We start from the raw sequence: 114615 nt of genomic DNA, 5'->3' as shown, positions 1-114615 counted from the left end.
CATCCTGGGCGTCACCCTGATCACTTCTCTCGCGGTGCTCATCGCCAACCTCGTGGTGGACGTCCTGTACGCCGTGATCGACCCCCGAGTGAGGCTCGCATGACCGACCTCAGCAAGAGCGGAGCCGCGGTGGGCGAGCCCACCGGCACCTCTCCCGCGCCGACCGCCTTCCTCGAAGTACGCGACCTGAAGGTGCACTTCCCGACCGACGACGGCCTGGTCAAGTCCGTCGACGGGCTCAGCTTCCAGCTGGAGAAGGGCAAGACCCTCGGCATCGTCGGCGAGTCCGGCTCCGGCAAGTCGGTCACCTCGCTGGGCATCATGGGCCTGCACACCGCCGGCCAGTACGGCAAGCGCAAGGCGCAGCTGTCCGGCGAGATCTGGCTCGACGGCACCGAGCTGCTCTCCTCCGACCCGGACGAGGTGCGCAAGCTGCGCGGCCGCCAGATGGCGATGATCTTCCAGGACCCGCTGTCCGCGCTGCACCCGTACTACACGATCGGCCAGCAGATCGTGGAGGCGTACCGCGTCCACCACCCCGTGGACAAGAAGACCGCCAGGCGCCGCGCCGTGGAGATGCTCGACCGGGTCGGCATCCCGCAGCCCGACAAGCGGGTGGACAGCTACCCGCACGAGTTCTCCGGCGGCATGCGCCAGCGCGCGATGATCGCGATGTCGCTGGTCAACAACCCCGAGCTGCTGATCGCCGACGAGCCGACCACCGCCCTGGACGTCACCGTCCAGGCGCAGATCCTGGACCTGATCCGGGACCTGCAGAAGGAGTTCGGCTCCGCGGTCATCATCATCACCCACGACCTGGGCGTCGTCGCCGAACTCGCCGACGACCTGCTGGTGATGTACGGCGGCCGGTGCGTGGAGCGCGGCCCGGCCGAGAAGGTCTTCTACGAGCCCCGCCACCCCTACACCTGGGGCCTGCTCGGCTCGATGCCGCGGCTCGACCGCGAGCAGCAGGAGCGGCTGATCCCGGTCAAGGGCTCGCCGCCCTCGCTCATCAACATCCCGTCCGGCTGCGCCTTCAACCCGCGCTGCCCGTACGCCGACGTGCCCAAGGACGACATCACCCGCACGGTCCGGCCCGAGCTGACCGAGGTCGGCAGCAAGCACTGGGCCGCCTGCCACATGTCGCAGGAGCAGCGGGAGCGTATCTGGACCGAAGAGATTGCGCCGAAGCTGTGAGTGACAAGGCAGAGGACACACCGGTGAGCATCCCCGCGCAGAGCGAAGGCACCGTGATCACCAAGGACGCCGCCCCCGGCGAGGTGCTGCTGAAGGTGAGCGGGCTGGAGAAGCACTTCCCGATCAAGAAGGGGCTGCTCCAGCGGCAGGTCGGCGCGGTGCACGCGGTCGACGGACTCGACTTCGAAGTCCGCTCCGGTGAGACCCTCGGCGTCGTGGGCGAGTCCGGCTGCGGCAAGTCGACCATGGGCCGGCTGATCACCCGGCTGCTGGAACCGACCGCGGGCAAGATCGAGTTCGAGGGCAAGGACATCACCCACCTCGGGGTCGGCGGGATGCGCCCGCTGCGCCGCGATGTGCAGATGATCTTCCAGGACCCGTACTCGTCGCTGAACCCGCGCCACACCATCGGCACCATCGTCAGCGCCCCCTTCAAGCTCCAGGGCGTCGAGCCCGAGGGCGGCGTCAAGAAGGAGGTGCAGCGGCTGCTGTCGGTGGTCGGGCTCAGCCCCGAGCACTACAACCGCTACCCGCACGAGTTCTCCGGCGGCCAGCGCCAGCGCATCGGCATCGCCCGCGCGCTCGCCCTGAAGCCCAAGCTGGTCGTGGCCGACGAGCCGGTCTCCGCGCTGGACGTCTCCATCCAGGCCCAGGTCGTCAACCTGCTCGACGACCTCCAGCAGGAGCTGGGCCTGACGTACGTGATCATCGCGCACGACCTCTCCGTCGTCCGGCACGTCTCGGACCGGATCGCGGTGATGTACCTCGGCAAGATCGTCGAGCTGGCCGACCGCGACCTGCTCTACAAGACGCCGATGCACCCGTACACCAAGGCGCTGATGTCGGCGGTCCCGATCCCGGACCCCGCGCGCCGCGGCGCCCAGAGCGAGCGCATCCTGCTCAAGGGCGACGTGCCCTCGCCGATCTCGCCGCCCAGCGGCTGCCGCTTCCACACCCGGTGCTGGAAGGCGACGGAGGTGTGCAGGACCACCGAGCCGCCGCTGAAGGAGCTGCGGCCGGGACAGCAGGTGGCCTGCCACCACCCGGAGAACTTCGCCGACCAGGCCCCGCAGGACGTCGTCCTGCTCTCCGACGCCAAGGAGGCGGCGGAGCTGGTCTCCGAGGAGGCGCTCGCGGCGTCGGCGGCGACCTCGGCGGCGGTGGCGGCGGAGGTCGCGTCCGAGGCGGCGACGGAAGAGCAGACGGAGAACAAGACCGCCGAGGAGAAGTAGTCCACCGGCTGTGGCGCACGGTTGCCGTCGCGGTCTGCCCAGCGAGCCCCCGCCTTCGTTCGCAAGGCGGGGGCTCGCCCGCGGGTGAGAATGACCGGGTGTACCAGCAACTGTTCACCCCGTCCGTCCAGCACACGCTCGATCTGATCGGCATCTTCGTCTTCGCGATCTCCGGCGCGCTGCTGGCCGTCCGCAAGAACTTCGACGTGTTCGGCATCGCCGTCCTCGCCGAGGTCACCGCGCTCGGCGGCGGACTCTTCCGGGACCTGGTGATCGGCGCCGTACCGCCCGCCGCCTTCACCGACCTGGGGTACTTCGTCACCCCGCTGCTCGCCACCGCGCTGGTCTTCTTCCTCCACCCGCACGTCGAGCGCCTCCAGACCGGCGTCAACGTCTTCGACGCGGCCGGGCTCGGCCTGTTCTGCGTGGCCGGCACCACCAAGGCGTACGACTACGGCCTCGGCCTGACCGCCTCCGCCTGCCTCGGCCTGGCGACCGCGGTCGGCGGCGGCGTGCTGCGGGACGTGCTCGCCAACGAGGTGCCCTCCCTGCTGCGCTGGGACCGCGACCTGTACGCCGTGCCCGCGACCGTCGGCGCCACGATGGCCGCCCTGTGCATCCGCTTCGACGTCCTCACCCCGCTCACCACCACCCTCGCGGTGGTCACCGCGTTCGTGCTGCGGCTGTGCGCGATGCGGTTCCACTGGCGGGCGCCGAGGGCCTGGAACCGGCGGTCGACGGTGCTGGAGGCGGAGTAGCTGCCGCCAGGGCATGCAAAGCTACCGCTTAGTATTCTTCTGCTGTAGCGTGCAGCCATGCCAGAAGCAGCCTCCGCAGCGGCCGCACGGGCCACCCTCGGTGACAGCGAGTTCGACCGGGACACCGCCCTCACCCCGCGCGAACCCGGCGTCTACGCCCTCGACCTCTCCGCCGACTGGACCGTCTTCGGTGTGGTGAACGGCGGTTACCTGCTGGCGGTCCTGGGCCGCGCGCTCGCCGACGCCCTGCCGCACCCCGACCCGTTCACCGTCTCGGCGCACTACCTGACCGCGTCCCGCCCCGGCCCGGCCCTCGTCCGCACCGAGACCATACGCACCGGCCGCACCCTCTCCACCGGCCAGGCGTCCCTCTTCCAGTACGACGAGGAGGGCAACGAGGTCGAACGCATCCGCGTCCTCGCCTCCTACGGCGACCTGGGCACCCTGCCCGACGACGTCCGCACCTCGGCCGAGCCGCCCGCGATGCCGCCGCTCGACCAGTGCCTCGGCCCCCAGGACGGACCCGCGCCGGTCTCCGGCGGCTCGGCCTTCGCCGACCGGCTGCTGCTCAAACTGGACCCGGCGACGCTGGGCTGGGCGCTCGGGCGGCCCTCGGGCAAGGGGGAGATGCGGGCCTGGTTCGCGCTCGCCGACGGCCGCGACGCCGACCCCTTCGCCCTGCTCCTCGCGGTCGACGCGCTGCCGCCGACCGCCTTCGAGATGGGCCTGTCCGGCTGGGTCCCCACGGTCGAACTCACCGTCCACGTACGGTGCCGCCCGGCTCCGGGCCCGCTGCGCGTGTCCGTCACCACCCGCAACCTCGCCGGCGGCTTCCTGGAGGAGGACGCCGAGGTCTGGGACGGCGCGGGCCGGCTGGTGGCGCAGTCGCGGCAGCTGGCGCGGGTGCAGCTCGGCTGATCCGCGCTCGCCGCGCGTCCTCGCCCGCGTCGCGTGTCCGTGCGCGCCGGCGGGGCGGCCGGTGGGGGTGCCGGCGGGGCGGTCGGCGGTGGCTCAGTCCGTCCAGTGCTCCCGGCCGATGCCGATCAGCCGCAGCCGGCGGGAGGCCAGCCGGCGGACGCGTTCGTGTTCCTCGGCCGGGGCCTGCGCCGCGTCCAGGAAGAGGGAGGCGGTGCTCAGCATCTGGTCGACGTAGAGGCCCGCGAGCATCAGCAGGTCGTCGTCGTGCCAGCCCGCCGACTCCGGGTCCGTGGCCAGCTCGGCCTTCACCTCCCCGGCGAACCGGGCGAGCTGCTCCCGTATCGCCTCCCGCACCGGCTGCACCCCGCCGTGGCGTTCGCGGGCGATGAAGCGCACGTGCGAGGGGTGCTCGCGCACATGGCGGGCGATCAGCTCGACGGCGCGGGCGATGCGTTCCTCGCGGTCCCCCTCCGGGGACAGCGTCGTCCGGATCATCGGGTGCAGGCTGCCCAGCGCCTCCTCGACCAGCGCGACGCCGAGGTCGGCCGTGGAGCGGAAGTGCCGGTAGAAGGCGGTCGGCGCCACGCCCACGGCGCGGGTGACCTCACGCAGCCCCAGGCTGCTCAGGCTCTGCTCCTCCAGCAGTTCGAGCGCCGCGTCCAGCAGCGCCTGCCGGGTCCGCTGCTTCTGGGCCTGCCGGACGCCGAGGGTGTGACTCATGCCATGTAGTTAACAACTGTTCTCCAGAATTGGAAAGTCGTCCCGCGCGCTAGACTGGGAACTCAGTGGACAAGTGTTACTACAACCGTTCACCGAATGTTGGGGGAGTCGACCTCATGCTGTTCCTCGTCGCCGCGCTGCTGCTGTTCGGCCTCGTGCTGGGCACCGTCGCCCACGCGCCGCTGGGCCTCTCCGCCGTCGCCGCCGCCGTCATCGCCGTCTGGCTCGGTGTCTTCGCGCTCCGCGAGCGGCACCGCCGCCGGAGCACCTCCGCTCACTGACCCCACCGACCCCCACCGACTCCTGGAGGGAGATCACCATGCGGCTCACCGCACCGGCCACGGCCACCCGCCGCACCGGGTTCCAGGACGCGGACGGCATGGCCGTCGCCTCCTTCGTCCTGGGCCTGCTCGGCCTGCTGGTCCTCAACGTCGTCCTGGGGCCGGTCGCCATCGCGCTGGCCGGCACCGCCCTGTGGCGCGGCACGGCCCGCCGCGGCCGGGCGCTGCTGGGCCTCGGCCTGGGCATCGCCGACCTGCTCGTCCTGGCGGCGCTGGTCCAGGCCGACCAGACCGTCTCGTGGAGCCTGTGAGCCCGCTCGGCCGGGCCGGCCGGGCCGTCCGGTGTTGCCGGTGAGCCCGCTCGGCCGGCGGAACGACCGTGACCCGAGCCCGGCCGGGGACGCCCCGTAGAATCGGCGTCACCATGGCTTACCTCGACCACGCCGCGACCACCCCGATGCTTCCCGAGGCGGTCGAGGCACTCGCCGCGCACCTCGGCGTCACCGGCAACGCCTCCTCCCTGCACGCGTCCGGCCGCCGCGCCCGGCGCACCGTCGAGGAGGCCCGGGAGACCCTCGCCGCGGCCCTGGGCGCCCGCCCCAGCGAGGTGGTGTTCACCTCCGGCGGCACCGAGGCCGACAACCTCGCCGTCAAGGGCCTGTACTGGGCCCGCCGCGACGCCGACCCGGCCCGCACCCGGGTCCTGGCCAGCCCCGTCGAGCACCACGCCGTCCTGGACGCCGTGCACTGGCTCGGCGAGCACGAGGGCGCCACCGTCGAATACCTCCCGGTCGACGCGCACGGCCGCGTCCACCCCGAGGCGCTGCGCGAGGCCATCGCCCGCGACCCCGCCGACGTGGCCCTGGCCACCGTCATGTGGGCCAACAACGAGATCGGTACGGTGCTGCCGGTCCGTGAACTCGCCGACGTCGCCGCCGAGTTCGGCGTACCGCTGCACGCCGACGCGGTGCAGGCGTTCGGTCAGCTCCCGGTCGACTTCGCCGCCTCCGGGCTGGCCGCGATGACCGTCTCCGGCCACAAGATCGGCGGCCCTTACGGCATCGGCGCGCTGCTGCTGGGCCGCGAGCACACCCCGGTCCCGGTGCTGCACGGCGGCGGCCAGGAACGCCACGTCCGCTCCGGCACCCTCGACGTCCCCGCCGTCGCCTCCTTCGCGGTCGCCGGGCGGCTCGCCGCCGAGCGGCGCGAGTGGTTCGCCCGCGAGATCGGCGCCCTGCGCGACAGCCTGGTCGAGGCGGTGCGCAAGGCGGTCCCGGACGCGATCCTCGGCGGCGACCCCGTGGACCGGCTGCCCGCCAACGCCCACTTCACCTTCCCGGGCTGCGAAGGCGACTCCCTGCTCCTCCTCCTCGACGCCCAGGGCATCGAGTGCTCCACCGGCTCCGCCTGCACCGCCGGCGTCGCCCAGCCCAGCCACGTCCTGCTGGCCACCGGCACCGCCCCCGACCTGGCCCGCGGCACCCTGCGCTTCTCGCTCGGCCACACCTCCACCGAGGCCGACGTCGAGGCGGTCGCCCGGGCGATCGGCCCGGCGGTGGAACGGGCACGGGCGGCCGGACTGACGTAGGGCCTCGGGCGGACCAGGGGACCCAGGCGGCCTCAGGCGGCCTCAGGCGGCGGAGTCGCCCGGTCCGCCGCTCGACGCGGAGGCGGATGCGGAGGCCGAGGGAGAGGCCGAGGGGGACGGCGTGTCCGACGGCAGCGCCGTCGTCGCCCGCCGCACCAGCTTCATGTACCGGTCCCAGTCCCAGTGCGGCCCCGGATCGGTGTGGTCGGTCCCCGGCACCTCCACGTGCCCGATGATGTGCTTCCGGTCCACGGGTATCTCGTACCGCGCGCAGACCCCGGCCGTCAGCCGCGCCGACGCCTCGTACATCGCGTCCGTGAAGTCCTGCGGCCGGTCCACGAACCCGGCGTGCTCGATGCCGACACTGCGTTCGTTGTACGCGCGGTTGCCCGCGTGGTACGCCACGTCCAGCTCGCGGATCATCTGGGTGATCCGCCCGTCCTGCCCCACGATGTAGTGCGAGGCGGCCTGGTGGTCCGGGTTCTGGAAGGCGCTGACCGCGCCGTCGAAACTCCCCTGCGTGACATGAATGATCACCATGTCTATGGGGTAGTCCTCGGGCCGGTCCGCGCGCCGCCAGTTCGCGTCCGCCGCCGCCACCCACTGCGCGCCCTGGTAGTCGACCACCCCGTCGTCGCGCGGTCTGTCCACGCCCGGCACCCGCCACCACAGCCGCCCCAGCTCGTCGCGGGCCAGCACGGCCGCGCCCACGGCCGTCACCGCGCCGCCGACGATCAGCGCGCGCCTGCCGATGCGCCGGTCGGTGTCCTTGGGTGATCCGCTGGGCGATCCGTCGGGGGATCGGCTGTTCGCCTCCATGTGATCGAGAACGCATATCCGCGCGATCCGGTTCCCGGACCCCCGTACCCTGGAGGAGTTATGACTGACGACACCCCGCAGCGCACCCGCCGCCCTCTCCGTGTCCTCGCCGCCATGTCCGGCGGAGTCGACTCCGCCGTCGCCGCCGCCCGCGCCGCCGAGGCCGGGCACGACGTGACCGGCGTCCACCTCGCGCTCTCCGCCAACCCCCAATCCTTCCGCACGGGCGCGCGGGGCTGCTGCACCATCGAGGACTCCCGCGACGCCCGCCGCGCCGCGGACGTCATCGGCATCCCCTTCTACGTGTGGGACCTCGCCGACCGCTTCCGCGAGGACGTCGTCGAGGACTTCGTCGCCGAGTACGAGGCCGGCCGCACCCCCAACCCCTGCCTGCGCTGCAACGAGAAGATCAAGTTCGCCGCGCTGCTCGACAAGGCCCTCGCCCTGGGCTTCGACGCGGTCTGCACCGGCCACTACGCCCAGGTCGTCGTCAAGGAGGACGGCACCCGCGAACTGCACCGCGCCTCCGACCTGGCCAAGGACCAGTCCTACGTCCTCGGCGTCCTGGACGACCGCCAGCTCGCGCACGCGATGTTCCCGCTCGGCGACACGGTCACCACCAAGGACGAGATCCGCGCGGAGGCCGAGCGGCGGGGCCTCGCCGTCGCCAAGAAGCCCGACTCGCACGACATCTGCTTCATCGCCGACGGCGACACCCAGGGCTTCCTCGCCGGCCGCCTCGGCCGCGCCGAGGGCGACATCGTCGACGAGGCGGGCAACAAGCTGGGCACCCACGAGGGCGCGTACGGCTACACCATCGGCCAGCGCAAGGGCCTGCGCATCGGCACCCCCGCCCCCGACGGCAAGCCGCGCTACGTCCTGGACATCTCCCCGGTGACCAACACGGTCACGGTCGGCCCCGCCGACGCCCTGGACGTCAGCGCCCTGCGCGCGATCAAGCCCCGCTGGTGCGGCGCCGCCCCGTCCGGGCCCGGCACCTACACGGCCCAGCTCCGCGCCCACGGCGAGGAGACCCCGGTCCGCGCCGAACTAGTCGACGGCGAGCTGGAGGTCGCCTTCGAGCAGCCGGTCCGCGGGGTGGCCCCCGGCCAGGCGGTCGTCCTGTACGACGGCACGCGCGTGGTGGGCTCGGCGACGATCGCCTCGACCGCGCGGGCGACGGCGTCCGTCTGATCCGGTGCGAGCCGGTGCTGGGCGGAGGAGGCCCGGCCTGCTGGACGCGGCGCGGGTGGCGACGCCGCCCCGCCCGGCCGCCGGGATGCCCGGGGACGCTCAGTCCCCCGCGAAGAACCGCGCCAGCACCGGCGCCAGCACCCCCGGTTCCACCATGTGGCTCTGGCCCTCCAGCTCGCCGTACCGGCCGTCGGGCACCGTCTCCGCGATCTCCCGGGCCGCCGCACGCATCGACGCCGCGCCCGCGCCGCCCGCCAGGGCCAGCACCGGCACGCCGATTCCGGCCAGCGCCTCGCGGGGTGGACGCCCGTCGCCCAGTACCGCGTCGTCGTACGCGAGGCTGGGCGCGACCGACTCCAGGCCCGCCCACATGGGGGACTGGCGGGCCCTGCCGATGACGTCCTCGCCCAGGCCGGTGAGGCGCAGGAACAGCTCCACCGCGTCTCCGCGCCGGCCGCCGCGCAGCGCCTGGGTCAGCCGCCCGGTGTACTCCGCGCGGGCCGCCACGGCGGCGTCGTCCATCGCGTACGGCACCTCGTAGACCGCCACCCGCCGCACCGGCAGCCCGCTCGCCGCCGCCCGCAGGGCCAGCGCGCCGCCGGACGAGACGCCGTACAGGCACGCCTCGTCGCCCAGCGTCCCGACCAGCGCCGCCAGGTCCTCGACCTCGCGGTCGACGGCGTACGGCGGCGTGTCGCCGCTCTCGCCGCGCCCCCGGCGGTCGTACACCAGGACCTCGAAGCGGTCCGAGAGCGCGGCGGCCAGCGGCGCGAGCGTGGCGCCCGTCGACAGGGCGCCGCTGACCAGGACGAGCGCGGGACCCGTCCCGGTGCGGGTGTGGGCGAGCGGGGTGCCGTCGCGTGACTGTGTCTTCTCCATGTCTGTGCAGGTTGCCCTACCGCGCCAGGTCAACCGGTCACGACACCTCCACGTCGTAGAAGCACAGGTGATCCTTGATCTGCTGTACCTCCTCCTTGGGGTCCGGATACGCCCAGACGGAGTCCGGGGCGTCCGGCAGCGACCAGTAGACGGCGTCGCCCTTGAACGGGCAGTGGGTGGTCGTGCGGGACGGGGTCAGCAGGTCCACGCGTACGTCCAGTGAGGGGATGTAGTAGCGGTCGGGGCAGCCCGTCTCCCGCAGCAGCAGGGCCTCGTCGCTCTCCGCCAGGACCTGTCCGTCGCGCGTCACGCGCACGTGCCGGTCACTGGGCTCCACGGTGATGCGGTGTCCGGTGGTCACGATCGTCCTCCTCGATGGGCGGTGTCCTTGGTGACAGCACGCCGCGAAACCGACTTCTTCCCCGCTGGGACGGCGCCGTACCGTTGCCCCATGAACATCTGCGTCTTCCTCTCCGCCGCCGACCTCGACGAGCGCTACACACGTCCCGCCAAGGAGTTCGCCACCCTGCTCGGCAAGGGCGGGCACACGCTGGTGTGGGGCGGCTCGGACGTCGGGCTGATGAAGGTGGTCGCCGATGGTGTGCAGGAGGCCGGCGGGCGGCTGTGCGGGGTCTCCGTGGAGTTCCTGGCGGCCAAGGCGCGCGAGGGCGTCGAGGAGATGATCGTCGCCCGGGACCTGGCCGAGCGCAAGCGGCTGCTGCTGGAGAAGGCCGACGCCGTGGTGATCATGGTGGGCGGTACCGGGACGCTCGACGAGGCGACCGAGATCCTGGAGCTGAAGAAGCACGGGCACACCGACAAGCCGGTCGTCCTGCTCAACACCGCGGGCTTCTACGACGGACTCAAGGAGCAGTTCCGCCGGATGGAGGACGAGGGGTTCCTGCCGCGTCCCCTGGGCGAGCTGGTGTTCTTCGCCGAGGAGCCGGTCGGCGCGCTGGCCTACCTGGAGGAGAGCCGGGGCGTCGCCTGAGCCGGCCGGGGCACGGAACGGTCCGGCGGTGATGCGAGCATGGCGGCATGGCTACACATGTGATCACCGGAGCCGGCTCCGGCATCGGCGCGGCCGTCGCCCGCCGCCTGCACGCGCGCGGGGACGACATCGTGCTGCACGCGCGCGACGCGGGCCGCGCCAAGGAACTGGCCGCCGGGTACCCGGGCGCCCGCACCCTGGTCGGCGACCTGGCGGACCCCGACAAGCTGTCCTGGGCCCTGTCCCACCAGTCGCTGCCGGACCGGGTCGACTCCCTGCTGCACATCGCCGGCGTCGTCGACCTCGGCCCGGTCGGGGAGCTGACCCCGAAGTCCTGGCGCCACCAGCTCAACGTCAATCTCGTCGCGCCCGCCGAACTGACCCGCCTGCTGCTGCCGCAGCTGCGCGCCGCCCAGGGACACGTGATCTTCGTGAACTCCGGCTCGGGGCTCAACGCCCACGCCGAGTGGGCCGCGTACGCCGCCTCCAAGCACGGCCTGAAGGCCCTCGCCGACTCCCTGCGCCACGAGGAGCACGCGGGCGGGGTCCGGGTCACCTCCGTCTACCCGGGCCGCACGGCGAGCCCCATGCAGGCCAAGGTGCACCAGCAGGAGGGCAAGGAGTACGACCCGGCGCGCTGGATCGACCCCGAGTCCGTCGCCACCACGATCGTGATGGCCCTGGACCTCCCCAGGGACGCCGAGGTCAACGACCTGACGGTGCGCCCCGGGCGGTGAGCGGGACGCCGTACGTTCCGTAGGCTGCCGGGGTGAGCGACAACAGCCAGATCAGGTTCGGTGCGGCCACCGGCGTCGGGTCCCTGCCGGGGCAGGACGCGCGCGAGGCCGTCAAGACCGTCACCGGCACCTTCGAGAACTTCCCCTTCCTGCCCGAGCTGCCCGCCCGCGGACCCGGCGCCGACATGATCGGGCGCACCGCCGGGATGCTCGTCGAGCTGTACGCGCGCGTGGAGCCCAGCGGCTGGCGGCTCGGCGACCGGCCGGGCCGGGACACCAAGCGGGCCCGGTCCTGGCTCGGGGAGGACCTCGACGCCTTGGAGGAGTTCACCCAGGGCTACGAGGGCCCGCTGAAGGTGCAGGTCGTCGGCCCGTGGACGCTGGCCGCCGCGCTGGAGCTGCGGAGCGGCGAGGCGGTCCTGAGCGACGCCGGGGCCTGCCGGGACCTCGCCGCCTCCCTCGCCGAGGGGCTGCGCGAACACCTCGCGGAGGTCGCCCGCCGCGTCCCCGGCGCCACCCTCGTGCTCCAGCTCGACGAGCCGTCCCTCACCGCCGTACTGCGCGGCCAGGTGCGGACCGCCAGCGGCTACCGCACCCACCGGGCCGTCGACCGGCAGGTCGTCGAGGCGGCCCTCCGCGACGTCGCCGGGGTGCACGGGGGCGGCCCGGTCGTGGTCCACTCGTGCGCGCCCGACGTCCCGTTCGCCCTGCTGCGCCGGGCCGGCGTGGACGGCGTCTCCTTCGACTTCTCGCTGCTCACGGAGCGTGACGACGAGGTGATCGGGGAGGCCGTGGAGGGCGGGACGCGGCTGTTCGCCGGTGTCGTGCCGGGCACGGACGGCCCATTGTCAGACCCTGCCGGTAGCGTCATGGGTGTCAGGACGCTGTGGCGCAGGCTGGGGCTGCATCCGGGGCTTCTCGCGGACGCGGTCACGGTGACTCCGGCGTGCGGACTCGCGGGCGCGTCCCCCGAGTACGCGCGGCGGGCCCTCGCCCACTGCGTCCGGGCGGCGAGATCCCTCGCGGACGACCCAGAGTAACGGGAGGACATACACGGTGGCCGGCGACAAGCAGGCGGAGACGACGAACGTGCCCGCCGAGGCACGGGAGAAGCACGTTCAGCTCGCTGAGCGGATCGAGGAGCACCGCTTCCGGTACTACGTGAAGGACGCCCCCGTCATCAGCGACGCGGACTTCGACCGGCTGCTGCGCGACCTGGAGGCGCTGGAGGAGGAGTACCCGCCGCTGCGCACCCCCGAATCACCGACCCAGAAGGTCGCCGGCTCCTACGAGACGGAGTTCACCGCCGTCGAGCACCGCTCGCGCATGCTCTCCCTGGACAACACGTTCAACGAGGAGGAGCTGACCGCCTGGGCCGAGCGCCTCCACAAGGAGCTGGGCGAGCAGAAGTTCCACTTCCTGTGCGAGCTGAAGGTCGACGGCCTCGCCGTCAACCTCACCTACGAGCACGGCCGCCTGGTCCGCGCCGCCACCCGCGGCGACGGCCGCACCGGCGAGGACATCACGCCCAACGTCCGCACCATCGCCGACATCCCCGAGCGGCTGACCGGCGACAAGGTCCCCGACCTCGTGGAGATCCGCGGCGAGGTCTACTTCCCGATGGAGAAGTTCGAGGAGCTGAACGCCCGTCTGGTCGAGGCCGGCGACAAGCCCTTCGCCAACCCGCGCAACGCGGCGGCCGGTTCGCTGCGCCAGAAGGACCCCCGCGTCACCGCGAGCCGCCCGCTGCACATGGTCGTCCACGGCATCGGCGTCCTGGAGGGATACGCGGGCCTGACCCGCCTCTCCGAGGCGTACGGCCTGCTCAAGGAGTGGGGCCTGCCCACCTCCCCGTACAACCGGGCGGTCGAGACCCTCGCCGAGGTGCACGAGTTCATCGCGTACTACGGCGAGAACCGGCACTCGGTGGTGCACGAGATCGACGGCGTCGTCGTCAAGCTCGACGAGATCCGCCTCCAGGGCCGGCTCGGCTCCACCGCCCGCGCCCCCCGCTGGGCCATCGCCTACAAGTACGCGCCCGAAGAGGTCAACACCAAGCTCGTCGACATCAAGGTCGGCGTCGGCCGCACCGGCCGGGTCACGCCCTACGCCCAGGTCGAGCCGGTGACGGTGGCCGGCAGCGAGGTGGAGTTCGCCACGCTGCACAACCAGGAGGTCGTCAAGGCCAAGGGCGTCCTCATCGGCGACACGGTGGTGCTGCGCAAGGCCGGTGACGTGATCCCGGAGATCCTCGGGCCGGTCGCCGACCTGCGGGACGGCAGCGAGCGGGAGTTCGTGATGCCGGCCGAGTGCCCCGAGTGCGGGACGCCGCTGCGTCCCATGAAGGAGGGCGACATCGACCTCCGCTGCCCCAACGCGCGCAGCTGCCCCGCCCAGTTGCGCGAGCGCGTCACCTATCTCGCCGGCCGTCAGTGCCTGGACATCGAGCACTTCGGGGGCGTCGCCGCCGCCGCGCTGACCCAGCCGCTGGAGCCGGCCGACCCGCCGCTGGTCGACGAGGGCGACCTGTTCGACCTCACGATCGAGAAACTGCTGCCCATCAAGGCGTACGTCCTGGACCCGGACAGCGGGCTGCCCAAGCGCGACCCCAAGACCGGCGAGGAGAAGGTCGTCACGGTCTTCGCCAACCAGAAGGGCGAGCCGAAGAAGAACGCCCTCGCCCTGCTGAAGAACATCGAGGAGGCCAAGACCCGCCCCCTCGCCCGGTTCCTCAACGGGCTCTCCATCCGGCACGTCGGACCGGTCGCCGCGCAGGAACTCGCCCGCCAGTTCCGCTCCGTGGACCGCATCGAGCAGGCCACCGAGGAGGAACTGGCCAACACGGACGGGGTCGGGCCGATCATCGCCGCCTCCCTCAAGGAGTGGTTCGCCGAGGAGTGGCACCGCGAGATCGTCCGCAAGTGGAAGGCGGCCGGCGTCCCCCTGGAGGAGCAGTCCTCCGGCGAGGACGAGGGGCCGCGCCCGCTCGAAGGCCTCACCGTCGTCGTCACCGGCACCCTGGAGCGCTACACCCGGGACGGCGCCAAGGAGGCCCTGCAGAGCCGGGGCGCCAAGGTGACCGGTTCGGTGTCGAAGAAGACCTCGTTCGTCGTCGTGGGCGACAACCCCGGGTCGAAATACGACAAGGCGATGCAGTTGAAGGTCCCGGTGCTCGACGAGGGCGGCTTCGACGTGCTGCTCGAACAAGGGCCCGAAGCCGCCTCGGACGTCGCGCTTTCGGCTGAGGAATAGCGGTTGAAGGCCACCCGTTCAGCGCATATCAGTTGCATAGGGGTGGCCAGGGCGCAATCGGGCAACCGTCGACGACCGGTGCCCGTGGAAGCCTTCCGCGGCCTACTGTTGGGACGTGCGCCTGCCGTGCCCAGCCGCGGCCGGGGCACTGCCCGTGCTCCGAAGGAGCCGGGAAACGGACTTTCCCGCGCGGAACCGTCGGCGGCCCCCTTCGGGCACCGGGCCGCGTGGCGTGGGCACCGCCGGCTGTGAGAGGGACGGGAATGGAACCGACCGAGAGCGCCGCCCCGGGCTCACGGCTGCGCCCGCGTCGCCTGTGGGAGGCGGCGCGTGCGAGCCGGTGGGCCGGGCGGCCTTCTCAGGAGGGCGGCGGCCAGGGGCGCACCGCCCGGGTCGCGCCGGCCGGCCGTGGCACCGGGCACGCCTCCGGCCTGCCGGACACCGACGCCGAACGGCACCTGTCCTGGCCCGCGTTGCCCGCGGCGGTCGTCGCGGCGGCCGGGTTCGTCCTGGGCGCCGGGTTCTACCGGGCGTTCACCGACGGGCACGCGCTCTTCCCGTCCGGCGCGGCCGGCTGGTCGCTCGCCGTGCTGACCGGCATCGTCGTCGGCCACCTCGTCCTGCTCGGCCGCGCCCGCTGGTGGGGCGGCACCGGCTCCGGCGCCGCCCTCACCCTCGCCGTGCTGCTGCTCTACGGCTGGGTCCCGGCCGGCATGGTCAGCCTCACCGTCGTCGTCCTGGTCGGCGTCGCCCGCCGGGGCCGCTGGCGCCAGGGCGTGCTGCACGGCGCGGTCGACATCCTCGGCATCGCCGCCGGTGCCGCCCTGCTGGGCGCCTGCGGCGCCGCCCCGTCCGTCGAGACGCCCTGGGACCCGGGCACCTGGACGGTCGCCGCGGCGCCCAAGGTGGTGCTGGTCGCCGTCGCCTACCTCGCCGTCACCCGCATCCTGCTCTGGTACCTGCACACCCCGCGCCCCGGCCTGCCCACCATCGCCCGCACCGCCCTGACGCGACAGGGCCTGGTCGCTATCGCCCTGCTCGGCATCGCCCCGCTGATCTGCGTCGTCGCCTTCGCGCAGCCGGTGCTGCTGCCCCTGTTCGCGATCCCGCTGATCGCCCTCGACTCCACCCTGTGGATCGCCCGCGCCCGCGCCGAGGAGCAGCTCCGCGACCCGCTGACCGGACTGCCCAACCGGCAGTGGCTCCAGGAACGCATCTGGACGGCGCTGGACGACGCCGAGCGGATCGGTGTCCGTACCGCCCTGATGCTGATCGACCTCGACCGTTTCCGGTCGGTCAACGACACCCTCGGGCACCTGGCCGGCGACCGGCTGCTGCTCCAGATCGCCGACCGGTTGCGGGCGGCGCTGCCGCGCGGGGCGGAGGCCGCGCGGCTCGGCGGCGACGAGTTCGCCGTCCTGCTGCCCGTCACCGACTCCACCACGTCCGCGACCCGGGTCGCCCGCGGCCTGGTCGGCGCCCTCAGCTCCCCGCTCGACCTGGACGGACTCACCCTGGTCCTGGAGGCCAGCGCCGGGGTCGCCGTCTTCCCCGACCACGGCCTGGACGCCGAAGGGCTGCTGCGCCGGGCGGACGTGGCGATGTACCAGGCCAAGCGGGACCGCACGGGCGTCGAGGTCTACGAGTCCAAGCGGGACTCCAACACCCCCGACCGCCTCGGCCTCCTCGGTGACCTGCGCCGCGCCCTGGACGCCCGGGAGGTCGAGCTGCACTACCAGCCCAAGGTCCGCTTCGACGGTCAGGTCGCGGGCCTGGAGGCGCTGGTGCGGTGGGTGCACCCCGAGCGGGGCAAGGTGCCGCCGGACGAGTTCATAGCCATCGCCGAGTCCTCGGGGCTGATGCCCCATCTGACGGAGTACGTGCTGGAGACGGCACTCGCCCAGGTCGCCCGGTGGCGGGCGCAGGGTCTGTTCGTGCCGGTCGCGGTCAACGTCTCCCCGCGGGACGTGCACTCGCCCGGCTTCGCCGGCCTGGTCGCCGCGCGCCTCGCCCGGCACGGCGTCCCGGCGGGCGCGCTCCAGCTGGAGATCACGGAACACGTCCTCCTGGAGGACCCGCAGCGCGCCGCCGACACCCTGGCCGGGCTGACCGGGCACGGGGTGAAGATGTCCCTGGACGACTTCGGCACCGGGTACTCCTCCCTCGTCCACCTGCGCAAGCTCCCCGTCAGCGAGCTGAAGATCGACCGTTCCTTCGTGGCCCGGCTGGCCGTCGACAACGAGGACGCGGAGATCGTGCGGTGCACGGTCGACCTCGCGCACTCCCTGGGGCTGCTGGTCGTCGCGGAGGGCGTCGAGGACGACGAGACGTGGGAGCGGCTGCGGGACCTCGGCTGCGACGCGGTGCAGGGGTGGCTGGTCGCCGCCGCGATGCCGCCGGACGAGACGACGGCCTGGCTGCGGGCGCGGGGGTCGAGGGGATGGCAGCGGCCGGCCGCCGTCCTCCCGGCGGCGGTGGAGGAGTAGGGCGGGAGGAGTAGGGCGGTCGGTCCGTCGCCGGGTGCCGGTCCGCCGGGGGTCGGCGCACGGTTCCGTCCCCCTCCGGCGGCTCGGCACTCCCGGCGGTTCCGCGCCCCGGCGGCTCCGCGCACCCGGAGGGCGCCTGCACCCCCGTACCCGTACCTCTAGAAGCGTGAGCAGAGCAGGGCCAGTCGGCGGTCGTGGGCCTCTTCCGGGAGGCGGCCGCTGCGCATGAGGGTGACCAGGCCGTGCAGGCCGGCCCAGAAGGTCTCGGTGAGCAGTGCCGGGTCCTCGCCCTCGGCGGCGACCGGCGCCACCGCCCCCGCCAGTTCCCCGAACGCCTCCCGCAGCGCCTCCGGCGCCTCCGGCGTGGCGAACGGCAGCCCCACCGTGAGCGTGAACATGGCGTCGTACAGGGCGGGCCGGCGCCGCGCGAACGCCGTGTACGCCTCGCCCACCGCGGCGAGCGCCGCCCGGCCCTCCGGAGCCCCGGCACGGGCCGCCCGCAGCTCGGCGGCCAGTTCCGCGAACCCCTCCTCCGCGACCGCCGCCCTGATGGCGTCCTTGCCCTTGAAGTGGCTGTAGAGGACGGGCTGGCTGTACTCGATCTCGGCCGCCAGCCGCCGTGTGGTCACCGCGTCCCAGCCCTCGGCCTCGGCCAGCTCCCGCGCGGCGGCCACGATCAGCCGCTCCCGCTCCGCTCGTTCGCGCTCCCGGCGCGTCTGGATCGACATGACCCGGATTCTAGCAGCGCTAGACAATCTGCTGCCGACAGATCTAGTGTCGCTCGTGCATCTAGCGCTGCTAGCAAGGGGACATGCCATGACCGTGACCGCCTACACCCTGGCCGTCGTCCTGAACCTCTTCATCCTCTTCATCGGGGCCCGCTTCCTGTTCCGGCCCCGGCCCGCCGCCGCCGGGTACGGCGTGCCCGCCAAGCCGGACGGCGACGCCGCCTATCTGGCCGTCAAGGGGGTCAGGGACGCCACCTTCGGCGTGGTGGGGCTGGCGCTGCTGGCGTTCGCCGGGGCCGCCGCGGAGGCCTGGTTCATGCTGGCCGTGGCGCTCGCGCCGCTCGGCGACACCCTGATCGTGCTGCGCCACGGCGTTACGAGGGCGGTGGCCTTCGGTGTCCACTTCGCCACCGCGGTCGTCGTTCTGGTCACCGCGGGCCTGCTCTTCGCCCTCTGACCGGCAAACCGTTTAACGGCGAGCGGGCGCCGCCCCATAGGATTGGGCGACACACTGACACACTGCACACCCACTCTCACCCCAGAGGAACGCTGCATGCCTGGCATCACGCGCGAGGAGGTCGCCCACCTCGCCCGGCTGGCGCGTCTGGAGCTGAAGCCCGAAGAGCTCGATCACTTCGCGGGACAGCTGGACGACATCATCGGCGCGGTCGCCCGCGTCAGCGAGGTCGCCGACCAAGACGTACCCCCGACCTCGCACCCGCTCCCGCTGACCAACGTCATGCGGCCGGACGAGGTCCGTCCGTCGCTCACGCCCGCGCAGGCGCTCTCCGGCGCCCCGGCCCAGGAGCAGCAGCGTTTCAAGGTGCCGCAGATCCTGGGGGAGGAGTAACCCGCCATGACGGACAGCCCCATCATCAAGCTCACCGCGGCCGAGATCGCCGCGAGGATCGCCTCCGGCGAGCTGACGGCCGTCGAGGTCACCGAGGCCCACCTGGCCCGCATCGAGGCCGTCGACGAGAAGGTGCACGCCTTCCTGCACGTCGACCGCGAGGGCGCCCTCGCCCAGGCCCGCGCCGTGGACGAGAAGCGCGCCCGCGGGGAGCAGCTCGGCCCGCTGGCCGGCGTCCCCCTCGCGCTCAAGGACATCTTCACCACCGAGGGCGTCCCCACGACCGTCGGCTCGAAGATCCTCGAAGGCTGGCTCCCGCCCTACGACGCGACGGTCACCAAGAAGCTCAAGGCCGCCGACGTCGTCATCCTCGGCAAGACCAACATGGACGAGTTCGCCATGGGGTCCTCGACGGAGAACAGCGCGTACGGGCCGACCGGCAACCCCTGGGACCTCACCAAGATCCCCGGCGGTTCCGGCGGCGGCTCCTCCGCCGCGCTCGCCGCCTTCCAGGCGCCGCTGGCCATCGGCACCGACACCGGCGGTTCCATCCGCCAGCCCGCGGCCGTCACCGGCACGGTCGGCGTCAAGCCCACCTACGGCGGCGTCTCCCGCTACGGCATGGTGGCGTTCTCCTCCTCCCTCGACCAGGGCGGCCCCTGCGCCCGTACGGTCCTGGACGCGGCCCTGCTGCACGAGGTGATCGCCGGGCACGACCCGATGGACTCCACGTCGATCGACGCGCCCGTCCCGCAGGTCGTCGAGGCCGCCCGCAACGGCAGCGTCGAGGGCATGCGGGTCGGCGTCGTCAAACAGTTCCGCGGCGAGGGCTACCAGGCCGGCGTCATCCAGCGGTTCGACGAGTCCGTCGAGCTGCTGAAGGAGCTGGGCGCCGAGATCGTCGAGCTGGACTGCCCGTCCTTCGACCTCGCCCTGTCGGCGTACTACCTGATCGCCCCGTCCGAGTGCTCCTCCAACCTCGCCCGCTTCGACGGCCTGCGCTACGGCGCCCGCGTCGGCGACGACGGCACGCACTCCGCCGAGGAGGTCACCTCCCTGACCCGCGAGGCCGGCTTCGGCCCCGAGGTCAAGCGCCGCATCATGCTCGGCACGTACGCGCTGTCCAGCGGGTACTACGACGCGTACTACGGCTCCGCGCAGAAGGTCCGTACGCTCATCACCCGCGACTTCGAGAAGGCCTTCGAGCAGGTCGACGTGATCGTCTCCCCGACGACCCCGACCACCGCCTTCGCGATCGGCGAGCGCGCCGACGACCCGATGGCGATGTACCTCGCCGACCTGTGCACCATCCCCACCAACCTGGCGGGCAACGCGGCCATGTCGCTGCCCTGCGGCCTCGCGCCCGAGGACAACCTGCCGGTGGGTCTGCAGATCATCGCCCCCGCCATGCAGGACGACCGGCTGTACAAGGTCGGCGCCGCCGTCGAGGCCGCCTTCGTGGAAAGGTGGGGCCACCCGCTGATCGAGGAGGCACCGTCGCTGTGAGCAAGCTGTCGAAGGCCAAGGGCTTCAAGAAGTCCAAGAACGGCCTGTACCTGTCCATGGCCACCACCGCGTTCGGCGCGTTCAGCGTCGCCAAGCAGGCGAAGCTCGCCCGCACCGAGAGCGACACGCTCCGCCTGGTCGACGCCGCCGTGTCCGCCGCCGCCATCGTCACCGGCCTCGCCATCCTCTACCGCGAGCTGAAGCGGCTGGGCGACGACGACGTCCTGCTGGGCTGAGAGGGAAGTTTCACCGTGACCACCACGACCGACCTGGTGTCGTACGAGGACGCACTCGCGTCGTACGACCCCGTCATGGGCCTCGAGGTCCATGTCGAACTCGGCACCAAGACCAAGATGTTCTGCGGCTGTTCGACCGCGCTCGGCGCCGACCCGAACACCCAGACCTGCCCGGTCTGCCTCGGCATGCCCGGCGCGCTCCCGGTCGTCAACGCGACCGGCGTCGAGTCCGCCATCAAGATCGGCCTCGCGCTGAACTGCTCGATCGCCGAATGGTGCCGCTTCGCCCGGAAGAACTACTTCTATCCGGACATGCCGAAGAACTTCCAGACCTCCCAGTACGACGAGCCGATCGCCTTCGACGGCTACCTCGACGTACAGCTGGAGGACGGCGAGACCTTCCGCGTCCAGATCGAGCGCGCCCACATGGAGGAGGACACCGGCAAGTCGACCCACGTCGGTGGCGCGACGGGCCGTATCCACGGCGCCTCGCACTCCCTGCTCGACTACAACCGCGCCGGCATCCCGCTCATCGAGATCGTCACCAAGCCGATCGAGGGCGCGGGGGAGCGCGCACCCGAGGTCGCGCGGGCGTACGTGCGTGAGCTGCGCGAGGTCATCAAGGCGCTCGGCGTGTCGGAAGCCCGCATGGAGATGGGGCAGATGCGCTGCGACGTGAACCTGTCGCTGCGCCCGCACGGCACCGAGAAGTTCGGCACCCGCTCGGAGACGAAGAACGTCAACTCGCTGCGGTCCGTGGAGCGCGCGGCCCGCTTCGAGATCCAGCGGCACGCGGCGGTCCTGAGCAGTGGCGGCACGATCATCCAGGAGACCCGCCACTTCCACGAGGACACCGGGTCCACGACCTCGGGCCGCGTGAAGGAGGAGGCCGAGGACTACCGGTACTTCCCGGAGCCCGACCTGGTGCCGGTCGCCCCCGCCCGCGAGTGGGTCGAGGAGATCCGCGCCCAGCTCCCCGAGCTGCCGCTGGTGCGCCGCAACCGGCTCCGCGAGGAGTGGGGTGTCTCGGCCACCGACATGCAGGCGATCCTCAACGCCGGCGCGCTGGACCCGATCGTCGCCACCATCGACGCCGGGGCCGACGCTGCCTCTGCCCGCAAGTGGTGGATGGGCGAGCTGGCCCGCAGCGCCAACGAGTCGCAGAAGCCGCTGGACGAGCTGGCCATCACGCCGCAGCAGGTGGCCCGCGTGACCGAGCTGGTCGCCCAGGGCGACCTGAACGACAAGCTGGCCCGCCAGGTCATCGAGGGCGTCCTCGCCGGCGAGGGCACGCCGGACGAGGTCGTCGACAAGCGCGGTCTGAAGGTCGTATCGGACGAGGGCGCGCTGTCGGCCGCCGTGGACGAGGCGATCGCCGGCAACGCCGGCATCGTCGCCAAGATCCAGTCCGGCAAGGTGGCCGCGGCCGGCGCGCTGGTCGGCGCCGTCATGAAGGCGACGCGCGGCCAGGCGGACGCGGCCCGGGTCAAGGAACTGATCCTCCAGAAGCTGGGGGTCGAGGAGGGCTGATCCGCTCCTCGTTGTGAGCCCCGGGGGCGCGTCGGACACGACGCGCCCCCAGTTCTGTGACTAACCCCACGAACCGCGCCAAGGATCATTTCTCCCTGTAAGAGTGTCATCGCCTCACTCATGCGTTCTTTGCGGGCAGTTCGGTCGATGGACGGCTGTTCCTGAATCAAAGATCCACCATCAGACATTCCGGGAGCAGGTCCGTGGCAGCACTAGCACGCTGGTGTGTCCGACGCCGCCTCGCCGCCGTCCTGCTGTGGCTGCTCGCCTTCGCCGGCGTCGCCGCCGCCGCGGTCGTCACCGGCCCCTCGTACTCCAACGACTACGACGTGCCCGGCACCGAGTCGAGCCGCGCCGCCGGACTCCTCGCCGCCGGGTTCCCCGGAGCCGGCGGCGACAGCGTCACCGTGGTCTGGCACACCGAGTCCGGCACCGTCCGGTCCGCCGCCGTCGAACAGACCATGACCGGCACGCTGGACGACATCGCCGCCCTGCCCGGCGTGGCCGCCGTCACCGGTCCCTACGACGACCAGGGCACGGGCAGGATCAGCGAGGACGGCCACACGGCCTACGCCACCGTCGCCTTCGAGGAGCGGGCCGAGGACATCGCCGAGGCCGACACCCGGGCCGTCGCCGACACCGCCCGGGCCGCCGCGACCGACGGGCTCCAGGTCGAACTGGGCGGCAGCGCCGTCGCGGTGACCGAGGCGCCCGGCGGACACCTCGCCGAGGCCGTCGGCGTGGCCGTCGCCGCCCTCGTCCTGTTCCTCGCCTTCGGCTCCCTCGCCGCCGCGCTGCTGCCCATCGCCACCGCGCTGGTCTCCGTCGGCACCGCCTACGCCGGCATCACCCTCCTCGGCCACGTGATGACCGTCGCCGACTTCGCGCCGATGCTGGGCCTGCTGATCGGGCTCGGCGTCGGCATCGACTACGCGCTGTTCCTCGTCACCCGGCACCGGCGCGGCCTCAAACGCGGCCTGAGCCCGGCGGAGGCGGCCGTGAACGCCGTACGGACCACCGGCCGCGCGGTCGTCTTCGCCGGCGCCACCGTCTGCATAGCCCTGCTCGGCATGCTGGTCCTGCGGCTGGGCTTCCTCAACGGGGTCGCCGTCGCCGCCGCGCTGACCGTGGTCCTCACCGTCGCCGCCTCCGTCACCCTGCTGCCCGCCCTGCTCTGCTTCCTCGGCCCCCGCGCCCTCAGCCGCCGCGAGCGCCGCCGGCTGGCCGAGCACGGTCCCGAGCCCGAGCTGCCCACCGGGTTCGCGGCCCGCTGGTCGGCCTTCGTCGAACGCCACCCCAAGGCCCTCGGCGCCGCCGCCCTCCTCGTCGTCACCGTCCTCGCCCTGCCCACCCTGGGCCTGCGCCTGGGCACCTCCGACCAGGGCAACGACCCGAAGGGCACCACCACCCGCGCCGCCTACGACCTGCTCGCCGAAGGGTTCGGCCCCGGCGTCAACGGCCCCCTCACCCTGGTCACCGAGGTCGGCGGCGCCGAGGACCGGCTCGCCCTGGACAACCTCGACGCCACCCTGCGGGCCACCGACGGCGTCGCCTCGGTGACCCCGGTGACCTTCGACTCCGGCGGCGACACCGCGTACCTCACCGTCGTCCCCGACTCGGCCCCGCAGTCGCCGCGCACCAGCGCCCTCGTGGACCGGCTGCGCACCGAGGTGCTGCCGCGCGCCGAGCGGGGCACCGCCCTCGACGTCCACGTCGGCGGGGTGACGGCCGGGTACGACGACTTCGCCGACGTCATCGTCGGCAAACTCCCCGTCTTCGTCGGCGTCGTCGTGGGCCTGGGCTGTCTGCTGCTCCTGCTGGCCTTCCGCTCCGTCGGCATCCCGCTGAAGGCCGCCGCGATGAACATCGCCGCCGTCGCCGGGTCCTTCGGCGTCGTCGTCGCCGTCTTCCAGTGGGGCTGGGGCAGCGAGGCGCTGGGCCTGGGGAGCGCGGGCCCGATCGAGCCCTTCCTCCCCGTCATCATGGTCTCGGTCCTCTTCGGACTCTCCATGGACTACCAGGTCTTCCTGGTCAGCCGGATGTACGAGGAGTGGCTGGAGACCGGTGACAACCGGCGGGCGGTGCGGGTGGGACTCGCCGAGACCAGCCGGGTGATCAACTCCGCGGCAGTCATCATGATCTCCGTCTTCCTCGCCTTCGTCCTCACCGGCGACCGCGTCATCGCCATGTTCGGCATCGCGCTCGCCGCCGCCGTCGCCCTGGACGCCTTCGTCCTGCGCACCCTGCTGGTGCCCGCCCTGATGCACCTGCTGGGCCGCGCCAACTGGTGGCTGCCGGCGTGGCTGGCGGCCCGGCTGCCCCGGATCAGCATCGAACCGCCCGAGTGCCGTGCCGCCCATGAGAGGCTCACCGACGTAGTGAGCGCCATGGAACAGGAAACGCCGAAGGAGCGGGACCGGGATGTACGCGATATCGCTGGGTGACGACGGAGCCGAACTGCGTCCGCTGGAGCCCTGGCACGCCGAGGAGTTCCTCGCCCACCTCGACCGGGGCCGGGAGTTCATCACCCGGCACATCCCGTTCGGGACACAGGCCACCGACACCGCCTCCGCGCGGGCTCTGCTCACCGTGTACGCCGAGAAGCGCGCCGCCGACAGCGGCTTCCTGCACGGGCTGTGGCTGGACGGCAAGCTCGTCGGCGGACTGATGTTCCGAATTTTCGACGCCGCGACCGGCGTCTGTGAGATCGGCTGCTGGCTGGAACCGGCCGGCACCGGCAAGGGCCTCGTCACCCGCGGCGCCCGCGTCCTGATCGACTGGGCCTTCGACGAGCGCGGGATGCACCGCGTGGAATGGCACGCCTCCTCCGCCAACCTCCCCAGCGTCAACGCGGCCCGGCGGCTCGGCCTGACCCGCGAGGGCGTGCTCCGGGAGAGCAACCCGTACCGTGGGGTGCGCCAGGACATGGAGATATGGGCCGTGCTCGCGCCTCAGTGGCGTGCGGCACGCGCGCGTACCTCTCACAACGATCATTAAGGGACCTCTCAGAGAGCGTCCGTACGGTGCGAGACATGGGAACGAAGACAGTGGACGAGACCGGCGCCGCGACGAAGGCGGACGAGGACAGGACGGACGTCACCGACGCCCCGGAGGCCCAGGAGGAGTCGCAGGTCACGGAGGGGGAGACCGAAGCGGCCGAAGCGGCCGAGGCGGCTGAGGAGACCGAGCCGGCCGCCGAGAAGACCCCCGGTGTCGGGCAGGGCGCGGGGGCGGTCGTCTCCGCGGCGCTCGGCGTCGTGTCCCTGACGGGGAGCTGGACGGGCACCATCGCCAGCGCCAAGAAGAACCTCCTCGCCCAGCTCGAATCGTCCGCCTCTTCCTCGTCGAGCGTGCAGACCCTGCTGGAGCGGGGCTACGGCGACGCCTGGCACGCCACCGCTCTGTGGAGCGGCCTGTTCGCGCTGTTCGCGCTGCTCGTCGGCGTCGTGGTGCTGGTCCGGCCCGCGTTCGGCGCGCCCGGCCGGCCGCAGGCCCCGTGGATCAAGTCGGTCTCCTGGGCGGGCGTCGTCCTGGGCGTGATCGGCCTGCTCCTGGCCGTGCTCACGTACACCGGCATCCTGCTGGCCGTGCCGTCCGTGAGCTGACGCCGTACGGACCGTAGGGGCCCCGGGGCCCCGGGCGCACACGGAGCGCCGGACGTCCCGGGGCTCCGCGTGCGTCCGGGGCCGCTCCCGTACGGCGGGGGCGGGACGTACGCTGGGGAACACCGGCCGAGGAGGTCACGTGTTCAACGCTTTCGAGGAACTGTTCGCACCCGGCCGCAAGCACACCCGGGACGAGCAGAACAGGCTGGAGCTGACCCGGGAGGACGTCGGCGACGGCGACCCCGGGCACGGTCCGATAGACCTCACCTCCGGGAAGGTCGTCGTACGGCCCCCGAAGCCCCCGAAGCGGCCGGAGGCCGCATCCGCGGACGAGTGACCGGCGCCGTCTACCGCACCTCCAGCTCCAGGATCCGGTCGTCCTCCCGCTCCGGATCGCCCCGCCCGTCCGTGTTGCTGGTCACCAGCCACAGCTTGCCGTCGCCCGCCGCCACGACCGTGCGCAGCCGGCCGTACTCGCCCCGGAGGAAGGACTGCGGTTCGGCCGCCTCCTCGGTGCCGTCCAGGGGCACGCGCCACAGCCGCTCGCCCCGCAGCCCCGCCATCCACACCGACCCCCCGGCGTACGCGATGCCGCTCGGGGACGCCTCGTCGGTGCTCCACTGCGCCACCGGGTCACGGAACGCGTCGTCGTCCGACTCGCCCTCGGCCTCGGGCCAGCCGTAGTTGCCGCCCGGCGTGATCGCGTTCAGCTCGTCCCAGGTGTCCTGGCCGAACTCCGCGGCGAACAGGCGCCGCCCCGCGTCCCAGGCCAGTCCCTGGACGTTGCGGTGGCCGTAGGAGTACACGGGGGAGCCGGAGGAGGGGTTGCCCGGCGCCGGCTCGCCCTCGGGGGTCAGGCGCAGGATCTTCCCGCCGAGGGACTCCTCGTCCTGGGACAGACCGGTGTCGCCGCTCTCGCCCGTGCCCACGTACAGCAGCTTGTCCGGCCCGAAGGCGATCCGGCCGCCGTTGTGGACGAAACCCTTGGGGATGCCCCTGAACACCGTGTCCGGGGCGCCGAGCTGCTCGCCGGCCGGCTTGCCGGCGTCGTACAGCATCCGCACGATCCGGTTGTCCGAGGCGGACGTGTAGTAGGCGTAGACCGTGCGGTCGGCGGCGTAGTCGGGGGAGAGCGCGATGCCGAGCAGGCCGCCCTCCCCGGCCGGTGACACCCCGGGCACCCCGCCCAGTTCCGTCTTCTCACCGGTCTCGGTGTCGACCCGCGTGATCGTGCCCTCGTCCCGGGAGGAGACGAGCAGGTCGCCGTCGGGCAGCGGGGCCAGGCCCCAGGGGCTGTCCAGACCCGTGGCGACCGTACGGGTCACCTCGACCGAGCCCTTCGCGGGCGGCGCCTGCCCGGCGGTCGCGGCCGACGAGGGCGGCGCGGACGACGCCGTACGGCCGGGAGTGGCCCGCTCGTTCCAGCCGGCCGCGCCCTCACCGTCCCCGTCGCCGGAGGAGCAGCCGGCCGCCAGCAGCAGCACGGCGGTGGTCAGCGCGGCCGGTACGGCTCGACGTCGCACGATCACGGTCCCTTCGACGCGGTGGGTCCTCACAGTGACGAACCCCGCCCGTGCCCCACAGGTTCCCGCGCGGACCCTTCCGTACGCCCCGGTCCCTCACTCCCAGGAGCCCAGCGCCCCCGGCAGGGCGCCCACCTCCGCCAGGTCCCCGGGGGACAGCCGCAGCCCGGCCGCGGCGGCGTTCTCGGTCACCCAGCGCTCCTGTTTGGTGCCCGGCACCGGGATCACCTGCCCGCCCTGCGCCAGCACCCAGGCCAACGCCACCTGCGCGGGCGTCACCCCCTCGCCGTGCCGGGCGGCGACGCGGCGCAGGCCGGCCACGATCGGCTGGTTGGCGGCCATCATCTCCGCGGTGAAGCGGGGGTGCCGGGCCCGCAGATCGTCGGGTTCGAAGCCCTCGCCCGGCGTCAGCGTGCCGGTCAGGAAGCCGTTGCCCAGCGGCATCGCCGCCAGGAACCCGACCCCGCGCGCCGCGCACCACGGCAGCAGCGCCTCCAGCGCCTCCGGCGACCACACCGACAGCTCGGCCTCCACCGCGCTCACCGGGAACACCTGCTGCACCCGCTCCAGTTGCCGGATCGTTCCGTCGTGCAGCCGTGCCCCGGGCCGCCGTGCCGACCGGGCACCCACCGCGCACAGCCCCAGCGCCCGTACCTTCCCGGCCCGGACCAGTTCCGCCATCGCGCCCCAGGTCTCCTCCACCGGGACCTCGGGGTCGGCCCGGTGCAGCTGGTAGAGGTCGATCACGTCGGTCTGGAGGCGGCGCAGGGACGCGTCACAGGCCCGCCTCACGTACCCGGGGCGGCCGTTGGCCACGATGTGCTGGTCGCCGACGAGCAGACCGACCTTGGTCGACACGAAGGCGTCGGACCGCCGCTCCTTCAACACCCGCCCCAGCAGCAGCTCGTTGGTGAACGGGCCGTACATGTCGGCGGTGTCCAGCAGACAGGAGCCCAGGTCCAGCGCCCGGTGCACCGCCCTGATCGACTCGTCGCCGCGCTGCCGGGAGGTGCTGTACGCCCAGCTCATCGGCATGCACCCGAGACCGACGGCCCCCACCGCGAGTGCCGCCGCGCCGATCGTCCTGCGCTCCACGTGGTCGTGACCCTCCCTCTTGTGGCCACCCCAACCTAACCTCTGCCGGTCAAGGCCCCTGACATAGCCTCCTGGCATGACTGCTGACGTGTGGCTGCCCATCCCGCCGGACGAGATCGACGGGCTCCCCGAGGGACCCCGGTACCTGTTCTGGGACGGGGGTGACGACGGCGAGCGGGACTTCCCCGGCGACCCCGCGCACTGCGCGTTCTACGTCGTGCCGTACATGAAGCCGCATCCGGTACGGGTCCGGCCGCTGGAGCACCTGAGCCGCGTCCAGGTCGTCCAGACGCTGACCGCCGGCGTCGACGACGTCATGGGGCGGCTGTCGGTGATCAGGCCCGGCGTCCGGCTCTGCAACGCCCGCGGCGTGCACGAGGCCAGCACCGCCGAACTGGCCCTCACCCTGACCCTCGCCGCGCTGCGCGGCGTCCCCGACTTCGTCCGGGCCCAGGACAAGGGCGAGTGGCGCGGCGGTTTCCGGCCCGCGCTGGCCGACAAGAACGTGCTCGTCGTCGGCTACGGCGCGATCGGCGCGGCGATAGAGGACCGGCTCGTGCCCTTCGAGGTGGCGCGGGTGGCGCGCGTCGCGCGCTCCGCACGCACCACGGCGCGCGGCCCGGTGCACCCACTCGCCGAACTGCCCGCCCTGCTCCCGGAGGCGGACGTCGTCATCCTCTCCACGCCGCTCACCGAGGACACCCGGCACCTGGTGGACTCCGGGTTCCTGGCCCGGATGAAGGACGGCGCCCTGCTGGTCAACGTGGCCCGCGGGCCCGTGGTCGACACCGGGGCGCTCCTCGCCGAGCTGGCCACCGGCCGCCTCACCGCCGCCCTCGACGTCACCGACCCCGAGCCGCTGCCGCCCGGGCACCCGCTGTGGCAGGCGCCGGGCGTGCTGATCAGCCCGCACGTCGGCGGGCCCACCTCCGCCTTCCTGCCGCGCGCGAAGCGGCTGCTGACCGATCAGTTGACCCGTTTCGTGAACCAGGAGCCGCTGCGCAACGTGATCCTGACGACGGGAGATCCCGGCGCGTGACGCGCGGCACCGAGTGCTCCCGGCGCGTTTTTCGCGCCGTGCGGGCACGCACGGCGCGCGCGTGGTGACAACGGCGCAATCCGCTTCGGGCACCCTCCGCGTTCTTCCGGGAGCAGGGGGTACCCGCATATCCGCTGGTCGTCACGGAGCGTAGAGAACCTATGTCCCTGAGTGACGAGACTGGTGTATCGTCCCGACAGGGGTTGCGCCGCGCACCGTTCGGCGCCGGGGACGGACATGGAGACTGCGAGGGGGGCGACGGGCGATGCACGGCCTATGGACCAACGATCCGACGCGGCGGAGCCGCCGCCGACGGCCCTGGTGTACGGCGGCCCGCGAACGCGGTCGCCACGGCCACCACGGCGGTCGGCACGGTCATCACCACGAGCACAGTCATCACGAGCACAGTCATCACGACCACAGTCATCACCACGACCACGGTGACCATCAGCGTGGGCGCGGCGGCCAGGCCGGCCCGGCGCACCGGGACCCGACGGGCCCGGGCGCGGCGCGGATCGGGAGGCCCCGGTGATGTTGCCACCCCCTTCCGCCCCGACCCTGGACGGAGCGTCCCGGGCGCACTCCGTGCCGGCCCTGCGGCCCGCCCGGCCGTCGGCCGGCGACGGCGGGCCCGGGCTGGCCGGCCAACTGCTCCTCGCGGCGGTCTGTGCGGCCTACGCCATCGGCTCCGCGCTCAACTGGGGCTCCCACCGGCTCGCCCTGTTCATGGGCGACTTCGGCCTGGCCGCCGCGGCCGCCGCCGCGGCGGTCTCCTGCTTCCTCTACGCCCGCGCCCGCCACGTCCGCTTCCGGCCGGCCTGGCTGCTGTTCGCCCTCTCCTCGGCGATGGCCTGCGCGGGCAACGTGGTCTGGGGTTGGTACGAGGTCGTCCTGCGGCGGCCCGTGCCCGATCCCAGCTATGCGGACCTGTTCTTCCTGTGCTTCGCGCCGCCCGCCATCGTGGGCCTGCTGGTGTTCGCCAAACGGCCGGTGACCAAGGCCGGCTGGGTCTGCCTGGGCCTCGACGCCTGGCTGATCGGCGGCTCGCTGCTGACCCTGGCCTGGAGCCTGGCGCTCGCCCAGGCCGCCGAGGCGGACGGCTCCAGCGTGGCGCACACCGCGCTGTCGCTGGCGTACCCGCTGCTCGACATCGCCCTGGTCAGCATCGTGCTCGCGCTGCACTTCCGGCGCTCTCCGGTGTACCGGTCCGCGGTCAACACCGCGATCGGCGCGCTCGCCCTGACGGTGATGTGCGACGCCCTGTTCACCTCACCGCTGCTGCACAACGACTACCGCTCGGGCCAGCTGCTCGACGCGGGCTGGTTCGCGGGCTCGCTGCTGCTGGCGTACGCCCCCTGGGCCGCCCCGCGGCACGGACAGCAACGGACCGCCGACAGCTCCGACCGATTCGACCGCTCCGCCCGCTCGGACCGCGCGGGCGAACCCGTCGGGCGCACGCGCGTGGTGCACGAGCACGTGCCCGGCCAGCGCGTCACCGCCCACCGGCCGCCGGTCCCCGTCCCGGGCGGCGAGCACGGCCGCTACCCGGCCGCCCGGCCCATCGCCGGGTCGCTGGCCGCCCTCACCCCCTACCTCGCCGCCGCCGTCTGCACCCTGAGCATCCTCTACAACGTGCTCAACGGCCACAGCGTCGACCGCGTCGTCCTGCTCACCGGCGGCACGGTCGTCCTCGCCCTCGTGGTGCGCCAGGGCATCATGCTGCTCGACAACATCACCCTCACCCAGGAACTGGCCCAGAAGGAGAACCACTTCCGCTCCCTGGTGCAGGGCTCCAGCGACGTCATCATGATCGCCGCGCCCAATGGCATCCTGCGCTACGTCTCCCCGGCCGCGGCCGGGGTCTACGGACGTCCCGCGGAGGAACTCGTCGGCGGCGAACTGGCCGATCTCATCCACCCGGAGGACCTGGGCTGTGTGGTGCACGAGGTGCGCCGCTTCCTCGCCGCCGACCCGGTCGAGGAACCCACCACCCGCATCGAGTGCCGCTTCCGCTCGGGCGGAGCCGAGGGCGGGGGAGGCTGGCTCAACGTCGAATCCACCGTCAACCGGCACCACGGCGGACTGATCTTCAACAGCCGTGACGTCACCGAGCGCGTCCGCCTCCAGGCGCAGCTCCAGCACAACGCCGAGCACGACCCGCTCACCGACCTGCCCAACCGCGCCCTGTTCACCAAGCGCGTCCAGCAGGCCCTGTCCGGCCGCCGCGCCTCCGACCGGGGCGCCCACCTGCGCGGCACCGCGGTCCTCTTCATCGACCTCGACGGCTTCAAGGCCGTCAACGACACCATCGGGCACCAGGCCGGGGACGAGCTGCTCGTCCAGGCCGCCCGCAGACTCCACGAGGCGGTCCGCCAGGGCGACACCGCCTCCCGGCTGGGCGGCGACGAGTTCGCGGCCCTGATCATCGGGGACGGCACCCGGGACCGGGCCGCCCGCGAGGGACACATCCTGGAGCTCGCCGACCGCCTCAGGCTGACCCTCTCCCAGCCCTACCTCATCGACGGCAACGATGTCCGCGTCAACGCCTCCATCGGCGTCGCCTTCGCCGAGCCCGGCCTCGGCGCGGGCGAGCTGCTGCGCAACGCCGACCTGGCGATGTACCGCGCCAAGGCGGGCGGCAAGGGGCGCGTCGAGCTGTACCAGCCGCAGATGCAGCAGGACGTCGTACGCAAGGCCGAGCTGGCCGGCCGGCTGCGGGCGGCGCTGCACGACGGCGAGTTCGCGCTGCTGCACCAGCCGGTGGTGTCCCTGACGGACGGCCGGATCTCCTCGGTCCGCGCCCAGGCACGCTGGCGGTCCTCGCAGGGCGTCCTGTTCACCACCGCCGAGTTCCTCAGGGTGGCCGAGGCCGGTGACAAGACCGCCGAGCTGGACCGGTGGATGCTCCAGGAGGCCGTGGAACAGGCCGCCGAACGGGTGGCGGCCGGCGTCGGCGTGCCCGTGACCGTCCGGATCGCGGCGCGCCGCCTGCTGGACCGCTCGATGCCGGTCGGCTCGGTGGAGGCCCTGCTGACCCGGTACGGGCTGCCGCCGGGCTCCCTGGTGATCGAGCTGTCCGACCTCGACCCCCGGGTCCCCCTGGACGAGCTGGAGCGCCGGCTCAACGCCCTCGGGCGGGCGGGCGTACGCATCGCGCTGGACGGCTTCGGCAGCGGCCACGCGACCGTCACCGCCCTGCGCAGGCTCCCCGTGGACATCCTGAAGATCGACCGGACCATGGTCGAGGGGATCGTCGAGTCCGCCCGGCTGCACAAGATCACCAAGGGGCTGCTGCGCATCGCCACCGACCTCGGGCTGAAGACCGTGGCCGACGGGGTGGACCTGCCCGAGCAGGTCGTCGCCCTGCGCGCGATGGGCTGCACCCACGGACAGGGCATGGCGTTCTCCGGGCCGCTCGACGAGCACCGGCTGCGCCGGGCCCTCGCCACCGGCCGCTATCCGGTGCCGCACGGACCGGCCGAGCCGGCCTTCGCGGGCGGGGCGGTCGGCACTGCCGTCGGGACCGTCACCGGCGGTATCGCCACCGGCCTCACCAGCCAGGTTTCCGGAGCCGTGCCGGTCGTCCTCGGCGGCGGCACGGCACTGCGCTCACATAATGAGACCCCCGTCCCACCCACTTGACAGTGGGTGCGTGCCGGGGGGAGGGTCAGTCCCATGCGCACCCGAATTCTCGTACTTGGTCAGCGCGTCGGCTGAAGCTGGTGACGTCCGGACGACCCGGACTCCCAGCGACCCTCACCGGCGCGCTCCCCTCGCTTGCCTTTTGGCACGAGGGGTTTTTTGTTGCACAGGCACCTGCCGCACACCGTACAAACTTCACCAAAACACCCAGCGAAACCCTCAGCATCGAGAAGAGAATGCCGATGACCGAGCAGGCCACCGGGGCCCCTCACCCGCAGCCCCGGCCCCGATCCGGAGGACAGTCCGCGCCCGAGCACGTCACGGGCGCGCAGTCCCTCATCCGCTCTCTCGAGGAGGTCGGCGCCGACACGGTATTCGGCATTCCCGGTGGCTGCATCCTCCCGGCGTACGACCCGCTGATGGACTCCACCCGCGTCCGCCACGTCCTGGTCCGCCACGAGCAGGGCGCGGGCCACGCGGCCGAGGGCTACGCGCTGGCCACCGGCAAGGTCGGCGTCTGCATGGCGACCTCAGGACCCGGCGCCACCAACCTCGTCACGCCGATCGCCGACGCGCACATGGACTCGGTGCCGCTGGTCGCCATCACCGGCCAGGTCGTCTCCGACTCGATCGGCACGGACGCCTTCCAGGAGGCGGACATCGTCGGCATCACCATGCCGATCACCAAGCACAACTGGCTGGTCACCGACGCCGACGACATCCCGCGGGTCATCGCCGAGGCCTTCCACGTCGCCTCCACCGGCCGCCCCGGCCCGGTCCTGGTCGACATCGCCAAGGACGCCCTCCAGGCGAAGACCACGTTCTCCTGGCCGCCCGTGATGGACCTGCCGGGCTACCGCCCGGTCACCAAGCCGCACGCCAAGCAGATCCGCGAGGCCGCCAAGCTGATCACCGCCGCCAAGCGGCCCGTGCTCTACGTCGGCGGCGGCGTCCTCAAGGCCGGCGCCACCGCCGAGCTGAAGGTCCTCGCCGAGCTGACCGGCGCCCCCGTCACCACCACCCTGATGGCCTTGGGCGCCTTCCCCGACACCCACCCCCAGCACCTGGGGATGCCGGGCATGCACGGCTCCGTCGCCGCCGTCACCGGGCTCCAGAAGGCCGACCTGATCGTCGCCCTCGGTGCCCGCTTCGACGACCGCGTCACCGGCAAGCTGGACAGCTTCGCCCCGCACGCCAAGATCGTGCACGCCGACATCGACCCGGCCGAGATCGGCAAGAACCGCGAGGCCGACGTGCCGATCGTCGGCGACGCCCGCGAGGTCATCGCCGACCTGGTCCAGGCCGTGCAGAAGGAACACAGCGAGGGCCAGCGCGGCGACTACGCCGCCTGGTGGAAGGACCTCAACCGCTGGCGCGAGACCTACCCCCTCGGCTACGACCGGCCCGAGGACGGCTCGCTCTCCCCGCAGGCGGTCATCGAGCGCATCGGACAGCTCGCCCCCGAGGGCACGGTCTTCACCGCGGGCGTCGGCCAGCACCAGATGTGGGCCGCCCACTTCATCCAGTACGACAAGCCAGCCACCTGGCTGAACTCCGGCGGCGCCGGGACCATGGGGTACTCCGTCCCGGCCGCCATGGGCGCCAAGGCAGGCCTGCCCGACCGGACCGTCTGGGCGATCGACGGCGACGGCTGCTTCCAGATGACCAACCAGGAACTGACCACCTGCGCCCTGAACAACATCCCGATCAAGGTCGCCATCATCAACAACGGCGCCCTCGGCATGGTCCGCCAGTGGCAGACGCTGTTCTACAACCAGCGTTACTCCAACACGGTGCTGCACTCCGGCCCGGACGACGTCAACCCGGCGGCCCGCGGCACCCGCGTCCCCGACTTCGTCAAGCTGGCGGAGGCCATGGGCTGCTACGCCATCCGCTGCGAGGACCCCGCCGACCTCGACAAGGCCATCGAGGAGGCGAACTCGATCAACGACCGCCCGGTCGTCGTCGACTTCATCGTCCACGAGGACGCGATGGTCTGGCCGATGGTCGCCGCCGGCACCTCCAACGACACCATCATGGCCGCCCGGGACGTCCGCCCCGACTTCGGCGACAACGAAGACGACTGAGCGAGAGAGACCAAGAGACCATGTCCAAGCACACGCTCTCCGTCCTGGTGGAGAACACCCCCGGCATCCTCGCCCGGATCGCCGCCCTGTTCTCCCGCCGCGGCTTCAACATCGACTCGCTCGCCGTCGGCGTCACCGAACACCCCGACATCTCCCGCATCACCATCGTCGTGGGAGTGGAGGACCTGCCACTCGAACAGGTCACCAAGCAGCTCAACAAGCTGGTCAACGTGCTGAAGATCGTCGAACTGGAGCCGTCGCAGGCCGTCCAGCGCGAACTCGTCCTGGTGAAGGTGCGCGCCGACAACGAGACGCGCTCCCAGATCGTCGAGATCGTCCAGCTGTTCCGCGCCAAGACCGTCGACGTCTCCCCGGACGCCGTCACCATCGAGGCGACCGGCAGCGGCGAGAAGCTGTCCGCCATGCTCAGGATGCTGGAACCGTACGGCATCAAGGAGCTGGTGCAGTCCGGCACGATCGCCATCGGCCGCGGCGCCCGTTCGATCACGGACCGCTCGCTGCGCGCCCTCGACCGGTCGGCCTGACGCCGAGGGGTGCGGGCACCGCCCGTATTCCGAGACCCCCCGCCTTCCCTTCCCCCCACCGGCATACGGTGGGACGCGACACCTGCACACAAGGAGAGAACCCAAAGTGGCCGAGCTGTTCTACGACGCCGACGCCGACCTGTCCATCATCCAGGGCCGCAAGGTCGCGGTCATCGGTTACGGCAGCCAGGGCCACGCCCACGCCCTGTCGCTGCGCGACTCCGGCGTCGACGTGCGCGTCGGTCTGCACGAGGGCTCGAAGTCCAAGGCCAAGGCCGAGGAGCAGGGCCTGCGCGTGGTGAGCCCCGCCGAGGCCGCCGCCGAGGCCGACGTCATCATGATCCTGGTCCCGGACCCGATCCAGGCCCAGGTCTACGAGGAGCACATCAAGGACAACCTGAAGGACGGCGACGCGCTGTTCTTCGGCCACGGCCTGAACATCCGCTACGGCTTCATCAAGCCCCCGGCCGGCGTGGACGTCTGCATGGTGGCCCCCAAGGGCCCGGGCCACCTGGTGCGCCGCCAGTACGAGGAGGGCCGCGGCGTTCCCTGCATCGCCGCCGTCGAGCAGGACGCCTCCGGCAACGCCTTCGCGCTGGCCCTGTCGTACGCCAAGGGCATCGGCGGCACCCGCGCCGGCGTCATCAAGACGACCTTCACCGAGGAGACCGAGACCGACCTCTTCGGCGAGCAGGCCGTCCTGTGCGGTGGCACGGCCGCGCTGGTCAAGGCGGGCTTCGAGACCCTGACCGAGGCCGGCTACCAGCCGGAGATCGCCTACTTCGAGTGCCTGCACGAGCTGAAGCTGATCGTGGACCTCATGTACGAGGGCGGCCTGGAGAAGATGCGCTGGTCGATCTCCGAGACCGCCGAGTGGGGCGACTACGTCACCGGCCCGCGGATCATCACCGACGCCACCAAGGCCGAGATGAAGAAGGTCCTCGCCGAGATCCAGGACGGCACGTTCGCCAAGAACTGGATGGACGAGTACCACGGCGGTCTGAAGAAGTACAACGAGTACAAGCAGCAGGACAGCGAGCACCTGCTGGAGACCACCGGCAAGGAGCTGCGCAAGCTCATGAGCTGGGTCGACGAGGAGGCGTAAGCCTCAACGGCAGGGGCCGGGGCGACAGCCCCGGCCCCTGTTGTCCAACCCGTCCAGCCACGGACGGGTGATCCTTCCGTAGCGGCGTAAGACGACGCCCTCGACGCCACTACACTGCTGCACTACATACGCGTCAGGCCCACAGCGTCGTGCGTCTTCCACGCGGCTAGCCAACCTCCACCGCTTGCGGCCGTCGGGACGGCCGTCCGCATTGGACTTGTGAGGACTCACGTGAGCTCGAACCCTGTCGTACTCATCGCTGAAGAGCTGTCGCCCGCGACCGTCGACGCGCTCGGTCCGGACTTCGAGATCCGGCACTGCAACGGAGCCGACCGCGCCGAACTGCTGACCGCCATCGCCGACGTGGACGCGATCCTGGTCCGCTCCGCCACCAAGGTCGACGCCGAGGCCATCGCCGCCGCGCAGAAACTGAAGGTCGTCGCCCGGGCCGGCGTGGGCCTGGACAACGTGGACGTCTCCGCCGCCACCAAGGCCGGCGTGATGGTCGTCAACGCCCCGACCTCCAACATCGTCACCGCCGCCGAGCTGGCCTGCGGCCTGATCGTCGCCACCGCGCGCAACATCCCGCAGGCCAACGCCGCCCTGAAGAACGGCGAGTGGAAGCGCAGCAAGTACACCGGTGTCGAGCTGGCCGAGAAGACCCTCGGCGTGGTCGGCCTCGGCCGCATCGGCGCGCTCGTCGCGCAGCGCATGTCCGCCTTCGGGATGAAGGTCGTCGCCTACGACCCCTACGTACAGCCCGCGCGGGCCGCGCAGATGGGCGTCAAGGTCCTGTCGCTGGACGAGCTGCTCGAGGTCTCCGACTTCATCACCGTCCACCTGCCCAAGACCCCCGAGACCCTCGGTCTGATCGGCGACGAGGCGCTGCGCAAGGTCAAGCCCAGCGTGCGCATCGTCAACGCCGCGCGCGGCGGCATCGTCGACGAGGAGGCGCTGTACTCGGCGCTGAAGGAGGGCCGGGTGGCCGGCGCCGGCCTCGACGTGTACGCCAAGGAGCCCTGTACGGACTCCCCGCTCTTCGAGTTCGACCAGGTCGTCTGCACCCCGCACCTGGGCGCCTCCACCGACGAGGCCCAGGAGAAGGCCGGCATCGCCGTCGCCAAGTCGGTCCGCCTCGCCCTCGCCGGTGAGCTGGTCCCGGACGCCGTCAACGTCCAGGGCGGCGTCATCGCCGAGGACGTCAAGCCGGGCCTGCCGCTCGCCGAGCGCCTCGGCCGCATCTTCACCGCGCTCGCCGGCGAGGTCGCCGTCCGCCTGGACGTCGAGGTCTACGGCGAGATCACCCAGCACGACGTGAAGGTGCTGGAGCTGTCCGCGCTCAAGGGTGTCTTCGAGGACGTCGTCGAGGAGACCGTCTCCTACGTCAACGCCCCGCTGTTCGCCCAGGAGCGCGGCGTCGAGGTCCGGCTGACGACCAGCTCGGAGTCGGCGGAGCACCGCAACGTGGTCACCGTGCGCGGCACGCTGGCAGGCGGCGAGGAGGTCTCGGTCTCCGGCACGCTGGCCGGCCCGAAGCACGTCCAGAAGATCGTCGCGGTCGGCGAGTACGACGTCGACCTCGCCCTCGCGGACCACATGCTCGTCCTGCGCTACGAGGACCGCCCCGGTGTCGTCGGCACCGTCGGCCGCATCCTCGGCGAGGCGGGCATCAACATCGCCGGCATGCAGGTCGCCCGCGCGACCGTCGGCGGCGAGGCGCTGGCCGTCCTGACGGTCGACGACACGGTGGGCTCCGCGGTGCTCGGCGAGGTCGCGTCGGAGATCGGGGCGACGTCGGCTCGATCGGTCAACCTGGTCTAGGTGACCGTCGTCCGGGGGCTGCCGCCCCCGGGCCCCCGCTTCGGCCCTGAACGGGCCTCGTCCTCACACGCCGGACGGGCTGAGTCGGTCAGCCCGTCCGGCGTTCTTTCGTGCTCTCCGACGCCGGACGGGCCGGGCTGACCACCTGTCCGGCGTGCTCGCGTCCTCTCACACGCCGGACGGGTCGAGTCGCCCGGCCTCTGCGGCGTTCTCCCGCACCCGGATGCCCTTCAGCGCCCGTGCCGCCGGGTAGGCCGCCGCCAGCAGCAGTACCGCCCCCGCCACCGCGGCGCCCCGCATCCCGCTGGTGAACGCCTCCCGTGCCGTCGTCGCCAGGGCCTCTCCCGCGGACCCCGGCAACCGGCCGGCCACCGCCAGCGCGCCGCCGAGGGTCTCGCGGGCCGCGTGCGGTGCCGAGGCCGGCATCTCGTGGTGGTAGACGGCGGTGCCGATGGAGCCGAAGACCGCCATGCTCAGCGCGCCGCCGAACTCGGTGCCGGTCTCCATCAGGGACGAGGCCGCGCCCGCCTTCTCCACCGGTGCGGAGCTGAGCGCCAGGTCGGTGAGCTGGGACATCACGGCGACGATGCCGGCGGCCAGGACGCCGCACGCGGCCAGCACCAGCCACAGGGAGTCGGTGTCCGCGAGGACCAGCAGCGCGTAGCCGCTCGCCGCGACGGCGAACCCGGCCGCGACGACGTGCGCCCGCTCCACGCCCCGCTGGACCAGCTGCGTGGCGACCGGCGCGGCGAAGCCGATGAGCACCGAGGGCAGCAGCGCCCACAGCGCCGCCTCCAGCGCGCTCTTGTCCAGCACGGACTGGATGTACTGGGTGGTGAAGTAGGTCGAGCCCATCATCCCCGCGGCCGACACCAGGTTGAGGCCGGCCGCCGGGGTGAAGCCGCGGCCCCGGAAGATGTCCGGTGAGATCAGCGGGGAGGCCGCCGTGCGCTGCCGGTGCACGAACAGCGCGGCGAACAGCAGGCCGACCGTCACCGACATCACGTACCGCACGTGCCAGCCCTCGGTCGGGATCTCCTTGAGGCCGTAGACCACGGGCAGCACGGCGGCCATCGACAGCGGGACGCTCAGCAGGTCGAAGCGGCCGGGGCGCGGGGTCTTCGACTCCGGGAGCAGGACGGGGCCGAGGAGCAGCAGCAGGGCCATCGCGGGCAGGTTGACCAGGAAGACCGAGCCCCACCAGAAGTACTCGACCAGGACGCCGCTCATCACGGAGCCCAGCGCGATCCCGGCCGTCATCACGCCGGACCACAGGCCGATCGCCTTCGCGCGCTGGCCCGGGTCGGTGAACATCGTGCGGACCAGCGCCATCGTCGACGGCATCAGGGTCGCGCCGCCGATGCCGAGGACCGCGCGGGCGGCGATCAGCGTCTCGGCGGTGTGCGCGTAGGCGGCCACCAGGGAGGCCGCGCCGAAGGCGGCGGCGCCGATCAGCAGCAGCCGGCGGCGGCCGATCCGGTCGCCCACCGCCCCCATGGTCATCAGCAGGCCGGCCAGGACGAAGCCGTAGATGTCGAAGATCCACAGCTGTTGGGCGCCGCTCGGTTCCAGGTCGGCGCTGATGGCCGGGATGGCGAAGTAGAGGACCGAGACGTCCATCGAGACCAGCAGCAGCGGAAGCATCAGCACAGCGAGCGCGGTCCATTCGCGCCGCCCGGCGCGCGTCGGGTTCGTCGTCATGGCGGAGACTGTACGCACGTCTTATACGCTTGTCTATGACGAACGTATAAGACGATCGCTTAATACGAACGTTTAGGACGGCTGTATGTATCCGGGGCTAGGCTGGCCGCATGGGACACCGTGAGGATCTGCTGGAAGGCGCCAAGCGCTGCCTGCTCGCCAAGGGGTTCGTGCGCACGACGGCGCGGGACATCGTCAAGGAGTCGGGGACCAACCTGGGGTCGATCGGCTACCACTACGGGTCGAAGGACGCGCTGCTGGCGCAGGCGTACGTGGCGATGGTCGAGGACATGTCCGAGCTGTTCGACGGCGAGATCCGCGGGGAGCCCGGGTCGCTGGAGCGGTTCGCCTCGGTGTGGTCGAACATCATCGGCACCATGCGGGAGCCGGGGTCGATGTGGCGGCTCAGCATGGAGATCGTGGCCATGGGCGACCAGCTGCCGGTGGTGCGGGATCACCTCGCGCGGGCTCAGCGGGAGGGTTCGCGCGGCTTCGTCGCGATGTTCACGGGGGTGCCCGAGGACGATCAGCCGGACGAGGTGATCGACACGCTCGGCAGTTTCTACACGACCCTGATGATGGGCCTCATGGCCCAGTGGACCTTCGATCCGAAGACCGCGCCCGAGGCCGGGCAGCTCACCGAGGGGCTGCGCCAGGTGATCCAGGCCGCCCGTGCCGCAGACGGTGCGCCTTGAGCGCCATGTGTAGGAGCAGCCGGTCCTCGCCGTCGTCCAGGTCGAGGCCGGTGAGCTGTTCGACGCGGGAGAGGCGGTAGTAGAGGGTCTGGCGGTGGATGCCCAGTTCCGCCGCCGTGCGGCCGGCCTGGCCGGCCCGGTCGAGGTAGGTCTCGGCGGTGCGGGCCAGTTCGCGGTGGGCGGGGGAGAGCAGCGCTCCTGCGGCCGGGTCCCGCGTCGCCTCCGGGGCCAGCGCCGTCAGCAGGCGGTACGGGCCGATCGACGCCCACTCGGCGACCGGGGCGAACCGGGCCTCCGCCAGGGCCGCGCGGGCCGCCGCCGACGCCTCCCGCCAGCCCGTCCCCAGCTCGGTGAGACCGGTGCGGGCGGCGGCCACCCCGGCGGCGCAGCCGGTGCCCCCGAGGCCCCGCGCCCGTTCCAGCAGCCGCCCCGCCGCGGTCACCGCCGGGGCCGGTACGTCCACCGAGCGCAGCCGCACCAGCAGCGCCAGCGCGTACGCGGAGACACCCCACGGCACCGTGCACAGCGCCGTCGCCCCCGGCACCGTACGCACCGACGGGGTGTCGTCCGGGTCGGCCGAGGGCCAGGGCGCGACGCACACCACCGTGTGCGGGACCCCGGCGCGCGGCCCGAGCGCGGTGCGCAGCTCGGCGACGGCCATGTCCTGCTGCCAGCCCGGCTCGGCGGTGAGGACGGCCCGCAGCTCCCGGCTGAGGTCGGCGCCGTGCTGGGCCTCGTCGGCGAGCAGCGCCCCGATCCGGGCGGTGACCGCCATGGCGGCGCTCAGCTGCCGCGCGGTCGGCCCCGGATCGGTGTCGAGGAGCCATACGTAGCCCAGCGCCACTCCCCGATGGCGTACCGGCAGACAGATCCGGCCCCGGTGCACCCCCGCCTCCGGGGTGGGCGGGATGCGGACCGGGCGGGTGGCCCGGGTGATGCCGAACCCCTCGAACCAGGCGCGGACCGCCGGGGTCGAGCGCCGGGTCAGGATCGAGCGGGCGCGCACCGGGTCCAGCGCGGAGGGATCGAGGTCGCCCTCACTGTCGTAGGCGCCGAAGGCGATCAGCTCGAAGTCCCGGTTCTCCAGGGTGGCGGGCGCACCCAGCAGCTCCGAGATCTCGTCGACCAGCTCCTGGTAGTCACCCTGGGAATCCGACGTCACCCGGGCATTCTCCCCCATCCCGGTACGCCTTTCATACATGTGTCTGAGATCTGCGGCACGGATGCGTGACAGCTGTCGATGGCCCAGGATCGGAGCCATCCTTAGGTTTCACGGTGGCCGACCTTGTTGTTCCGTCAGTGGAGGTGCCCCGTGCTGGGTCCCGTGATTCTCGCCGCGTCGCGCAGCGACCGCATGCGCCGTCTGGTCTCGGCGGCGCCGGTGACCAAGCAGGTCGTCGACCGTTTCATCCCCGGCGAGGGCGTCGACGAGATCGTCCCGATCATCCGGGACCTCACGGCGAAGGGCCTGGAGCTGACGATGGACGTCGTCGGCGAGGACATCACCACGCCGGAGCAGGCCGCCGCCGCCCGCGACGCCTACCTGGAGCTGATCGACCGGCTCAAGCCGCTCGACCTCGGCACGCGCGCGGAGATGTCCGTGAAGCTGTCGATGTTCGGGCAGGCGCTGGACGGCGGCCACGAGCTGGCGCTCGCCAACGTCCGTCCGGTCGTCGAGGCGGCCGCGGAGATCGGCACCACGGTCACGCTCGACGCCGAGGACCACACCACCCTCGACTCGATGTTCGCCGTCCACGAGGAACTGCGGAAGGACTATCCGCAGACCGGCTGCGTGATCCAGGCGTACCTGTTCCGCACCGAGGCCGACGCGCGCCGGCTCGCCGCGGCCGGCGCTCGCGTACGGTTGGTGAAGGGCGCCTACAAGGAGCCCGCCGAGGTCGCGTACCAGGACAAGCACGAGATCGACAAGGCGTACGTGCGCGTGCTGCGGACGCTGATGGACGGCGAGGGCTACCCGATGGTCGGGTCCCACGACCCGCGTCTGATCGCCATCGCCCAGGAACTCGCCCACCGCGCCGGGCGCAAGCCCGACGAGTACGAGTTCCAGATGCTCTACGGCATCCGCGGCGACGAGCACCTGCGACTGGTCGCCGAGGGCCACCGCATGCGCGTCTACACCGCCTACGGCACGGACTGGTACGGCTACTTCATGAGGCGTCTGGCGGAGAAGCCGGCCAACCTCCGGTTCTTCGTCCGCTCGATGGTCACCAAGGGCTGAGCCCGCACCCGCTCGCACACCGTTCAAGTCAAGGAGTCACGAACAACATGGACGCTGTGACCCAGGTCCCCACCCCCGTCAACGAGCCGGTGCACGGCTACGCCCCCGGCTCGCCCGAGCGCGCCCGGCTGGAGGCCAAGCTCACGGAGCTGGCCGAGAACCCGATCGACCTGCCCTGCACCATCGGCGGCGTCAAGCGGATGGGCGGCGGCGACCGGTTCGACGTCGTACAGCCGCACAACCACAAGGCCCGCCTGGGCACGTACGCCAACGCCACCCGGCAGGACGCCCAGGACGCCGTCGACGCCGCCCTCGCCGCCGCCCCGGCCTGGCGCGCGATGTCCTTCGACGACCGCGCGGCGATCATCCTGCGCGCCGCCGAGCTGCTGTCCGGCCCGTGGCGCGAGACGCTGGCCGCCTCCACCATGCTCGGCCAGTCCAAGACCGCCCAGCAGGCCGAGATCGACACGCCCTGCGAGCTGGTCGACTTCTGGCGGTTCAACGTCTCCTACGCCCGCCGGATCCTGGCCGAGCAGCCCCCGGCCAACGCTCCGGGCGTCTGGAACCGCCTGGACCACCGCCCGCTGGAGGGCTTCGTCTACGCGATCACGCCGTTCAACTTCACGGCGATCGCCGCCAACCTGCCCACCGCCCCCGCCCTGATGGGCAACGTGGTGGTCTGGAAGCCGTCCCCGACGCAGACCCACGCCGCCGTGCTGATGATGGAGCTGCTGGAGGAGGCCGGGCTCCCCAAGGGCGTCATCAACCTCGTCACCGGTGACGGCCTGGAGGTCTCCGAGGTCGCCCTGAACCACCGCGACCTGGCCGGCATCCACTTCACCGGCTCGACCAAGACCTTCCAGCACCTGTGGAAGACGGTCGGCAACAACATCGAGAAGTACCGCACCTACCCGCGCCTGGTCGGCGAGACCGGCGGCAAGGACTTCGTCGTCGCCCACCCGAGCGCCGACCGCGCCGTGCTGAAGACCGCCCTGACCCGCGGCGCCTTCGAGTACCAGGGCCAGAAGTGCTCCGCCACCTCCCGCGCCTACATCCCGGCGTCCATCTGGAACGACGGCTTCAAGGAGGAGTTCGCGGCCGAGGTCGACGGCATCGCCATGGGTGACGTCACCGACCTGTCGAACTTCATCGGCGCCGTCATCGACGAGCGCGCCTTCGCCAAGAACAAGGCCGCCATCGACCGGGCCGCGGCCGACCCGGCCTGCACGATCGTCGCGGGCGGCACCTACGACGACTCGGTCGGGTACTTCGTCCGCCCGACGGTCATCGAGTGCACCGACCCGGAGAACGAGGTCTTCACCACCGAGTACTTCGGCCCGATCCTCGCCGTCCACGTCTACGACGACGAGAAGTACGACGAGACGCTGACGCAGATGGAGTCGGTGTCGGACTACGCGCTCACCGGGTCGGTCATCGCCAACGACCGTGCCGCCGCCGCGTACACGATGGAGAAGCTGCGCTACGCGGCCGGCAACTTCTACATCAACGACAAGTCGACCGGCGCCGTCGTCGGCCAGCAGCCCTTCGGCGGCGGCCGGGCCTCCGGCACCAACGACAAGGCCGGTGCCCCGCAGAACCTGATGCGCTGGACCCTGACCCGCGCCGTCAAGGAGTCGCTGGTCTCCCCGACCGACTACCGCTACCCGCACATGGGCTGACGTCCCCCTGATACCGGACGGGCCAGGTCTCCCCCCGACCTGGCCCGTCCTCCGTCTCAGATAGTAGGAAGTCCGAGTAATTGTGGAGACAGGGGCGTGCTCCTCGCTTAGCTTTGTAGGAGCCGAACGTCTCGCTCGACCCAGCGAATGGCGGACGTGAGCCGGGCCCCGCGCAGGCGATCCCTGCGGTCCGACGCTCCCCGCCCCTTCCGGCCCGTCACGTTCCTCCCGTGTGCCGAAGGAGCCGATCCCATGGCCGAGACGACCACCCGCCGCCGAGTCCGCCACGCCTCCCGTACCAGCGAGTCCGACCGGAAGAACGCCGCCGCAGCCCTCCAGCGTGCCCTCGACCGCCGGGACAACGGCGGCGCCACCGGCCACTGAGCCGGGCGGTCACCGCCCGCGCCGCACCTCGAAGTGGTCGACGCGGGTGCCCTCCGGCGTCAGCGCCGAGACCTTCAGCTTCGGCGCGGCGCCCGCCTGAGCCTCCACGCTGAGGAACGAGAAGCCCCGGTAGCGCACCCGCGACCACTGGACCGTCTCCGCCTTGCGGTCCCGGGACCGGGTCCAGCGGAAGCTGTCCACCGGCTCGTCGCGGGCGGTCCGCCCCTCGTGGCTCTCCGGCACGCCCGCCGGAAAGCCGTACAGCTCCTTGCCGCCGCCGCCCGCGGTGACGTACACCGTCCCGTCCCGGGTGGGGTCGGTCCACTCGCCGACCGGGACCGGGCGGCCCACCTCCCCGCCCTTGATCGCGTCGGTCCGCTCGTAGACGTGGTTGTGCCCGTTGATCACCAGGTCCACCTGGTGGCGGGCGAACAGCGGCACCCACTCGGCGCGCACCCCGCCGTCCGAGGCGTGCGTCGACGTCGAGTACGCGCAGTGGTGGAAGAAGACGACGACGAAGTCCACCTCCGGCGCCGCCCGCAGCTGGGCCAGCCTCCGCGCCAGCCAGCGCGTCTGCCGGCCCTCCGTGACGCCGAGGTTGGCCGGCAGTTCGTAGGACACGTCGTTGGCGTCGAGCGCCACGACGCCCACGTTGCCGTAGGTGAAGGAGTACACCCCCGGCGCCGTACGTGGGTCGAAGCCGCTGTCCGGCAGGGAGAAACGGGCCAGCTGGCCGCCGTACCCGTCCGGCGAGTACCACGCCTCCATGTCGTGGTTGCCGGTCGTCACCATCCACGGCACCGAACGCGCCACCGGCTCCGTCTGCTTCAGGAACCGGTCCCACTGCGTGGCGTCGTACAGGTCCGACTTCTCGCCGCGCCCCTTGTCGTTGGCGTAGCAGATGTCCCCGGCGTGCAGGTGGAAGGCCGGGTCCTGGCGCAGCAGGACGCGGTTGTTGGCCACCGCCTCCGCGCCGACGCCCTGGTCGCCGAAGGCCGTGAAGACGAAACGCTCCGGCGGCGTGGCGGGTGCCGTGCGGAAGGAGGCGATGGTGGCGCGGTGGGCCGGCGCCGCCGGGTCGAAGCCCTCGTGGCCGACGCCGTAGTAGTACGTCGTGCCGGGCCGCAGGCCGTCCAGGGCCGCGTGCACGTAGTACTGCTCGGCCGCCGGGCGTACGCCGCCCAGGGCCGGGGTGGTCAGCTCACGCACCTCGGCCTCGACACGGCGGCCCAGGTCGTCGGGGCGCGGCCCGACCCGGACGAACGGCCGGCGCACCGCCAGCGGCACCTGCCAGGAGATCCGCATCTGCCGCATCGGATCCGCGCCGAACGCCAGATGACGGCCGAACGGCGCGACCACCGCCCCGGAGACGGCCGTCGAAGCGGCCGGTGACGCGGCCGGGGCGGACGCGGACCGGACGTCACGGCCGGAGCAGCCGGTCAGCAGCCCGCTCGCCACCGCCCCCGCCGTCACCAGCGTCCGGCGCCGGGAGAGCCGGGTGCGCAGATACTCGTACTGCTCCGCCATGCTCAGCCGGCGCGCCAGGTCCGCACGGATGCCGAAGTCGGGGATGTCCATGCGGCCATTGATGCCCCGCGCGGGCCAACGCCCGCACCGCGCACGGGTGAACGGGGGTCGACGGACGGGCGTCGGATGTCCGTATGGCGGACGGTGTGTGTCATCCCATGGGACGGGGAGTAGGGTGCCCGCATGTCTCGCAGCATCGATCTCGCAGTCATCCCCGGCGACGGCATCGGCCAGGAGGTCGTGGCCGAAGGCCTGAAGGTCCTCTCCGCCGTCCTCCCGCAGGATGTGAAGCTGGAGACCAAGGAGTTCGACTTCGGCGCCCGGCGCTACCACGCCACCGGTGAGACCCTCACCGACGCCGACCTCGACGCGCTGAAGAAGCACGACGCCATCCTGCTCGGCGCCATCGGCGACCCGAGCGTCCCCTCCGGCGTCCTGGAGCGCGGCTTCCTGCTCAAGCTCCGCTTCGCCTTCGACCACCACGTCAACCTGCGCCCGAGCAAGCTGCTCCCGGGCGTCGAGACCCCGCTGGCCGGCCAGCCGGAGATCGACTTCGTGGTCGTCCGCGAGGGCACCGAGGGCCCGTACACCGGCAACGGCGGCACCATCCGCAAGGGCACGCCCCACGAGGTCGCCACCGAGGTGTCCGTCAACACCGCCTACGGTGTCGAGCGCGTCGTCCGCGACGCCTTCGCCCGCGCCCAGGCCCGCCCCCGCAAGAAGCTCACGCTGGTCCACAAGAACAACGTGCTGACCTTCGCGGGCCACCTGTGGACCAACGTCTTCAACGAGGTGGCCGAGGAGTTCCCCGAGGTCACCACCGACTACATCCACGTCGACGCGGCCACCATCTACCTGGTGACCCAGCCCGAGCGCTTCGACGTGATCGTCACCGACAACCTCTTCGGCGACATCATCACCGACCTCGCCGCGGCCGTCTCCGGCGGCATCGGCGTCGCCGCCAGCGGGAACATCAACCCGTCCGGCGAGTACCCCTCGATGTTCGAGCCGGTCCACGGCTCCGCGCCCGACATCGCCGGCCAGGGCAAGGCCGACCCCAGCGCCACCGTGCTCTCCGTCGCCCTGCTGCTGCGCCACCTCGGCTACGAGGCCGAGGCGACCCGGATCGAGGAGGCGGTCGCGGCCGACCTCGGCGAGCGGGCGGGCAAGCCCGCGCGCTCCACCTCCGAGATCGGTGACGCCCTCGCCGTACGAGTAGCCGGCTGACCGGGCCGCGCACTCGAAACTGAAGCATTCGAAGCCGCCGGGTCCGGAAAAACAAGGCACCCGGCGGCTTTCACCTGTCCCCGCGGGGTGCGACCATCGAAACCTGGGCCGCATTCACCCCGTTTCCTCCGTCGTTCCCTCGGTCACGGGCCGCGCGCGATAATCGAACGCGGGGCCGCGCCATGCGGGAATGCTCGGACGTCCTACCACTGGCCACTGGCAGTACGGGCGTGGACGCGGCCCGTCACGACAACCGGTGAAGGACAACAACCCATGACGACGCCCACGACGCCCACGATCGAGCTCAAGCCCTCCGCCAGTCCGCTCTCCGCCGCCGAGCGCGACGCGATACTGGCCAACCCGGGGTTCGGTCGCCACTTCACCGATCACATGGTGACGATCAAGTGGACCGAGGGCCGCGGCTGGCACGACGGCCGGCTCGTTCCCTACGCCCCGCTCTCCCTCGACCCGGCCACGATGGTCCTGCACTACGCGCAGGAGATCTTCGAGGGACTGAAGGCGTACCGCCGGCCCGACGGCTCCGTCGCCACCTTCCGGCCGGAGAAGAACGCCCGCCGCTTCCAGGCGTCCGCGCGCCGGCTCGGCATGCCCGAGCTGCCCGAGGAGGCGTTCATCGCGGCGTGCGACGCGCTGGTCAGGCAGGACCAGGCGTGGGTCCCGGCGCACGGCGGCGAGGAGTCCCTCTACCTGCGCCCCTTCATGATCGCCACCGAGGTCGGCCTGGGCGTCAAGCCGGCCAACGAGTACCTCTTCATCGTCATCGCCTCCCCGGCCGGCGCCTACTTCCCCGGCGGTGTGAAGCCGGTCTCCATCTGGGTCTCCGAGGACCGCGTCCGCGCCGTCCCCGGCGGCATGGGCGACGCCAAGACCGGCGGCAACTACGCCGCCTCCCTGCTCGCCCAGGCCGAGGCCGCCAAGCAGGGCTGCGACCAGGTCTGCTACCTCGACGCCATCGAGCGCAAGTGGGTCGAGGAGCTGGGCGGCATGAACCTGTACTTCGTCTACGGCAACAAGATCGTCACCCCCACGCTCACCGGCTCCATCCTGGAGGGCGTCACCCGCGACTCGCTCCTCACCGTCGCCCGTGACCTCGGCTACGAGGCCGAGGAGGGCCGGGTCTCCGTGGACCAGTGGCAGCGCGACTCCGAGAACGGCACCCTCACCGAGGTCTTCGCCTGCGGCACGGCGGCCGTGATCACGCCCGTCGGCACGGTCAAGCGGGCCGGCGCCCAGTGGCAGCAGGGCGGCGGCGAGCCCGGCGAGGTCACCATGCGGCTGCGCCGGGCCCTGCTGGACATCCAGCGCGGCACGGCCGAGGACACCCACGGCTGGATGCGCACGCTCGCCTGAGCCGGCGGCGGCGGCGCGGGGCCGGGCCGTCTTGGACTCCACGTCCAGGGCGGCCCTTTTCTGTGCGCTGCATTTTGAGTACCGCTCAAATAGTCAGCGGACGCGTCTTGGGTGTCTCGACGTCATGATTTAGAGTGCTGCTCTAAGTGAGGAGGCGTACCCGTGCGACTGACCCCGACCGAACGTGACCGGCTGCTGCTGTTCTCGGCCGCCGAGCTGGCCCGCGCCCGCAAGGCGCGCGGCCTGCGGCTGAACGTGCCGGAGGCGACCGCGCTGATCGCCGACACCGTCTGCGAGGCGGCCCGCGACGGCGCCCGGCTCGCCGAGGCCGTCGAACGCGCCCGGTCCGTCCTCGGCCCCGACGACGTCCTGCCGGGCGTCGCGGACGTGGTCACCGAGGTGCACGTCGAGGCGGTCTTCGACGACGGCTCCCGGCTCGCGGTGGTCACCGGCCCGATCGGCGGGGGCCTCGGGGAGGCGGCGCCGGGCGCGCTGCTGCCCGGACCGGAGCACACCGAGCCCCGGGCGGCGGTACGGCTACCGGTCACCAACACCGCCACCGTGCCCGTCTCGGTCACCTCCCACTTCCACTTCTTCGAGGCCAACCCGCGCCTCGACTTCGACCGGGAGCGGGCCTACGGCATGCGGCTCGCCGTCCCCGCCGGGTCCTCGGTCCGCTTCGGCCCCGGCGAGCGCGTCGAGGTCGGGCTCGTCCCGATCGGCGGGGCGCGGACCGTGACCGGGTTCGCCGGGCTGGTCGACGGGCCGCTGGACGCGCCGGGCGCGCGGGCCGAGGCCCTGCGCCGCGCCGCCGCCTGCGGTTACCTGGGGGCCGGTCGTCCGGGAGCCGCCGAGTGAACCCGTACGAGTACGCCGCCACCCACGGCCCCCGGGCCGGCGACCGCCTCCGCCTCGGCGACTCGGGGCTGGTGATCCGGGTGGCGGCCGACGCCCAGCGGTACGGCGACGAGTTCCTGGCCGGGTTCGGCAAGACCGCCCGCGACGGACTGCACCTGAAGGCCGCCGCCGTCCGCGACACCTGCGACGTCGTGATCAGCAACGTCGTCGTGATCGATGCGGCGCAGGGCATCCGCAAGGTGTCCATCGGCATCCGCGAGGGCCGGATCAGCGGCATCGGCCGGGCCGGGAACCCCGACACCCTCGACGGCGTGGACGTCGTCGTCGGCACCGGCACCACCATCGTCTCCGGCGAGGGGCTCATCGCCACCGCCGGCGCCGTCGACACCCACGTCCACCTGCTCTCCCCGCGCGTCATGGAGGCCTCGCTCGCGTCCGGCGTCACCACGATCATCGGGCAGGAGTTCGGGCCGGTGTGGGGCGTCGGCGTCAACTCGCCCTGGGCGCTGCGGCACGCCTTCGCGGCGTTCGACGCCTGGCCGGTGAACATCGGCTTCCTGGCCCGCGGCTCCTCCTCCCACCCGGCGCCGCTCACCGAGGCACTCGCCGAGGGCGGCGCCTCCGGCTTCAAGGTCCACGAGGACATGGGCGCCCACACCCGCGCCCTGGACACCGCGCTGCGCGTCGCCGAGGAACACGACGTCCAGGTCGCCCTGCACAGCGACGGCCTGAACGAGTGCCTGTCCGTGGAGGACACGCTCAGGGTGCTGGAGGGCCGGACCGTCCACGCCTTCCACATCGAGGGCTGCGGCGGCGGACACGTCCCCAACGTCCTGAAGATGGCCGGCGTCCCGAACGTCATCGGCTCCTCCACCAACCCCACCCTGCCCTTCGGCCGGGACGCGGTCGCCGAGCACTACGGCATGATCGTCTCCGTCCACGACCTCAAGACCGACCTGCCCGGCGACGCCGCGATGGCCCGCGACCGCATCCGCGCCTCGACGATGGGCGCCGAGGACGTGCTGCACGACCTGGGCGCCATCGGCATCACCTCCTCCGACGCGCAGGGCATGGGCCGGGCCGGCGAGACGGTCCGCCGTACCTTCGCGATGGCCGGGAAGATGAAGGCCGAGTGCGGCGCGGACGGCGACGACGACAACGAACGCGTCCTGCGGTACATCGCCAAGCTGACCATCAACCCGGCCATCGCCCACGGCCTCGCCCACGAGGTCGGCTCGATCGAGACCGGCAAACTCGCCGACCTCGTGCTGTGGCGCCCGGAGTACTTCGGCGCCAAACCGCAGCTGGTCCTCAAGTCCGGCTTCCCGGCGTACGGCGTCACCGGCGACCCCAACGCGGCCACCGACACCTGCGAACCCCTCGTCCTGGGCCCGCAGTTCGGCGCCCACGGCGCCACGCCCGCCGAACTGTCCGTGGCCTTCGTCGCGCGGGCCGCCCTCGACCAGGGCAACGACACCCTGCCCACCCGCCGGCGCCGGGTCGCCGTACGCGGCACCCGCGGCATCGGCCCCGCCGACCTGCGCCTGAACACCCGTACCGGACAGGTCGACGTCGACCAGCGCACCGGCCTGGTCACCCTCGACGGCGACCCGGTCCGCTCGGCACCGGCCGACTCCGTCTCCCTCAACCGCCTGTACTTCCTCTAGGACCGCCGATGACCTACCGCATGCCCCCCGAGTGGGCCCCGCACGAACGCACCTGGATGGCGTGGCCCGGCCCCAACCCGACCTTCGGCGACGCCGCCGAGCTGGCCGGGGCCCGCGCCGCCTGGGCGTCGGTGGCCCGTGCCGTACGCCGCTTCGAACCGGTGACGATGGTGCACGGCCCCGGCCAGGGCGAGGGGGCGCGCGAACTGCTCGGCCCCGGCATCGACCTGGTCGAACGCCCTCTGGACGACGCGTGGATGCGCGACATCGGGCCGACCTTCGTCACCGACGGGAGGGGCGGGCTGGCCGCCGTGGACTGGGTGTTCAACGGCTGGGGTGCCCAGGACTGGGCCCGCTGGGACCACGACTCCGACATCGCCCGCCAGGTCGCCGGGCTGGCCGGGGCACCGGTCCTGAGCAGCACGCTCGTCAACGAGGGCGGCGCGATCCACGTCGACGGCGAGGGCACGGTCCTGCTGACCGACACCGTCCAGCTCGGCGCCGGCCGCAACCCCGGCTGGACCCGCGCCGAGGTCGAGGCGGAGGTCCACGCCAAGCTCGGCACCAGCAAGGCGATCTGGCTCCCGCACGGCCTGACCGCCGACTACGGCACCTACGGCACCCAGGGGCACGTCGACATCGTCGCGGCCTTCGCCCGGCCCGGCACCGTCCTCGTCCACACCCAGCGCGACCCGGCCCACCCCGACCACGCCCGCTCGCTGGCCCACCTGGAGGTCCTGCGCGGCCGGACCGACGCGCGAGGCCGCCGCCTGGAGGTCGTCGAGGTCCCGGCCCCGGCCGTCCTCAGGGACGAGAACGGCGACTGGGTCGACTACTCGTACATCAACCACTACCTGTGCAACGGCGGCGTGGTCCTGTGCGCCTTCGACGACCCGAACGACGCACCCGCCGCCGACCTCTTCCGCCGCCTGTTCCCCGACCGCACGGTGACCCAGGTGGACGCCCGTACGATCTTCGCGAACGGTGGAGGCATCCACTGCGTCACGCAACAGCAGCCGAGGGTCTGACGGAGTGAGGAGTCGGGAATGGCAGGGGCGGCAGGCGCGGCGGGCGCGGCAGGCGCGGCCAGGGCGCGGAAGAACGCCCCGCCGCGCGAGGACGTCCTCGCCACCGCCATGGAGATGATCGCCGCCCGCGGCCTGGAGAAACTGACCATGGCGGCGCTCGGCCGCGAGGTCGGTATGAGCAGCGGCCACCTCCTCTACTACTTCCGCAGCAAGGACGAACTGCTGCTGCGCACCCTGGAGTGGAGCGAGGGCCGCCTCGGCGCCGAGCGCGCCCGGCTGCTCACCGCCTGCGGCCCGGTCCGCGCACGCCTCGACGCCTATGTGGAGCTGTACCTTCCCGACGGCCACCGCGACCCGCACTGGACGCTGTGGCTGGAGGTGTGGAACCGCTCGCAGAACGCCGCCGCCGACTCGGACGCCCGCGACCGGCAGGCCGCCATCGAGGGCGCCTGGCACCGCGACCTGGCCGCCCTGCTGGCGGAGGGGGTCTCGCGGGGCGAGTTCCGCGCCGTCGACCCCGACCGGTTCGCCACCCGCCTGCGGGCCCTGCTGGACGGCTTCGCCATCAACGTGGCGATCGGTCTGCGGGGGAGCGGGAGGGCGGAGGCCCTCGGCCACGTACGGGAGTTCCTGGCCGAGACCCTGCTCGCGGACGCCTGATCTCGCGTCCGGGTTGTACGCAATACGGGTGATTGACCCCGGGTCGTGCGATGCGTTTGGCTGCTGGGCAGCCCCCGGCGCGGGGCCGGGGGAGCGAAGCCCACAGGGCAACGGGGGGAATCATGCTGAGAAGAACGTGTGGGGTGTCCGTCGCGGTACTCGCGGGGATCATGGTCGCGGCCTCGACCTCCGCCTCCGCCTCGGCGGCACCGGCACCGGTGCCGGGAACCGAGCGGGTCACGCTGACGGCGTCGGGCGAGCAGGCCGACGGTGACGCCCACGGACCGGAGGTCAGCGCCGACGGGCGGTTCGCGGCCTTCTCGGCGTACGCCGCGAACCTGGTGCCCGGCGACACCAACGGGCACGGGGACGTCTTCGTACGCCACCTGCGCACGGGAACCGTCGAGCGGGTCAGCGTCGGGGCGGGCGGCGCACAGGCCGACGGGGAGTCCTCGGCCCTCGGCATCAGCGCCGACGGCCGCTACGTCCTGTTCCGCTCCAACGCCCGGAACCTCGTCGCCTGGGACACCCCGCCCACCGACGACGCCGCCTACGACATCTACCTCCACGACCGCCGCACCCACCGCACCGAGCGGATCAGCGTGGCCCCCGACGGAGGATCGGCCCTCGCGGGCGGCGCCGCCCTGTCGGCCGACGCCCGGTACATCGCCTTCAACGCCAAGGCGGACCGGATGGAGACCGACCCCGGCGACCTGTTCGGCGCCGTGTACGTCCTCGACCGGCGCACCGGCACCGTGGAGCGGGTCAGCAACCGCACCGGCCCGACCGTGCCGGCGGTCCTCCAGGGCATCAGCGCCGACGGCCGGCGGGTGGCGTACGCACAGCCCGTGCCGCGCAGCGGGTACGGCGCCACCTGGGTGCACGACCGCCGCACCGGCACCGAGGAACGCGTCAACGTCCGGCCGGACGGCACCCCGGACCCCTGGTACGCGATGCCCGCCTCGCTCTCCGCGGACGGCCGCGTCATCGCCTTCACCTCCTACAGCGACGACCTGGTGCCGGGCGGCGCGGCGGGCGACAGCCACCTCTACGTCCGTGACCTGGACACGGACGTCACCCGCCGGGTGGCTCCCGGCCCCGCCGGGGAGAGCCTGCCGGGGGCACCGCACCTCAGCCCGGACGGCCGGTACCTGGCCTACGAGGCCGCGCCCCGCCAGAGCGACGGACTGCTCGGCCCGTCCAACGTCTACCTGCGCGACCTGCGCACCGGCTCCACCCGCCTGGTCAGCGAGTCCGTCGACGGCGGGCCGGTCACGGACGCCGCCGTGACGCTCTGCTCGGTGAGCGCGCACGCCCGGAGCGTCGGCCTCGGCAGCCACTCGGCCCGGCTCGTCCCCGACGACACCAACGGGTTCTCCGACGGCTTCGTCCGCCACCTGCGCTGACCTGCGCCGCGCTCGCATCCTGAGACGGACGGTGAGCGCGGGGGCGGGTTGTGCCAGACTGCCCCCGTGCTCTCGTTCGCCATGATTATTGGCAGCAGGCGCGCCGGTCCGCAGTGACCGCCACGTACGACCAGGTACGGGCGGACACCGTCGTCCTCGACCCGCGCGCAGACCTCTCGCACCCGCGAGGGGTTTTTCTGTTTCCTGGCCCACCCCAAGCCGGGAAGAGAGCGCGGGGGATCATAGACGGACGGTGGAACCGGTCATTCCGGTAGACCGAGATCCCATACAGGAGCCCTGAAGATCATGACCGCACCCAGCGAGCTGCTCGACGATTCGTTCCACGTCTTCGACACCACCCTGCGCGACGGCGCGCAGCGCGAGGGCATCAACCTCACCGTCGCGGACAAGCTGGCCATCGCCCGGCACCTGGACGACTACGGCGTGGGTTTCATCGAGGGCGGCTGGCCCGGCGCCAACCCGCGGGACACCGAGTTCTTCGCACGCGCCGCCAAGGAGATCGACTTCCGGCACGCCCAGCTCGTGGCCTTCGGCTCCACCCGCCGCGCCGGCACCACCGCGGCCGAGGACCCGCAGGTCAGGGCGCTCCTGGACTCCGGCGCCGAGGTGATCTGCCTGGTCGCCAAATCCCATGACCGGCACGTCGAACTCGCCCTGCGCACCACCCTGGACGAGAACCTGGCGATGATCCGCGACACGGTCTCCTTCCTGCGGCACCAGGGCCGCCGGGTCTTCCTGGACTGCGAGCACTTCTTCGACGGCTACCGCGCCAACCCCCAGTACGCGAAGGACGTCGTCCGCGCGGCCTCGGAGGCCGGCGCCGACGTCGTCGTCCTCTGCGACACCAACGGCGGCATGCTCCCCGCGCAGATCCAGGCCGTGGTCGCCACCGTGCTGGCCGACACCGGCGCCCGGCTCGGCATCCACGCCCAGGACGACACCGGCTGCGCGGTCGCCAACACCCTCGCCGCCGTCGACGCGGGCGCCACGCACGTGCAGTGCACGGCCAACGGGTACGGCGAGCGGGTCGGCAACGCCAACCTGTTCCCGGTGGTCGCGGCCCTGGAGCTGAAGTACGGCAAGCGGGTCCTGCCCGAGGGCAGGCTCCGGGAGACCACCCGGATCTCGCACGCCATCGCCGAGGTCGTCAACCTCACCCCCTCCACCCACCAGCCCTACGTCGGCGTCTCCGCCTTCGCCCACAAGGCCGGCCTGCACGCCTCCGCCATCAAGGTCGACCCGGACCTGTACCAGCACACCGACCCCGCGCTGGTCGGCAACGCCATGCGGATGCTGGTCTCCGACATGGCGGGCCGCGCCTCCATCGAGCTGAAGGGCAAGGAACTCGGCATCGACCTCGGCGGCGACCGGGAACTGGTCGGCCGGGTCGTGGAGCGCGTCAAGGAACGCGAGCTGAAGGGGTACACGTACGAGGCCGCCGACGCCTCGTTCGAGCTGCTGCTGCGGGCGGAGGTCGAGGGCGGTCCGCTGAAGTACTTCTCCGTCGAGTCCTGGCGCGCGATCGTCGAGGACCGTCCCGACGGCAGCCACGCCAACGAGGCGACGGTGAAGCTCTGGGCCAAGGGCGAGCGCATCGTCGCCACGGCGGAGGGCAACGGTCCGGTCAACGCCCTGGACCGGGCGCTGCGGGTCGCGCTGGAACGGATCTACCCGCAGCTCGCCAAGCTGGAGCTGGTCGACTACAAGGTCCGCATCCTGGAGGGCGTCCACGGCACCGAGTCCACCACCCGCGTCCTGATCGCCACGAGCGACGGTGCGGGCGAGTGGTCGACGGTGGGGGTCGCGGAGAACGTCATCGCCGCGTCGTGGCAGGCGCTGGAGGACGCGTGCACGTACGGGCTGCTGCGGGCGGGGGTCGTTCCCGCCGAGTGAGGAACGAGGGGTGAGGAACGAGGGGTGAGGAACGGGGCGGAAGGGGCGTCGGTCGGCGGCCGAGGGAAGGTGTCCCTTCCGGTCCCTTCCGTTCCGTTTGGGGCGGTTTTTAAGGTACTTTCGAACGTATGAGGCTCGCACTGGTGCGCATGCTCGTACGTGTTCTGATCGTGCCGGTCGCCGCGGTGATGGCGGCGTTGGCGGTGGGGGTGTGGAACGCGTCGGAGGCGCACGCGGCCACGGATGTCACGGAGATCGCGGAGGCGTTGCGCGAGAGTCCCGTGTACGTGGACCCGGCCGCCTCCGACCAGCTCTCCGACGCGGACGCGGAGGCGCTCGCCGACAAGATCGAGGACGCGGACAAACCGATCTTCGTGGCGGTGCTGCCGGCGGACCAGCCGACGACCGAGATCTTCCGGGACCTGCGCACCGAGACCGGCGTGACCGGGCTCTACGGCATCCGGCTCGGTGACCGCTTCGACGCGCGGGCCGACAGCAGCGTGATGAGCCGGCAGGCTGTGTCCAACCTGGTCGCGGCGGTGCAGGACGCGGGCGACGCCAAGGCGCAGCTGAACGACTTCGTGGACGACGCGCTGCGGAACACGGGCGGCGCGGCGCCGAGCGGCTGGAGCGAGGGGTCCGGGGACGGCGTGCCGGTGGGCGGGCTGATCGCCACCGGTGCGGTGCTGGCCGTCGGCGGGGCCGGGGTCTACGCGCTGTCGCGGCGCAACCGGCGGCGGCACGAGGAGGAGCAGCGGGCCGCGCTGGAGAAGCTGCGGGTGGTGGTGGACGAGGACATCACCGCGTTCGGTGAGGAACTGGACCGGTTGGACTTCCATCCCGGCGAGCCGGGCGCGGACGACGCGATGCGGGCCGATTACGAACGGGCGCTGGACGCGTACGACCGGTCCAAGACGTACATGGCCGACGCGCGCCGGCCGGAGGACGTGCGGGCCGTGACGCAGGCGGTGGAGGACGGGCGGTTCGCGCTCGCCCAGCTGGCCGCGCGGCGGGAGGGGCGGCCGTTGCCGGACCGGCGTCCGCCGTGCTTCTTCGATCCCCGGCACGGTCCGTCGGTGGCCGACGTGGCGTGGACCCCGGTGGGCGGGGCGACGCGGGAGGTACCGGTGTGCGCGGCGGACCGGGCTCGGCTGGCGGACGGGCTGGAGCCGGTGGTGCGTGAGGTGGAGACGGAGGGCGGGCGGCGGCCGTACTGGGAGGCGGGGCCGGCGTACGGGCCGTGGGCGGGTGGCTACTTCGGGGGCGGGATGCTGCCGGGGCTGCTGGTCGGGACGATGCTCGGGAGCATGATGGCGACGCCGGCGTACGCCGCTGACTACGGGGCCGGGTACGGGGACTTCGGCGGTGCCGGTGGCTACGAGGGGGGTGACGTCTCCGGAGCCGACTTCAACTCCGACGACTTCGGGGGCGGGTTCGGCGGCGGGGACTTCGGGGGCGGCGGCGACTTCGGCGGGGGCGGGGGCGGGGACTTCGGGGGTGGCTTCTGAGGCCGGGCGCGGCCGGGGGCGGTTGCGGGTCAGTGCGCGCGCGGGCCAGTGGGGCGCGGGGGAGCGGAGGCCCGGGGAGACCGTGCGGGCCGGGTTCCGGGCGGCGGACGGTCCGCGCGGCGGACGACGACGACGGCCGCGAGGCCGATGGCCAGGCCGAGGGCGGTCGTCGCGCCGAAGTGCTCGCCGAACATCAGGGCGCCCCAGACGGCCGTGACCGGGGCCATGAGGAACATCAGGGTGTTGACCTGGGCGACCCCGGAGCGGCGCAGGATCAGCCAGTACAGCCCGTAGCCGCCGAAGGTCGGCAGTACGACGAGCCAGGCTGTCGCCAGCCAGAAGGAGGGGGCGGCGGGAGGGGGCGCCGTGCCTGTGGCCAGTCCCAGGGCGGAGAAGATCGCGGCACTGGTCGTGCAGTGGATGGTCAGTGCCGTGCGGGGGGCGACCGGCGTTCGCGAGCGGCCCTCCAGGAACGTCGCCGCGACCAGTGACAGCATGCCGAGGAGGGGGACGAGGTACGCCCACCAGGCCGCGTCCGCCGATCCGGCGTCCGCCAGGGTGACCGTCGCGACGCCGGTCAGGCCCAGGCACAGTCCGAGCCACTGGCGCCGCGAGACGTACTGCCGCAGCAGCGGACCGGCGAGGGCGCCGGCGACGAGGGGCTGGACGCCGTCGACGAGGGCGGTCGTGCCGCTGGAGACGCCGAGCTGGATGGCGTAGTAGACGCTGAGGAGGTAGCCGGTCTGGGAGAGTGCGCCGATCAGGGTCTGGCGGCCGACGGTTCGCGGGGTCAGGTCGCGCCATGCCGTCCGGGGGAGCATGGCGAGCAGGACGACGGCCAGGGGCAGGAAGCGCCACATCAGGAGGGTGGTCGCGGCCGCGGTGTCCGAGCCGAGCTTGGCTCCGATGAAACCGGAGCTCCAGCACAGGACGAAGGCGGCCGGGAGGAGCGCGGACAGCATGCGGTCACCCCTCGGTAGACAGAACGGTTTACTGTCCCCTCGGGTGTCCACTATACAGATCGGTATACTTGGCGGCATGGGACAGGAAGTGGCGCGTGTGCGCATGACGCCGGCCGCGCGTCGGGTCCTGGAAGCCGCCGGGCGGCTGTTCTACGCGCACGGCATCCATGCCGTGGGGGTGGATCTGATCGCGGCCGAGGCGGGGGTGACGAAAAAGACGCTCTATGACCGGTTCGGGTCGAAGGAGCAGGTCGTCGTGGAGTATCTCGCCGGGCGGGACGAGCGGTGGCGGGCGTTTCTCGCCGAGCGCCTGGAGGGCGCGGGAGGTGAGGGGAGCGAGGGGAGCGCCGAGGGTGACGGAGGCGCGGCGCGGGTGTCGGCCGTGTTCGATGCCTCGCGTGACTGGGCGGCGGAGTACGGCGCGAAGGGGTGTGCCATGGTCAACGCCCACGCCGAGATCAGCGATCCGGCCCACCCGGCCTATCCGGTCATCGCGGCGCAGAAGGCGTGGATGCTGGAGCTGTTCACGCGGCTGGCGGGGGAGCTCGGCCCGGGGGAGGCGGACCGGGTGGGGCGGGTGCTGATGCTGTTGCACGAGGGCGCGCTGGTCGCGCACGGGCTGGGAGTGGTGCCGGACCCGTTCGGGGACGCCCGTGAACAGGCCCGGGCTCTGGTCGGTGTCAGGCGTTCCTGATCGCCGAGACGTCGAAGACCAGCTTGATCTTGTCGGAGACCAGGACGCCGCCGGTCTCCAGTGCGGCGTTCCAGGTCAGGCCCCACTCCGAGCGCTTGATCTCGGCCTTGCCCTCGAAGCCGACCCGGTCGTTGCCGAACGGGTCCTTCGCGGTGCCGTTGTACTCCAGGTCGATGGTGAGCGGCTTGGTGGTGCCGAGGATCGTCAGGTCGCCGGTGACGCGGTAGTCGTCGCCGCCGAGGGACTCCGCCGAGGTGGAGCGGAAGGTCATCGTCGGGTACTCGTCGGTCTTGAAGAAGTCGGCGCTCTTGAGGTGGCCGTCGCGGTCGGCGTTGCCGGTGTCGATGCTCTCCATCGTCACGTCCAGGGTGGCGGTGGACTTGGCGGGGTCGGAGCCGTCCAGGTGCAGCGTCCCGCTGAACTCGCGGAACTGGCCCTTGACGTTGGTGACCATCGCGTGGCGGGCCACGAAGCCGATCGTGGTGTGGGCCGGGTCCAGGGTGTAGTCACCGGTGAGGGCGGCGAGGTCGGAGTGCGCGGACGTGCTCATGGTGATGTCCTCCGGTTCTTGAAGCTGACTGAAGCTGGTTCTTGAAACTTCAATGAGAGTGCTGCGGTGACGACCGTAGGCCCATTCAGTGCAACGTTCAACATCATCCGCAAGGGTCGTGGAAGGTGTCGCGGAAATGGTGGGAACGTATTCCCTCGCCGCGCCGGACCGCCACCGTCCCGAGCCTGCGGTAGGCCGCCTGGCGCACCGCCGGGCCCCTATGGGCGGACCCGGCGTGCCGGGGGCCGCCGGGCGGTGTGAGGCTGGCGGCAAGCCCAGATATCGCCCGGGAGGCATCCCGTGACCCAGCCAGGACCGCCGTCCCTCCGTAAGGCCGCCGACGCGGTTGCCGACGAGGAAATCGCGGACGCGTTCGAGGAGGTGTCCCCGCGCGGTGGCCGTGACGTCGGCCGGGACCGTCCTGTCGCGCTCGTCACCGGCGCCTCGTCCGGCATCGGTGCCGCCACGGCCCGCCGGTTCGCCGCCGGCGGCTGGCGGCTGCTGCTCAGCGGGCGGGACCGGGAGCGGCTCGACGAGACCGCCGCCGCCACGTCCGGGCTCGCCCTCCCCGCCGACCTCACCGCCGCGGACGGGCCGCGGCTGCTCGCCGAGTCGGCGCTGACGGCGGCCGGGCGCATCGACGTGCTGGTCGCGGGCGCGGGGATCGGGTGGGCGGGATCGTTCACCGCTATGCCCCCGGCGGCCCTCGACCAGGTGCTGGCCGTCAACCTCGGCGCCACGCTGCGGCTCGTCCACGAGGTGCTGCCCGCCATGGTGGCGGCGGGCCGCGGGCGGGTGGTGCTGGTCGGCTCGGTCGCCGGGAGCGTCGGCGTACGGCAGGAGGCGGTGTACTCCGCGAGCAAGGCGGGCGTCGCCGCGTTCGCCGAGGCGCTGCGGCAGGAGCTGCGGGGGACGGGGGTGGGCGTGACGCACGTCGTGCCGGGGCCGGTGGACACGCCGTTCTTCGAGCGGCGCGGTACGCCGTACCAGCGGCCCTGGCCCCGGCCCACCGCCCCCGCACGGGTGGCCGGCGCGGTCTGGGACGCGGTGCGGGACGGGCGTGACGACGTGCACGTGCCGGGCTGGCTCGCCGTCCCGGGGCGGGTGCGCGGGCTGGTGCCCGGCCTGTACCGCCGGCTGCTGCACCGCTTCGGCTGACGGCGGCGGGCGTGCCCTTCCCCGGCCGGCGCCGACGTGATAGACGGCATGAGCATGACGTCGTTGCCCGGCACTCCCCGCCGCACCGTCCTGCTCGCGGCCACCCTCGCCGCACTCCTCGCTCCGGCGCTCACCACCCGCGCCCGCGCCGACGCGCACGCCGGTGAGGACCCCTACGACACCCTCCGCCGGCGCTGGCTCGACCTCTCCCTCGGCACCGGCTACGACCCCGCCGCCGAGCCGTACGCCTCCCGCCTCGCCCGGACCGGTGAGACCGCCCGCGCGCACCGGGCGGCCATGGCGCCGACGGCCACGTCCCTGTGGCCGGACCTCCCCTTCCCCCCGTCCTCCGGCGTCACCGCCGGCTACGGCCGCCTGTGGACGATGACCCAGGCGTACGTCCAGCAGGGCACCGGCTCGACGGGGGACCCGGCACTCCTCGCGGGCGTCCTGCGCGGCCTGGACCACCTCTCCGCCACCGTCTACAACACCGCCACCGTTCCGTACGGCAACTGGTGGGACTGGCAGATCGGCAGTCCCCGGCTGCTCACGGACATCGTGGCCGCTCTCCACGAACACCTCGGCGACGAGCGGATCGTCGCCGCCTGCGCGGCCGTGGACCACTTCGTGCCGGACACGGCGCTCGGGGAGTACGCGGGCACCTCCACCGGCGCCAACCGCGTCGACCTGTGCCGCTCGGTCGCCCTGCGCGGTGTCCTCGGCCGCGCCCCGGAGAAGATCGCCCTCGCCCGCGACGCCCTCTCCCCGGTCTTCCCGTACGTCACGCGGGGCGACGGGCTCCATGCCGACGGGTCGTTCGTGCAGCACACCTGGGTCGCGTACTCGGGGACGTACGGGCAGGTCCTGCTCGACGGGCTCGGGCGGCTGTTCACCCTGCTGGCCGGGTCGGAGTGGGAGGTGCGCGATCCGGCGCGGCAGAACGTCCTCGACAGCGTCGAGCACGCCTTCGCGCCGTTGATCCTCGACGGGCTGGTCATGGACTGCGTCAGCGGGCGGGCCATCAGCCGTGGGCTGTCCGGGGGCGGTGGGGGCGTGCTGCGCGGGGATCACTATCACGGGCAGCAGCTCATCGCCGCGATGGCCGTCCTGGCGGGCGGGGCGAGCGCGGCGGAGCGGGAGCGCTGGCACGCGCGGATCAAGGGGTGGATCGAACGGGACGCCGTGTCGCCGGTGCTGACGGCCCCGCAGTTCGGCGTCGCCGATCTGGCGCGGCTGCGGGCCGTCGCCGACGCGCCCGGGGCGGCGGCTCCCGAGCCCGTGGGGCACCGGCTGTTCGCGGCCATGGACCGCGCCGTCCACCGGCGTCCCGGCTTCACCGCCGCCCTCTCCATGGCCAGCGACCGCATCGCCCACTACGAGTGCGGCAACGGCGAGAACCCGCGCGGCTGGCACACCGGCGCCGGATGGCTCTCCTGGTGGCCGGCCGGGCGGCAGGGGGACCAGTACACCGACTGGTACTGGCCCACCGTCGACTGGTACCGCCTGCCCGGTACGACCGTCTCCACCAGGCGGCTGGCCGACCGGGCGGGCGGCGAGTGGGGCGAGCCCAGGCCCGACGCGCGGTGGGTGGGCGGGACGACGGACGGCGAGTACGCGGTGGCCGGGCAGCATCTGAAGGGACTCGGGTCGACGCTGGAGGCGCGGAAGTCCTGGTTCTTCCTCGACGACGCCGTGGTGTGTCTCGGGGCCGGGATCAGCTGCGCGGACGGGGTGCCGGTCGAGACGGTCGTCGACAACCGGAATCTGGGCGAGGCCGGTACCGCCGCCTTCACGCGCGGCCGGGACTGGGCGCACCTCGCCGGCCACGGCGGCTGGGTCGTCCTGGACGGCGGCGAGCTGCGCGCCCTGCGCGAGGACCGCACCGGCGCCTGGGCCGACATCAACAGCGCCGGCTCCCCCGAGCGCCGCACCCGGCGCTGGCAGACCCTCTGGCTGGACCACGGCACCGACCCGGCCGGCGCGGCGTACGCCTACGTCCTGCTCCCGGGGGCCGGGAAGGAAGCGGCCGTGGAGCGTGCCGCCGACCGGCACTGGTTGTCGGTCCTCGCCAACGACCCGGACCGGCAGGCGGTGACCGTCCCCGCGCTGGGCCTGACGGCGGTCAGCTTCTGGCGGGCGGGTACCGTGGGGCCGCTCACCGCGACCGCCGGGGCGAGCGTCCTGGTCCGCCGCCGGGGCCGTACCGCCACGCTCCACATCAGCGAACCACCCCGTACGGGCGAACCGCTGGAGATCATCTGGGACCACCCGGCGGGTCCGCCGGTCCGGGCCGACGAGACGGTCGAGATCCTGTCCACCGGCCGCCGGCTGCGCCTGCGCGTCACTCCGGGGACGGTATGCGCCACCCATGAATGTGAGGTGTCTCTCAGGTGACCCCTTTGTGTGACCCCTACAACGAGCGGGCCCTCTGAGCAGTCGAAACGGCTGCACGCCGTGCTGGTTCTGTTCAGGTGCACCAGGAAAACCCGCCGGAGACTGTACGGAGTCGACGGCGTGCTTTCCTTGGCCGGCTTCGTAAGGTCACTACATGACCGTTTTGGATGAGGCGCCGGGTGAGCCGACGGACGCGCGCGGGCGGGTCGCCGAGCTGCACGAGATCCGTGCGCGGGCGCTGGCCGGACCGAGCGAGAAGGCCACGGCGGCGCAGCACGCCAAGGGCAAGCTGACCGCGCGGGAGCGGATCGAACTGCTGCTGGACCCCGGGTCCTTCCGGGAGGTCGAGCAGCTGCGCCGGCACCGGGCGACCGGGTTCGGCCTGGAGGCCAAGAAGCCGCACACCGACGGTGTGATCACCGGCTGGGGGACGGTCGAGGGCCGTACGGTCTTCGTCTACGCGCACGACTTCCGGATCTTCGGCGGCGCGCTCGGCGAGGCGCACGCCACCAAGATCCACAAGATCATGGACATGGCCATCGCGGCGGGAGCGCCGCTGGTCTCCCTGAACGACGGCGCGGGCGCCCGCATCCAGGAGGGCGTCAGCGCCCTCGCCGGCTACGGCGGCATCTTCCAGCGCAACACCAAGGCGAGCGGTGTCATCCCGCAGATCAGCGTGATGCTGGGCCCGTGCGCGGGCGGCGCGGCCTACAGCCCCGCCCTGACCGACTTCGTCTTCATGGTCCGCGAGACCTCGCAGATGTTCATCACCGGCCCGGACGTGGTCAAGGCGGTGACGGGCGAGGAGATCACCCAGAACGGCCTGGGCGGCGCGGACGTGCACGCCGAGACGTCGGGCGTCTGCCACTTCGCGTACGACGACGAGGAGACCTGCCTCGCCGAGGTCCGCTACCTGCTGTCGCTGCTGCCGCAGAACAACCGGGAGAACCCGCCGCGCACCGAGTCGGCGGACCCCGTCGACCGGCGCTCCGACGTCCTCCTCGACCTGGTGCCGGCCGACGGCAACCGCCCGTACGACATGGCCAAGGTCATCGAGGAGATCGTCGACGACGGCGACTACCTGGAGGTCCACGAGCGCTGGGCCCGCAACATCATCTGCGCGCTGGCCCGCCTCGACGGCCAGGTCGTCGGCATCGTCGCCAACCAGCCCCAGGTGCTGGCGGGCGTCCTGGACATCGAGGCCAGCGAAAAAGCTGCGCGCTTCGTCCAGATGTGTGACGCTTTCAATATCCCGATCGTCACCTTCCTGGACGTCCCCGGGTTCCTCCCGGGTGTCGACCAGGAGCACGGCGGGATCATCCGGCACGGAGCGAAACTGCTCTACGCGTACTGCAACGCCACCGTGCCGCGGATCTCCCTGATCCTGCGCAAGGCGTACGGAGGTGCGTACATCGTCATGGACAGCCAGTCCATCGGTGCCGACCTGACCTACGCCTGGCCGACCAACGAGATCGCCGTGATGGGCGCGGAGGGCGCCGCGGGTGTCATCTTCCGGCGGCAGATCGCCGCGGCGGAGGACCCCGAGGCGATGCGTCAGAAGATGGTCAAGGAGTACAAGACCGAGCTGATGCACCCCTACTACGCGGCCGAACGCGGCCTGGTCGACGACGTGATCGACCCGGCCGAGACCCGCGAGGTGCTCGTCAGCTCGCTGGCCATGCTCCAGACCAAGCACGCCGACCTGCCCTCCCGCAAGCACGGCAACCCCCCGCAGTGACCCCGAGGAGTCTGTCGTATGTCCATGCCTGACATCCGTGTCGAGAAGGGCCACGCCGGGCCCGAGGAAGTCGCCGCCATCACGGCCGTCCTGATGGCCCGCGCCGCCTCCCGCCCCGCCGAGGTCGCCCCGTCCCGGGGCGGCAGCGTCCGCGCGGGCTGGCGCCGCCTGGAGCGCGAGCCGGGGTTCCGGGCGCCGCACAGCTGGCGGTAGATATCAGAAGACGGTGACCTCGACGCCCGGGAAGTCCAGGGCGTCGGGGTCGTCGGGCAGTACGCAGTCGTACAGGTTGAGCTGCTTGACCTTCGGCGGCGTGAAGTCCGGGGACGACAGCCAGGCGGCGATGTCGACGCTGAAGAGGGTCAGGTCCAGGTCGGGCAGTGACGTAGCCGCGCTCAGGTTCGCGGGCAAGGAGATCTTGTCAGCCATCACCATGAGGTGCGTCAGGTGGGGGCAGTCGACGAGAAAGGCGAGGTCCGCGGTCTCGGTGACGCTCTGGAAGCCGAGGTACAACAGCCTCAGGCGCTCCAACTCGGTGAACACGTCGAGGTGGTGCAGTGTCATGTCGCCATGCAGCACCAGGTACTTGAGTCCGCGCAGCCGCCGCAGCACCCGCAGGTCGACCTCGCCGCGCAACTGGTGGAGCTGCAAGCTGACCAGGGACGGCATGTCACCCACAGCCCCGAATCGGGTGAAGGGGTACGTGATGCTCAGATCGGTCACCGATGCCAGCCCGGTGACGACGTGCCACTGGGCGGAATGGGTGAGCGTGACGGTGTGGCCGTCGAGCCGCAGCCGTGACAGCACCCGGTCGGCGTACACAGCCGCGTCGAAGTAACCCCACGCGTCGATGAGCGCGTCGACCACACGGTCACGGTCGTCCCCCGTGTACCCCTCCAGCACCTCCAGCGCGTCCTCGCCGCCGATCAAGGCGACCGTCCGCACGGTGTACGCCGCCGCCTTCTCCGTCAGCCCCGCCCCTGACCGCGGCAGCCACCGCAGCAGACTCGGGCCCACCGCCGCCAGCGCGGCCGGGTCGGTCTCCCGGCGGGCGGGGAGCAGGGCGGCCACCGCCGCGTCCAGCCGTGCGGCCAGCTTCTCGGGCACCTCCGGCAGCGTCTCCTGGCACGCCGCCGCCACCAGCCGCAGCGTCCGCGCGTTACGGGGTTCGGACTCCGCCCGGTCCAGGATTCCGCCGAGCAGTTCCTCCCGCTGACGGGCGTTGGCGTGGCCCGCCGCCATGATGACCGTCTCCCGCCACAGGTACAGGTGCGCCCGCCCGACCAGATTGCCCATCCGGTCCTCCTCCGCGGCCTCCTCGGCGGCGAGGTACTCCTGGAAGGTCCGGTGCACGAAGTCCAGCCGCCCCTGCGCGGGGGAGCGCAGCAGCCCGGAGCGGTCCCGCAGCTGCCGCAGCACCTGCTCCCCGTCCAGCGGGTCCAGGTGCCGCATCGCCCTGAGCTTCGCCCCGACGTGCACCGCCGCCTGCTCCAGGGTGATCTCGCTGCGGTTGTTGTCCGACAGCCGCCAGGCCAGATCGCGCAGGAGGATCAGCTTGTCGCCCAGGCTCAGCGGGCTGTCCATCGCGCTCGGCACGTTCCGGTCCGCGTCCCGGTCGCGGACCAGGGTGTGCAGCGCGCCGCGGTACAGCTCCATCCGGTCCCGCGGCAGGTGCCGCCCCCGGTTCAGGTGCATCGCGCACACCATCGCCGCCAGCAGCGGGGTCCCCGCCAGCGACTGCAGGTGCGCCCGGTCCTTCAGGCTCGCCAGCAGCGACTGCTCGTACTGCGGGAGCTCCTCCACCGGGCACGGCAGCTCCTCGCCCAGCTCCCGCACCGCCTGGTGCCACTGGCGTACGAACGCGGCCAGGTCCGGCGGGGTCATCCGGTCCAGGTGCAGTGCGGTGAAGTCCTCGCGCCGCAGCCAGTCCGCGCCGGCCGCGGCGGGCCGGGAGGTGACGACCACCCGCACGCCGGGATACGCCGACAGCAGCCGGCGCAGCCAGTCCCGTACCGCCCGCCGCTCCCGGTCGAGCAGCTCGTCCACCCCGTCGATCAGCAGCAGTGCCCGGCCGCTGCCGAGCTGCCGTTCCACCCAGCCCCGGGGCATGACGCCGGTCAGCGGCGCCGCCACCCCGTCGAGCATCGCCTCCGGCGCGGGCGGCGTGCGGCCGCTGTACTCGCGCAGCTTGACGAGGACCGGGGTGAGCCCGTTCCACTCCGCCAGTTCGCCGGTGAAGGCGCCGCGCGCCGCCATGACGGCCAGCCAGCGCAGCAGGGTCGTCTTGCCGGAGCCGGCCTCCCCGCGCAGCAGGATGCGGGCGGAGCCCCGGAGCGCGGCCTCCACCCGCATGCCGGAGGCGTCGCCGCCCGGCGCTTCTTCCCAGTCGCTCATGTCGGCGCGCAGCCGGGGCAGCGCGCGGGTGGTGCGCCGCCACGCGGTGTCGTCGCCGGTGGCGCGCAGGCTGACGTACGCCACCGACAGCCTGACCTGCGCCGCCGCGCGGTCGGAGGCGCGGCGGAACAGCTCGACCTCGTCGAGGCTCTCGCTGACCAGCTCCAGGTACCGGCGCCGGAACGCGGTGTCCTGATCCGTGCCGTCCGGGGCGAACAGGGTCCGGTCCGGGAGCCGTTCGAGGATGCGGGCCACCTCGCCGCCCAGCGTGGAGGTCCGCACCAGCAGCTCGGCCGCCGCGCGTTCCTCGAAGACCGGCAGGCCGCGCACGATCCGGACGTAGTACTCCACGCACTCGGTGAAGAGCCGCTCGTACAGGTTGCCCTCCGCCTCACCGAGCCCCACCGGAGCACGTACCGTCCCGGTGATCCGCCGGATCAGCTCGGCCGGCTGGGCGTCGGCCGCCAGCAGCGCCCCGTCCGAGAGGTCGGCCGCCGCGAACGTGTCGCAGACCGCGTCGATCACCGCTTGGCGCCCGGACTCCTCCAGCCCCCTGAACTCGTGCTCCAGGAAAGGCTCCAGCCGGTCGAACACCGCGTCCGCGATCTGCTCGAACTGCCGCCTCACCGTCCGCGAGAACTTCACTCCCGGCACCCGCACCCGGGCCAGTTCCTCGATCGTCAGGTGACGTTCCTGCGCACGCCGCTTCCCCCCGAGCCATACCTGTGCCGCCGTGCTCGCCACGGTCGTCCCCAGCCGCAGCGCGGCCGCCTCTGCGCTCATCTCCGCCCCCCTGGTACAACGACGTACGGCCCCCATCCCTCCCACAGGAGGAACGGGGGCCGCAACCGATTCGTGCCGATCGCTACCGCAGCCGGGCCATCAGCGCGTGCTCGACCAGCGTGATCAGCGCCGACTTCGCGTCCGCGCGGTGCCGTGCGTCCGTCGTGATGATCGGGGTGTCCGGTCCGATCTGGAGGGCTTCCCGGACCTCGTCCGGGTTGTACGGCTGCTGCCCGTCGAAGCCGTTGAGCGCGATCACGAAGGGGAGGCCGCTGTTCTCGAAGTAGTCGACCGCCGGGAAGCAGTCGGCGAGACGGCGCGTGTCGACCAGCACGATCGCGCCGATGGCGCCGCGCACCAGGTCGTCCCACATGAACCAGAAGCGGTCCTGGCCGGGCGTACCGAAGAGGTACAGGATCAGGTCCTGGTCGAGGGTGATGCGGCCGAAGTCCATGGCGACCGTGGTGGTCGTCTTGTCGCCGGTGTGGGTCAGGTCGTCGATGCCCGCTGACGCGGATGTCATCACGGCCTCGGTGCGCAGCGGGTTGATCTCCGAGACGGCGCCGACGAACGTGGTCTTACCCACGCCGAAACCGCCGGCCACCACGATCTTCGCGGACGTGGTGGAGCGGGAAGGCCCTCCGCTAGAGCTTGCGAAGTCCACTGAGCACCCTTTCGAGCAGTGTCACGTCTGGCTGGCCGCCGGCGTTGTCGTCGCCGCCGGGCTGATGGATGGCGACCAGGCCCGCCTCCGCCAAGTCGGCGACGAGAATCCTGGCCACGCCGAGAGGGATGGTCAGCAGGGCCGAGATCTCGGCCACCGACTTGATCTCCCGGCAGAGCTGGCAGATCCGCTGATGCTCGGGCAACTGGCCCTGCATCTGGTGCGGCTGCGCGGTGGTGTGCACCAGCGCCTCGATGGCGAGCTGGTACCGCGGGCGGGTCCGGCCGCCGGTCATGGCGTACGGACGCACCAGGGGGTTGTTCGACGCCCCGGCGGGCGCGGGCTCGGGGGTGCGGCGCTGCGGCTGCACGGGCTGGATGCGCGGGGCCTGCCGCTGGTCGTACGGCGAAGGGCCGGGGCCCTGCGGCGCGTACGGCTGCTGGTGGCTGGGCGCGGAGGGGAAGCCGTACGGGTGCGCACCGTCGCCGTGGCCCTGTGCGGGGCCGTACGACCAGTTGCCCGAAGACGGACTGCCTGGGGGTGTTGCCACTTTCTCCTCCTCCGACTGTGCCTGGCACCCATCACTGTGGAGCCGCGTCCCGAAACCTTACGGCCACGGGACGCCAAAACGCACCGTCTGCCCGTTAGTTGAGAAGGCTCCCCTGAAGCTCGGCGCGCAGGTCCGGCGTCAGGACCGTACCGGCGCGGTCGACGAGAAGGGCCATCTCGTACCCAATGAGACCGATGTCCGCTTCCGGGTGTGCGAGAACCGCGAGGGAGGAACCGTCGGAGATGGACATGATGAAGAGGAATCCCCGCTCCATCTCCACAACTGTCTGGTTCACGTGGCCGCCCTCGAAGATGCGCGAGGCACCCGCGGTCAGCGAGGTCAGACCGGAGGCGACGGCCGCGAGCTGGTCGGCGCGGTCGCGCGGGAAACCTTCGGACATCGCCAGAAGGAGTCCGTCGGCGGAGACCACCACCGTGTGGGACACCCCCGGGGTGTTGTCCACGAAGTTGGTGATCAACCAGTTCAGGTTCTGTGCCGCCTGGCTCATCGGGCTCACACTAACGCTCCTGGTCGTAGGTGCTGTCAGGACCACTGTGGTGAGACCCAGTGGCCTGGCCGTTGTTCGTTTCACTGCCCGCGCTGCGGCCTCGTTCGACGCCGCGGCGCAGGTTGCTCAGCCGGCCCCGGACGTCCTCCGGGGCACGGGAGACCTGAGGGCCTCCCTGGGGGGTGCTCTCGGCGGCGCCCTCGACCAGGTTGGCCTTGGGCACCCGCCGGGGCAGACCGGAGGGGGTCACTCCGCCCGCCTTCGGCTTCTTCAGCTGGGAAGCCTGCTGCCAGCGCTCGTCGTTGGCCGACCGCCAGGTGGCCTCGGCACCGTCCGCGCCGTTGCTCTCCGCGGCGGGCTCCGGAGCCGCGCGGTGCGCGCCGCCCGCGGCGGCACCGCGGCGCGGGAGCCCGGCGTCGGTCAGGTCGTGGACGGCGGACGGGGCCGGTCCCGGACGCTCGAAGCCTACGCGCTCGGCTTCACCCGCGTCAGCGGCCTGCGCGGACTGGGCCGTGGCCGTGTCCGCAGGGTACTGGGCCGGGTAGCCGTTCTGGTAGCCGTCCTGCCGCGGCCAGTCGTCCTGGACCCCGCCGCCCGGCACCGGACGCTCGGGCAGACCGGCCTCGGTGTACCCGTTCTGCGGGTAGCCGCCGTTGCCGTCGGGGGAGTAGGCGTCGCCCTGCGGCAGGCCGCCGTTCGGCGCGTAGTACTGCTCGTCGTACGCCTGCTGCCCGGGTGCCTCGTACGCGGCCTGCTGCTGGCCGGGGTACGGCGCCTGCTGGTCGTAGCCCTGGTCGTAGCCCTGGTCGTAGCCGGGCTGGCCGGCGAACGGGTCCTGGTACGGGGCCGCCTGGCCGTCGGCGGCCGGGTCCTCCGTGCCGGGCGGGGTCTGGGACTCCAGCGCGGCGCGGCGCTCCTCGCGCATCAGGGAGCGGCCGACCGGGTCCAGCTCGCGGATGTCGTCGGGGACGTCCGCGTACCGGCTGTCGTCGAAGCCCAGCTCCGCGGCGGTGCGCAGGGGCGGCTGCTGGGCGAAGTTCTCGCCCTGGAACTGCTGCTCGGGGATGATCTGCGAGACGGTGAAGTCGTCGCGCGCCGGGCCCTCGCCGCCGCCGCCGTGCGTGATGGCGTCCGGGAGCATGACCAGCGAGGTGGTGCCGGCCTGCTCGCCGGAGGGGCGCAGCTGGACCCGGATGCCGTGCCGGTCGGAGAGCCGGCCGACCACGAACAGGCCCATGCGCTGCGAGATCGCGGCGTCCACGGTGGGCGGGTTGGCCAGCTTGTGGTTGATGTCCGCGAAGTCCTCGGCGGTCAGGCCGATGCCCTTGTCGTGGATCTCGACCATCACGCGGCCGTCGGGCAGCCGGGTCGCGGTGACGCGGACCTTGGTCTGCGGGGAGGAGAACGTCGTCGCGTTCTCCAGGAGCTCGGCGAGCAGGTGCACGAGGTCGGTCACGGCACGGCCGTGGATCTCGGCCTCCGGGACCCCGGACAGCTCGATGCGCTCGTACTGCTCCACCTCGGAGGAGGCGGCGCGCAGCACGTCGACCAGCGGGACCGGCTGGTCCCAGCGGCGGCCGGGCTCCTCACCGGCGAGGACCAGCAGGTTCTCGCCGTTGCGGCGCATGCGGGTGGCCAGGTGGTCCAGGCGGAAGAGGCTCTCCAGCTGGTCCGGGTCGGCCTCGTTGTTCTCCAGGTCGGTGATCAGGGTCAGCTGGCCCTCGATCAGCGACTGGTTGCGGCGCGAGAGGTTGGTGAAGATCGCGTTGATGTTGCCCCGCAGCAGGGCCTGCTCGGAGGCGAGCCGGACCGCCTCGCGGTGCACCTGGTCGAAGGCGCGGGCGACCTCGCCGATCTCGTCGGTGGTGGTGATCGGGATCGGGCTGACCCGGGTGTCGACCCGGCCGGGGTCGGTGCGGGAGAGCTGGTCGACCAGGCTCGGCAGCCGCTGCTCGGCGACGCCGAACGCGGCGTTGCGCAGCTGCCGCATGTTGCGGCTCATCTGGCGGGCGACCATGCCGGCCAGGATGAACGCGGCGAGCAGCGCGACGACCACGGCGGCGCCGGTGACGTAGGTGTCCCGCGCGGCGTCGTCGGCTATCGCGGACGCCTCGCTCACGGCCTTGTCGGCCATGTCCGACTCGATCGCGCGGTAGGCGTCGAACTTCAGGGTGGTGACCGCCCACCAGTTGGCCGGCGTGATGCCCTGCTGGGCCAGGGACGCCCGGGCGCCGGTGTCGGTGGAGGACAGCTGGGCCAGCTCGGAGACCATCGTGGTCGGGTTGGCCGGCGGTGCCACGTAGTCGGGGTCCTCGGCCGCGGCCTCCTTGGCCAGGGCCGCGCCGTCCGTCTTGATCTTCGCCTCGGCGTCCTCCAGCTTCTTGGCGTCCGCCTCGGTGCCGCCGCCGAGGTACTCCTCGACGGCTATGCCCTCCAGGTAGGCGTACGAGGAGAGGGCGACGCGCTGGCTGGCCAGGTGGCTGGGCTCCGGACCCGGCTTGGTCAGCATGTGCATGCCGATGGAGCGTTCCAGCGAGAGGGACGCCTTGGTCAGGCCGATCGCGTAGACGGCCCGGCCGTAGGAGGTGATGTTGCCGGTGCCCAGTCCGAGTTCGTTGGCGAACGACATCAGCGGGTGGGCGATCTGGACGTACCCCTCCTCGGTCTCCACGCCCTTGAGCGCGGAGGTGTAGGCGGCGGTGCGCAGCGTCGGCAGGTTGGGCTCCACCTCGCGGAACTGCTGCAAGCGGCGTTCCAGACCGTCCTTGGCGGGCATGTCCCGGGCCGCCTCGTCGAAGGCGTCGGCGGCCCGGTCGGTGGCCTTCCGGGCCTTGGCGACGCTCTCGTCGTCGTCCTTGCCCTGGAGCAGCGGGGCGGCGGAGACGTCCCGCTCGGTGTAGAGGGCGTCGGCGTAGGTGAGGGACGCCCGCACCAGCTTGGCGGTGGACTCGGCGTCCTCGGCGTCCTGCCAGGTGTCCAGGGAGCCCTTCACCTGGAAGCCGCCCATGACGAGGCCGACCAGGACGGGTATGAGCAGGATCGCGTTGAGGCGCGTGCGCACCCGCCAGTTGCGCGGCGACAGGCGTCCGCCGCTGGGCTCGGGGGCGGCCTTGGACTGCGGACCGGGCACGGGAGCGGGCGCCGCTGCGCGCGGCGGCGGGGTGAAGTTGCCCCGGGCCGACGGCTCGGGACTGTTCTTGCTTCGCCTCACTCGACCAACAACCTCTCGGCGGTCGGCACCTGTGTCGTGCCGCAGTGTCTCAGAGCCCAGGACGTCACCTACTCATCCCATACGTATTACTGATGAGTATGTCTTTGACCACCGGGCAGTTCTGGCATTCCAGCACGGCGACCAGCGCTCTTCCAAACACTGTGACGAGAGGATTACATGTGATGTAAGCCCCAGATAAAACGGTCATAAAGAGCGAGCGGCGTCAAATGGCGGGCCGTTCGTGCGCACAGCGGCACCAAATGTGCGCGACGCGTGGCGGCACCACCCGATTCCTCTGCCGAAACGTTATGAACACCGGAGCCGGCCGTGTCCAAGGACACAGCCGGCTTCCCGGTGCCCACGGCAACTTCCCTGTGCCGTTGTCCACTTGTGTCTGCTCGTGGCTGCTTGAGCGTTACCGCAGCCGGGCCATCAGCGCGTGCTCGACCAGCGTGATCAGCGCCGACTTCGCGTCCGCGCGGTGCCGTGCGTCCGTCGTGATGATCGGGGTGTCCGGTCCGATCTGGAGGGCTTCCCGGACCTCGTCCGGGTTGTACGGCTGCTGCCCGTCGAAGCCGTTGAGCGCCACGACGAAGGGAAGGCCGCTGTTCTCGAAGTAGTCGACCGCCGGAAAGCAGTCGGCGAGACGGCGCGTGTCGACCAGCACGACCGCGCCGATGGCGCCGCGCACCAGGTCGTCCCACATGAACCAGAAGCGGTCCTGGCCGGGCGTACCGAAGAGGTACAGGATCAGGTCCTGGTCGAGGGTGATGCGGCCGAAGTCCATGGCGACCGTGGTGGTCGTCTTGTCCCCGGTGTGGGTCAGGTCGTCGATGCCCGCCGACGCGGACGTCATGACGGCCTCGGTGCGCAGCGGGTTGATCTCCGAGACGGCGCCGACGAACGTGGTCTTGCCCACGCCGAAGCCGCCGGCCACCACGATCTTGGCGGAGGTCGTCGCCCGACCCCCGTCAGAGCTTGCGAAGTCCACTGAGCACCCTTTCGAGCAGTGTCACGTCCGGCGCGCCGCCGTTGTTCTCGTCGCCGCCCGGCTGGTGGATGGCGACCAGGCCCGCCTCCGCGAGGTCCGCGACCAGGATCCTGGCCACCCCCAGCGGCATGGCGAGCAGGGCCGACACCTCGGCCACCGACTTCACCTCGCGGCACAGGTGGCAGATGCGCTGGTGCTCGGGGAGCAGCCCCATCAGCGCTGCCGGGTCGGCCGTGGTGCTGATCAGCGCCTCGATGGCGAGCTGATAGCGGGGCCGGGTCCGGCCGCCGGTCATCGCGTAAGGACGTACCAGCGGCTGGTCGCCCTCGTCCTCGTACGGTTCCGCGTACGGATCATGAGAGGCGGTGGGCGGGGTCATGGGTCCTCCGGGCGGGGCGGCATGTCGGTAAGTCAAGCCGTCTGAGGTGGCCGGTGGGGGGTTTTGTGGCGGCCGGACGGTGATTTGGTGAGACGGGTGGTGCCGGGGCCGATCAGTGGAGCAGACTTCCTTGCAGTTCGGCGCGCAGGTCGGGGGTGAGGACGGCGCCCGCGCGGTCGACGAGCAGCGCCATCTCGTAGCCGACGAGGCCGATGTCGCACTCCGGGTGGGCCAGAACGGCCAGGGACGAGCCGTCCGAGACGGACATGAGGAAGAGGAACCCGCGTTCCATCTCCACCACCGTCTGCGCCACGCTGCCGCCCTCGAAGATCCGGGACGCCCCGGCCGTGAGCGAGGTCAGCCCCGAGGCGACGGCCGCGAGCTGGTCGGCGCGGTCACGCGGGAAGCCTTCGGACATCGCCAGAAGGAGTCCGTCGGCGGACACGACGACGGTGTGGGACACCCCGGGGGTGTTGTCCACGAAATTCGTGATCAACCAGTTGAGGTTCTGTGCCGCCTGGCTCATCGGGCTCAACTAACGCTCCTGCTGGTGAGTGGGCCTCGGGAAGTTGCCGGTCTGGCCGCTTCCCGCCTGACGGCCCTGTGCGATACCCCGACGGAGATTGGTCAGCCGGCCGCGCACCTCGTCGGGGGCACGGGAGACCTGCGGACCGCTCTGGTGGGACTGCTGCTGAGCCGTGCCCGGTACGAGGTTCGCACGGGGCACCCGGCGCGGCAGGCCGGAGGTGGTGATACCGCCCGCGGCCGGCTGCCGGACGCGCTCGGCCTGCCGGACGAGTTCGTCGTTGGGCGAGCTGCGCCAGGAAGAGGCGGCGGGACGCTGGGGTGCGGCGGGCTGTGCCGCCTCGGGGGTCTGCTGCTCGGGGGCCTGCGGCGCGTCGCCGCCGGCCTGCCGCTCGCGCCGTTCGCCGCGGAACCAGTTGGTCTCCAGCGTGTCGAACAGCGGCGTACGGCCGTCACCGGGGCCGGTGGCCGGGGGCAGCGCCTCGGGCTCCTGCCGCACGGGCCGCTGCGGACGCTGCAGGTGGGTCCCGCCGAAGCCGTCCCCGCGACCCGCCGACGGCCGCTCGAACTGGCCGGTGGCGGCCGGGTCCTGCGGGGCGTACGGGTCCGCGGGGGCCGGGTCCTGCCGGCCGTACGGGTCCTGGCGGTCGTACGAGTCCTGGCGGTCGTACGGGGCACCGGGCGCCGTGTCCGGCCGGTCGAACCGGCCGGTGGCGGCCGGGTCACGGGGCTCGAAGCCCTGCGACCCGAACGCGTCCTCGTGGGCCGGCGCAGGCCGCTCGAACTGGCCGGTGGCGGCCGGGTCCTGGCGGTCGTACTGCCCGGCCGGCGCCGGAGCCTGGCGGTCGAACTGGCCGGTGGCCGAGGCGTCCTGGCGGCCGTACTGGCCGGTCGTCGACGCGTCCTGCCGGTCGTACCCGCCGGTGCCGTTCAGGTCCTGGCGGTCGAACTGGCCGGTGGCGGCCGGGTCCTGGCGGTCGAACTGGCCGGTGGCGGCCGGGTCCTGGCGGCTCGGGAGGGCGTGCCGGCCCGTGGCCGAGCCGTCCTCGTACGCCTGCGGGGCGCCGAACCGGTCCTGGCCGGCCGGGCCGCCCGCGCCATTCGCTCCGGCGGGCGTGCCGAAGACGTCGGAGCGGACGAACGGGCCGTTGTCCCGTGTCCCGTCCTGGCCGCCGGGGCGGCCGAACGGGTCGGCGGGCGCCGGAGCGTTCCGTTCCGGCGTGGCGTACGGGGAACCGGCGGCGGTGCCCGGCGCGGGCGCGTCGAAGTCCGGGCGGGCGAACTCGGCCGTGGCGGCGGGCCCGTCCTGCTCGCCGGAGCGGCCGATCACGGGCATCTCGGCGGTCGCCGCCGGCCCCTGCCGGTCGTCGATCCGGGGGACGGGCGCGGTGCGGGCGACGTCCGGCTCCTCGTGGCCGCGCGGGGCGTCCAGCGCGGCGCGGTCCACGGACGGCTGCGCGTTCTCGTCGCTCCAGCTGGGTACGCGGGGCTGCGGGTTGCCGCCGGGCAGCTCGGCCCGCGGGCCGCCGCGCGGCGGCAGCTGCGGACGCCGGCCCCGCTCGGACTCGCCCGGGGCGCCGCCCTTGCGCCGGCTGCGCTGCGGTGCGGCGGGCGCGGCGTTGCCGAAGGCGTCCTGGCCCTGCTGCGGCTGCGGCGCGTTCAGACCCGCGGCCTGCAGACCCTGCGGGGCACCCGGCGCCTGACCGGCACCCGCGCCCGCCGGAGCCGGACGGTTCTGCGGGGACTGCGGCGCCGCCGGGGACTGCGGGCCGCGCGCACCGCCCGGTCCGCCCGGCTGTCCGCCGTCCCGGCCGGGCAGCGCGGCGCGCGGCCCCTGACCGGGCGCGAGCCGGGGACCGCCGGGGGCACCCGCGCCGAGCGCGCCGCCGCCCTGGCCGCCGCCCTGGCCGCCGCCGCTGCGCCGGGCCGCCGCGGCACCGGCCGCGGCCTGCGCGGCGGCGGGACCGCCGGTACCGGGCTGACCGGGCTTGCCCTGCGGCTTGCGGCCGCCCTGGGCGACGTCGACGGGCAGCATGACCAGCGCGGTCGTACCGCCGGAGTCGGACGGGCGCAGCTGGATGCGGATGCCGTGGCGCTGCGACAGGCGGCCGACCACGAACAGGCCCATGCGGCGGGAGACGGAGACGTCCACGGTGGGCGGCGAGGCCAGCCGCTCGTTGATCGCGGCGAGGTCCTCGGGGGAGAGGCCGATGCCGGTGTCGTGGATCTCGATCAGCACCCGCCCGTCGGGCAGCGCGTGACCGGTGACCTTGACCTTGGTCTGCGGGGAGGAGAACGACGTCGCGTTCTCCAGCAGCTCGGCGAGCAGGTGCACGAGGTCGTTGACGACCCGGCCGGCGACCTCGGTGGTCGGCACGGAGGCCAGCTCGATGCGCTCGTACTGCTCCACCTCGGAGGCGGCGGCACGGAGCACGTCGACCAGCGGCACCGGACGGGTCCAGCGGCGGCCCGGCTCCTCACCGGCGAGGACGAGGAGGTTCTCACCGTTACGGCGCATGCGCGTCGCGAGGTGGTCGAGCTTGAACAGCGAGGACAGCTGGTCCGGGTCGGCCTCGCGGGACTCCAGTTCGGAGATGAGCGACAGCTGACGCTGGATGAGGCCCTGGGAGCGGCGCGAGAGGTTGGTGAACATCGCGTTGACGTTGCCCCGCAGCAGGGCCTGCTCGGCGGCGAGCCGGACCGCCTCGCGGTGCACGTCGTCGAAGGCCGCGGCCACCTTGCCGATCTCGTCCCGGGAGTGCACGCCGACCGACTCCACGGAGGTGTCGACGTCCTGCGGGTCGGACTCGGAGAGCTGCTTGACCAGCTCGGGCAGCCGGTCGGAGGCGACCCTGGTCGCGGTCTCCTCCAGCCGGCGCAGCGAACGGATCATGGAGCGGGCCACGACGAACGCGCCGACCAGCGAGACACCGAGCACGATCAGGATCAGCGCACCGGAGAGGATCGCCTCGCGCTCCGACTCGCTGCGCAGCGCACGCGCCTGCTGCTCCATGTCCTCCAGCAGCGTGTGCTCGATGTTCGTCATCTGCTGGATCTTGGTGGAGCTGCTGTCCAGCCAGTCCTGGTAGGACTGCTTCTCCATCTCCTCGATGGCGCCCTGGTTGGCGAGGACCCGGCCGGCGTACTTGTCCGCCGCCTCGATCGTCGCGTTGCCCTCCTCGATGGGCTGGAGGAGTTCGGTGGAGCCGCTGCCGTAAATGCTGGCGAAGCTGCGCAGGTCGTAGTCCTGGCTGTCCAGGGCCGCCTCGGCGTACAGCCGGTCGTTCTCGGAGAGGCTGCCGGACGCGTCGTTGCTCGCGGGCAGCGCCGCCGCGATGACGGCCCGCTGCACCGAGGCGTACTCCTTGGCGGACGAGAACGCCGACAGCGCGCGGGTGCGCTGGATCATCTCCGGGTTGCTGGTCGCCTCGGCCATGTCCTGGGAGAGGTCCAGGAGGTGGGTGATCAGGCGGTGGTAGGCGTCGACGGTCTGCGTCGAGTTGCGCGGGTCCTCGTAGGCCGAGTTGCGGATCTTGCTCAGGCCGTTGAGCTCGCTGGCGAGACCGACGACCGTGTCGCGCACGCCTTGGAGGTTGCCGTCCTTGCTGGCGGCGTCGATCTCCTCGGAGCCGTCGATGAAGTTGGCCAGGGCCCGGTCGGTCTTCTCCCGGTCGCCCTTCACCGCGGACGCGCTGGAGGAGGAGTTGTGCGCCAGCGGACCCGCCGACTTGTCCCGCTCCTCCTGGAGCGCGGCGGCCAGCTCGGTGGCCCGCGCGGTCATCTCCGTCAGCAGCTTCATGTTGTCGAGCTGCTGGATGTTGTCCATGGAGTCGCTGATGCGCAGGGCACCCAGCGAGGTCGCCGCGACGACCGGGAGCGCCAGCAGGGACACCAGGCGGGTGGAGATACGCCAGTTGCGCAGGGCTATGCGGGAGCCGGGGCCGCTCGGGCCCTTCGCGGGCTTCGCCGCCGCCTGGCCCTCCGCACCGGACGCGCCGGACGTGCCGCCGGGCGCGCCGGAGGCACCGGGCGTGCCGGAGGTCCCCGCGGGGCCGCCCCGTCCGGAGCGTTCGCCGCCGGGGCCGGACGCGGCCGGGCCCGAGGCACCCTTTTGGGCGTGCTGGGCGTGCTGGGGAGAGGAGCTGCCTGTCATGGGGCCAGTCCCACCCTGCGCCTGCGGCTCCGCCGAAGCGCTGCCATCCCTCTTGAAACGTCCCTGCACTAGCGTCGCAACCTCTGGACCAGGCACCCCTCCGCGTGAACGGCGAGGCACGGTGTCGGCGTCTCGGGGGCGCCCTGAATACGCCCCCTGATGGTCGTGAGTAACCGGCGCCGGTTCCCCCTCTTGCCGCCACTCGGCGCTTCGGTGCGCCCCCCGTGTGCCGGCTCGATCCTGCGGCGGTCCGTGGAATTCCAGCACAGTGCAGGATCTCCAACAAGGGCCATGGGAGAGCCCGCGACCGGCGTGACAGCACGTGAGGGCCGGGTCACCGGACGTAGAGAGTGGTCGACGGCAAAACGGGCGTATGACCACGAGTCATCGGTCCCCGGCGGGTGTCCCAGTCGCCATGATCAGGAGCGGAATGGTCGCTTCAGGGGGGCAATGTCCGTTTCCTGGCGGCAGGGTGGGGGTCTGCTTTGACCGCTTTGCCCCTTGCTCAGTGAGGAAACTCACACGGTTGCCATGAGTCCTTCACGTCTTCGGTGGGGAATCGCGTGTTTAGCCTGGCGCTTTACAGAGAAGGCAAATCCGACAACCCGCGCCCGCGCGAGGCCCTTCCGGGCCGCCCCGGCGCCCGCACCCCATGAGGCTCGTACCACCGTGAAGACGACGATGATGTTCCACAAGATCGCCAATCCGCGCCGCACGACGCTGGTCCACCTGAAGGACGCCGGCGAACTGCGGGCCCCGGAGCAGCCGGAGCACGCCGTCGAGCTGCCCACCCAGACCGCCAACCCCCGGCGCACCATCCTCATGGAGATCCCCGCCTCGGCCACCCCGGCCGAGTAGCACGCCGGCCCGAGCGGCGGTGATGCGCGAGGCACCCGCCCCTTGCCGCGTTAGCCTGGAGCGTCAGACTCCAGCCGCATCAGTCAAGGGGCCAAGCAACCCGTGCGCATCGCCAGGTTCTCCATCGACGGGAACGTCGCCTTCGGCGCGGTCGAGGGCGACCAGCCGGACCAGCTCGTCCTCGACATCATCAAGGGCATCCCGTTCGCGGACTTCGAGCTCTCCGGCACGAAGGTCCCGCTGAGCAAGGTCCGGCTGCTGCCGCCGGTGCTCCCCAACAAGGTCGTCGCCTTCGGCCGCAACTACGCCGAGCACGCCAGGGAGCTGGGCAACGAGGTGCCCGACGCCCCGTTCGCCTTCTTCAAGCCGTCCACCTCGGTCACCGGCCCCGGCGACGACATCCAGTACCCCTCCTTCTCGCAGGAACTGCACCACGAGGCCGAGCTGGCCGTGGTCATCGGCCGCATGTGCCGCGAGGTCCCGCGCGAGCGCGTCGCCGACGTCATCCTCGGCTACACCTGCGCCAACGACGTCACCGCCCGCGACGTCCAGCGCCGCGAGAAGCAGTGGGCCCGGGCCAAGGGCTTCGACACCTCCTGCCCGCTCGGGCCCTGGGTGGAGACGGACATCGACCTCGCCCGCGCCGCCGACCTGACGATCCAGCTCACCGTCAACGGGCAGCAGCGCCAGCTCGGCCGCACCAGCGAGATGATCCACTCCATCGAGGACCTGGTCGTCAACGTCACCGAGGCGATGACCCTGCTCCCCGGCGACGTGATCCTCACCGGCACCCCGGCCGGGGTCGGCCCCCTCAACGTCGGCGACGAGGTCGCCGTCACCATCGAAGGCATCGGCACTCTCACCAACAAGGTTGTCAAGCGTGGCTAGCGCAGCGTCGTCCCCCGTACGCGTCCGTTTCTGTCCCTCGCCCACCGGTAACCCCCACGTGGGCCTGGTCCGCACCGCCCTGTTCAACTGGGCCTTCGCGCGCCACCACCAGGGCACTCTGGTCTTCCGCATCGAGGACACCGACGCCGCCCGCGACAGCGAGGAGTCCTACGACCAGCTCCTCGACTCGATGCGCTGGCTCGGCTTCGACTGGGACGAGGGCCCCGAGGTCGGCGGCCCGCACGCGCCGTACCGCCAGTCGCAGCGCATGGACATCTACCGGGACGTCGCCCAGAAGCTCCTGGACGCCGGTCACGCCTACCGCTGCTACTGCTCCCAGGAGGAGCTGGACACCCGCCGCGAGGCCGCCCGCGCCGCCGGCAAGCCCTCCGGCTACGACGGCCACTGCCGCGAGCTGACCGCCGCGCAGGTCGAGGAGTACGAGGCCCAGGGCCGCACGCCGATCGTCCGCTTCCGGATGCCCGACGAGGCGATCACCTTCACCGACCTGGTCCGCGGCGAGATCACCTACCTGCCGGAGAACGTCCCGGACTACGGCATCGTCCGCGCCAACGGCGCCCCGCTGTACACGCTGGTCAACCCGGTCGACGACGCCCTGATGGAGATCACCCACGTCCTGCGCGGCGAGGACCTGCTCTCCTCCACCCCCCGCCAGATCGCCCTGTACAAGGCGCTGATCGAGCTGGGCGTCGCCAAGGAGATCCCCGCCTTCGGCCACCTGCCGTACGTGATGGGCGAGGGCAACAAGAAGCTCTCCAAGCGCGACCCGCAGTCGTCCCTGAACCTCTACCGCGAGCGCGGCTTCCTCCCCGAGGGCCTGCTCAACTACCTCTCCCTGCTCGGCTGGTCCCTCTCCGCCGACCAGGACATCTTCACCATCGACGAGATGGTCGCCGCCTTCGACGTCAAGGACGTCAACCCCAACCCGGCCCGCTTCGACCTCAAGAAGTGCGAGGCCATCAACGGCGACCACATCCGCATGCTGGAGGCGAAGGACTTCGCCGAGCGCTGCCGCCCGTGGCTGAAGCCGCCCTTCGCCCCCTGGGCGCCGGAGGACTTCGACGAGACCAAGTGGCAGGCGATCGCCCCGCACGCGCAGACCCGCCTGAAGGTCCTCTCCGAGATCACCGACAACGTCGACTTCCTGTTCCTGCCGGAGCCGGTCTTCGACGAGGCGAGCTGGACCAAGGCGATGAAGGAGGGCTCCGACGCCCTGCTGCGCACCGCCCGCGAGAAGCTGGACGCGGCGGACTGGAGCTCCCCGGAGTCCCTCAAGGAGGCCGTCCTGGCCGCCGGCGAGGCCCACGGCCTCAAGCTCGGCAAGGCCCAGGCCCCGGTCCGCGTCGCCGTCACCGGCCGCACGGTCGGCCTGCCGCTCTTCGAGTCCCTGGAGGTCCTGGGCAAGGAGAAGGCGCTGACCAGGATCGACGCGGCGCTGGCACGGCTCGCGTCCTGACGCCCGTACGCCGGACAGGGGCGGCAGACCGTGACGGCACGGTCTGCCGCCCCTCGCCGTACCCCGGTACCGTCGGGAACATGACGATCGAAGCCGTGGTCTGGGACGTCGACGACACCCTCTTCGACTACACCTCCGCGGACCGCGAGGGCATGCGCGCCCACCTCGTGGCCGAGGGGCTGCTCGACCGGTACGGGAGCGCCGAGGAGGCCCTGACCCAGTGGCGGGCGGTCACCGACGCCCAGTGGGCCCGGTTCGCGGCCGGCGAGGTCGACTTCCCCACCCAGCGGCGCGACCGCACCCGGGTCTTCCTGGACCGCCCGGAGCTGACCGACACCGAGGCCGACGGCTGGTTCGACCGCTACCTGGCGCACTACGAGGCCGCCTGGGCCCTCTTCCCGGACGTCCTGCCCGTCCTCGACGCCCTCGCCGCCAGCCACCGGCACGCCGTGCTCTCCAACTCCAGCCTCACCGTCCAGGACCGCAAACTGCGCGTCCTCGGCGTCCACGACCGCTTCGAGGCCATCCTGTGCGCCGCCGAGCTGGGCGTCTCCAAGCCCGATCCCGGCGCCTTCCTGGCGGCCTGCGAGGCGCTCTCCCTCGCTCCGGAGCAGGTCGCCTACGTCGGCGACCACCCGGAGATCGACGGCCGGGGCGCCGCCGACGCCGGGCTGCTGTCGGTCTGGCTCGACCGGGGCGGCGTGTACGCGACCGTCGACCCGCCCGTCGGCCCGCGCCGCATCGCGTCCCTCGCGGAACTCCCCTCGCTCCTCGGTGGGGATACTCGTTTTGGAGCCCCGTCCACCTTCGGGTAATGTTCTTCCTGCGCCGCCGGGGAGCGGGCCGAAAGGCCGGAACCGAAAGCGCGAAACTAGAACAAGATCCCCAGCACGGGGCTTGCGTTCCAGTGGCCTATGGTGTAATTGGCAGCACGACTGATTCTGGTTCAGTTAGTCTTGGTTCGAGTCCAGGTAGGCCAGCTCGCAGAGCTCATCTGCAAAGCCCCCGTTGTGTAGCGGCCTAGCACGCTGCCCTCTCAAGGCAGTAGCGCCGGTTCGAATCCGGTCGGGGGTACGGTGATCCACTTCATGGTGATCGCTAGGGCCCCCGTTGTGTAGCGGCCTAGCACGCCGCCCTCTCAAGGCGGTAGCGCCGGTTCGAATCCGGTCGGGGGTACTGTCTGGTCTAAACCACATTGGTCTATGGTGTAATTGGCAGCACGACTGATTCTGGTTCAGTTAGTCTTGGTTCGAGTCCAGGTAGACCAGCTCGGACCTGCGGAAACGCAGGATCCACGCCCCCGTTGTGTAGCGGCCTAGCACGCCGCCCTCTCAAGGCGGTAGCGCCGGTTCGAATCCGGTCGGGGGTACGGGACGACGGCTCCTCGCCTCAGCGGAAACGCTTGAGGCGGGGGGCCGTTTTCGTTGTGCGGCGGGTGCGGGTTCGTCGCGCTCGCTCGCGCCCGCGCGGCGAAGCCGCCCAGGTCACAGCCCCGCGCCCCTGGCGGGGCGTGCACTCAAGGTCGGCCGCGGCGTTGGGGCCGACCCTGGTGTCGTCAGCTGGAGCGGCGCAGGGCCTCCGACAGGCGGCCGGCGGCATCGATGACGGCCTGGGCGTGCATCCGGCCCGGGTGGCGGCTGAGGCGCTCGATGGGGCCGGAGACGGAGACGGCGGCCACCACGCGGTTGGACGGGCCGCGCACCGGCGCGGACACCGAGGCGACGCCCGGCTCGCGCTCGCCGATGGACTGGGCCCAGCCCCGGCGCCGTACGCCGGACAAGGCGGTCGCCGTGAAGCGGGCGCCCTGCAGGCCGCGGTGCAGCCGCTCGGGCTCCTCCCAGGCCATGAGGATCTGGGCGGACGAACCGGCCTTCATCGTGAGCGTGGACCCGACCGGCACCGTGTCCCGCAGGCCGGACAGCCGCTCCGCCGCGGCGACGCAGATGCGCATGTCGCCCTGGCGGCGGTAGAGCTGGGCGCTCTCGCCCGTCACGTCACGGAGGTGGGTGAGCACCGGGCCCGCCGTGGCGAGCAGCCGGTCCTCGCCGGCCGCGGCGGCCAGCTCCGACAGGCGCGGGCCGAGGATGAAGCGGCCCTGCATGTCGCGCGCCACCATACGGTGGTGCTCCAGCGCCACGGCCAGGCGGTGGGCCGTGGGTCGTGCCAGTCCGGTCGCACCGACCAACCCCGCGAGGGTGGCCGGACCGGACTCCAGAGCGCTCAGGACGAGGGCCGCCTTGTCCAGAACGCCGACGCCGCTACTGTTGTCCATGCAACGATACTCGCGTCTCACTCTGTGAAACGCAAGTTCAATTTTCCGTGGAACGCGCCACTCTGGAAGGCACCAAGTCACAACGGCCCGTGACGTAAGGGCCTGGTGGCGGTTGCCCGGAAACCGGGGCGCGGGCGCCGCTTCCTCAAGATCTCTAGTTGGGCCGGCGAGCCGTTGCCGGCCGGAGGGAAAGCGATGGGTAGGACACTCGCGGAGAAGGTCTGGGACGACCACGTCGTCCGGCGCGCAGAGGGCGAGCCCGACCTCCTCTTCATCGATCTGCACCTGCTGCACGAGGTGACCAGCCCACAGGCCTTCGACGGCCTCCGCAAGAGCGGCCGCAGCGTGCGGCGGCTCGACCTGACCATCGCCACCGAGGACCACAACACCCCGACCCTCGACATCGACAAGCCGATCGCCGACCCGGTCTCCCGGGTCCAGCTGGAGACGCTGCGCAAGAACTGCGCGGACTTCGGCGTCCGGCTGCACCCGCTGGGCGACGTCGAGCAGGGCGTCGTGCACGTCGTCGGACCGCAGCTCGGTCTGACCCAGCCCGGCACCACCGTGGTCTGCGGCGACTCGCACACCTCGACGCACGGTGCCTTCGGCGCGCTGGCCTTCGGCATCGGCACCTCCCAGGTGGAGCACGTGCTGGCCACCCAGACGCTGCCGATGGTCCGCCCGAAGACCATGGCGATCACGGTCAACGGCGAGCTGCCCGACGGCGTCACCGCCAAGGACCTGATCCTCGCGATCATCGCGAAGATCGGTACCGGTGGCGGCCAGGGCTACGTCCTGGAGTACCGCGGCGAGGCCATCGAGAAGCTCTCGATGGAGGCCCGCATGACCATCTGCAACATGTCGATCGAGGCCGGCGCCCGCGCGGGCATGATCGCCCCCGACGAGACCACCTTCGCCTACCTCAAGGGCCGCCCGCACGCCCCCGAGGGCGCGGACTGGGACGCGGCGGTCGCGTACTGGAAGACGCTGCGCACCGACGACGACGCCGAGTTCGACGCCGAGGTGGTCATCGAGGCCGCCGAGCTGTCGCCGTTCGTCACCTGGGGCACCAACCCCGGCCAGGGCGCGCCGCTTTCGGCCGTCGTCCCCGACCCGGCTTCGTACGAAGACGCTTCGGAGCGCTTCGCCGCCGAAAAGGCCCTGGAGTACATGGGGTTGGAGGCCGGGCAGCCGCTGCGGTCCATCAAGGTGGACACCGTCTTCGTAGGTTCCTGCACCAACGGCCGCATCGAGGACCTGCGCGCCGCCGCCGAGATCGTCAAGGGCCGCAAAGTCGCCGACGGCGTACGGATGCTGGTCGTCCCGGGCTCCGCGCGGGTCGGTCTGCAGGCCGTCTCCGAGGGCCTGGACGCGGTCTTCAAGGAGGCCGGGGCCGAATGGCGGCACGCGGGCTGCTCGATGTGCCTGGGCATGAACCCCGACCAGCTCGCCCCCGGTGAGCGCTCCGCCTCCACCTCCAACCGCAACTTCGAGGGCCGGCAGGGCAAGGGCGGGCGTACCCACCTGGTGTCCCCGCAGGTCGCCGCCGCGACCGCCGTCACGGGGCACCTCGCCTCCCCGGCCGACCTCGCCGCCGCCGACGCCCTCACGCCCGCTGGAGTCTGATCAGCCATGGAAGCATTCACCACGCACACCGGCCGGGCCGTCCCGCTGCGCCGCAGCAACGTGGACACCGACCAGATCATCCCCGCGCACTGGCTCAAGAAGGTGACCCGGGACGGGTTCGAGGACGGGCTGTTCGAGGCCTGGCGCAAGGACGAGACCTTCGTCCTCAACCAGCCCGAGCGGCAGGGCGCGACCGTACTGGTCGCCGGCCCCGACTTCGGTACCGGTTCCTCCCGCGAGCACGCGGTGTGGGCGCTGCAGAACTACGGCTTCAAGGCCGTGATCTCCTCCCGCTTCGCCGACATCTTCCGCGGCAACTCGCTGAAGAACGGCCTGCTCACCGTGGTCCTCGACCAGCAGACCGTGGACGCGCTGTGGGAGCTGACGGAGAACGACCCGCAGGCCGAGGTCACGGTCGACCTGGAGACCCGCGAGGTGCGCGCCGAGGGCATCACCGCCGCCTTCGAGCTGGACGAGAACTCCCGCTGGCGGCTGCTGAACGGGCTGGACGACATCTCCATCACGCTCCAGAACGAGCAGGACATCGCCGCGTACGAGGCGAAGCGCCCGTCGTTCAAGCCGCGGACGGTCCAGGTCTGACCCCGAGGCCGTAGCGAGGTCGACTTTCGGCCACCCGCAGACACTCCCCGTACCCCCGATCGGACCGATCGGGGGTACGGCCGTGTCGGGGCCCGGGCGGTGTCCTGCGAGGCGGCAACTTCCCACGTTACGCAGGTGGTTGGCGGGGTACGTGAGTCATCGGACGGCCTCCTGGGCGGCGGCCCGAGGGGGCGTGTGGGGCGGCAGTTGCCCCCTGCGCAGGCGACAACTCGCCCCAGATGGCACAATCTGTGCATGGAACACGACGGCCAACTCCAGCTCTATGCGGCGGTCGCGTCCCGGCTCAAGGAAGCGCACACAAGAGTGCGCGCACTGCAAGTCCCGGAGGGCGTACGGATGGCGCTGACCCGGAAGCTGCTGGTCATTACGGCCGCGGCCAAGCACGATCCCGCCGGTGCGGCAAGGCGTCTGGAGCGGTTCACGGAGGATCTCGACGATGGTCGGTTCTCCGACGGGCAACGCTGAACAGGCCGGGACAGTCGAGTCCGTTGCGGCACAAGGGTGATTAGCCCGTTTCGTGTTTGATTTGCGGTATATATCTGCCTAACGTGCGAAAAAGCTTGAACATTCTCGTTCTGGCGAGGTCTCCGAAGGGGAAGACGTGAACAAGGCGCAGCTCGTAGAAGCGATTGCCGACAAGATGGGGGGGCGGCAGCAGGCCGCCGACGCCGTCGACGCGGTTCTGGACGCCATCGTCCGCGCGGTGGTCGCGGGCGACCGGGTCTCGGTCACCGGATTCGGTTCCTTCGAGAAGGTCGACCGCCCGGCACGCTACGCCCGTAACCCTCAGACGGGCGAGCGGGTTCGGGTCAAGAAGACCTCCGTTCCGCGCTTCCGCGCCGGTCAGGGCTTCAAGGACCTGGTCAGCGGCTCGAAGAAGCTCCCGAAGAACGACATCGCGGTCAAGAAGGCGCCCAAGGGCAGCCTCTCCGGCCCGCCGCCCACCATCTCCAAGGCCGCCGGCAAGAAGGCCGCCGCCAAGAAGACGACGGCCGCGGGCAAGAAGGCCGCCGCCAAGAAGACCACGGGCGCGGCGAAGAAGACGGCCACGGCGGCGAAGAAGACCACGACCACGGCGAAGACCGCCGCCAAGAAGGCCCCCGCGAAGAAGTCGGCCGGCACCACGGCGAAGAAGACCACCGCGCAGACGGCCCCGGCGAAGAAGGCCACGGCCAAGAAGGCGCCGGCCAAGAAGTCGACCGCGCGCAAGACCACCGCCAAGAAGGCCACCGCACGCAAGAAGTGACGGGCGGCGGCACCCAGGGCACTCACACGCCGGGCCGGACTCCCTCGGGAGTCCGGCCCGCGGCCTGTTCCGGAGTGCCGCTCAGAGCGTGATCAGCGTGATCAGCGTGATCCGCGGGCCCTCGCCCGGCCCCCGCGACCCCTCGGTCTCGATCCGCACCCGCTGCCCGGGCCGTAGCAGCCGCAGGCCGCCCGCGTCGAACGCCGCCGCGTCGAACGGCACCGGAGTGCCGTCGTCCAGCAGCACCTGCCCGCTGCGGCTGTCGGGGTCGTACGTGTAAGCGGTCGCCTGCATGACGGCAGCCTACTGCTCGGCGATCAGCAGCCGCGCCGCGGCCGCGGCCGTCCGCGGCCCCACCCCCAGCGCCAGCGCGGCGCGCAGATCCTCGCCGGTGTCGACGTCCTGGCGTACGGAATCCACCGCGTCGAGCCCGAGTTCCACCGCCCCCGACGCGCGATGTCCGCGGCGGGAATCCGGGCCGAAGAACGGGTCCAGCGCGCGGCCCGGGGCGGCGGCCAGCAGCGTCGTGCCGAGCGCGGCCGCGTCCGGCAGAAAAGAACGCGGGAATTGCGCCGCCGCATTCAGTACCCGGGCCAATTCGGCCGGCCGGAGCGCCGGGAGATCGGCGTTCAGCGCCGCCACCGGACTTCCGGGGCGCGCGGCCCGTACGGCCGCCGCCGCGTGGGCCAGGGCCGTGTTCAGGCCGCCGCCCGGCTCGTCGGAGACGACGCCGGCGCCGAGCGCGGCCAGCTCCCGACCCGCCCGGGAATCGTCCGTGACGACTGCCACATCCGCCACCGCCGGGCAGGACAGCGCCGCCGCCACGGTGTCCAGGGCGAACGCCAGCGCGAGGTCCGGCCGTACCGCGTCGTCCGCCGTGTCCGACAGCCTGCTCTTGGCCCGGGCCAAGGGCTTCACGGGCACGACCAAGGTCCACTGCACAGGCGATCCGTCCCTCTCTTGTCGCGCTCATTGTCACCCGGGGGCAGTGGTCACCGGGTGGCCGGGGCGTACCGTGTCCTCGACAGACCGGTGGCCCGGGGCGACACTTGTGCGGCTCCCCTGCCCCGCCCAGGCCCTAGAGGAAGGTGTCCGCGTGCCCCGCCGCAGAATCGGCTTCTGGTACCGCTTGGCCGCGGTGATCTGCAAACCGCCGCTGGTGATACTGCTCAAGCGGGACTGGCGGGGAATGGAGAACATTCCGGCCGAAGGTGGATTCATCACCGCCGTGAATCACAATTCCCACATCGATCCCCTCGGATACGCGCACTATCAGTACAACACCGGCCGCCTTCCCCGTTTCCTGGCAAAGAGCGGACTTTTCAAGGAGGGGTTCGTCGGCGCCGCGATGCGCGGCACCGGGCAGATTCCCGTCTACCGGGAGAGCACGGACGCGCTCAGCGCCTTCCGGGCCGCGATCGACGCCGTGGAGCGCGGCGAGTGCGTCGCCTTCTATCCCGAGGGCACCCTCACCCGCGACCCCGACGGCTGGCCCATGACCGGCAAGACCGGCGCCGCGCGCGTCGCCCTGCAGACCAGGTGCCCGGTCATCCCGGTCGCCCAGTGGGGCTGCAACGAACTGCTGCCGCCGTACGCCAAGAAGCCGCGCCTGCTGCCGCGCAAGACCCACCACGTGCTGGCCGGCCCGCCCGTCGACCTCTCCCGGTTCTACGGCCAGGAGATGACCGCGGAGGTGCTGAAGGAGGCCACCGAGGTCATCATGGCCGCCGTCACCCGCCAGCTGGAGGAGATCCGCGGCGAGAAGGCGCCCGAGACGCCCTACGACCCGCGCCGCGAGCGGATCGAACAGCGGCGCCGCACCCAGGCGCAGACGCGGGGGCGCGCCCAGGCACAGACGCACGGCAAACAGGCAGAAGGGCAGGGCACGTGAGCAAGCCCGTCAAGGCGGCCGTCTTCGGCACCGGGTCGTGGGGCACCGCGTTCGCTGTGATCCTCGCCGACGCGGGATGCGAGGTCACCCTGTGGGCGCGGCGCCCGCAGCTCGTCGACGCCGTCAACTCCACCCGGACCAACCCGGACTACCTGCCGGGCGTGGAACTCCCCGAGAACGTCCGGGCCACCACCGACGCCGCCGAGGCCGCGGCCGGCGCCGACTTCACCGTGCTGGCGATCCCCTCCCAGACGGCCCGCGAGAACCTCGCGAAGTGGCGCCCGCTGCTCGCCCCGGACACCGTCCTGGTCTCCCTGATGAAGGGCGTCGAACTCGGCTCCGCGATGCGGATGAGCGAGGTCGTCGAGGACGTCGCCGAGGTGGGCGCCGACCGGGTCGCCGTGGTCACCGGCCCCAACCTGGCCCGGGAGATCGCCGCCCGGATGCCGGCGGCCGCCGTCGTCGCCTGCACCGACGAGGCCGTCGCCCGGCGCCTCCAGGCCGCCTGCCACACCCCGTACTTCCGCCCGTACACCAACACCGACGTCATCGGCTGCGAACTCGGCGGCGCGGTGAAGAACGTCATCGGGCTCGCCGTCGGCATCGCGGACGGCATGGGCCTCGGCGACAACGCCAAGGGCTCGCTCATCACCCGGGGCCTCGCCGAGACCACCCGGCTCGGTGTCGCGCTCGGCGCCGACCCGCTGACCTTCTCCGGGCTCGCGGGCCTGGGCGACCTGGTGGCGACCTGCTCCTCGCCGCTGTCCCGGAACCACACCTTCGGCACCAACCTCGGCAAGGGCATGACCCTGGAGGAGACCATCGCGGTCACCCAGCAGACCGCCGAGGGCGTCAAGTCCTGCGAGTCGGTGCTGGATCTGGCCCGCCGGCACGACATCGACATGCCGATCACCGAGACGGTCTTCGAGATCGTGCACGAGGGCAAGCCCCCGGTGGTCGCCGTCAAGGAGCTGATGTCGCGCAGCGCGAAGCCCGAGCGACGCTGAGCCACCCTCGCCCGTTTGCCCGGGGCGGACGCTGTGACGCGGTCCGGGGGGCGGGTACTCTCGACGCGATATGAGCACCGAGAACCTCCCCCAGAGCCCCGAGCAGCCGTCCCGCAAGCCGCGGGTCGCCGTCGTGTTCGGCGGGCGCAGCTCCGAACACGGGATCTCCGTGGTCACCGCCGGCGCCGTCCTCGCCGCCCTCGACCGGACCAAGTACGAGGTCCTGCCGATCGGCATCACGACGGACGGCCGGTGGGCCCTCACCGCCGACGAGCCCGAACGCATGGCGATCACCGAGCGGCGCACGCCGACGGTGGAGCAGCTCGCCGACCCGGTCGAGGGCGCCGTGGTGCTCTCCGTCGACCCCGCCAACCGCGAGGTCGTCTACAGCGAACCGGGCTCGGTGCCCAAGGCGCTCGGCGAGGTCGACGTCGTCTTCCCCGTCCTGCACGGCCCCTACGGGGAGGACGGCACCCTGCAGGGGCTCCTTGAGCTGTCCGGGGTGCCGTACGTCGGCTCGGGCGTGCTGGCCTCGGCGGTCGGCCAGGACAAGGACTACATGAAGCGGGTGTTCACCTCCTTCGGGCTCAAGGTCGGCCCGTACGTGGTGATCCGCCCGCGCGAGTGGGAGCGGGACGCCTCCGCCGCCCGCGAGAAGATCGTCGACTTCGCCGGCGAGCACGGCTGGCCGCTGTTCGTGAAGCCCGCGCGCGCGGGCTCGTCGATCGGCATCACCAAGGTGGACGGCCTCGACGGGCTCGACGAGGCGATCGCCGAGGCCCGCCGCCACGACCCGAAGATCCTGGTCGAGGCGGCGCTCACCGGCCGCGAGATCGAGTGCGGGGTGCTGGAGTTCGAGGACGGCCCGCGGGCCTCCGTACCCGCCGAGATCCCGCCGCCGAGCGCGCACGCGTACTACGACTTCGAGGCCAAGTACATCGACTCCACGCCCGGTCTGGTGCCCGCGCCGCTCACCGACGAGGAGACGGCTCAGGTCCAGCGGCTCGCGGTCGAGGCGTTCGAGGCGGCGTCCTGCGAAGGGCTGGTCCGCGCGGACTTCTTCCTCACCGACGACGGCGAGTTCGTGATCAACGAGATCAACACGCTGCCCGGCTTCACGCCCATCTCGATGTACCCGCAGATGTGGCAGGCCAGCGGGGTCAGCTACCCGGAGCTGGTGGACCGGCTGGTGCAGGCCGCGCTGAACCGGCCGACGGGGCTGCGCTGAAGCAGCGTGCCGCTACAGGGCCGCTACAGGGCGATCCCTTCGGGGATCGCCTTCTTCACGGCCGGGGCCAGGTCGATCAGCACGCTGGAACTGTCCCGGCCCTCGGGCACGGTGACCTCGATGTACGCCTCCCGGTTGGCGGTGGTGAACCGGTACGACCCGTCGTCCTGCTTCTCCATCAGCCAGTCGACGCCGTTCACCCCGCCGGCCACCGCGTCCGCGTCCCCGCCCTCGGCCACCTTCGGGTCGACCATCTTCGGCGGCCGGGTGACACCACAGCGCAGTATGATCAGCGGGTTTCCCCAGCCCGCCGTGAGCTTGGAGGCGGGCTCGGGATCCTTGCGGCTCTGGCCGTCCACCTTCGACGGCACGGCCTCGTCCAGGTCCTCGCAGAGCGAGACGACCTTCGCGTCCGGGCTGGGCACCGCCGCCGAAGCGCCGCCGTCCGCCGCGGAGCAGCCCGCGACGGCGGTCAGCAGGACGAGCAGGGGCGGACCGAGCAGCCGGTGACGGAAGGAGTTCACCGGCACAGGGTAGACGGGTACTAGAGATGGACGACCGGGCAGGTCAGGGTGCGGGTGATGCCGTCCACTTGCTGGACCTTGGCGACCACCATGCGGCCCAGGTCGTCGACGGTGTCGGCCTGGGCGCGCACGATGACGTCGTAGGGTCCGGTCACGTCCTCGGCCTGGATCACCCCCGGCAGTTCGGCGATCGTCTCGGCGACGGCCGACGCCTTGCCGACCTCGGTCTGGATCAGGATGTACGCCTGTACCACGGAACCTCCAGGGCGGCCACGAGGATCATGTGGGGAAAAGGAACGCCACGGTATCGCGTCGCCCCGCGCCGCGGGGAGACCTGCGGGGCAGGGGTCTCGCGCGCCGGTACACGCGCCGGTACACGCGCTGGGACGCGCGCCGGGACCCCGTGGACGTCACCCGGTACACCACCCTGATACATCACCTTGGTACACCAGCCTTGGTGCACGACCTCGGTGCACCGGCTCTGGTGCACGGTTTCGGTGCACGACCTTGGTGCACGGCCTTGGTGCACGACCTTGGTACACACAGACGACGCGCGACCGGGTACGGACCGGGACGGAAGGGGAGCAGGACCATGAAGGGCACTGTTGGTGAGCTCGGGGAGTTCGGGCTCATCAGGGAGCTCACCTCCCGTCTCACCACCACCCCGGCGGTCCGGATCGGCCCCGGCGACGACGCCGCGGTGGTCGCCGCGCCCGACCGGCGGGTGGTGGCCACCACCGACATACTCGTGGAGGGCCGGCACTTCCGCCGTGACTGGTCCACCGCCTACGACGTCGGCCGCAAGGCCGCGGCCCAGAACCTGGCCGACATCGCGGCGATGGGCGCCGTGCCGACCGCGCTGCTGCTCGGCCTGGTGGTCCCCGCCGAATGCCCCGTCACCTGGCCGACCGAGCTGATGGACGGGCTGCGCGACGAGTGCCAGGTCGCCGGGGCCGCGGTGGTCGGCGGCGACGTGGTGCGCGGCGACACCATCACCGTGTCCATCACCGCCCTCGGCGACCTGCGCGGCCAGGAACCGGTGACCCGGGCCGGCGCCCGCCCCGGCGACCTGGTCGCGGTGACCGGCTGGCTCGGCTGGTCCGCCGCCGGGTTCGCCGTACTCTCGCGGGGCTTCCGTTCCCCGCGCGCCTTCGTCGAGGCGCACCGGCGCCCGGAGCCGCCGTACCACGCCGGGCCGGCCGCCGCCGGGCTCGGCGCGACCGCCATGTGCGACGTCAGCGACGGGCTGATCGCGGACCTGGGCCACATCGCGGCGGCGAGCAAGGTCAGGATCGACATCCGCTCCGGGCAGCTCGACATCCCGTCCCAGATGAACGACATCGGCCAGGCCGTCGGCGTCGACCCGATGCAGTGGGTGCTGACCGGGGGAGAGGACCACGCGATCGTGGCCACCTTCGGTCCGGAGGTGAAGCTGCCCGCCCGCTGGAAGGTCATCGGCGAGGTCCTGCACCCCTCGGCGCTGCCCCAGGTGACCGTCGACGGGGCGCCCTGGGCCAGTGCCGGCGGCTGGGACCACTTCGGAGGGGAGATCGAGGGATGAACGCGGCGCCCCCGAGGGTCCTGACGGTGGCCGGCTCCGACTCCGGCGGCGGCGCCGGCATCCAGGCCGACCTGAAGACGATGCTCGCGCTCGGCACCCACGGCATGAGCGTGATCACGGCGGTGACCGCGCAGAACTCCCTGGGCGTGCAGGGCGCCTGGGAACTGCCCGTCGAGGCGGTCCGGGCCCAGTACCGCAGCGTCGTCGACGACATCGGCGTCCAGGCGGTCAAGACCGGCATGCTCGCCTCGGCGCCGCTGGTCGAGACGGTCGCCGAGCTGATCGCGGCGACGGACGCGCCCGCGGTGATCGACCCGGTGGGCGTCTCCAAGCACGGGGACGCGCTGCTGGCCGCCTCGGCCCTGGACTCCGTACGCACCAAGCTGCTGCCGGTCGCCACCGTCGCCACCCCGAACCTGGACGAGGTGGCGCAGATCACCGGGGTCCGGGTGGAGTCGGAGGACGGGATGCGGCGGGCCGCGGCGGCCCTGCTCGCGTTCGGACCGCGCTGGGCGCTGATCAAGGGCGGTCATCTGCCCGGGGACCCCGTCGACCTGCTCACCGACGGTACGGAGGAGCACTGGCTGCGGGCCCCGCGCCACGACAACCGGCACACCCACGGCACGGGCTGCACCCTCGCCTCCGCGATCGCGTCGCAGCTGGCGCACGGCCGCTCGGTGCCGGAGGCGGTGGCGGCGGCCAAGGAGTACGTCACCGGGGCGATCGCGGCCGGGTTCGCGCTGGGCGGCGGGATCGGTCCGGTGGATCACGGGTGGGCGCTGGGGCGGGGCTGACGGCGTACGGCGTGCACGGCACGTCGGCGCCGGTACCGTCGTTCGGTACCGTCGTTCGGTACCGACGCCGGCGCGGTCAGGCGCGCACGGCAAGAAGCCGGCCCACCCTGAGGTGGACCGGCTTGATGCAGCGAACCGACAGTGGCCGCGCGCTGTTGCTGAGCGTCAGCGCGAGACCTTGCCGGCCTTGATGCACGAGGTGCAAGCGTTCACGCGCTTCGGCGTCCCGCCCACCACGGTACGAACACGCTGGATGTTGGGGTTCCAGCGGCGGGACGTACGGCGGTGCGAGTGCGAGATGTTGTTGCCGAAGCCCGGCCCCTTGCCGCAGACGTCGCAGTTGGCAGCCACGGGTCACTCCAAAGACTTCAGATGCACTTACGGTTGATCCCGGCATGCCGGAATCGAGGTCTCGGGCTCTTGCGAGCGACCGTGATCTGAGTGGCGGTGCCAGGGGGAATGGCCCGATCGGGATCGGGCAACCGGAGCAGCATACAACGACTGCGTCCGTACAACGAAACTACCATGCCTGATCAGGCTCCTGCTCCGGCCCTGGTCCGGCCCTGTTCCGGCGGACGGCGCCCCGGGGTCTACGCTGCGTGCCACGTCCAGGCCCCGGGTCCAGGTGATCCAGCAGTTCAGGGAGGCGCAGGTGGCGCAGGTGCCGCAGAGGTTCTTCGACGCTCTGGCGGTGCGCACCTGGTGCGGTCTGGCGCTGAGCGCGCTGGGGCGGGCGCGCGAGGATATCGACGCGATCAACGTCTACCCGGTCGCCGACGGGGACACCGGCACCAACCTGTACCTGACGGTGGAGTCGGCCGCGGCGGCGGTGGAGGCGGTGTTCTCGGGGCACGAGGCGGGGGACGCCGGGCCCGGCCGGGGGCCCTCGCTGGCGGAGGCCGCGCGGGCGATGGCGCACGGCGCGCTGATCGGCGCGCGGGGCAACTCCGGGACGATCCTGGCGCAGCTGCTGCGCGGCATGGCGCAGGTGCTCGCGGAGCGGGGGGAGGGGACGCGTGCCGAGGAGACGGGGAACGAGGGGACGCGTGCCGAGGAGACGGGGATCGAGGGGGCGCGCACCGAGGCGCCCGAGCTGCGGCGCGCGCTGCGCCGCGCGGCCGACTCCGCTCGGCAGGCCGTCGCCCACCCGGTCGAGGGCACGGTCCTGACCGTCGCCTCGGCCGCCGCCGACGCGGCGGACCGCGCGCGGGGCGGCTGCGACGCCGTGGCCCGCGCGGCCTACGAGGGTGCCCGGACGGCGCTGGCCGCGACCCCGGGGCAACTGCCCGCCCTGGAACGCGCCGGAGTGGTCGACGCGGGCGGGCACGGCCTGGTGACGGTGCTGGCGGCGCTGGTGGAGACGCTCACGGGGGAGATTCCGGCCCAGGCTCCGGGGCCGTACACGCGCGTGGGAGACACGGAAGGGGAGTGCCCTTCGGGCGAGGGCGGCCCCGCCTTCGAGGTGATCTACCTCCTGGAGGCCGAGGACGCGGCCGTCGCGCGGCTGCGGCAGCGGCTGGACGCCCTCGGGGACTCCCTGGTCGTGGTCGGCGGCGACGGACTGTGGAACGTCCACGTGCACGTCGACGACGCGGGCGCCGCCGTGGAGGCGGGCGTCGAGGCGGGCCGGCCGTACCGCATCCGGATCACCCACTTCGGGCAGGGTGACGTCCACACCACCGGAGGCGGGCGCCCGCCCCGGGAGCGGGCCCAGCGGGCCGTGGTGGCGGTGGTGCCCGGCGAGGGGCTGGCCGGGCTCTACACGGAGGCCGGGGCGCGGGCCGTGCTGGCGCGTCCGGGGGAGCCGCCCGCCAGCGGCGAGCTGGCCGAGGCCGTCCGCCGGGCGCACGCGCGCGAGGTGGTCCTGCTGCCGAACGACGCCGAACTGCGGCACACCGCCGCCGCGGCCGCCGACCAGGTCCGGGCGGAGGGCGTCCGGGTCGCCCTCATCCCGACCCGCTCCGCGGTCCAGGGCATCGCCGCGCTCGCCGTGCACGAACCCGGCCGGCGCTTCGACGAGGACGTCGTGGCGATGACCTCGGCGGCCGGCGCGACCCGGTACGCCGAGGTGGCCGTCGCCGAACGCCAGGCGTGGACCACGGCCGGCATCTGCCAGGCCGGGGACGTCCTCGGCCTGGTCGACGGCGACGTGGCGGTGATCGGCTCCGACGTGACCGCCACCGCGACGACCGTGCTCGACCGGATGCTGGCGGCCGGCGGCGAACTGGTCACCCTCGTCCTCGGCGACGACGCCCCCGAGGAGGTGGCCGGTCACCTGGAGACGCGGGTCAGGGAGGCCTACCTCGCGGTGGACACGGTGGTCTACCGGGGCGGGCGGCAGGGATCGCTGCTGCTCATCGGCGTGGAGTAGCGCAGTGTCCGGGCGGGCTGGGCGGGCGTTGTCAGTGCCGTGGTGTGCAATGGATCTCGTGCCCGCACTGCGAGAACCCCTGAAGAAGGTCCTCGGCCCCGCCACCGCGAAGGTGATGGCCGAGCACCTCGGCCTGCACACCGTCGGTGACCTGCTCCACCACTACCCGCGCAGATACGAGGAGCGCGGGCAGCTCACCCACCTCGCCGACCTCCCCATGGACGAACACGTCACGGTGGTCGCCCAGGTCGCCGACGCCCGCCTGCACACGTTCGCCTCGGCCAAGGCCCCGCGCGGCAAGGGGCAGCGCCTCGAAGTGACCATCACCGACGGCAGCGGCCGGCTCACGCTGGTCTTCTTCGGCAACGGCGTCCACAAACCCCACAAGGACCTGCTGCCGGGCACCCGCGCGATGTTCTCCGGCAAGGTCTCCGTCTTCAACCGCAAGCTCCAACTGGCCCATCCGGCCTACGAGTTGCTACGAGGAGACAGCGAGGAGACGGTGGAGAGCTGGGCCGGCGCCCTCATCCCGCTCTACCCCGCCACCGCCAAGCTGGAGTCCTGGAAGCTCGCCAAGGCGATCCAGACGGTGCTGCCCGCCGCCCAGGAGGCCGTCGACCCGCTCCCCGCGTCCCTGCGCGAGGGACGCGGCCTGGTCTCCCTCCCCGAGGCCCTGCTCAAGATCCACCGCCCGCACACCCAGGCCGACATCGCCGACGCCCGCGCCCGCCTGAAGTGGGACGAGGCGTTCGTCCTCCAGGTCGCCCTGGCCCGCCGCCGGCACGCCGAGACCCAGCTCCCCGCCGTCCCCCGCGAACCCAGGCCCGACGGCCTGCTGACCGCCTTCGACGACCGCCTCCCCTTCACCCTCACCGAGGGGCAGCGGAAGGTCTCCGCCGAGATCTTCACCGACCTGGCCACGGACCACCCGATGCACCGGCTGCTCCAAGGGGAGGTCGGCAGCGGCAAGACGATGGTCGCCCTGCGCGCCATGCTCGCCGTGGTCGACGCCGGGGGACAGGCCGCGATGCTCGCGCCCACCGAAGTGCTGGCCCAGCAGCACCACCGGTCGGTCGTGGAGATGATGGGCGAGCTGGCCGAAGGGGGCATGCTCGGCGGCTCCGAGCACGCCACCAAGGTCGTACTGCTCACCGGCTCGATGGGCACCGCCGCCCGCCGCCGGGCCATGCTCGACCTGGCCACCGGCGAGGCCGGCATCGTGATCGGCACCCACGCGCTGATCGAGGACAAGGTCCAGTTCCACGACCTCGGCCTGGTCGTCGTCGACGAACAGCACCGCTTCGGCGTCGAGCAGCGCGACGCCCTGCGCGGCAAGGGCAAGCAGCCGCCCCACCTGCTCGTGATGACCGCCACGCCCATCCCGCGCACGGTCGCCATGACCGTCTTCGGCGACCTGGAGACCTCCGTGCTGGACCAGCTCCCGGCCGGCCGCTCCCCGATCGCCAGCCATGTCGTCCCCGCCGCCGACAAACCGCACTTCCTGGCGCGCGCCTGGGAACGGGTGCGCGAGGAGGTGGAGAACGGCCACCAGGCGTACGTGGTCTGCCCGAGGATCGGTGACGAGGAGGAGACACCCAAGACCGCGAAGAAGGGCGGCCCCCCGCAGGACGACGGGGACAAGCGCCCCCCGCTCGCCGTCCTGGACGTCGCCGGCCAACTCGCCGAGGGCCCGCTGAGCGGCCTCAAGGTCGAGGTCCTGCACGGCCGGATGCAGCCCGACGACAAGGACGCCGTCATGCGCCGCTACGCCGCGGGCGAGACCGACGTCCTGGTCGCCACCACCGTCATCGAGGTCGGCGTCAACGTCCCCAACGCCACCGCGATGGTCATCATGGACGCGGACCGCTTCGGCGTCTCCCAGCTGCACCAGCTGCGCGGCCGGGTGGGCCGCGGCTCGGCCCCCGGTCTGTGCCTGCTGGTCACCGAGATGCCCGAGGCCAGTGCCGCCCGCCAGCGCCTCGACGCCGTCGCCTCCACCCTGGACGGCTTCGAGCTGTCCCGCATCGACCTGGAACAGCGCCGGGAGGGTGACGTCCTCGGCCAGGCCCAGTCCGGGGCCCGTACGTCCCTCAGGGTGCTGGCCGTCATCGAGGACGAGGAGATCATCGCGGAGGCCAGAGCGGAGGCGGCGGCGCTGGTGGCGGCCGACCCGGAGCTGACCAGCCTCCCCGGTCTGCGCACGGCCCTGGACGCCCTCCTGGACGAGGAGAGGGAACAGTACTTGGAGAAGGGCTGAGGGCAGTCGCCCCCAGGGGCGCGAGGCGATGATCGATATGCGGCCACCGCCGCGTCCGCGCGACCAGCCACACTGAAACCGAAAGCCGCTCACCACCAAGGACCACACATGACCCGCGTGATCGCCGGCGAAGCCGGCGGACGCCGCCTGGCCGTCCCGCCGGGGACCGGCACCCGCCCCACCTCCGACCGAGCCCGCGAGGGCCTCTTCTCCACCTGGCAGGCCCTCCTCGGCGGCCCCCTGGACGGCGAGCGGGTCCTCGACCTGTACGCCGGCTCCGGCGCCGTCGGCCTGGAAGCCCTCTCCCGGGGCGCCGGCCACGTCCTCCTCGTGGAGGCCGACGCGAGAGCGGTCCGCACCGTCCGGGAGAACGTGAAGACGCTCCGCCTCCCCGGTGCCGAGGTCAGGGCGGGCAAGGCCCAGCAGATCGTCCAGACCCCGCCGGAGGACCCGTACGACCTGGTCTTCCTGGATCCGCCGTACGCCGTGTCCGACGACGATCTTCGGGAGATCCTGCTCACACTCCGCGCCCAGGGCTGGCTCGCGGACGACGCCCTCGTCACCGTGGAGCGCAGCACCAGGGGCGGGGAGTTCCGGTGGCCGGAGGGGTTCGACGCGATCCGGGCCCGTCGCTACGGCGAGGGAACGTTTTGGTACGGTCGCGCCGCCTCCACGTGCGAAGACGCACGATGACCGGACTCGAGAGCGAGGGATCTCAAGTGCGCCGCGCCGTCTGTCCCGGGTCGTTCGACCCGATCACCAACGGACATCTGGACATCATCGCCCGGGCCTCCCGGCTGTACGACGAGGTCTACGTCGCCGTGATGATCAACCAGTCCAAGAAGGGCCTCTTCGAGATCGAGGAGCGGATCGACCTCATCGGCCGGGTGACCGCCGAGTACGGCAACGTCCGCGTCGAGTCCTTCCACGGCCTCCTCGTCGACTTCTGCAAGGAGCGCGAGATCCCGGCCATCGTCAAGGGCCTGCGCGCGGTCAGCGACTTCGACTACGAACTCCAGATGGCCCAGATGAACAACGGGCTCTCGGGCGTGGAGACCCTTTTCATGCCCACCAACCCCACCTACAGCTTCCTGTCCTCCTCGCTGGTCAAGGAGGTCGCGACCTGGGGCGGCGACGTCTCCCACCTGGTGCCCCCGCTGGTCCACGACGCCCTCGCCGAACGGCTGCGCAAGGACTGACCCCGGGGCGGTGTCCGGCGCCCGCCCCGGAGCCGTACAGTCGTCCCGTCCGTCTCCAACACAGCTGTAGAGAGTGGCGAGCACACGGTGGACGTGCAGAAGAAGCTGGACGAGATCGTCTCGACGGTCTCCGGCGCCCGATCCATGCCCATGTCGGCCTCCTGCGTGGTCAACCGCGCCGACCTGCTCTCCCTGCTGGAAGAGGTGCGGGCCGCGCTGCCCGGCTCCCTCGCGCAGGCCCAGGAGCTGATCGGCGACCGCGAGCAGCTGGTGGAGCAGGCCCGCCAGGAGGCCGAGCGCATCATCGAGAGCGCGCACGCCGAACGCGGCTCGCTGATCTCCGACATGGAGGTGGTCCGCCGCTCCCAGGCCGAGGCCGACCGCATCCTCACCGAGGCCCGCCGCGAGGCCGAGGAGATCCGCGCCGAGGCCGACGACTACGTCGACTCCAAGCTCGCCAACTTCGAGGTCGTCCTCACCAAGACGCTCGGCTCGGTCGGCCGGGGCCGCGAAAAACTCCTCGGCACCGGTCCGGGCGTGGACGAGAACGGCTACGAGGACGAGGACGCCCCCGAGCGCAGCCACGACCCGGAGACCCTGCGCCGCGACGCCGACGCCTACGTCGACGTCAAACTGGGCGCCTTCGAGGCGGTGCTGGCCAAGACCCTGGAGGCGGTCGGCCGCGGCCGGCAGAAGCTGCACGGCCGGATCGCCACCGACGACCTCGGCGCCCTCGCCGACGACACCACCACCCGCCAGCACTCCAGCGACGCCGACTACCTCGCCGACCTGGCCGCCCTCGCCGACAGCGACGCCGCCGCCGAGCAGTCCCGGCAGCAGGAGTACACCGAGCAGCAGCAGCAGCAGCAACAGCAGCAGCCGTTGGCGGCGGCCCAAGCGGCCCCGGCCGACCAGACCGCGTACGGCTACGCCCAGCAGCAGCCCGACCCGTACGGCGGCTACCCGCAGGCCGATCCCTACGCCGGCCAGCAGGACGCGTACGGCTACCAGCAGGCCGATCCCTATGCGTACCAGGGCTACGACGCCCAGCAGCAGGGCTACGACCCCCAGCAGGCCGCCTACGACCCCCAGCAGCCCGCGTACGACGCGCAGCAGCCCGGCTACGCCCAGCCCCAGCAGCCCGCCCAGGCCCTCGACGAGACCAGCCTCTTCGACACCAGCATGATCAGCGCGGAGCAGTTGAGGGCCTACGAGCAGGGCCGGGGACTGTAGCCCTCCGCGGCGCCGTCCACAGCCCCGCCACCGGATTGGGCCGTGAGGGAAAGGTCCAGTATCCTGGCTCTTCGGTCGTGTGTAACCACGCGATCCGCGCTGCCCGCGGCACCACGGGGCGGCGCCCCTCTCAGCACAAAGCTCCAGGACCGAAAGTTGGAATGGCTCTGAACGCCCGCCTCGACCACCGCAACCCCCTCGTGTTCGACACGCACGAGCTGGGACGGCGTCCTGGTGCGCTGCAGCGCCTGACCCGCACGGTCGACGCTCCCCAGGACCTCGGTATCAAGGGAGTCATCGGAGTGCCGGAAGGCGCCCCGGTGGAGCTGGAGCTCCGGCTGGAGTCGGTCATGGAAGGGGTGCTCGTCACAGGCACCGCCCGTGCCGCGGCCGAGGGGGAGTGCGTAAGGTGTCTGGAGCCGGTCGAGCTGGAGCTCGAAGCGGACTTCCAGGAACTCTTCTCGTACCCTGACGCCGACGACCGGGGCCGCGTGATCGCGGAACCGGGCGACGACGCCGAGGACGACGAGGAGAGGTTCTTCCTCGAGGACGGCCTGTTCGACCTCGAACCGTTGCTGCGTGATGCGGTGGTGCTCGCACTGCCGATGCAGCCGGTGTGCCAGGAAGACTGCCCGGGACTGTGCGCCGAATGCGGCGTGCGCCTGGCGGACGACCCGGACCACCACCATGACGCCGTCGACATCCGTTGGGCGGCTTTGCAGGGACTCGCCGGTTCACTCGGAGACGGCGAGAAGGACGACATGAGCGGCGCCGAACCGGGCGTCGACGAGAAGCAGGAGAAGTAGCCGTGGCTGTTCCGAAGCGGAAGATGTCGCGCAGCAACACGCGCCACCGCCGGTCGCAGTGGAAGGCTGCGGTCCCCACCCTGGTTGCGTGCGAGCGCTGCCACGAGCCCAAGCTGCAGCACATCGCGTGCCCGTCGTGCGGCACCTACAACAAGCGCCAGGTCCTCGAGGTCTGAGCGGCTGGTGAGAGGCACTGTGTCCACGCCGAAGAAAAACTCTGCGGAGCACCAGGCCTCGTCCCACACGCTTCTGGAAGGGCGGCTCGGGTACAAGCTCGAGTCCGCCCTTCTGGTGCGCGCGCTGACCCACCGTTCCTACGCGTACGAGAACGGCGGTCTGCCGACGAACGAGCGGCTGGAGTTCCTCGGGGACTCCGTGCTCGGTCTCGTCGTCACCGACACGCTGTACCGCACCCACCCCGACCTGCCCGAAGGCCAGCTGGCCAAGTTGCGGGCCGCGGTGGTCAACTCGCGTGCGCTGGCGGAGGTCGGTCGCGGGCTGGAACTGGGCTCCTTCATCCGGCTCGGCCGCGGTGAAGAGGGCACGGGCGGCCGGGACAAGGCATCCATCCTCGCCGACACCCTCGAAGCGGTGATCGGCGCGGTCTACCTCGACCAGGGCCTGGACGCGGCGGCGGAGCTGGTGCACCGCCTGTTCGACCCCCTGATCGAGAAGTCCTCCAACCTCGGCGCCGGCCTGGACTGGAAGACCAGTCTCCAGGAGCTGACCGCGACCGAAGGGCTCGGCGTCCCCGAGTACCTGGTCACGGAGACCGGCCCCGACCACGAGAAGACCTTCACTGCTGCCGCCCGCGTCGGAGGCGTCTCGTACGGCACCGGCACCGGCCGCAGCAAGAAGGAAGCGGAGCAGCAGGCCGCCGAGTCCGCGTGGCGGTCCATCCGGGCCGCGGCGGACGAGCGTGCCAAGGCGGCCGGGGAAGCCAAGGCCGAGGAAGCCAAGGCCGAGGCGGCCGGGGCCGCCGCGGAGAGCGTCGACGTACCGTCGCCCTCCGCCTGATCCGTTTCGAGAAGACGAGCGTCCCGAGCGCCCGCCCCCGCCCCGGGGCCGGGCGCTCGGTCCGTCACACCGTCCCCGCCCGTCCCGCCCGTTCGCACTGGGGGAGCGCATGCCCGAGTTGCCCGAGGTCGAGGTCGTCCGGCGCGGCCTGGAGCGGTGGGTCGCCCACCGGACCGTGGCCGACGCCGACGTCCTGCACCCCCGTGCCGTACGCCGTCACCTGGCCGGCGCCGACGACTTCGCCCAGCGTCTCAAGGGGCACCGCGTCGGCGTGCCCAGCCGCCGCGGCAAGTACCTGTGGCTGCCGCTGGCGGACAGCGGCCAGGCGGTCCTGGCCCACCTCGGCATGAGCGGCCAGCTGCTGGTCCAGCCGCACGAGGCCCCGGCCGAGAAACACCTGCGCGTCCGGGTCCGCTTCGCCGACGCCCTCGGCACCGAGCTGCGCTTCGTCGACCAGCGCACCTTCGGCGGCCTGTCGCTGCACGACACCTCGCCCGACGGCCTGCCCGACGTCATCGCGCACATCGCCCGGGACCCCCTCGACCCGCTCTTCGACGACGAGGCGTTCCACCGGGCGCTGCGCCGCAAGCGCACCACCATCAAACGGGCCCTGCTCGACCAGTCCCTGATCAGCGGCGTCGGCAACATCTACGCGGACGAGGCGCTGTGGCGCTCCCGGCTGCACTACGACCGCCCGACGGCGACCTTCACCAGGCCCCGCACCCTCGAACTCCTCGGCCACGTACGGGACGTGATGAACGCGGCCCTCGCCGTCGGCGGCACCAGCTTCGACAGCCTGTACGTCAACGTCAACGGGGAGTCCGGCTACTTCGACCGGTCGCTGGACGCGTACGGCCGCGAGGGACTGCCCTGCGGCCGCTGCGCCACGCCGATGCGCCGCCGGCCGTGGATGAACCGGTCCAGCTACTACTGCCCCAAGTGCCAGCGTCCGCCGCGCGTCACGGCCTAGGGAGCCGACCGGCTTCGGGTCAGCCCTGGGCGGCGCGCTCGGCGTCGTAGCGCTCGCGGGCTGCCAGCACCTCGTCCATGCTGCCTTCGAGGCACTCGATGAGGGCGACCAGCCGCCGGGCCGTCTCCCGGCCGAGCGGGGTCAGCTCGTAGTCGACGCGGGGCGGGTTGGTCGGCTGGGCCTCGCGGTGCACCAGGCCGTCGCGCTCCAGTGCGTGCAGCGTCTGGGAGAGCATCTTCTCGCTGACGCCGTCCACCCGGCGCCGCAGTTCGTTGAAGCGGAACGATCCCTCGGACAGGGCCCCGAGCGTGAGCGCGCCCCAGCGCCCGGTGACATGCTCCAGCGTGTCGCGCGAGGGGCAGCTCCGGGAGAACACGTCGTACGGAAGGTCCCGCCCCTCCGTGCGCTCCTGCGTGGTCGGCATATCTCCAGCGTACGGCAGCACAGCGCCGCCCGGCAGGCAGCGCCGACCGGCGGAAAGCCCCCCGGCGCCCCCGTCCGTCAGTAGCCGAAGTCCTGCGTCCACCACGGGCCGCCGGAGCCGAAGTGGACGCCGACGCCCAGTGTCCTGAAGTCGCAGTTCAGGATGTTGGCCCGGTGGCCCTCGCTGTTCATCCAGGCGTCCATCACCGCCGCCGCGTCCGCCTGGCCGCGGGCTATGTTCTCGCCGCCGAGGCTGGTTATCCCGGCCGCCTCGGCCCGGTCCCACGGGGTGGCGCCGCTCGGGTCGGTGTGGTCGAAGAAGCCCTGCGCGGCCATGGCCTCGCTGAAGTCCTCCGCCAGTTCGGTCAGCGCGCTGTTGGCGGCGACCGGGGTGCAGCCGACCTTGGCCCGCTCCTCGTTGACGAGCCTGAGCACCTCGGCCTCGGCGGCGGTCGCCTGGGAGACGGTGACGGACCGGTCGGCCGCGGCCTCCGACTGCTGCGGTTCCGTCGTGGCCGTGCGCGACGGGGTGGACTCCGTCTTCGCCCCCGCCTTCGCGGCCGGTTTCTCCGGCTCGGCGGTGGTCTTCTCGGGCGCGGGCGAGGCGGAGGCGGACGGCGTCTTCGAGGCGGGGGCGGAGGCGCTGGGGGAGGAGGGCGAGGCCGAGCCGCCGGTGCCGGACCCGGCGGACTCTTCGCCGCCGGAGACGCTGCCCGAGGTACCGCCCTGCTCACTGGGCGTGCTGCCCGGCGAGTCCGCGGCCTGCACCTTGTCGCTGCCGCCGGGGCCCTGGCCGATCCGCAGGCCGTCCAGGCCGGGCACCGCTCCGGTGGTCACCGCGACCGCGCCGAGCGCGACGGCGGCCGAGACGCCGAGCAGTCCGGTGCGGACCGGGACGGAGCCCGCCTTCTTCCGGCGGCGCCGGAACCCCGGCCGCCGGCCACCGCCCGCCGGCCCCGCGGGGCCTTCCGGAGTGCCGGGGCCCTCGGGCGGCAGAGCGCCGGAGGAGAAGGCGACCGTGCCGCCGGCCGCGTCGTCCGTGCCGAACAGGTAGGCGTCGCTCCTGGCGCGGGCCTCGGCGTACGCCTCCGGGTTCAGGTAGGGGGCGGTCCCCCTGAGGGGAACGTCCCCCGCGCAAGAGGCCTGCGGGTCGTGGTCCCGTGCTCCGGAACCGCCCGGCTGTGCGGCTCCCTCGGCGCGGCCGGCGGCGGAGCGTCGGTGGCGTCCCATGTACTGGCCTTCCTCGTCCTCGCGGTCGACTCGTCTCTTGATCAACACGAAACCCACACGATCGAGTGAGTTTCGTATGAGATTCATTGGGTCGGGACGGTACCGCATACCCCTGGGGGAGGAAGTGCCCCCAGGGGTATCGGCCCGCTAGGTTGCCTCCATGAGCGAGGATGTACGGCTGGTCGCCTGGGTACGCGGACACGTCCAGGGCGTGGGATTCCGCTGGTTCACCCGGGCGCGGGCACTGGAGCTGGGCGAGCTGAGTGGTTTTGCTCTCAATCTGGGCGACGGACGGGTCCAGGTGGTCGCAGAGGGGCCCAAGGACCGCTGCGAGGGGCTCCTCGACTGGCTGCGCGGCGACGACACGCCCGGCCGCGTGGACGGCGTCACCGAGATCTGGGACACACCCCGCGGCGGCTACGACGGCTTCGCCATCCGCTGACCCCGGACTCCGGGCGGAGCCGCGGAGGGCCGCCGGACTCCGCCCTCCGGGAGAGGTCCGGAACAGAAACGAGCAGGTGGTTGCCGACAACCGCTTGCCATAACGCGCTCCGCGCGGCAGGATCGGCGCCACGCCCCGACGGGCCCGCAGGAGTCGCAGCGCCGCCGTTCCCCTGGCCGCGCGCCCCGGGCCGTGCGCCAATACGGGGCGTGATCGTGTTGACCGTCAAACTTTTTGGTGAGACGCTGAAAGCCCCGCGCACCTTAGCTGTTTGGCATGGTTGAACGGCAGCGAAAACTCCAAAGTGCCAAGCACCGCGGGTGCGAATCCCTCACGACCCACACCGCATCGGTCGGTCACTCATTGTGGAGGACCATCCATCATGGCAAAGGCGCTTCTCGGTTACGTCGGCGGCTCCGACCCGCGACTCCTCGCCGAGATGCGACGGCTCCAGCAGCGCGTGCAGGATCTGGAATCCGAGCTCGTACGGATCCAGGCCGAGAAGGACGCGCTGGCGGCTGCCGCTTCTCACGACAGGATCATGGAGAGCGTTGACGCACACCAGGCGGAGCCTGCGCTGACCTGATCACTGCAACGCTCCACGCACAGCACCAGCAGTGGTCGGGCTGCCCGTACAGCCGCTCGGTTGCTCAGAATTGCAAGGGACGCTTCGGCGTCCCTTCTTTTTTGCCTCCCCCGCAGGGCCCCTCGCTTCTTTAACGTCTGATGTGCCCTGCGCGTTCAACGGTGAAACCGCAGGGGTCCGAGCGTTCATGGAGTGAGACTCCGCCGGAAGGTAGAGTCCGGCGGCGTGCACCTGAAGGCCCTGACCCTGCGCGGGTTCAAGTCGTTCGCCTCGGCGACCACGCTCCGGTTCGAGCCGGGCATCACCTGCGTCGTCGGACCGAACGGCTCGGGCAAGTCCAACGTCGTGGACGCGCTCAGCTGGGTCATGGGCGAGCAGGGCGCCAAGTCGCTGCGCGGCGGCAAGATGGAGGACGTCATCTTCGCCGGCACCACCGGCCGCCCGCCGCTGGGCCGCGCCGAGGTGTCGCTGACCATCGACAACTCCGACGGGGCGCTGCCCATCGAGTACGCCGAGGTCACCATCACGCGGATCATGTTCCGCAACGGCGGCAGCGAGTACCAGATCAACGGCGAGACCTGCCGGCTGCTCGACATCCAGGAACTGCTCTCCGACTCCGGCATCGGCCGCGAGATGCACGTCATCGTCGGCCAGGGCCAGCTCGACTCCGTCCTGCACGCCGACCCCATGGGCCGCCGCGCCTTCATCGAGGAGGCGGCCGGCGTCCTCAAGCACCGCAAGCGCAAGGAGAAGGCGCTGCGGAAGCTGGAGGCGATGAAGGCCAACCTCGCCCGGGTCCAGGACCTCACCGACGAGCTGCGCCGCCAGCTCAAGCCCCTGGGCCGGCAGGCGGCGGTCGCGCGGCGGGCCGCCGTCATCCAGGCCGACCTGCGCGACGCCCGCCTGCGGCTCCTCGCCGACGACCTCGTACGGCTGCGGGAGGCACTGGCGGCCGAGATCGCCGACGAGGCCGTCCTCAAGGAGCGCAAGGAGGCCGCCGAGCGGGACCTGGGCCGGGCACTGCGCCGCGAGGCGCTCCTGGAGGACGAGGTGCGCGGGCTCACCCCGCGGCTCCAGCGCGCCCAGCAGACCTGGTACGAGCTGTCCCAGCTGGCCGAACGGGTGCGCGGCACGATCTCGCTGGCCGAGGCACGGGTGAAGAGCGCCACCTCCGCGCCCGAGGAGGAACGGCGCGGCCGGGACCCGGAGGACCTGGAGCGCGAGGCCGCCCGGGTCCGCGAGCAGGAGGCCGAACTGGAGGCCGCCCTGGAAGCGGCCCAGCGCGCCCTGGAGGACACGGTCGCCCACCGCGCCGAACTGGAACGCGAACTGGCCGAGGAGGAACGCCGCCTCAAGGACGTCGCCCGCGCCATCGCCGACCGCCGCGAGGGCCTCGCCCGGCTCAGCGGCCAGGTCGGCGCCGCCCGCTCCCGCGCCGCCGCCGCGCAGTCGGAGATAGAGCGCCTGACCGCCGCCCGCGACGAGTCCCGGGAACGCGCCGTCGCCGCCCAGGAGGAGTACGAGGCGCTGAAGGCCGAGGTCGACGGCCTCGACGCCGGCGACCACGAACTCGCCGAGCGGCACGAGGCCGCCAAGCGGCGGCTCGCCGAGGCCGAGACCGCCCTCACCGCCGCCCGCGAGGCAGCCACCGCGGCCGAACGCTCCCGGGCCGCGACCCAGGCCCGGCACGACGCCCTCGCCCTCGGCCTGCGCCGCAAGGACGGCACGGGCGCGCTGCTCGGCGCGCGGGACCGGCTGACCGGGCTGCTCGGCCCGGCCGCCGAACTGCTCACCGTCACGCCGGGCCACGAGGTCCCGCTCGCCGCGGCGTTCGGCGCCGCCGCCGACGCCCTCGCCGTGACCTCCCCGTCCGCCGCCGCCGACGCCCTGCGCCTGCTGCGCAAGCAGGACGCCGGGCGGGCCGCGCTGCTGATCGGCGGCGCCGCCGGCGACGTACCGGAGGAACCCCGCGGGGACGGGCCGCCGTACGCCGCCGACCTGGTGCGCGGGCCCGACGGGCTGATGCCGGCCGTACGGCGGCTGCTGCGCGGGATCGTCGTCGTGGAGACCCTGGAGGACGCCGAGGAACTGGTGTACGCGCGGCCGGAGCTGACCGCCGTGACCGCGGAGGGCGACCTGCTCGGCGCGCACCTCGCGCAGGGCGGCTCGGCGGGGGCGCCCAGCCTGATCGAAGTACAGGCGTCCGTCGACGAGGCCGCCGCCGAGCTGGCGGAGCTGGCCGTACGGTGCGAGGAGCTGGCGGCGGCGCAGGAGGCCGCCGGGGAGCGGCGCCGGGAGTGCGCCGCGCTGGTGGAGGAGCTGGGGGAGCGGCGCCGGGCCGCCGACCGGGAGAAGTCGGCCGTCGCCCAGCAGCTCGGGCGGCTCGCCGGACAGGCCCGCGGCGCGTCCGGCGAGGCCGAGCGGGCCGCCGCCGCGGCCGGCCGGGCACAGGAGGCGCTGGACAAGGCGCTCATGGACGTCGAGGAACTGGCCGAGCGGCTCGCCGTGGCCGAGGAGCTGCCGGCCGAGGAGGAACCGGACACCTCCCGCCGCGACCGGCTCGCCGCCGACGGGGCCAACGCCCGGCAGACCGAGATGGAGGCCCGCCTCCAGGCCCGTACGCACGAGGAACGGGTCAAGGGGCTGGCCGGACGGGCCGACTCGCTGGACCGCGCCGCCCGCGCGGAACGCGAGGCACGCGCGCGTGCCGAGCAGCGGCGGGCCCGGCTGCGCCACGAGGCGTCGGTCGCGGGGGCCGTCGCCTCGGGCGCCCGCCAGTTGCTGGCGCACGTCGAGGTCTCCCTCACCCGCGCCGACGCGGAGCGCACCGCCGCCGAGGCCGCCAAGGCCCAGCGGGAACAGGAGCTGGCCGCGGCCCGCACCCAGGGACGTGACCTCAAGGCCGAGCTGGACAAGCTCACGGATTCAGTTCACCGGGGCGAGGTACTCGGCGCCGAGAAACGGCTGCGGATCGAGCAGCTGGAGACCAAGGCGCTGGAGGAACTCGGTGTGGAACCGACGGCACTGGTGGACGAGTACGGCCCGCACCAGCCGGTGCCGCCCTCGCCCCCCGCCCAGGGCGAGGAGCTCCCCGACGATCCGGACCACCCGCGCAACCGGCCCCGGCCGTACCGGCGGGACGAGCAGGAGAAGCGGCTGAAGGCCGCCGAGCGCGCCTACCAGCAGCTCGGCAAGGTCAATCCGCTGGCGCTGGAGGAGTTCGCGGCGCTGGAGGAGCGGCACCAGTTCCTCAGCGAGCAGCTGGAGGACCTGAAGAAGACCCGCGCCGATCTGCTCCAGGTGGTCAAGGAGGTCGACGAGCGCGTCGAGCAGGTCTTCAGCGAGGCGTTCCGGGACACCGCCCGTGAGTTCGAGGGCGTGTTCGGCCGGCTGTTCCCCGGCGGGGAGGGGCGGCTGGTGCTGACCGACCCCGGCAACATGCTCACCACGGGCGTGGACGTCGAGGCCCGGCCGCCGGGCAAGAAGGTCAAGCGGCTGTCGCTGCTGTCCGGCGGGGAGCGGTCGCTGACGGCCGTGGCGCTGCTGGTGTCGATCTTCAAGGCGCGGCCGAGTCCGTTCTACGTGATGGACGAGGTCGAGGCGGCGCTGGACGACACCAACCTGCAACGGCTGATCCGGATCATGCAGGAGCTGCAGGAGGCGTCGCAGCTGATCGTGATCACGCACCAGAAGCGGACGATGGAGGTCGCGGACGCGCTGTACGGCGTGTCCATGCAGGGCGACGGGGTGTCCAAGGTCATCAGCCAGCGACTGCGTTGACGGCGGTCCGTCACCTGAGCCTGTCATCGGCCGTGCCATCGGCCCTGTCATCGGCCCATCCACAAGCCCATCTTCAAGACTTGAACGCAAATGGATCATTGATCCTGTGCGTGCTTCTCACTTCCTCCACGCAGAACGTCTCCTAGCTCACACCTTTCACCCTATTGACTTCGAAACTTGAAGGCATAGTCTCTGCAACGTTGCTTTTACCTTCAGGAACCTTCAGGCGGTCCTCGAAGGGAGATCCACCCCGGCAGCGTTGCCGGTGGCCCGAGGAGTACACGTGACCAGCACTGCTGAGGCACCCAAGTCAGGAGCCAGAACGGCTCACCCCGATCATCTCGGGCACGTCATCTTCATCGCGGCGGCGGCCGCGATGGGCGGTTTCCTCTTCGGCTACGACAGTTCCGTGATCAACGGTGCCGTCGAGGCCATCCGGCACCGCTACGACGTCGGATCCGCGCTGCTGGCCCAGGTCATCGCGATCGCGCTGATCGGCTGCGCCATCGGCGCCGCCACCGCCGGCCGGATCGCCGACCGGATCGGCCGTATCCGCTGCATGCAGATCGCCGCGATCCTGTTCACCGTCAGCGCCATCGGCTCGGCCCTGCCCTTCGCGCTGTGGGACCTGGCCATGTGGCGGGTCATCGGCGGCTTCGCCATCGGCATGGCCTCGGTGATCGGCCCCGCCTACATCGCCGAGGTCTCCCCGCCCGCCTACCGCGGCCGGCTCGGCTCCTTCCAGCAGGCCGCGATCGTCGTCGGCATCGCAGTGTCGCAGCTGGTCAACTGGGGTCTGCTGAACGCCGCCGGCGGCGACCAGCGCGGTGAGCTGATGGGCCTGGAGGCCTGGCAGGTCATGCTGGGCGTCATGGTGATCCCGGCCGTCCTGTACGGCCTGCTGTCCTTCGCCATCCCCGAGTCCCCGCGCTTCCTGATCTCGGTGGGCAAGCACGACAAGGCCCGCCAGATCCTCGAAGAGGTCGAGGGCAAGAACGTCGACCTCGACGCCCGCGTCGCCGAGATCGAGACGGGCATGCACCGCGAGGAGAAGGCCAGCTTCAAGGAACTCCTCGGTGGCAGCTTCTTCTTCAAGCCGATCGTCTGGATCGGCATCGGCCTCTCCGTCTTCCAGCAGTTCGTCGGCATCAACGTCGCGTTCTACTACTCCTCGACGCTGTGGCAGTCGGTCGGCGTCGACCCCACCGACTCCTTCTTCTACTCGTTCACGACGTCGATCATCAACATCGTCGGCACCGTGATCGCGATGATCTTCGTGGACCGCGTCGGCCGCAAGCCGCTCGCCATCATCGGCTCCGTCGGCATGGTCATCGGCCTGGCGCTGGAGGCCTGGGCGTTCTCCGCCCACCTCGTCGACGGCAAGCTCCCCGCCACCCAGGGCTGGGTCGCCCTGATCGCCGCCCACGTGTTCGTGCTCTTCTTCGCCCTGTCGTGGGGCGTGGTCGTGTGGGTCTTCCTCGGCGAGATGTTCCCGAACCGGCTCCGTGCCGCCGCCCTCGGCGTCGCCGCCGCCGCGCAGTGGATCGCCAACTGGGCCATCACCGCGAGCTTCCCGTCGCTGGCCGAGTGGAACCTCTCCGGCACATACGTGATCTACACGATCTTCGCTGCGCTCTCCATCCCGTTCGTCCTGAAGTTCGTCAGGGAGACGAAGGGCAAGGCGCTGGAGGAGATGGGCTGAGCCTCGCTCCGAGGCCCCTCGACTCGAGGAGCCGGGCCAAGTCCCCGCTGCCCCGCTCCTCGACACCCCAGAAGACGTACTGCCCGGTCCGGCACATGGACCGGGCAGTACGTCTTTGTCCGGTCCGCGGGGAGGGCGGCAGCCGCGGTTCTGCCGTGAGGGGGGGGCGCCGCGAGCGGGGGCGGTGGCCCGTCCGTCCGCCGCGCGGAGGGCGGTACGAGCGGACGGCTCGGGCAACGCCTCAGGACGCTGCCGCGCGGACTCGACCCGCTGTGGTTCGACGCGGGGCAGATCCGGCGCGTGCCCCTGCCGGGGGCGGCCGGTCCAGCCCACGGCTCTGCCTGCCAGGTGGTCGGCCGGTCCGCTCTATGGCTGTGGCTCTGCCTGCCAGGTGGTCGGCCGGTCCGCCCTACGGCTGCGGCTCCGCCCACCAGGCGGGTGGCCGCCCCACCCCACGGCCGCGGCTCCGCCGACCAGGCCCGTCCCACCCGCACGGCCCGACGGCTCCAAGGCCGCGTGCCCACCGCCGTCACGGCTCCCCGAATCCGCAGGGCCCGTGGTCCGGGCGCGGCCGAGGAACGCCAGCCGTCGGCCGCGCCCGGACGCGGACCGGCCCGGCGTGCCGCGCTTGGGGGCGCACGCCGGGCCGGCCGGACCGAGCGTCAGAGCGGCAGCGGCTGCGGCTCCCCGCCCCGCTCCGCCGGGACCGCCACCGCCGGCTTGG

Annotated in this window: 102 protein-coding genes and 5 tRNA genes (1 of these 107 only partly in view); 78 read left to right on the top strand and 29 right to left on the bottom strand. The window is 72.2% G+C overall.

Annotated features, from left to right (window positions below):
• From ACIQR3_RS31110 to ACIQR3_RS31090, 5 genes are all read left to right on the top strand, one after another.
• Positions 1–103, top strand: partial view of an ABC transporter permease gene (locus ACIQR3_RS31110; protein WP_215166609.1) — the final stretch only. The gene continues 896 nt to the left of window position 1, outside the view; the window shows 103 of its 999 coding nt (coding positions 897–999); its start codon lies off the left edge, out of view; the stop codon is at positions 101–103.
• Positions 100–1197, top strand: a complete 1098-nt coding sequence (locus ACIQR3_RS31105; protein WP_403543961.1) for an ABC transporter ATP-binding protein — start codon at positions 100–102, stop codon at positions 1195–1197. Before ACIQR3_RS31110 ends, ACIQR3_RS31105 begins: the two co-directional genes overlap by 4 nt.
• Before the next feature lie 23 nt (positions 1198–1220).
• Entirely contained in the window at positions 1221–2429 is a 1209-nt protein-coding gene (locus tag ACIQR3_RS31100; RefSeq protein ID WP_403543960.1) for an ABC transporter ATP-binding protein, read from the top strand.
• Positions 2430–2527: 98 nt separating this feature from the next.
• Entirely contained in the window at positions 2528–3187 is a 660-nt protein-coding gene (locus ACIQR3_RS31095; protein ID WP_215166612.1) for a trimeric intracellular cation channel family protein, read from the top strand.
• Positions 3188–3244: 57 nt separating this feature from the next.
• Positions 3245–4105, top strand: a complete 861-nt coding sequence (locus ACIQR3_RS31090) for a thioesterase family protein (RefSeq protein ID WP_403543959.1) — start codon at positions 3245–3247, stop codon at positions 4103–4105.
• 93 nt (positions 4106–4198) lie between these two features.
• Here the strand turns inward: ACIQR3_RS31090 and ACIQR3_RS31085 are convergent, their stop codons facing one another.
• Positions 4199–4825, bottom strand: coding sequence for a TetR family transcriptional regulator (locus tag ACIQR3_RS31085; RefSeq protein ID WP_403543958.1), 627 nt, complete (start codon positions 4823–4825; stop codon positions 4199–4201).
• Positions 4826–4941: 116 nt separating this feature from the next.
• Between ACIQR3_RS31085 and ACIQR3_RS31080 the strand changes: the two genes are divergently transcribed.
• The 3 genes from ACIQR3_RS31080 to ACIQR3_RS31070 all read left to right on the top strand — a co-directional run bounded on the left by ACIQR3_RS31080 (position 4942) and on the right by ACIQR3_RS31070 (position 6694).
• Positions 4942–5106 (top strand): hypothetical protein, encoded by a 165-nt coding sequence (locus ACIQR3_RS31080; protein ID WP_215166616.1) that lies wholly within the window; start codon positions 4942–4944, stop codon positions 5104–5106.
• A gap of 38 nt (positions 5107–5144) precedes the next feature.
• Complete coding sequence (locus tag ACIQR3_RS31075) at positions 5145–5417, top strand: DUF4190 domain-containing protein (RefSeq protein ID WP_403543957.1); 273 nt, start codon at positions 5145–5147, stop codon at positions 5415–5417.
• A gap of 113 nt (positions 5418–5530) precedes the next feature.
• The gene (locus ACIQR3_RS31070) at positions 5531–6694 is read left to right on the top strand and encodes a cysteine desulfurase family protein (protein WP_403543956.1); all 1164 of its coding nucleotides are present in this window, start codon (positions 5531–5533) and stop codon (positions 6692–6694) included.
• 42 nt (positions 6695–6736) lie between these two features.
• Here ACIQR3_RS31070 and ACIQR3_RS31065 read toward each other — a convergent pair whose 3' ends face one another.
• Entirely contained in the window at positions 6737–7513 is a 777-nt protein-coding gene (locus ACIQR3_RS31065) for an N-acetylmuramoyl-L-alanine amidase (RefSeq protein ID WP_403543955.1), read from the bottom strand.
• Between the two features lie 60 nt (positions 7514–7573).
• On the opposite strand from ACIQR3_RS31065, the gene mnmA reads away from it, so the two are divergent.
• On the top strand, positions 7574–8707 hold the full coding sequence (mnmA, locus tag ACIQR3_RS31060) for a tRNA 2-thiouridine(34) synthase MnmA (RefSeq protein WP_403543954.1): 1134 nt from the start codon (positions 7574–7576) through the stop codon (positions 8705–8707).
• A gap of 99 nt (positions 8708–8806) precedes the next feature.
• Here the strand turns inward: mnmA and ACIQR3_RS31055 are convergent, their stop codons facing one another.
• Together ACIQR3_RS31055 and ACIQR3_RS31050 are read right to left on the bottom strand one after the other, a co-directional pair.
• Positions 8807–9586: an alpha/beta fold hydrolase gene (locus ACIQR3_RS31055; RefSeq protein WP_403543953.1), complete on the bottom strand. Its 780-nt coding sequence runs from the start codon at positions 9584–9586 to the stop codon at positions 8807–8809.
• Positions 9587–9623: 37 nt separating this feature from the next.
• A complete protein-coding gene (locus tag ACIQR3_RS31050; RefSeq protein ID WP_215166622.1) occupies positions 9624–9947 on the bottom strand; it encodes a DUF427 domain-containing protein in 324 nt (107 codons plus the stop codon).
• 90 nt (positions 9948–10037) lie between these two features.
• Between ACIQR3_RS31050 and ACIQR3_RS31045 the strand changes: the two genes are divergently transcribed.
• From ACIQR3_RS31045 to ACIQR3_RS31025, 5 genes are all read left to right on the top strand, one after another.
• On the top strand, positions 10038–10577 hold the full coding sequence (locus ACIQR3_RS31045) for a TIGR00730 family Rossman fold protein (RefSeq protein ID WP_215166623.1): 540 nt from the start codon (positions 10038–10040) through the stop codon (positions 10575–10577).
• 47 nt (positions 10578–10624) lie between these two features.
• Positions 10625–11314, top strand: coding sequence for an SDR family oxidoreductase (locus ACIQR3_RS31040; RefSeq protein ID WP_403543952.1), 690 nt, complete (start codon positions 10625–10627; stop codon positions 11312–11314).
• A gap of 32 nt (positions 11315–11346) precedes the next feature.
• Positions 11347–12354 (top strand): methionine synthase, encoded by a 1008-nt coding sequence (locus ACIQR3_RS31035; protein ID WP_403543951.1) that lies wholly within the window; start codon positions 11347–11349, stop codon positions 12352–12354.
• Between the two features lie 16 nt (positions 12355–12370).
• Positions 12371–14566, top strand: a complete 2196-nt coding sequence (ligA, locus tag ACIQR3_RS31030; RefSeq protein ID WP_403543950.1) for an NAD-dependent DNA ligase LigA — start codon at positions 12371–12373, stop codon at positions 14564–14566.
• A 263-nt stretch (positions 14567–14829) separates the two neighbouring features.
• Positions 14830–17052, top strand: coding sequence for a putative bifunctional diguanylate cyclase/phosphodiesterase (locus ACIQR3_RS31025; RefSeq protein ID WP_403543949.1), 2223 nt, complete (start codon positions 14830–14832; stop codon positions 17050–17052).
• A gap of 158 nt (positions 17053–17210) precedes the next feature.
• Here ACIQR3_RS31025 and ACIQR3_RS31020 read toward each other — a convergent pair whose 3' ends face one another.
• The gene (locus ACIQR3_RS31020) at positions 17211–17780 is read right to left on the bottom strand and encodes a TetR/AcrR family transcriptional regulator (RefSeq protein ID WP_403543948.1); all 570 of its coding nucleotides are present in this window, start codon (positions 17778–17780) and stop codon (positions 17211–17213) included.
• 88 nt (positions 17781–17868) lie between these two features.
• Here ACIQR3_RS31020 and ACIQR3_RS31015 point away from each other — a divergent pair, with 88 nt between their 5' ends.
• From ACIQR3_RS31015 to ACIQR3_RS30975, 9 genes are all read left to right on the top strand, one after another.
• Positions 17869–18237 carry a DUF4267 domain-containing protein gene (locus ACIQR3_RS31015; RefSeq protein WP_403543947.1) on the top strand — a complete coding sequence of 123 codons (369 nt, stop codon included), beginning with the start codon at positions 17869–17871 and terminating at the stop codon, positions 18235–18237.
• A gap of 96 nt (positions 18238–18333) precedes the next feature.
• Positions 18334–18630: an Asp-tRNA(Asn)/Glu-tRNA(Gln) amidotransferase subunit GatC gene (gatC, locus tag ACIQR3_RS31010; protein WP_023546575.1), complete on the top strand. Its 297-nt coding sequence runs from the start codon at positions 18334–18336 to the stop codon at positions 18628–18630.
• A gap of 6 nt (positions 18631–18636) precedes the next feature.
• On the top strand, positions 18637–20136 hold the full coding sequence (gene gatA, locus ACIQR3_RS31005; protein WP_403543946.1) for an Asp-tRNA(Asn)/Glu-tRNA(Gln) amidotransferase subunit GatA: 1500 nt from the start codon (positions 18637–18639) through the stop codon (positions 20134–20136).
• Entirely contained in the window at positions 20133–20372 is a 240-nt protein-coding gene (locus ACIQR3_RS31000) for a hypothetical protein (RefSeq protein WP_215166631.1), read from the top strand. The genes gatA and ACIQR3_RS31000 overlap by 4 nt, the downstream gene beginning before the upstream one ends.
• 15 nt (positions 20373–20387) lie before the next feature.
• Complete coding sequence (gatB, locus tag ACIQR3_RS30995; RefSeq protein WP_403543945.1) at positions 20388–21902, top strand: Asp-tRNA(Asn)/Glu-tRNA(Gln) amidotransferase subunit GatB; 1515 nt, start codon at positions 20388–20390, stop codon at positions 21900–21902.
• A 203-nt stretch (positions 21903–22105) separates the two neighbouring features.
• The gene (locus ACIQR3_RS30990; protein ID WP_403543944.1) at positions 22106–24346 is read left to right on the top strand and encodes an MMPL family transporter; all 2241 of its coding nucleotides are present in this window, start codon (positions 22106–22108) and stop codon (positions 24344–24346) included.
• Positions 24324–24899 carry a GNAT family N-acetyltransferase gene (locus ACIQR3_RS30985; protein ID WP_403543943.1) on the top strand — a complete coding sequence of 192 codons (576 nt, stop codon included), beginning with the start codon at positions 24324–24326 and terminating at the stop codon, positions 24897–24899. The genes ACIQR3_RS30990 and ACIQR3_RS30985 overlap by 23 nt, the downstream gene beginning before the upstream one ends.
• Positions 24900–24934: 35 nt before the next feature.
• Positions 24935–25507, top strand: coding sequence for a hypothetical protein (locus tag ACIQR3_RS30980; RefSeq protein WP_403543942.1), 573 nt, complete (start codon positions 24935–24937; stop codon positions 25505–25507).
• Between the two features lie 139 nt (positions 25508–25646).
• Entirely contained in the window at positions 25647–25844 is a 198-nt protein-coding gene (locus tag ACIQR3_RS30975) for a DUF6191 domain-containing protein (RefSeq protein ID WP_403543941.1), read from the top strand.
• Between the two features lie 10 nt (positions 25845–25854).
• On the opposite strand, the gene ACIQR3_RS30970 is transcribed toward ACIQR3_RS30975, so the two are convergent.
• Together ACIQR3_RS30970 and ACIQR3_RS30965 are read right to left on the bottom strand one after the other, a co-directional pair.
• Positions 25855–27030 (bottom strand): PQQ-dependent sugar dehydrogenase, encoded by a 1176-nt coding sequence (locus ACIQR3_RS30970; RefSeq protein ID WP_403543940.1) that lies wholly within the window; start codon positions 27028–27030, stop codon positions 25855–25857.
• Positions 27031–27126: 96 nt separating this feature from the next.
• Entirely contained in the window at positions 27127–28125 is a 999-nt protein-coding gene (locus ACIQR3_RS30965) for an aldo/keto reductase (RefSeq protein WP_403543939.1), read from the bottom strand.
• A gap of 76 nt (positions 28126–28201) precedes the next feature.
• Between ACIQR3_RS30965 and ACIQR3_RS30960 the strand changes: the two genes are divergently transcribed.
• From ACIQR3_RS30960 to serA, 6 genes are all read left to right on the top strand, one after another.
• Positions 28202–29164 carry a 2-hydroxyacid dehydrogenase gene (locus ACIQR3_RS30960; RefSeq protein ID WP_403543938.1) on the top strand — a complete coding sequence of 321 codons (963 nt, stop codon included), beginning with the start codon at positions 28202–28204 and terminating at the stop codon, positions 29162–29164.
• Positions 29165–29695: 531 nt separating this feature from the next.
• Complete coding sequence (locus ACIQR3_RS30955) at positions 29696–32806, top strand: EAL domain-containing protein (RefSeq protein WP_403543937.1); 3111 nt, start codon at positions 29696–29698, stop codon at positions 32804–32806.
• Between the two features lie 242 nt (positions 32807–33048).
• Positions 33049–34893 carry an acetolactate synthase large subunit gene (locus ACIQR3_RS30950; protein ID WP_403543936.1) on the top strand — a complete coding sequence of 615 codons (1845 nt, stop codon included), beginning with the start codon at positions 33049–33051 and terminating at the stop codon, positions 34891–34893.
• 20 nt (positions 34894–34913) lie between these two features.
• Positions 34914–35438 carry an acetolactate synthase small subunit gene (ilvN, locus tag ACIQR3_RS30945; protein WP_215166642.1) on the top strand — a complete coding sequence of 175 codons (525 nt, stop codon included), beginning with the start codon at positions 34914–34916 and terminating at the stop codon, positions 35436–35438.
• 106 nt (positions 35439–35544) lie between these two features.
• Positions 35545–36543 carry a ketol-acid reductoisomerase gene (gene ilvC, locus ACIQR3_RS30940; RefSeq protein ID WP_403543935.1) on the top strand — a complete coding sequence of 333 codons (999 nt, stop codon included), beginning with the start codon at positions 35545–35547 and terminating at the stop codon, positions 36541–36543.
• A 231-nt stretch (positions 36544–36774) separates the two neighbouring features.
• A complete protein-coding gene (gene serA, locus ACIQR3_RS30935) occupies positions 36775–38364 on the top strand; it encodes a phosphoglycerate dehydrogenase (RefSeq protein ID WP_403543934.1) in 1590 nt (529 codons plus the stop codon).
• Between the two features lie 168 nt (positions 38365–38532).
• Here the strand turns inward: serA and ACIQR3_RS30930 are convergent, their stop codons facing one another.
• Entirely contained in the window at positions 38533–40065 is a 1533-nt protein-coding gene (locus ACIQR3_RS30930; RefSeq protein WP_403543933.1) for an MFS transporter, read from the bottom strand.
• A gap of 110 nt (positions 40066–40175) precedes the next feature.
• Between ACIQR3_RS30930 and ACIQR3_RS30925 the strand changes: the two genes are divergently transcribed.
• Positions 40176–40760: a TetR/AcrR family transcriptional regulator gene (locus tag ACIQR3_RS30925; RefSeq protein ID WP_403543932.1), complete on the top strand. Its 585-nt coding sequence runs from the start codon at positions 40176–40178 to the stop codon at positions 40758–40760.
• On the opposite strand, the gene ACIQR3_RS30920 is transcribed toward ACIQR3_RS30925, so the two are convergent.
• Positions 40702–41940: a PucR family transcriptional regulator gene (locus ACIQR3_RS30920; protein WP_403543931.1), complete on the bottom strand. Its 1239-nt coding sequence runs from the start codon at positions 41938–41940 to the stop codon at positions 40702–40704. The genes ACIQR3_RS30925 and ACIQR3_RS30920 overlap by 59 nt on opposite strands.
• A gap of 132 nt (positions 41941–42072) precedes the next feature.
• Between ACIQR3_RS30920 and ACIQR3_RS30915 the strand changes: the two genes are divergently transcribed.
• From ACIQR3_RS30915 to ACIQR3_RS30905, 3 genes are all read left to right on the top strand, one after another.
• Positions 42073–42999, top strand: a complete 927-nt coding sequence (locus tag ACIQR3_RS30915) for a proline dehydrogenase family protein (RefSeq protein WP_403543930.1) — start codon at positions 42073–42075, stop codon at positions 42997–42999.
• Positions 43000–43046: 47 nt separating this feature from the next.
• Positions 43047–44678: an L-glutamate gamma-semialdehyde dehydrogenase gene (pruA, locus tag ACIQR3_RS30910; protein WP_403543929.1), complete on the top strand. Its 1632-nt coding sequence runs from the start codon at positions 43047–43049 to the stop codon at positions 44676–44678.
• 252 nt (positions 44679–44930) lie between these two features.
• On the top strand, positions 44931–45062 hold the full coding sequence (locus ACIQR3_RS30905; protein WP_285442520.1) for a hypothetical protein: 132 nt from the start codon (positions 44931–44933) through the stop codon (positions 45060–45062).
• A gap of 9 nt (positions 45063–45071) precedes the next feature.
• Here ACIQR3_RS30905 and ACIQR3_RS30900 read toward each other — a convergent pair whose 3' ends face one another.
• Complete coding sequence (locus tag ACIQR3_RS30900; RefSeq protein WP_403543928.1) at positions 45072–46640, bottom strand: purple acid phosphatase family protein; 1569 nt, start codon at positions 46638–46640, stop codon at positions 45072–45074.
• Positions 46641–46772: 132 nt separating this feature from the next.
• On the opposite strand from ACIQR3_RS30900, the gene ACIQR3_RS30895 reads away from it, so the two are divergent.
• The 9 genes from ACIQR3_RS30895 (at position 46773) to ACIQR3_RS30855 (ending at position 58228) form a co-directional block, all read left to right on the top strand.
• Complete coding sequence (locus ACIQR3_RS30895; protein ID WP_403543927.1) at positions 46773–47816, top strand: 3-isopropylmalate dehydrogenase; 1044 nt, start codon at positions 46773–46775, stop codon at positions 47814–47816.
• Positions 47817–48089: 273 nt separating this feature from the next.
• Positions 48090–49187 (top strand): branched-chain amino acid aminotransferase, encoded by a 1098-nt coding sequence (locus ACIQR3_RS30890; RefSeq protein WP_403543926.1) that lies wholly within the window; start codon positions 48090–48092, stop codon positions 49185–49187.
• A gap of 162 nt (positions 49188–49349) precedes the next feature.
• Complete coding sequence (gene ureA / locus ACIQR3_RS30885; RefSeq protein ID WP_403543925.1) at positions 49350–50045, top strand: urease subunit gamma; 696 nt, start codon at positions 49350–49352, stop codon at positions 50043–50045.
• The gene (locus ACIQR3_RS30880; protein WP_403543972.1) at positions 50003–51712 is read left to right on the top strand and encodes an urease subunit alpha; all 1710 of its coding nucleotides are present in this window, start codon (positions 50003–50005) and stop codon (positions 51710–51712) included. Before ureA ends, ACIQR3_RS30880 begins: the two co-directional genes overlap by 43 nt.
• Positions 51713–51720: 8 nt before the next feature.
• Positions 51721–52740: an agmatine/peptidylarginine deiminase gene (locus ACIQR3_RS30875; protein ID WP_403543924.1), complete on the top strand. Its 1020-nt coding sequence runs from the start codon at positions 51721–51723 to the stop codon at positions 52738–52740.
• An 18-nt stretch (positions 52741–52758) separates the two neighbouring features.
• Positions 52759–53400: a TetR/AcrR family transcriptional regulator gene (locus ACIQR3_RS30870; RefSeq protein ID WP_403543923.1), complete on the top strand. Its 642-nt coding sequence runs from the start codon at positions 52759–52761 to the stop codon at positions 53398–53400.
• A 143-nt stretch (positions 53401–53543) separates the two neighbouring features.
• Complete coding sequence (locus ACIQR3_RS30865) at positions 53544–54806, top strand: TolB family protein (RefSeq protein ID WP_403543922.1); 1263 nt, start codon at positions 53544–53546, stop codon at positions 54804–54806.
• A 306-nt stretch (positions 54807–55112) separates the two neighbouring features.
• Complete coding sequence (gene cimA / locus ACIQR3_RS30860) at positions 55113–56720, top strand: citramalate synthase (RefSeq protein WP_403543921.1); 1608 nt, start codon at positions 55113–55115, stop codon at positions 56718–56720.
• A gap of 128 nt (positions 56721–56848) precedes the next feature.
• On the top strand, positions 56849–58228 hold the full coding sequence (locus tag ACIQR3_RS30855; RefSeq protein WP_403543920.1) for a hypothetical protein: 1380 nt from the start codon (positions 56849–56851) through the stop codon (positions 58226–58228).
• Positions 58229–58257: 29 nt separating this feature from the next.
• Here ACIQR3_RS30855 and ACIQR3_RS30850 read toward each other — a convergent pair whose 3' ends face one another.
• Complete coding sequence (locus ACIQR3_RS30850) at positions 58258–59190, bottom strand: DMT family transporter (RefSeq protein WP_403543919.1); 933 nt, start codon at positions 59188–59190, stop codon at positions 58258–58260.
• Positions 59191–59293: 103 nt separating this feature from the next.
• Here ACIQR3_RS30850 and ACIQR3_RS30845 point away from each other — a divergent pair, with 103 nt between their 5' ends.
• Positions 59294–59884, top strand: coding sequence for a TetR/AcrR family transcriptional regulator (locus tag ACIQR3_RS30845; protein ID WP_403543971.1), 591 nt, complete (start codon positions 59294–59296; stop codon positions 59882–59884).
• Here ACIQR3_RS30845 and ACIQR3_RS30840 read toward each other — a convergent pair.
• Positions 59871–60434, bottom strand: a complete 564-nt coding sequence (locus tag ACIQR3_RS30840; RefSeq protein WP_403543918.1) for a YceI family protein — start codon at positions 60432–60434, stop codon at positions 59871–59873. The genes ACIQR3_RS30845 and ACIQR3_RS30840 overlap by 14 nt on opposite strands.
• A 360-nt stretch (positions 60435–60794) precedes the next feature.
• On the opposite strand from ACIQR3_RS30840, the gene ACIQR3_RS30835 reads away from it, so the two are divergent.
• From ACIQR3_RS30835 to ACIQR3_RS30820, 4 genes are all read left to right on the top strand, one after another.
• Positions 60795–61592: an SDR family NAD(P)-dependent oxidoreductase gene (locus tag ACIQR3_RS30835; RefSeq protein WP_403543970.1), complete on the top strand. Its 798-nt coding sequence runs from the start codon at positions 60795–60797 to the stop codon at positions 61590–61592.
• 48 nt (positions 61593–61640) lie between these two features.
• A complete protein-coding gene (locus tag ACIQR3_RS30830) occupies positions 61641–63986 on the top strand; it encodes a polysaccharide lyase 8 family protein (RefSeq protein ID WP_403543917.1) in 2346 nt (781 codons plus the stop codon).
• Between the two features lie 154 nt (positions 63987–64140).
• Positions 64141–65724, top strand: a complete 1584-nt coding sequence (locus ACIQR3_RS30825; RefSeq protein ID WP_403543916.1) for an acyl-CoA carboxylase subunit beta — start codon at positions 64141–64143, stop codon at positions 65722–65724.
• A gap of 18 nt (positions 65725–65742) precedes the next feature.
• The gene (locus ACIQR3_RS30820) at positions 65743–65937 is read left to right on the top strand and encodes an acyl-CoA carboxylase subunit epsilon (RefSeq protein WP_215169998.1); all 195 of its coding nucleotides are present in this window, start codon (positions 65743–65745) and stop codon (positions 65935–65937) included.
• Positions 65938–65940: 3 nt separating this feature from the next.
• Here the strand turns inward: ACIQR3_RS30820 and ACIQR3_RS30815 are convergent, their stop codons facing one another.
• From ACIQR3_RS30815 to ACIQR3_RS30775, 9 genes are all read right to left on the bottom strand, one after another.
• Positions 65941–68901 carry an NACHT domain-containing protein gene (locus tag ACIQR3_RS30815; protein WP_403543915.1) on the bottom strand — a complete coding sequence of 987 codons (2961 nt, stop codon included), beginning with the start codon at positions 68899–68901 and terminating at the stop codon, positions 65941–65943.
• Between the two features lie 82 nt (positions 68902–68983).
• On the bottom strand, positions 68984–69565 hold the full coding sequence (locus ACIQR3_RS30810; RefSeq protein WP_009314218.1) for an ATP/GTP-binding protein: 582 nt from the start codon (positions 69563–69565) through the stop codon (positions 68984–68986).
• The gene (locus ACIQR3_RS30805; protein WP_403543914.1) at positions 69546–70115 is read right to left on the bottom strand and encodes a DUF742 domain-containing protein; all 570 of its coding nucleotides are present in this window, start codon (positions 70113–70115) and stop codon (positions 69546–69548) included. The genes ACIQR3_RS30810 and ACIQR3_RS30805 overlap by 20 nt, the downstream gene beginning before the upstream one ends.
• A gap of 94 nt (positions 70116–70209) precedes the next feature.
• Positions 70210–70623, bottom strand: a complete 414-nt coding sequence (locus ACIQR3_RS30800; protein ID WP_189419756.1) for a roadblock/LC7 domain-containing protein — start codon at positions 70621–70623, stop codon at positions 70210–70212.
• Positions 70624–70633: 10 nt separating this feature from the next.
• The gene (locus ACIQR3_RS30795; protein ID WP_403543913.1) at positions 70634–73834 is read right to left on the bottom strand and encodes a nitrate- and nitrite sensing domain-containing protein; all 3201 of its coding nucleotides are present in this window, start codon (positions 73832–73834) and stop codon (positions 70634–70636) included.
• A 415-nt stretch (positions 73835–74249) separates the two neighbouring features.
• Positions 74250–74825, bottom strand: coding sequence for an ATP/GTP-binding protein (locus ACIQR3_RS30790; RefSeq protein WP_215170007.1), 576 nt, complete (start codon positions 74823–74825; stop codon positions 74250–74252).
• On the bottom strand, positions 74806–75204 hold the full coding sequence (locus ACIQR3_RS30785) for a DUF742 domain-containing protein (RefSeq protein ID WP_003973454.1): 399 nt from the start codon (positions 75202–75204) through the stop codon (positions 74806–74808). The genes ACIQR3_RS30790 and ACIQR3_RS30785 overlap by 20 nt, the downstream gene beginning before the upstream one ends.
• Before the next feature lie 112 nt (positions 75205–75316).
• Positions 75317–75730: a roadblock/LC7 domain-containing protein gene (locus tag ACIQR3_RS30780; protein ID WP_003993189.1), complete on the bottom strand. Its 414-nt coding sequence runs from the start codon at positions 75728–75730 to the stop codon at positions 75317–75319.
• A 9-nt stretch (positions 75731–75739) separates the two neighbouring features.
• On the bottom strand, positions 75740–79951 hold the full coding sequence (locus ACIQR3_RS30775; RefSeq protein WP_403543912.1) for a nitrate- and nitrite sensing domain-containing protein: 4212 nt from the start codon (positions 79949–79951) through the stop codon (positions 75740–75742).
• 600 nt (positions 79952–80551) lie between these two features.
• Between ACIQR3_RS30775 and ACIQR3_RS30770 the strand changes: the two genes are divergently transcribed.
• From ACIQR3_RS30770 to ACIQR3_RS30730, 9 genes are all read left to right on the top strand, one after another.
• The gene (locus tag ACIQR3_RS30770; RefSeq protein WP_309032541.1) at positions 80552–80740 is read left to right on the top strand and encodes a hypothetical protein; all 189 of its coding nucleotides are present in this window, start codon (positions 80552–80554) and stop codon (positions 80738–80740) included.
• Positions 80741–80842: 102 nt separating this feature from the next.
• Positions 80843–81628, top strand: a complete 786-nt coding sequence (locus tag ACIQR3_RS30765) for a fumarylacetoacetate hydrolase family protein (protein WP_215170013.1) — start codon at positions 80843–80845, stop codon at positions 81626–81628.
• Entirely contained in the window at positions 81621–83105 is a 1485-nt protein-coding gene (gltX, locus tag ACIQR3_RS30760; RefSeq protein WP_403543911.1) for a glutamate--tRNA ligase, read from the top strand. Before ACIQR3_RS30765 ends, gltX begins: the two co-directional genes overlap by 8 nt.
• An 80-nt stretch (positions 83106–83185) precedes the next feature.
• Positions 83186–83920, top strand: a complete 735-nt coding sequence (locus ACIQR3_RS30755; protein WP_403543910.1) for an HAD family hydrolase — start codon at positions 83186–83188, stop codon at positions 83918–83920.
• Positions 83921–84013: 93 nt separating this feature from the next.
• Positions 84014–84085, top strand: a tRNA-Gln gene (locus ACIQR3_RS30750).
• A gap of 21 nt (positions 84086–84106) precedes the next feature.
• Positions 84107–84179 (top strand) — tRNA-Glu (locus ACIQR3_RS30745).
• Between the two features lie 29 nt (positions 84180–84208).
• Positions 84209–84281 (top strand) — tRNA-Glu (locus tag ACIQR3_RS30740).
• 20 nt (positions 84282–84301) lie between these two features.
• Positions 84302–84373, top strand: a tRNA-Gln gene (locus ACIQR3_RS30735).
• Positions 84374–84401: 28 nt separating this feature from the next.
• A tRNA-Glu gene (locus ACIQR3_RS30730) sits at positions 84402–84474 on the top strand.
• A 186-nt stretch (positions 84475–84660) separates the two neighbouring features.
• On the opposite strand, the gene ndgR is transcribed toward ACIQR3_RS30730, so the two are convergent.
• Positions 84661–85377, bottom strand: coding sequence for an IclR family transcriptional regulator NdgR (ndgR, locus tag ACIQR3_RS30725; protein ID WP_215170018.1), 717 nt, complete (start codon positions 85375–85377; stop codon positions 84661–84663).
• Positions 85378–85572: 195 nt separating this feature from the next.
• Here ndgR and leuC point away from each other — a divergent pair, with 195 nt between their 5' ends.
• The 4 genes from leuC to ACIQR3_RS30705 all read left to right on the top strand — a co-directional run bounded on the left by leuC (position 85573) and on the right by ACIQR3_RS30705 (position 88870).
• Positions 85573–87003 (top strand): 3-isopropylmalate dehydratase large subunit, encoded by a 1431-nt coding sequence (gene leuC, locus ACIQR3_RS30720; RefSeq protein WP_403543909.1) that lies wholly within the window; start codon positions 85573–85575, stop codon positions 87001–87003.
• Positions 87004–87009: 6 nt separating this feature from the next.
• Positions 87010–87603 carry a 3-isopropylmalate dehydratase small subunit gene (gene leuD, locus ACIQR3_RS30715; RefSeq protein ID WP_403543908.1) on the top strand — a complete coding sequence of 198 codons (594 nt, stop codon included), beginning with the start codon at positions 87010–87012 and terminating at the stop codon, positions 87601–87603.
• A gap of 255 nt (positions 87604–87858) precedes the next feature.
• Positions 87859–88089 (top strand): hypothetical protein, encoded by a 231-nt coding sequence (locus ACIQR3_RS30710; RefSeq protein WP_403543907.1) that lies wholly within the window; start codon positions 87859–87861, stop codon positions 88087–88089.
• Between the two features lie 136 nt (positions 88090–88225).
• Positions 88226–88870 carry an HU family DNA-binding protein gene (locus ACIQR3_RS30705; RefSeq protein ID WP_215170026.1) on the top strand — a complete coding sequence of 215 codons (645 nt, stop codon included), beginning with the start codon at positions 88226–88228 and terminating at the stop codon, positions 88868–88870.
• 81 nt (positions 88871–88951) lie between these two features.
• On the opposite strand, the gene ACIQR3_RS30700 is transcribed toward ACIQR3_RS30705, so the two are convergent.
• Complete coding sequence (locus tag ACIQR3_RS30700; RefSeq protein WP_403543906.1) at positions 88952–89164, bottom strand: hypothetical protein; 213 nt, start codon at positions 89162–89164, stop codon at positions 88952–88954.
• A gap of 9 nt (positions 89165–89173) precedes the next feature.
• Complete coding sequence (cofC, locus tag ACIQR3_RS30695; RefSeq protein WP_403543905.1) at positions 89174–89812, bottom strand: 2-phospho-L-lactate guanylyltransferase; 639 nt, start codon at positions 89810–89812, stop codon at positions 89174–89176.
• A gap of 154 nt (positions 89813–89966) precedes the next feature.
• Between cofC and ACIQR3_RS30690 the strand changes: the two genes are divergently transcribed.
• The 3 genes from ACIQR3_RS30690 to ACIQR3_RS30680 all read left to right on the top strand — a co-directional run bounded on the left by ACIQR3_RS30690 (position 89967) and on the right by ACIQR3_RS30680 (position 92996).
• Complete coding sequence (locus ACIQR3_RS30690; RefSeq protein ID WP_403543904.1) at positions 89967–90761, top strand: lysophospholipid acyltransferase family protein; 795 nt, start codon at positions 89967–89969, stop codon at positions 90759–90761.
• Positions 90758–91768 carry an NAD(P)H-dependent glycerol-3-phosphate dehydrogenase gene (locus ACIQR3_RS30685; RefSeq protein ID WP_403543903.1) on the top strand — a complete coding sequence of 337 codons (1011 nt, stop codon included), beginning with the start codon at positions 90758–90760 and terminating at the stop codon, positions 91766–91768. Before ACIQR3_RS30690 ends, ACIQR3_RS30685 begins: the two co-directional genes overlap by 4 nt.
• A gap of 70 nt (positions 91769–91838) precedes the next feature.
• Positions 91839–92996, top strand: coding sequence for a D-alanine--D-alanine ligase family protein (locus tag ACIQR3_RS30680; protein ID WP_403543902.1), 1158 nt, complete (start codon positions 91839–91841; stop codon positions 92994–92996).
• 23 nt (positions 92997–93019) lie between these two features.
• Here the strand turns inward: ACIQR3_RS30680 and ACIQR3_RS30675 are convergent, their stop codons facing one another.
• Positions 93020–93520, bottom strand: coding sequence for a DUF3515 domain-containing protein (locus ACIQR3_RS30675; protein ID WP_403543901.1), 501 nt, complete (start codon positions 93518–93520; stop codon positions 93020–93022).
• Positions 93521–93540: 20 nt separating this feature from the next.
• On the bottom strand, positions 93541–93774 hold the full coding sequence (locus tag ACIQR3_RS30670) for an Lrp/AsnC family transcriptional regulator (RefSeq protein WP_403543900.1): 234 nt from the start codon (positions 93772–93774) through the stop codon (positions 93541–93543).
• 338 nt (positions 93775–94112) lie between these two features.
• Between ACIQR3_RS30670 and ACIQR3_RS30665 the strand changes: the two genes are divergently transcribed.
• Together ACIQR3_RS30665 and thiD are read left to right on the top strand one after the other, a co-directional pair.
• Complete coding sequence (locus ACIQR3_RS30665) at positions 94113–95081, top strand: thiamine-phosphate kinase (RefSeq protein WP_403543899.1); 969 nt, start codon at positions 94113–94115, stop codon at positions 95079–95081.
• Complete coding sequence (gene thiD, locus ACIQR3_RS30660) at positions 95078–95875, top strand: bifunctional hydroxymethylpyrimidine kinase/phosphomethylpyrimidine kinase (RefSeq protein WP_403543898.1); 798 nt, start codon at positions 95078–95080, stop codon at positions 95873–95875. The genes ACIQR3_RS30665 and thiD overlap by 4 nt, the downstream gene beginning before the upstream one ends.
• Positions 95876–96040: 165 nt before the next feature.
• Here the strand turns inward: thiD and rpmB are convergent, their stop codons facing one another.
• A complete protein-coding gene (rpmB, locus tag ACIQR3_RS30655) occupies positions 96041–96226 on the bottom strand; it encodes a 50S ribosomal protein L28 (protein WP_003993230.1) in 186 nt (61 codons plus the stop codon).
• 301 nt (positions 96227–96527) lie between these two features.
• Here rpmB and ACIQR3_RS30650 point away from each other — a divergent pair, with 301 nt between their 5' ends.
• From ACIQR3_RS30650 to mutM, 9 genes are all read left to right on the top strand, one after another.
• Positions 96528–98246: a DAK2 domain-containing protein gene (locus ACIQR3_RS30650; RefSeq protein WP_403543897.1), complete on the top strand. Its 1719-nt coding sequence runs from the start codon at positions 96528–96530 to the stop codon at positions 98244–98246.
• 49 nt (positions 98247–98295) lie between these two features.
• Positions 98296–100503: an ATP-dependent DNA helicase RecG gene (gene recG / locus ACIQR3_RS30645; RefSeq protein ID WP_403543896.1), complete on the top strand. Its 2208-nt coding sequence runs from the start codon at positions 98296–98298 to the stop codon at positions 100501–100503.
• Positions 100504–100575: 72 nt separating this feature from the next.
• Positions 100576–101196 (top strand): 16S rRNA (guanine(966)-N(2))-methyltransferase RsmD, encoded by a 621-nt coding sequence (rsmD, locus tag ACIQR3_RS30640; protein ID WP_403543969.1) that lies wholly within the window; start codon positions 100576–100578, stop codon positions 101194–101196.
• 26 nt (positions 101197–101222) lie between these two features.
• The gene (coaD, locus tag ACIQR3_RS30635; RefSeq protein ID WP_403543968.1) at positions 101223–101702 is read left to right on the top strand and encodes a pantetheine-phosphate adenylyltransferase; all 480 of its coding nucleotides are present in this window, start codon (positions 101223–101225) and stop codon (positions 101700–101702) included.
• An 87-nt stretch (positions 101703–101789) separates the two neighbouring features.
• Entirely contained in the window at positions 101790–102935 is a 1146-nt protein-coding gene (locus tag ACIQR3_RS30630; RefSeq protein ID WP_403543895.1) for a cell division initiation protein, read from the top strand.
• A 161-nt stretch (positions 102936–103096) separates the two neighbouring features.
• On the top strand, positions 103097–103741 hold the full coding sequence (locus ACIQR3_RS30625) for a DUF177 domain-containing protein (RefSeq protein WP_215164555.1): 645 nt from the start codon (positions 103097–103099) through the stop codon (positions 103739–103741).
• Between the two features lie 2 nt (positions 103742–103743).
• Entirely contained in the window at positions 103744–103917 is a 174-nt protein-coding gene (gene rpmF / locus ACIQR3_RS30620) for a 50S ribosomal protein L32 (RefSeq protein ID WP_007493396.1), read from the top strand.
• Between the two features lie 19 nt (positions 103918–103936).
• Complete coding sequence (gene rnc, locus ACIQR3_RS30615) at positions 103937–104758, top strand: ribonuclease III (RefSeq protein ID WP_403543894.1); 822 nt, start codon at positions 103937–103939, stop codon at positions 104756–104758.
• 109 nt (positions 104759–104867) lie between these two features.
• On the top strand, positions 104868–105728 hold the full coding sequence (mutM, locus tag ACIQR3_RS30610) for a bifunctional DNA-formamidopyrimidine glycosylase/DNA-(apurinic or apyrimidinic site) lyase (RefSeq protein ID WP_403543893.1): 861 nt from the start codon (positions 104868–104870) through the stop codon (positions 105726–105728).
• A 19-nt stretch (positions 105729–105747) separates the two neighbouring features.
• Here mutM and ACIQR3_RS30605 read toward each other — a convergent pair whose 3' ends face one another.
• Positions 105748–106152 carry a winged helix-turn-helix transcriptional regulator gene (locus ACIQR3_RS30605; protein ID WP_403543892.1) on the bottom strand — a complete coding sequence of 135 codons (405 nt, stop codon included), beginning with the start codon at positions 106150–106152 and terminating at the stop codon, positions 105748–105750.
• A gap of 77 nt (positions 106153–106229) precedes the next feature.
• The gene (locus ACIQR3_RS30600; RefSeq protein WP_403543891.1) at positions 106230–107381 is read right to left on the bottom strand and encodes a CAP domain-containing protein; all 1152 of its coding nucleotides are present in this window, start codon (positions 107379–107381) and stop codon (positions 106230–106232) included.
• A 160-nt stretch (positions 107382–107541) separates the two neighbouring features.
• Here ACIQR3_RS30600 and ACIQR3_RS30595 point away from each other — a divergent pair, with 160 nt between their 5' ends.
• The 4 genes from ACIQR3_RS30595 (at position 107542) to ACIQR3_RS30580 (ending at position 113891) form a co-directional block, all read left to right on the top strand.
• Positions 107542–107823: an acylphosphatase gene (locus ACIQR3_RS30595; RefSeq protein WP_403543890.1), complete on the top strand. Its 282-nt coding sequence runs from the start codon at positions 107542–107544 to the stop codon at positions 107821–107823.
• A 382-nt stretch (positions 107824–108205) separates the two neighbouring features.
• Positions 108206–108409 carry a hypothetical protein gene (locus ACIQR3_RS30590; RefSeq protein ID WP_030824772.1) on the top strand — a complete coding sequence of 68 codons (204 nt, stop codon included), beginning with the start codon at positions 108206–108208 and terminating at the stop codon, positions 108407–108409.
• A 225-nt stretch (positions 108410–108634) separates the two neighbouring features.
• Positions 108635–112189 carry a chromosome segregation protein SMC gene (smc, locus tag ACIQR3_RS30585; RefSeq protein ID WP_403543889.1) on the top strand — a complete coding sequence of 1185 codons (3555 nt, stop codon included), beginning with the start codon at positions 108635–108637 and terminating at the stop codon, positions 112187–112189.
• A 283-nt stretch (positions 112190–112472) separates the two neighbouring features.
• Positions 112473–113891 (top strand): sugar porter family MFS transporter, encoded by a 1419-nt coding sequence (locus ACIQR3_RS30580; RefSeq protein WP_403543888.1) that lies wholly within the window; start codon positions 112473–112475, stop codon positions 113889–113891.
• Positions 113892–114615: the final 724 nt, after the last annotated feature.

Source organism: Streptomyces sp. NPDC090994, from assembly GCF_044768905.1.
Taxonomy (GTDB): Bacteria; Actinomycetota; Actinomycetes; order Streptomycetales; family Streptomycetaceae; genus Streptomyces.
This window is presented reverse-complemented; position numbering and strand designations above follow the sequence as displayed.

Coding starts and splice junctions, on each gene's coding strand:
- ACIQR3_RS31105 (WP_403543961.1), top strand. CDS start 100: ATGACCGACCTCAGCAAGAGCGGAGCCGCGGTGGGCGAGCCCACCGGC.
- ACIQR3_RS31090 (WP_403543959.1), top strand. CDS start 3,245: ATGCCAGAAGCAGCCTCCGCAGCGGCCGCACGGGCCACCCTCGGTGAC.
- ACIQR3_RS31085 (WP_403543958.1), bottom strand. CDS start 4,825: ATGAGTCACACCCTCGGCGTCCGGCAGGCCCAGAAGCAGCGGACCCGG.
- ACIQR3_RS31080 (WP_215166616.1), top strand. CDS start 4,942: ATGCTGTTCCTCGTCGCCGCGCTGCTGCTGTTCGGCCTCGTGCTGGGC.
- ACIQR3_RS31075 (WP_403543957.1), top strand. CDS start 5,145: ATGCGGCTCACCGCACCGGCCACGGCCACCCGCCGCACCGGGTTCCAG.
- ACIQR3_RS31070 (WP_403543956.1), top strand. CDS start 5,531: ATGGCTTACCTCGACCACGCCGCGACCACCCCGATGCTTCCCGAGGCG.
- ACIQR3_RS31065 (WP_403543955.1), bottom strand. CDS start 7,513: ATGGAGGCGAACAGCCGATCCCCCGACGGATCGCCCAGCGGATCACCC.
- mnmA (WP_403543954.1), top strand. CDS start 7,574: ATGACTGACGACACCCCGCAGCGCACCCGCCGCCCTCTCCGTGTCCTC.
- ACIQR3_RS31055 (WP_403543953.1), bottom strand. CDS start 9,586: ATGGAGAAGACACAGTCACGCGACGGCACCCCGCTCGCCCACACCCGC.
- ACIQR3_RS31045 (WP_215166623.1), top strand. CDS start 10,038: ATGAACATCTGCGTCTTCCTCTCCGCCGCCGACCTCGACGAGCGCTAC.
- ACIQR3_RS31040 (WP_403543952.1), top strand. CDS start 10,625: ATGGCTACACATGTGATCACCGGAGCCGGCTCCGGCATCGGCGCGGCC.
- ACIQR3_RS31025 (WP_403543949.1), top strand. CDS start 14,830: ATGGAACCGACCGAGAGCGCCGCCCCGGGCTCACGGCTGCGCCCGCGT.
- ACIQR3_RS31020 (WP_403543948.1), bottom strand. CDS start 17,780: ATGTCGATCCAGACGCGCCGGGAGCGCGAACGAGCGGAGCGGGAGCGG.
- ACIQR3_RS31015 (WP_403543947.1), top strand. CDS start 17,869: ATGACCGTGACCGCCTACACCCTGGCCGTCGTCCTGAACCTCTTCATC.
- gatC (WP_023546575.1), top strand. CDS start 18,334: ATGCCTGGCATCACGCGCGAGGAGGTCGCCCACCTCGCCCGGCTGGCG.
- gatA (WP_403543946.1), top strand. CDS start 18,637: ATGACGGACAGCCCCATCATCAAGCTCACCGCGGCCGAGATCGCCGCG.
- ACIQR3_RS30985 (WP_403543943.1), top strand. CDS start 24,324: ATGTACGCGATATCGCTGGGTGACGACGGAGCCGAACTGCGTCCGCTG.
- ACIQR3_RS30980 (WP_403543942.1), top strand. CDS start 24,935: ATGGGAACGAAGACAGTGGACGAGACCGGCGCCGCGACGAAGGCGGAC.
- ACIQR3_RS30960 (WP_403543938.1), top strand. CDS start 28,202: ATGACTGCTGACGTGTGGCTGCCCATCCCGCCGGACGAGATCGACGGG.
- ACIQR3_RS30955 (WP_403543937.1), top strand. CDS start 29,696: ATGTTGCCACCCCCTTCCGCCCCGACCCTGGACGGAGCGTCCCGGGCG.
- ACIQR3_RS30950 (WP_403543936.1), top strand. CDS start 33,049: ATGACCGAGCAGGCCACCGGGGCCCCTCACCCGCAGCCCCGGCCCCGA.
- ilvN (WP_215166642.1), top strand. CDS start 34,914: ATGTCCAAGCACACGCTCTCCGTCCTGGTGGAGAACACCCCCGGCATC.
- ACIQR3_RS30930 (WP_403543933.1), bottom strand. CDS start 40,065: ATGACGACGAACCCGACGCGCGCCGGGCGGCGCGAATGGACCGCGCTC.
- ACIQR3_RS30925 (WP_403543932.1), top strand. CDS start 40,176: ATGGGACACCGTGAGGATCTGCTGGAAGGCGCCAAGCGCTGCCTGCTC.
- ACIQR3_RS30920 (WP_403543931.1), bottom strand. CDS start 41,940: ATGGGGGAGAATGCCCGGGTGACGTCGGATTCCCAGGGTGACTACCAG.
- pruA (WP_403543929.1), top strand. CDS start 43,047: ATGGACGCTGTGACCCAGGTCCCCACCCCCGTCAACGAGCCGGTGCAC.
- ACIQR3_RS30905 (WP_285442520.1), top strand. CDS start 44,931: ATGGCCGAGACGACCACCCGCCGCCGAGTCCGCCACGCCTCCCGTACC.
- ACIQR3_RS30900 (WP_403543928.1), bottom strand. CDS start 46,640: ATGGACATCCCCGACTTCGGCATCCGTGCGGACCTGGCGCGCCGGCTG.
- ACIQR3_RS30895 (WP_403543927.1), top strand. CDS start 46,773: ATGTCTCGCAGCATCGATCTCGCAGTCATCCCCGGCGACGGCATCGGC.
- ACIQR3_RS30890 (WP_403543926.1), top strand. CDS start 48,090: ATGACGACGCCCACGACGCCCACGATCGAGCTCAAGCCCTCCGCCAGT.
- ACIQR3_RS30875 (WP_403543924.1), top strand. CDS start 51,721: ATGACCTACCGCATGCCCCCCGAGTGGGCCCCGCACGAACGCACCTGG.
- ACIQR3_RS30870 (WP_403543923.1), top strand. CDS start 52,759: ATGGCAGGGGCGGCAGGCGCGGCGGGCGCGGCAGGCGCGGCCAGGGCG.
- cimA (WP_403543921.1), top strand. CDS start 55,113: ATGACCGCACCCAGCGAGCTGCTCGACGATTCGTTCCACGTCTTCGAC.
- ACIQR3_RS30855 (WP_403543920.1), top strand. CDS start 56,849: ATGAGGCTCGCACTGGTGCGCATGCTCGTACGTGTTCTGATCGTGCCG.
- ACIQR3_RS30850 (WP_403543919.1), bottom strand. CDS start 59,190: ATGCTGTCCGCGCTCCTCCCGGCCGCCTTCGTCCTGTGCTGGAGCTCC.
- ACIQR3_RS30845 (WP_403543971.1), top strand. CDS start 59,294: ATGACGCCGGCCGCGCGTCGGGTCCTGGAAGCCGCCGGGCGGCTGTTC.
- ACIQR3_RS30840 (WP_403543918.1), bottom strand. CDS start 60,434: ATGAGCACGTCCGCGCACTCCGACCTCGCCGCCCTCACCGGTGACTAC.
- ACIQR3_RS30830 (WP_403543917.1), top strand. CDS start 61,641: ATGAGCATGACGTCGTTGCCCGGCACTCCCCGCCGCACCGTCCTGCTC.
- ACIQR3_RS30825 (WP_403543916.1), top strand. CDS start 64,141: ATGACCGTTTTGGATGAGGCGCCGGGTGAGCCGACGGACGCGCGCGGG.
- ACIQR3_RS30820 (WP_215169998.1), top strand. CDS start 65,743: ATGTCCATGCCTGACATCCGTGTCGAGAAGGGCCACGCCGGGCCCGAG.
- ACIQR3_RS30815 (WP_403543915.1), bottom strand. CDS start 68,901: ATGAGCGCAGAGGCGGCCGCGCTGCGGCTGGGGACGACCGTGGCGAGC.
- ACIQR3_RS30800 (WP_189419756.1), bottom strand. CDS start 70,623: ATGAGCCAGGCGGCACAGAACCTGAACTGGTTGATCACCAACTTCGTG.
- ACIQR3_RS30785 (WP_003973454.1), bottom strand. CDS start 75,204: ATGACCCCGCCCACCGCCTCTCATGATCCGTACGCGGAACCGTACGAG.
- ACIQR3_RS30780 (WP_003993189.1), bottom strand. CDS start 75,730: ATGAGCCAGGCGGCACAGAACCTCAACTGGTTGATCACGAATTTCGTG.
- ACIQR3_RS30755 (WP_403543910.1), top strand. CDS start 83,186: ATGACGATCGAAGCCGTGGTCTGGGACGTCGACGACACCCTCTTCGAC.
- ndgR (WP_215170018.1), bottom strand. CDS start 85,377: ATGGACAACAGTAGCGGCGTCGGCGTTCTGGACAAGGCGGCCCTCGTC.
- leuC (WP_403543909.1), top strand. CDS start 85,573: ATGGGTAGGACACTCGCGGAGAAGGTCTGGGACGACCACGTCGTCCGG.
- leuD (WP_403543908.1), top strand. CDS start 87,010: ATGGAAGCATTCACCACGCACACCGGCCGGGCCGTCCCGCTGCGCCGC.
- ACIQR3_RS30710 (WP_403543907.1), top strand. CDS start 87,859: ATGGAACACGACGGCCAACTCCAGCTCTATGCGGCGGTCGCGTCCCGG.
- ACIQR3_RS30700 (WP_403543906.1), bottom strand. CDS start 89,164: ATGCAGGCGACCGCTTACACGTACGACCCCGACAGCCGCAGCGGGCAG.
- ACIQR3_RS30680 (WP_403543902.1), top strand. CDS start 91,839: ATGAGCACCGAGAACCTCCCCCAGAGCCCCGAGCAGCCGTCCCGCAAG.
- ACIQR3_RS30665 (WP_403543899.1), top strand. CDS start 94,113: ATGAAGGGCACTGTTGGTGAGCTCGGGGAGTTCGGGCTCATCAGGGAG.
- thiD (WP_403543898.1), top strand. CDS start 95,078: ATGAACGCGGCGCCCCCGAGGGTCCTGACGGTGGCCGGCTCCGACTCC.
- recG (WP_403543896.1), top strand. CDS start 98,296: ATGGATCTCGTGCCCGCACTGCGAGAACCCCTGAAGAAGGTCCTCGGC.
- ACIQR3_RS30625 (WP_215164555.1), top strand. CDS start 103,097: ATGGCTCTGAACGCCCGCCTCGACCACCGCAACCCCCTCGTGTTCGAC.
- mutM (WP_403543893.1), top strand. CDS start 104,868: ATGCCCGAGTTGCCCGAGGTCGAGGTCGTCCGGCGCGGCCTGGAGCGG.
- ACIQR3_RS30605 (WP_403543892.1), bottom strand. CDS start 106,152: ATGCCGACCACGCAGGAGCGCACGGAGGGGCGGGACCTTCCGTACGAC.
- ACIQR3_RS30600 (WP_403543891.1), bottom strand. CDS start 107,381: ATGGGACGCCACCGACGCTCCGCCGCCGGCCGCGCCGAGGGAGCCGCA.
- ACIQR3_RS30595 (WP_403543890.1), top strand. CDS start 107,542: ATGAGCGAGGATGTACGGCTGGTCGCCTGGGTACGCGGACACGTCCAG.
- ACIQR3_RS30590 (WP_030824772.1), top strand. CDS start 108,206: ATGGCAAAGGCGCTTCTCGGTTACGTCGGCGGCTCCGACCCGCGACTC.